This window comes from Thermococcus sp. SY098, from assembly GCF_035621495.1.
In the GTDB taxonomy this organism is placed as follows: Archaea; Methanobacteriota_B; Thermococci; order Thermococcales; family Thermococcaceae; genus Thermococcus_B.
In genome coordinates, this window is record NZ_CP141821.1 from 1398749 (window position 1) to 1510807 (window position 112059).

Below are 112059 nucleotides of genomic sequence, written 5' to 3' on the forward strand. Positions count from 1 at the left end.
AAGGTTTGTGCCCTACTGGCATCTAAGGGAGTTGGCTATGAGGTTTTGGCATTTGAAGATGAAGTCATAATAAAGGTCTCCAGAGGTAGGAGTCAGGGAAAAGGCGGCTGGAGTCAAGACAGATATAGGAGAAGGGTTCATAACCTTATTCAAAATAAAGTCAGAGAAATTGAGGAAACACTGAGGAAGGCAGACATTCCTTTTGATTTGGAAGTTGAGGAGAAGGATTATGGTTTGGCAAGAGGGGAGTTTAAGGTCTATGCTTCAAGAGAGGAATTAGCGGGACTTATAAAGCCAATGCACGGTGGAGATGTTGAGATACGAATAAAGCCCGTGGAAAGAAAGAGCTTGGAGTTTGTGCCCTTGAAGAGCGAAAAAGCTATTCAAGTGAGGAAAAGCGTTATAGTTGGTCTCGATCCGGGAATAACCGTTGGAATAGCAGCTCTTGACTTGGATGGGAATATTGTAGCAGTTTACAGCGAAAGAAATATGGCGGTAAGCGATATTGTGAGGTTTATCTCCGATATTGGCCATCCAATAATTATCGCAACTGATGTTAACCCGGCTCCAGGTTTGGTTGAAAAAATCGCCCGTTCATTTAAAGCTATCCTTTATGTTCCGAGGGAGAGCTTGCGTGTAGAGGAAAAGAATGAGCTTTTGAGAAGCTTAGGCATCAGCGTCGATGATGATCATCAAAGAGACGCTCTGGCAGCTGCTTATAAGGCTTATTTAAGGTTAAAGCCAAAGCTTGAGCATGTTGATGCGAAGCTCAGAGAACTCGGATTAATGAGGAAGAGCAATGAGATTAAGGCCCTGGTTATTCAGGGATACAACCTCGGAGAGGCTATAATGAAAGTTAAGCTGAGAGAGAGACCAAAAGAGGAAATCAAAGTCCTCCCTGAAGAAGAAAGCGTTGATGTAACACCTTACATGGAGAAAATCAAGGAACTTGAGAAGACAATTGAAATGCTTGAGAGGGAAAATCAGGAGCTTAGAGCAATAATTGAAGAGCAGAAGAAAAGGATTGAAAAGCTTGAGGATAAGCTGGCATATTATGATGAAGAAGTTAGGGCTAAAGTAATTAAAAGCAGGGAGATTGAGATCAGGGACAAAAGGATTGCATACCTTGAGAAGGAACTCAGAGAGGCAAAAGCAATAATTGAAAAGCTCAGCAGAGACTTGGTTTTGGCAAAGAGAATGCACCTTCTTGAGCTTAAAGGAACAGCTGTGCCCCTTAAAGTTCTTGAGAGCCTAACATGGAAGGAGATAGAGAGGTTAGAGCGCTTTGCACAAATTAAAAAAGATGATGTAATCTATGTTGTCAATCCTTCAGGGGCTGGGAAGAGCATAGCTGAGCATCTTGTTGAAAAGGGAATCAGAGCTTTGATAAGTGCAAAAACTCTGCCAGGTAATGTTTATGGAGTGCTCAGAGAGAACAAAGTCCCGGTGTTTTATGAGGATGAAATTGAGGTTAAGAGAGTTGACGAGTTTGCAATAGTTGATAGGGAAGAGCTTGAAAGAGCAATAGAGCAGAAGTTAGCTCAGTGGGAAGAGGAGGACAGGGAGAAGGAAATTCAAGAGTTCTTGAAATTGGTTGAAGAATACCGTATTGAGAGAATTAAAGAGCTTAAGAGGAAGGCTGAGGAGGAAGGATGATTTGAAAAGGATTTGGTACTTGATCCTAATAATTGGAATTTTTTGCTTTCTGCTGATCCACATTTATGAGCCCAAAAATTCTGAAAAGCTCGGTTACAACCCTCTTATTCTTCAGGACGCCTTTCTAAAAGGGCAACTTGAAAAAGTACTAACAGTCAATGGAGCCCTTGCAAGATATCATAACAGTTCTTATGTTATCAACTTTACTTCAGGAAGAATTGTTGTTCTTAAGTTCTCGGAAAATGGACTCAGAAAGGCTATAGAATTAAACCCCGTTACCCTTGATGCTCAAGGTTATAAAGACTTGCTGTTCTTAACCAACGGGACTGTTCTCGAGGTGTATAACCTAAGCAAAGGAAGGAGACTTTTAAGGATAGATGCTGATAAAGTAGTGCTGTCAAATGTCGTAGCATACTTAAGAATTAAAGGGAAATCGTACAATTTGGAGTATGACACCTTAAAACTGGAAGCTGTTGAGACCAATGGAATAGTCTTTAGAATTGGTCAGGATACCATAAGTATCATTGGAGAAGTCATTTTCAAAGACGGAAAAGTGGTTTCTCACTACAGAGGTAACTTCACAAAGTTTTTAGTGCTTCCTAATGCATATATGGTGGTTTCTCAGAATGGAAATTATACTGATGTATTCTTGTGGAACACAAAGGCAATGTCTACAATTCATATGGATGGAATCTTTTGGGATGCAAAGATTTACAACAAGACTCTTTTTATAAACACAGTGCATTTTGCTTATAATGGAACCGTTGAGATCGTTGATAAGGTTAATTTAGCCATTGTAGATCTTAAGACAATTCAGGGTAGTGTTATAAGAAGGAAGTGCCTTGGATTTGGAATGTATAAAGGGAGACTCTGTTCTCTCTGCTTTGAGAATGGTATCTTAAGGGCAGAAAGTCTTTCTGGCAGAAAATGTTCTTTCTGGGACTCTCCCAATCTGCCAATTTTAAGCGTTCTTGCAGCTGGAGGAGATGGATTTATCTTTTACGAGCTCAGGTTTGCTTATCCAACAGGTTATGTTGGGGAGTATAGAGGGGTTTATATAATTGGTAGATCACTTAGACTGTACGCTGGAGAGTACTATGCTTCAGAGCCTGGAGAAAATCCAAAACTTCCAAAAATGTTTTACAATGATGTGCCAATTTTAAAGGTTGTCTCATGGGAGAGCTATTTTGCCATAGTTTATAAAGATGGTAGTGTAGAAGTTTGGAAAGTTATATGACTCTAGTGAGGATTGATTTTAAAGCTCTCAAGTATTTCCCCGTTTCTTCAGCTCCTTTCTCTGTTATTTCAACAGCAGTCCTTGGTCTGTCTGCAAAGACTTTTGTCAGCTTTACATAACCTGCTTTCTCCAATGTTTTTAAATGAGAGTCTAAGTTTCCGGGGGTTACACCCAAAACCTTTTGCAGTTCCTTAAACAGAACCTTTCCCCTTGGCAGGAGGTAGAGCATGATACCTAACCTAATGGGGTTTCCAAGCACATGGTTTTTCACCAGCTGTCTAATGGTATCCATCTTACCACCGTTCTATTGCTTTAAACGCTGAATACAGGTACCAGAAAACTGTGATTGAGTAGCCGGCTGTCACCACAAATCCGGCCCAGGTCATGGCACCCTTCTCCATGTTCCACACTATCGGCATGGAGCAGAGAGGTATCAGAAACGCTGGCACCATCTCAAATTCTCTTCCAACAACGAGCCACATTCCGCCGATTGATATGCCTATAAAGCTTAAAAAGCCGACTGCCAGCCTTGCCTCAGCATTGAGGGCTATCTGCGTTGATGGTATCATCATCCATCCAATAATGCTACCAACGATCCAGGGAACTGCTATCATAGCACCCACTATCTTTCTTTTTTTCCTGGTTTGCTGGATTTTCTGAAGCCTTTCTACCCTGCCCCACAATTTAATGGTAAAGGGTATCCCAATCGCTATTGCTGCCATCCAGTACAGGGTTAAGCCAATTCCCTTAAAATTCACGAGTTCCAGAAGAACATAAAATCCTGCCATTATGAAAAGCCAGAATGAAAAATTCATTGCTGCGTACATCTTTGCAGCGGCTATCAGTTTTCCTTCAACTTTTCCCAACATATCTTTGAGCTCCTCAATTTCTTCCATGGGTCCCACCAATATTAAATACAACTTTGGGATATTTAACCCAATAAGACTTTCTGAAATTCAGAAGAAAACGAAAAATCTTATCTAAACCTCTTTCAGAGTTGTAGAATGGTGAAAGTGTGGATGTCGAGCTTTTATTAGCAGTGATCTTAGCTTTTGGCATTGGAACTGGAGTTAGAAAGCTTATTGAGAAGCTTATTGGAAATGCTGAAGGATTTGAAGTTGTGATGTTTAGCGTAGGGGTGAGTCTAACTCTATTTTGGACTGTCTCAAAAATCTTTTTGAAAGAGGAATTTATACCACTTGGGGTAGCTCTCTTTTCATTAGTATTGGGAACTGCTATGCTGATTGACAAACTGTTTTTATCAAAAAACTTAAGCTCTTGAGGGTCTAGATTAAAATGATGAAAATTGAAGAACTTTATCAAAAAGAAGGCAACAAAATTAGATGCCTTGTTTGTGAGAGGCAGTGCATAATTGCTGAAGGAAAGAGTGGGGTGTGCAAAAACTATGCTAACTTGAATGGTAAATTGATCCACATCGGTTACGGAAAATTAAGTGCAGTCGAGAGCAGGCCAATTGAAATAAAGCCTTTCTTCCATTACTATCCGAACAGCACGGCTTTGACTTTTTCTGGTTTTGGCTGTAACTTTTACTGCCCTTGGTGTCAAAACTACCATCTGAGCTTCTCTGAGCCTCCTCGGGAATTAAGGATAATTTCTCCAAAAGAACTTGTGGATTTAGCCTTGAAAGCTGGAGATGAGGGCTTATGTGCAAGCTTTAACGAACCTGCAACGCTTTACACCTACCTTCTGGATGTCTTTGAACTTGGAAAAAAGAGAGGCCTTTATGGTTGCCTTGTCACGAATGGCTATTTCACTATTAAAGCTTTGGAAAGACTAATCGAAAGCGGTGTCTCCGGCTTCAGCATTGACATCAAGGGCTGTCCGGGGATAAAGGTTCTTACAACAGTTGATCACAAGAAAGTGTTCAGAAATGCAAAGAAGGCCTTGGATTTGAATGTCCACGTTGAGATGGTTTACCTTGTTGTTACAAATGCTAACGATTTTAAAGAATGCTACAGTTGGATCTTTAAGATGCACTCCGAAATGCTTGGAGAGAATGTTCCTCTCCACATAAACCGCTATTATCCAATGAACTACTGGAGGGAAAAGTCAACTTCTGTTAGAACGCTTTTAGCCCTCAAAGGAATTGCTCAGAAAGAGTACAACATAAACTACGTTTACCTTGGCAACATTGGTTCGATAGAGCATGAGACAACTTATTGTCCAAAATGCGGTAAAAAGCTCATCGTTCGATTTGGTTATAGAGTTGTTGAATGGAATCTGACAAAAGACAATAGATGTCCAAGATGTGGAGAGAAGATTCCGATTTATGGAAAAGCCAACATAATCTTTTGAATGTTTTGCCTCTCATCACAGCTCAGCTAACAGCTCTCTCCTCATCGGCTTTATTCCACTTTAAATGTTAAGCCAAGCTCTTTAGCCTTCTTCTGCACCTGCAGTTTGAACTGACATGCCTTGCATATCTCTCCAGTCGTCGGCTGTCCGCAAATCTTGCAGCGGTTCAGCTCTCTCTTCGCATAGTGTTTTGCCAAAATTGGAAAGAGTTTATCATAGCTCCTTAAAATTTGATATTTCGTTCCCGGATGTCTCTCCTCCATCTCATTCAGCCAGTCTCTTATTTCGGCTCTGAATGCCTCAACGGCATATGGACATTCGCTGAAATCAACCTCAATGTTATTTAAAACAGCGTAGAGAACAATTTCCTTTTCTGGAACCTCTCTTAGGGGCTTAATTCTCGGGACTAAATCTTCGTGAATAACTTCATAATACGGCCCAGTTCTCCCCAATCTCGCAATGTCTCCGCGCATTATGTTCATCAAGAATACTTGTGCCTCATCATCTAAGTTTAATCCAATAGCTAATTTATCTGCTTGAACATCTTGGGCCGCGTAGTTGAGCAACCATCTCCTCCATACCCCACAATAAGAGCAAGCACCAACCCTCTCTCCCTTCTCAAAGCTCCCCATTATTTGAACTGTTTCATCAAGGGTGAAGCCGATGTATTCCTTGAAGGAATAGACATGGTGTTCTATTCCCAAAAGCTCTGCATTTCTCTTTGCTATCTCAACGCTTGGCGGTCTGTAACCTTCAATTCCCTCGTCTATTGTTATGGCCACAATTTCAAAAGGAAACTTCTTCCTAAGCTTGGCTAAAAGATGCAGGAGAACAACACTATCTTTTCCACCACTCACTCCAACGGCTATCCTCTCGCCGCGCTTAATCATTCTATACTTCCTCACAGTCTGCTTTACTTTTTTCTCAACCATTTCGTTGAAGTGTTTGTGGCAGTAGTATTTGCCTTCGTAACGAGCGTGATAAACAGCTTCTCTCCCACACTTCGAGCACTTCATGACCTCACCTAACTTTCAGAAGAAGCTTCGTTTTAAAAGGATTTAGGTTGGGCAGAGATGGCTTATTGTGAGCATAGAAGCTCATTATCGAAAACTTTTTTATTAATGAAAAACTTTTCTATACACGGGGGATAGGTGTGGAGCTCCTTAAAACGGGAATAGAAAAACTTGATGAGGCAATTGGTGGGGGCCTGCTTGAAGATAGCGTCATGCTGATAATCTATGACACTTATTCTATGGGATGGTCATTGGGCGTCAAGATTTTACAGAATAGGATAGATAGGGGTGACTTTGGCGTAATAATAAACTCCGTTCTTCCATTATCTTCTCTCTCAATGGAGTTTAAGATCGCAAATTTTGACATCTATGAAACTGCACGTACTGGGAATTTGGGTATAATAGATATATTTGCTTCCTTCAATGGAATACAGTATACCGAACCGTTTGTTTATTACACCAATATGGACACTTCTACCTTCCTTCCAAAATTCATAGCTCTCTACCGGAAAATGCTCACCAATGTTATTAAAGACAGGAGACCTATCGGTCTTGCCGTTACAATGGATGGCCTTGCCTTTCTGCTGGGAGAAGAACAGTACATAAGAATACTCCAGAAAAACGCTGCAATAAAAGAAACTGCAAGAATTAAAGAAAGCAGAAAAAGACCCCTAAACGTATTCTTGGTGAACAAAGACAGAGTATCAAGAAGGTTCATTTCTTGGCTTGCACTTTACAGCCAGTACATAATTGAGTTCTACTCTCTGGAAGAGGGAAACGAGGAGAAAATGGTCGTTAGGAAATCCCCTCTCCCAGAATTTGAACCCAAAACGTATAAATTTAGACTGAAGAAGGGTGAAGTGTTAATACTTTAAACTTCAGCTAATCTTTCAGTTTTTTTGAGTTTCAATGCCAATTTTACGGCATCTCTTGGATTGTCTACAAAGTGAACTTTTACAATTCTTTTATGGTCGAAGTAGCCATCTTTGGCTAATAATTCAAGCCTGTCACTTGAGTATCCGGTATCTGTAACGATGATAAGTGGAGTGCCGTAGTCATATGCCATTAATGCTTCTACCATTGTGCCGATACCTCCTCCCAACACCACCAAAACATCTGCAGAGTTTATCATTATGGCACTCCTCTCTGCAAAGTCCATTCCAGTTTTTATCCTTATTGTGTTGAACTCATTGCCTTCTTGCCTCTCTGGAAGTATTCCAACTACAATCCTTCCGGCTTTCCTGAATTCCTCACTGACGATTTTCATAATTCCGCCTCTGCCTCCAGTTAATAAGACTACCTCATCTTTGTACTTCCCAAGCTCTCTTGCAAATTCTCTCGCCTTTCTCTCTGCCTTTTCCAGTGGTTTCTCATCACTTGAGCCCGCTATTGCTATTTGAATCATAGGATCACCCTATTAAGTTCCTTATGGCGGGAATTAGGTTTATTGCGAGCAGCAAAACTCCAATGCCAATGAAAGCAAAGCTTATTGGCTTTGCAATTTTCTCTGGGAGGTACTCTTTTAGTGTTTCATCGAGCATTCTGCCGCCATCAAGAGGTATTAATGGGAAGAGGTTCATCAGACCGATTCCGAGGTTTAGGATGTAAATCCAATACAGAGCAAATGCTAATGGGAGAATGACGTTTTCGTGTCCCAATGTTGACACCACGTACTGAGAGGGATAAACCCCCAGATATCCTTTCTCAGGGTTGTTTGGGTTTTCTCCAAGAGGTACTTTGACAGTAATCTTTTTATTATTTCGTAAGACTTCTATTGCTATAACCTGTCCGGGCTTTGTTGTGTTCATGAAGTTTAAGAAATCTTCAATGGTCTTTATTTGATGTTCGTCTATTCCAATTATTATGTCCCCTTCGTGGAGATAGTTTATGGCTGGGCCTTTCGGATCAAATTTTACTATCTCAACACCTGCAGGCTGAAGAACTGGGGCTAAGGCATAATTAAGGAGCATAAGAGCAAGCAGAGCGGTGACAATGTTGGCCATTGAACCAGCGGCATAAACTCTTAGTCTTTTGACAAGGGGTACCTTTTTTAGTTCCTCCTCATCAGGCTCAACAAAAGCACCGGGGATTACAAAGAACAGGACAAGTCCAACAGATTTTAAGGGCAAATCTTCGGCTCTCGCAACAACCCCATGACTCAGCTCATGGACAACCATTACAACAATTAGACCAATCAAACCATACCACAGTGGTATTGTGACACCGGGAATTACGAGCTGAACTCCAGCGACTTGGGCTTTAGCTTTTATCGCAATAAGGGCGGATTTTATTAACATGTAGAAGACGAACGCCATTCCTCCAAATCCTACGATAATTCCAATTGTTCCATAAGCTTTCCAGAAACGCTTGTATTTCAGAGCAATCTTATCTATAAATCCAAGAAGCTTTTTTGTACGCCACATTATCACAAACATATCAACCGCTAAGCCTTCCTCCTCTTCTTCTTTTCTTCCAAAGAGAACATAGATGGTTCCCCAGAATGCAAGGATGATAATAAGGACTGTCCAAAGATTCATTTTTAACACCTCTCTAACCACACTCCTCTGTTCCCTTTATAAAGTTTAATTTTAATTAAGAATTTTCTAATTTCTGTGTAATTTTCCTCTTTTTGTGCTTTTGATGTTGTTTATTCCCAATATCTCTTTGAAGGTTATGTAGGAAAAATAGGTACAGAGATAATCTATATTACTCGTCCAACACGATAATAAATGAATCCATTTTTTTCGGCTTTTTTTGCATCTAAAATATTCCTCCCATCTATTATTATCTTGTTGTTCATATCCTTTGCTATTTTGTCTAAATCTAAGTTTTTGAATTCTTTATGGTCGGTTACTATGATTATTGCGTCTATGTCTTTGAAGTCTTCTTTCCATTCTGCTCCAAAACGCTTTGCATCTTCTGGAGTGCATAATGGATCGTAAGCGTAAACTTTGGCCCCCCATTCTTTGAGTTCTTTGATTATTGGAATTGCTGGGCTTTTCGTGAATTCTTTAACTCCTCCTCTGAAAGTTAGGCCTAAAACGAGGATATTGCTTCCTTTCAAGGCCTTTCCAACCTCATTTAAGCCTTTAATAGTCAACTCAACCATGTGATGAGGCATTGAATCATTGATCTCTCTGGCAGTCTTAATCAAGCGTGGATTCGTCTTTTTGGCTAAGTTGATGACGAACCATGGGTATATTGGAATGCAATGCCCACCAACCCCAGCGCCGGGAATGTGTAAGTGGCAGTAGGGCTGGGTATTTGCAGCGTTAAAGATTTCCAGAGCGTCTAAGCCATGCTCTTCACACCACAAAGCTAATTCATTAGCCAAGGCAATGTTAACGTCCCTGTAAATGCCTTCAAAGACTTTTACAGCCTCAGCTGCTTTTATAGAACTCATTGGGATGACTCCCTTCTTGTTTATTGTCTCATATATGCCGATAACTGCTTCCAAGGTTTTCTCGTCACTTGCCCCTACTATTTTAGGATACTGGCCGGTAATGTCTCTGATTGCAGTTCCGCTCATTGTTCGCTCGGGAGCGTGAGCAAGGCCAAACTCGCCAAGCTTAAGACCGCTTTCTTCTAAAATTGGGGTTAAGCTTTCTGTAGTTCCGGGAGGCATTGTTGCTTCTGTAATAACAATGTCTCCCTTTTCCAAGCCTTTTGCAATTTTGTGAGCAACATCATAAACAAAATCAAGATTTAGATTGCCTCTTTCGTCTGCAAGGGTGGGGACGATAATAATCATCACATCCGCTTGTTTTGCCGCCCAAACACCGTCAGTTGTAGCTTTTAATCGTTCCTCTTCAACGTTCTTCTTGACTAATTCGGATAACCCTGGTTCTTCCTTAACGTGATTCTCTCCCATATTTACCATTTCAACAACTTTCTCGTTAATATCAACGCCAATCACATTAGCACCATGATCAGCAAAAACAGCCGCTAGGGGAAGACCCATCTTCCCGAGACCATAAACAGCTATTGTAACTTTGCCCTCTTTAAAAACCCGCTTAATATCCTCTCTCTCCAAGCCAAGAAGCTTCATTTCACTCAACCTCCATGACTTTACCAGTCCTAGCGCTTTTCTGAGCTAGAAGTGCAACTTTTAAGGCATGAAGTCCCGCATAGCCATCAATGAGAGGTGTTTTTTTCTCCTCCACACATTCTATGAAATGCTCTAGCTCGTTTCTAAGGGGCTCTCTCTTGTTTATTTTGGCATCTTTAACCCATTCATCATTAAAGAGCTTAAGTCTCTGTTCTATGTAGTCCATGTAAGCTATTCCGCCAGTCCCAACTACAGTTAGGGTTCTTGTTTTGTGAGGGGTAAGCCAGTTAGTCTCCACTATTCCACTACCATCCTCAAAGCCAAGGGTTATCAAAGCGTGATCTTCAACGCCAGCAGGATGAACAACATTTCCAGCTCTCGCATAGACGGTCCTTACAGGCTCTCCAAAGAGGTAGCTTATCACGTCTATGTCATGGACGCCAAGATCAATTATGATTCCAACGTCTCTTATCCTTGCAGCCATAGGCCCAACACGTTTTGCACTTATCGTTACGAGCTTACCAAGCTCGCCTCTCTCTATAAGCTCTTTGAGTTTTAGAACGGCTGGGTTAAACCTTTCAATATGACCGACCATTAGAATTATGTCATTCTCTTCAGCAGCTTGTATTATAGCCTCAGCATTTTCTATGCTATCTGCGATTGGTTTCTCCACTAAAACATTAATACTCCTATTTATAAACTCTAATGCAACTTGTCGATGAAGACTTGTTGGTACAACTATGCTCACAGCATCAAGCCTCTCTTTGGCGAGCTCCTTATAATCTGGATAGGGTGTCGTGTTAAAGCGTCTCGCTATCTCTTTTGCCCGTTCAAAGTTTATGTCAGCAATTCCAACGAGTTCGACTTTTCCTTCTTTTGCTAATTCTGAATAAACTCTTGCGTGATGCTGACCCATCATTCCGACACCTACAACGCCAACGCGAATCATTTTTGCTCACCTTAAAAGTGAAATTAAGAGGAAAGTTCTTTGAGGGTTTGAATTATATAAGCGATATCTTCCCTGCTTACGGCTGGGTGTACTGGCAGACTCAGTACTCTCCTTGATGCCTCAATTGCATTTGGACAGCAGTCCTTTGGGTAGCCGAGCTTTTGATACAAAGGTTGCCAATGAACAGGCATTGGATAGTGAACTCCAGTTCCGATTCCTCTTTCTCTGAGTTTTTGGGCAAATTCGTCCCTATTTAGTGGAAAGTCATCTTCAACTTTGATAACGTACTGGTGGAATACATGCTTAACTCTGAGATCAACGTATGGTGGAGTTAACCCCTTAATCTTGCTTATTCCCTCAGTTAGAAGTTTTGCATTCTCAATTCTTTTAGCATTCCACTCGTCGAGCTTTTTGAGCTGAGCCCTACCAATTGCCGCAGCAATATTGGTCATCCTCAAATTATAGCCGAGTTCTTCATGATAGTACTTCTTTGTTTGCCCATGGTTTATCAAAAGCTTAGCTCTTCTCGCTATTTCGTCATCGTTGGTGACAATCATCCCGCCTTCTCCTGTAGTCATGTTTTTTGTTGGGTAGAAGCTGAAGGCTGCAATGTCACCAAAAGTGCCAACCTTTTGACCTTCGAACTCAGCACCGTGAGCTTGTGCACAATCCTCAATGAGGTAAAGCTTGTAATCCTCGGCAATCTCTTTGAATGCCTTCATGTCAGCCGGCTGCCCATAGAGGTGAACCACGAGAATTGCTCTCGTCTTATTGTTAATTTTCTCCAAAACGTCATTAGGGTCGAGGTTGAATGTTTTTGGATCAATGTCAGCAAAAACGGGCTTTGCTCCCTGGAAGAGTATTGAGTTGGCAGAGGCAATGAAAGTAAAGGGTGTCGTGATAACCTCATCTCCTTCTTTAATTTTTAGGGCTTTCAGTGCCACGTCGAGGGCTGTTGTCCCATTACAGGTTGCCACTCCATATTTTGCACCCAAATATTCGGCGAATTCTTTTTCAAAGGCTTTTACAATATCTCCATAGGCTAACATTCCGCTTTTTAAAACTTCAACAACAGCGTTTATCTCCTCATCTCCGATTAAGGGCTTGGCAATTGGGATTTGTCTCATTTTAACCGCCTCACAAGTCTTTTTCTTTCAAGTATCGTTCATAATCTTCTTTTCTTATTTTGACTTTTTTTCCACAGTGGGAGCATTTGAAGATTATGTGGTGTTCATCCTCGTCAATTTTCTCTTTTAATTTTCTCCCGCAGTAGCAGACGAAACCCTTTAATCTTGCGGGGTTGCCGTAAACTAATCCGAAGGGTGGAACGTCTTTGGTGACAACAGCTCCGGCACCGACCATTGCGTATTCGCCAATTGTTACTCCACAAACTATTGTCGCGTGGGCTCCTATTGAGGCGCCTTTTTTAACTAAAGTTGGTACAAGCTCCCAATCCTCGTTGAAGGCTCTTGGGTAAAGGTCGTTTGTGAAGGTCATGTGTGGGCCGAGGAAGACATCGTCCTCAACTTTCACTCCACGATAAACGCTCACTCCATTCTGGATTTTTACGTTGTTTCCTATTTCAACTCCAACGTCAATATAAACGTCTTTTCCAATGTTGCAGTTCTTTCCAATTTTGGCACCCTTTCTTACATGCGCAAAATGCCAAATCCTCGTCCCTTCACCAATTTCAGCCCCCTCTTCAACCACAGCCGTCGGATGAACGAAATACTTTTGAGACACTTTGAACACCAAATTTATTAAGCAATAATTAGTCATAAAAATGTATCGGGTGAAATAATGGAATTTCCCTTCGTTACTGTTATAATTCCCGCATACAACGAAGAGCGTTATATCAGAAAGTGCCTAGAGGCGTGGGTTAATCAGGATTATCCAAAGGATAAATACGAGATTTTGGTTTACGACGGCATAAGCACTGACAGAACAGCAGAGATTATCAAAGAATTCGAGAAAAAATATCCGGGGCTGGTGTTTTACAAAGTGAATCCAAAGCGAAAGCAGGTGTTTGCTTTTAACATTGGAATACGAGAGGCGAAAGGGGAGTATTTTATAATCTTTGGTGCACATGCCTATCCCGAAAGGGATTTTTTGAAAAAGAGTGTTGAAACGTTTCTGGAGATTAAGAAGAAGGAGCCAAAGCTTGCGGGCGTTGGGGGGAAGATAGTAAAACTTTATGAGAATCGTCTCGCAAAATTGGTGGCATTAATTTACTCTTCACCCTTGAGCGGGGCGAGCACTTTCTGGTATGAAGAAGAGAAACATTTCGCTAAAACTGTTGCCTTTGCCCTGTATGATAAAAAAATTGCCGCTGAAATAGGTGGCTTTGATGAGGACATGTTAACCGGAAATGACTTCGAGTTCAACCTGAGGATAAATAAGCAAGGTTACAAACTATTCTTCAATCCAGAAATTAAAAGCTATTACTTTGCCCGTTCCAGCTGGAGAGGATTTTTAAAACAGAGTTTTAACTACGGTGCCGTCAAGAGCATGGCGATAAGAAAGGGCTATTTCTCCCCCCTGTGGCTTTTCCCCATAGGTTTTTTGGGGTTTGAATTTGCCCTCCCCTTCGTGAAAGCCTTACTCTGGCCATTTGCGGGATATTGGATACTCATGGCCGGAGAGGGCATCAGACTTGCACTAAAAACAAAGAACTCAGATGCGCTCGTGTTACCTCCGATTATGTTCGTGTTCCATAATCTGATAAGCTTCGGTTTTATGGCCGGGCTGTTGTTTGGAAAGAAAGTCTTCAGGTGATGGAATGAGGATAGTAATGGTTGTAACAAATCCCTTCAAGCCAGATCCCAGGGTGTATAAGGAAGCAAAAAGTCTGGCTAAGTACGGACATGATGTTTATGTTATTGCATGGGACAGGGAGGGCAAGTATCCTAAAGAGGAAAAAGTTGAGGGGTTTAAAGTTATCCGGGTTGGTCCCAAAGCCGAATACGGCCCGCTAATGGCTGTAAAGCTCCCCCTCTTTTACCTCAATGCGTTCAAGATTATTTTAAAGTTAAAGCCAGATGCAATCCACACCCATGATTTTGATACTGCTGTGCTGGGCTTTATTTTTAAAAAGCTCAAGAAAACTATGTGGGTTTATGATGTGCATGATCTTTATTTTACCTTCTTCTCCATGGAAGGAAGAAGGAACATTATCGGAGAAATTATTAGAAAGCTTGACCTTCTCATAGCAAAGCATCCTGACGTTCTGATAGTTGCCACTCAATCTATTGGGGGGAAATATAAGGGGGTGCGAGAGTATTATATCAAACACGGAATTTTTCCAGAAAAAACCATAACAATATGGAACGTTCCTGATGCTGATATTTTTTTAAATTACTCAAAGCTGGTGCTAAAAAAATCAAAAAAATTCACAATTGGATTCATTGGAGGTCAAAGAACGATATCAAACTTCATCCCACTATTTGAGGCTGTGAAAGATAAATCCCACATATATAAGATTCTCTTTGTTGGAGAAGGCAAGAATACGGGAGATTTAAAAATGCTTGTACGGGAGAAATACTCGGAGCTAGATATTGAATTTATAGGGAATGTTGATTATAGGTTAATTCCAAATTATTACAAGCTCTGTGATGTTATTTTTGCGTGGTATCCTCCAAGGGAGAACATAGAAAGGGCTATTGCAATAAAAGTTTTTGAAGCTGCCGTGATGGGGATACCAAGTATAGTAAACGCAAATACTCTAATGGAAGATTTTGTGGAAGAATATAGATGTGGGGTCGCCATTAAAAAATTAAAATCCGATTACTTGAAACAGGCTCTAGATTTAATTAGAAGTAGAAAGCTTAAATTCAATCCGGCTAAGATTGCCAAAAAATGGAACTGGAAGAACGAAGAGAGAAAGATGGTGATAATTTATGCGCAATCTCCTGATACTAACTAATTCATACCCAAATAAAGACAACTCCCATTATGGTGGAATATTCGTTAAGGAGCAGGTGGGATACCTGAAGGAGTATTTTAAGGAAGTTTATGTTATCTCGCCCCAGCCTATGGGGGTTAATAGAACGCTGCAGGATTATGAGTTATGATAATGTGAGAGTATTCTTTTCGAGGTTTCCTTCCATTGAGGAAGTACAAAGAAAAGATACTTAAAACCATTCCCGAATTTAATCCAAGGAAGAGCTATACTCATAAGATTTGAAAACACAGAGTAATAAATAAAAAATAGCGAGAATATAAATTGGGGGCGAAAATGTATGGACACTAAAGTATTAATGGTTCTCAATAATCATTATACTCACGATCCCCGCGTGACCGCTGAGGCAGAAAGTTTGGTTAAACATGGATATGAAGTTAAAGTTATAGCTTGGGACAAAAAGAAAAAATATCCCCTCCATGAGATTATTAATGGTGTAGAAGTCATTCGAATAAGAATCCCCAAAATTCTGGACGAGCTAATTCCTTTTGAGATACTAAAAGTTCCTATTTGGCAGGCTTTGGCATATAAAAAAGCAGTTGAACTCTACAGAACTTGGAAATTTCAAATTGTTCACGTTCATGACTGGCCAGATTTGCCTGTTGGGGTTAAACTGAAACAGAAATTTGAGGGGATTTTTTTGATTTATGATTCTCATGAGGTCTGGAATTATATGATCTTCACTAATAAACTCCCAGAATTTTTGTGGGAAGTGATATGGAGAGAAAGGAAGATGTTAAGACATGTTGATGTTCTCATAACTGTCGGTAAAGGGTATAAGCGATATTTTCTTAGATATATGGGGGATGTTAAAATAATACTGAATGCTAAACCTATAGAACAATGGAAGCGTCCTAGAACAAAACCTTTAACTGTTGTATATATAGGTGGGTTTAATAAATTTAGGTGCATAAAAGAATTAGCCATTGTGTTATGTAAAGTTAAATATCCTACAATTGCCATTATTGCAGGGCCGGAGGATCCAAAGTATAAGATGCTCTTTGAAAAAGCAAAAGACTGTGGTTTGAGGTATTTTGGACATATACCTAAATCTCAGGTTATCCCACTAACCAGAGATTCGATTGTTGTATATTATGTGTTTGATTGTAAAAATCCACTGTATAAAATTGGTATGCCAAATAAATTATTTGAAGCTATTGCAACTGGTAGGGCGTCTTTAGCGGGCAAGGGTACGTTAAGTGGAAAATTCGTGGAAGAGTACAAAATAGGCCTCAGTGTTGATTGTGATGTGATAGATATACAAAATGCTCTAATATATCTCTATGAGACTCCCAAGTTTGTTGTCAAGTTTGGTAGGCGGGCTTATTCTATTGGAAAAGTCTATAATTGGAGTTTAGAAGAACAAAAACTCTTGAGAATATATGGCTCACTGACTTCGGATGGATCTGGAGGTGATAAAGAATGACTTTTGGGGGACATGAACTTTTTAAGACGTTAGAGCAAAAGTTTGGGGATGTAGTTGTTCTTGAATATGTTCTCCCGAGTGTTGTATTCTATTCAGCTGTAGCTGATTACATAAACTCTATTTCTAATTATAAAGACACTAAAGTTAAATTGCTGGATGTTGGAAGCTCTTATGGATATGGGGTTTATATTCTATCTGAATTGTGCAAGAATTGCGATATTGTGGGGGTAGATATTAACAGATCCGCACTCTCTGTTGCTGAAAAACGTTTGAAATCAAGTCGGAGGAATATTGATTTTAAAGCCGTTAATATTTTAGATACAAATGAAGTCTCTCAGATCATCAGCGAATATGGAAAATTTGATGTAATAACATGTTTTGAAGTTTTTGAGCACATTCCCAGAGATAAATCTGAGATTCTTCTCAGAAATCTTAATATGCTTCTAAGTAATAACGGATATCTCTTTATTTCAACTCCAAATAAGCTTGTATATGACTCCTTTGCGTTTACTAAAGATCATATTAATGAAGTGACGGTTAATGAATTTGTGTCTGCCCTTGAGAAGTATTTCGAAATAGTCAAGGTTTATGGATCAGGTCTCCATTCTAGATTGATGATTTATTTGTTCTGGAAATTTGGTCTTATTGCCAGAATGGATAGTACAAAGGTATCTCTAACTTGGCACAAAAAAATTCTTAGAAAAATATTACGTGGGATATTTGAACCCAGAGAACTTTATTTGTCAATATTAAAGAAGATGCGACATAAGGAATATTTGCTACGAAAACTCAGTATCTACAGTCTAAACTCGATGCCTGAAAAGTCTGCTTTAGTATTTGTAATTACCAAAAAAAAGATGGTGGACAGTAATCCTGCTACTCCCTGACTCACCACCGTTGCCACTGCAGCACCACTTGCTCCATAATTGAGTATTAGAATATAATTGAGAGCAACGTTAAGAAGTGCAGTGAGTCCTGTTATCTTTGTGAACGCCAACTCTCGCCCCGTAGCGTTTAAAAAGCTCCCAAAAAGCGAATTAAGAAACATAAACGGCAGTGCGAATGCAAGAATCTTAAGAACAGATATGCTGGGAGTGAACTTCTCTCCGAATACTAACAGTATCCCGTACTCTGCTAGCAGATAGTACCCAACGATTCCGACAACCCCTGCAAGGCTCAGCATCTGGAAACTTTTTCTGAAGAGTGTTTTCAAGGTTCTCTTGTCCTCCTTCCACAGCCGCGCCATAGATGGCAATGTGGTGGGTATGACCACGTTTGGAACCAGCATGGCAACTTGAATCCACATGTACGCTGCTCGGTATATTCCAGTCTCGTAGTCTCCCTTCAACAGGCTCAGCATGACCATGTCTGTGCGGTAATAGATCAGCGTAAAAAGACCGATGAGCCAGAACGGATAGGATTTTTTAAGTAGTTCACCCCATGAGGGTGGCTTGAATCTTATCGAGATCCTATCAACGAATTTCAGTCCCCACTTTATTCTCAGCAACTCTCTGATGATGTATCCCCCAAGGAGAGTGATAATGAAAGGAGTCAATGAAGAATATACATAAAGAACAACCCCACCAACAAAAAACGCCCAGAACCTCTCGAAGGTTCTCGCAATTGCTTCATACTTTGTGACTTCGTGTGCATACATAAGTCTAACAAAAATCAGGGAGACCCACGTCAGCATCGCCTCTGCTCCCGCTAGGACTATGAGAATTTTCATCCACCCCGGCTTTGGCAGGAAAAGTGTGAGTCCAATGATTACCAGGAAATTGATAACTGCCAGAAGTATCTTGAAGCCGAGGACATCGGGGAGCAACTCATCGAGTTTTTCCCTGTCCCTCGCGACCTCGCGCATGAAGTAATACCCGACACCCAAATCGGAGAATACCCCCAAGAGACCGACGTAGTAGAATATAAACGAGTACTGCCCCAATCCCTCAGGTCCAAGGGTTCGGCTTATTAAGACCACCACACCATAAGCCAATAACTTGGAGATTATTTCCGCTCCAAAAAGCCATCCTGCATTTTTTATTAACCTTAACTTTAAGCTCTCTGTCATATGCCCCACAATAAAAGCAGGAAAAAAGTATAAAAATTTAACTTTTTAAGAGCTCCTCCATAATCCTTTTGGATTTACAAATATTCGTCTGATTTCTACGAAGCGGTTGAAGCCTTGTTTTCAAAGTAGGGGCATCTCCTGTTAAAGCTAGTCATGCCATTAGTGTGAAGAAGTCTGAATGTTAGGATTTTGGTGCCAATTTTAGCTGTGAATCTGAACAGAGTATACAGCTTCATAAGGGATGGGAACCATAGATGTGAGTAAACCGCTCCCTGACCCTCCCAAATCCCCTTGAAATTGCAACTATGCCCACAGTTAAACCCGAAAAAGGAAGTGCAAACGCAATTATTTTTAACGGTTCTTCAAGCCTCATATCGTGGAATATCTGAGCAACTTCTTTTGCTCCTATGGTCAGAAGAAGCATTAGCACTGCACTATTAAAAACAAGAATAACAACGGCCGTTGAAGTTAAATCCCACAACTGAGATAGTTTTTTCTCTTTATAAATTGCTACTTCTCTTGGAAGAGAGTTCCCAAACCCGAGTGTAGCAATAACTAAAGATATGCTGAAAATTGTCAAAACCAAATTAAAAATACCATACTCCGCTGTGGCAAAATATCTGGCGATGATGGCTTTATTGAAAAATCCGAAGAGTGTTGAAACTATTGTTCCAGCAAAAATTATTCCGGTTCCCCTTGCAATTTTCTGCAGTGCTTGGCTTACTTCATCGCCCACAGTTATCACCGGCTATGTAATTTTTCTGCCATAGGTTTAAGAAGTCTTTGCTTTAACTTAAAGATGTGCAATGATGATTGATGGGCGAACCGACGGATGAGGATGGAAAGGTGATCGCTGAGCATAGGTTTTTATACTTCTCTTTAAATCTCTTTTTGGGATGATGAGTTCAGCCTTGCCTGATGTGTGATGAGGGAGTGACGGACTGACCTTTTTATTTTAGCACCACTTAATTTGATTAGTCTAACAAAATTAGAAAACCTAATAAAGTTAGGCTGCAACCTGTCATTAGCAAGGTTTAAATATTTTGTGCATATGCACAAAATGTGGTGATATCATGGAGGAGGTTTACAAGCCAATCTGGTTCAGCATCATTGGAAATGTACTGTTAGCATTGCTCAAAATTGCTGTAGGCTTTATGTATTCAAGTTTGGCTCTAATTTCCGACGGTGTTCACTCCCTGAGTGATGTCATAACAAGTATAATTGGGCTAATTGGAATAAGGATATCTTCAAAGCCCCCTGATAGGTCTCACCCCTTTGGACACTCAAGATTTGAGCCGCTCTTTGCTTTCTTCATGGGATTGGCTCTTCTTTTAGTTGCATATGAAATCGCAAGGGACTCCATAGGGAGGGTGCTGGAGGGGACATCAATTGAAGTTAATTCAATAATGCTTGCTGTTGCCGTCTTTTCGATTATCTTTAAAGAAGGGATGACGCAATACACCCTCTGGGTTGGAAAAAAACTTGACAATCAGATTCTAATAGCCGATGCCTACCATCATAGAAGCGACGTTTTGAGCACAATAGCTGTTCTTATCGGTCTGCTTGCGGAGAAATTTGGCTTTAGGTATGGAGATTCATTGGCGGGTTTAGTTGTTGCCATATTCATAGCAAAAGTGGCTTTGGAGATAGTTATGAGAAATGTGAACTATTTAACTGGCACTTCCCCTCCTTTTGAGATATGCGAGAGGATAAAGAAAATCGCCTTAAGTGTTGATAACGTTGTGGGTGTTCATGATTTAAGGGCCCATTATGTTGGTCCGAAGCTTCACGTTGAACTACATATTGAGGTTCCACCAAATTTGACGCTTAAAGAAGCCCACGATGTTAGTGAAGAGGTGAAAAGGAGAATAGAGGAACTTGAGGAAGTTGAGATGGCATTTGTGCATGTGGATATAAAAGGAGTAACAAAGTAAACATCACCGAACATATATTCGGTTCCCCAAATGTGGAAGAATATTCTTTAAGGGCACAATCACAATAAGTTTCCATACTTTGATGGTGTCTATGTTTATTGTTATCCATCTACCATTTTGGGTATAGCTTAGATATCTCCTCTCTTCCTCAGGGGATATTGAAAAGACCTCCGTGATTTCATAACTTTCTGGAAGCTTTAGCTTTATTTTTATATTTTTTTCTGGATTTGTCCAGTCATGGATTTTATTGTAATGATAGTTGTAATTTACAAGGTTAAGGATGAGTTCATTGGAGTCCAACTTTTTTATAGGTGTTATCATGATACCCTCTGAGGCATTTGTGTTGAGAAGCTTATCTTTTCCTAAAGCTGAGTTTATCTGATCGGCAATATATCTGAAGAGCTCCATATTGGGTTCCTTCTTACCAAGTGAGTCCCAATATGCTTTTCCAACTTTATTTACAACGATAACATTTTCCCTGCTTAGCAAATCATTGAGCTCCGTTTGTTTGTTGTTCATCTCGTCATATCTGGCGAAATCTGATGTTGTAATAAGCTTTCCTCCATTCTGCAGAAATTCTTCAATCCTGCTAAGATCACGGGATGAAATCCTGCTTAATCCCGGAGCTATCAGAAGCTTGTATTTCCCAAGTCTCTGATAAGAATCTGTTTCTAAGATCCCATCCATTCCAAGGAAGAGTACGTCATATGGAACATGCATCTGCTCTAAGGCACGTGCCCATCCTCTGATTTCATCGTAGTATTCATCACTCTTTCGAATTCCCAGTGCTGGGAAGTACTGCCAGATTGCAGTTGGAAGGGAGACTACAAGTGCAACATTAGAGTACGAAGCTGTATTCTTGAAAAGCCTTTGCATGTTCGATATAAATTGATAGTATCTGGAAACTCCTTCCCTTTCACTTCCATCAACCAGCCTGTGAGGAGGCCATCCCTCATCTGGTGATCCCGTTCCAAATGGAACAAGCATTATACAGCCAGGATTGCTGTATATTTCTGCGATTCTTAGTTTTATCATTGTGGAAACATCTGATGGTGCAGTTTCGGGTTTAAAAGGATTTGCAAACCAGAGAATCCACTCTCCAACCCAAACAAGTTTTGTGAAATTTGACGAGGCTCTGGCAAGCTTGCATACCACTCCATTGGTTTGATAAGGATAAGGTCTGAACTGACTAATCTCAACATAGACAACATCCATATAAGGTGTCAGGGTTATCTGGGGGATCCATGCAAAGTATTCATTTGTTGTTAACAAAATTTTCCTATGGCTTTCCTCTGCATATTCTCTGGTTTCCATTGAAACATTCCTAACGAGAGCTATTGCGGACTGATACCAGTATAACAGTGCCTCCTTTACAACAGGATCTGATAGAACTTCGCTGTTGTTTTCAAATTCCACTAATTCAAATGGCCAAGATGTTAAAAATCTCTCCCTAAATGGGACGGGAACTGAATATGCTCCTTTTATGGGGTATTTATTTTCCAAGTAAGTTTTTAAACAGAAATTATTTATATCTTTAATCCCGAGCTCTAAAAGCTGACTTCTGGTGAATTTTGACTTTAGGTAGTTTATAAATCCACGGCCTTCCCATGTATCCTTACAGCCCCAGCCCCCACCCCAAACGAATGTAAAAATACCATCAGAGCTGTCAAAAAATATTGCATCGGCCCCAGAATCAACGGCTTTTCTTGTCCAATATAGTAGAAAATTCCTCCAGTATGGATTTTGGGGTTGCATTATTCCGTAGAAATCTCTTCTCCTAAGTTCCTCCCCTATAATTCTTATGGTAAGGTGACCTGAAAATGAGCGGGATAGCCCCACGGTATACGGATCTGAAGCTATGGTTCCATTGGGATATCTCCACCTTTTAGAGTAGGGAATTATATGCCTGTAATAATATAAGAAACCAATTTCCGAGTTGTAGGGGTCATAAACAGAATCCCCAACATGCCATCCCATAGTTATTCCAACGGGAATGTCATATGCATGAGAAAGTGAAATGAGTGATTGGATGTGTCTCCACGCCTCAGGATATTTCATCCATGGCCGATAATCTATCCATGCCTGAACTGTGTTATGAAGAAATTTAAGCTTATAATCGTTTTTTATCTCGTTCAGCATATCCCCGTAGAACTCAATCCTGAAGGCATCTGCCACAACGATTGAGTTATCCCATTGGATGGCTGCTGATACATTTGCAATTTCAATTAGTACAAAAATCGTGAGAAATACTACTATTCTCTTGGTGCTTAAATTGACAAACATCACAAGCACCTTTTAATAATGTAGATTCACATGTATAAAATCCTTTTGTTTAGATTTAGTGTGGATATTTGGGTTATATCATATACTTCCCAAAATTTCCTTTAGATCTTTTAAAAACTCTTCTAAGTGTTCTTTTTTGACATGGGGCATCATGACGATCCTGATGTAGCCTCTGTGAGCACTGATTCCCCATCCTCTCCTTTTAAGCTCCTTCTCGACCTTTTCCAGCTCTTTGGTTCCAAAAGATACTATATTGAGCATGGGGTCTCTTATTAAATATGCCCCCTCCAAAGTTCTTATCTGCCCTGCAAACCATCTTGAGAGCTCCATTGCCTCTTTGACAATCCTTTTGTAGCCTTCAAAGCCCAAATGCTTTAGGAGTGCCCACACTGCCAATGCGTTTGCTCCAGGTCTTGTTCCGGTTATTGTAGCTTGAAACACCTTTCCTCCAGCCAAGTATGGGGCGGGAATGCTTATTGCATCAATGAATCTCTTTTTTCTGAATATTATTCCCCCAGCAGGAATCGGTACCATGCCCATTTTGTGGGGGTCAATTGTTACGCTCTGCACTCCTTTGAGCTTGAAGTCAAAATCAGGCAGATCATAACCCAATGCCTTGGCAAAGGGTATCACGAAACCTCCAAAGGCAGCATCGACATGAAGGGGAATCCCGTAATCTTGTGCTAAATCTGAAAGAGCTGGGATGTCGTCCACAACTCCCAGACCTGTTGTCCCTGCTATGCCCACAATTCCTATTGTGTTATCTGTAATTTTACTCTCAATGTCCCTAACATTAACAGAGTAGTCTTTATTCAGCTCAGCCCACACCAACTTGACTTTTAACATTTCACTTGCCTTAAGAAAGGAGAAGTGAGCACTTTCCGGCAGAATCAGCTCTGGATTTTCGATATCAGCTATGTTGCGAAATGCCCTCACCGCTAAGATGTTTGCCTCTGTTCCTCCAGAGACAATGTTTCCATAAGCTTTGTTTAAGTGCAGCAAATTCCCAAGCATCTGCACGGCTTCTTCTTCAATTTTTCTACTCCCAACGTGCAATCCGGGGTCTCCAAGGTTCCTGTCCATGTAAAGAGAAATTATCTTTTGAGCAAGAGGATGGGGGTAAGTGCACATTGAGCCAAGGATTTTACCCGAATCAAAAGTTAAGTCTTCACTTAACCGCTTTTCAAGCTCGTCAAGCACTTTCTCCTCACTCATTCCTTTCCTTGGAAAAGCTGTCATTGCTCTCACCTGCATGGAGTTGTTCATTATGCGTTTAAGCTTTATCCTCCCTAATTTTTCCCAAGTACAGTTTAAAGAACTGCGGCGTAGTGATTGCTGTGAGCATTGAGACAATAACTATGCTTGCAAACAGGCTTTGGTCAATTAATCCTTTTTCCAATCCGAATTTTAGAATTGCAATATCTAAGCTACCCCTTCCACCCATACCAATCCCAACTAAAAATGCCTTTTTCCAGTCAAATCCAAAAATCTTCATACCAAGTGAGCATCCGATGAGCTTTCCGAGGACTGCAGCGACATAAAGAAGTGCAATCATGAACAAGCTTATTTTGCCCATTGTTGGGTTAAACATCAAACCCACATAGATAAAGAAGAGTGGAATGAAAAATTCTGTCAGTACAACTTGTAGGTCTTCAATCAGCTCGTTGAGCTTAATTCTGCTTATGACAAGCGGATCCTTCCTCTCTCTTAGGCGGCTTATCGTTAACCCGGCTAAATATGCCCCAATTATCTGATGAAGACCGACTTCTTCGGCTATGAGTGCAAGGAGGAAAGTTAAAACAAGTGTGAATGTGAAAAAGATGTTTAAATTACGCACTATTCCATAAAACCTCTTGGATCGTTTGAATACGAATTCTGAGATAAGCAAGACGGCAACTATGAAGAGAGCTATTTTGATCGTCAGGACTGCAAGGGGCACAAAGCTGAGCTCGCCTCTTGCAAGTGCGGTAATGATGCCAATTAGATAAACCGCTATTATGTCGTCAGCAAAAGCTGCTCCCATAAGAATCGAAGAAATCTCTCTTTTGACCCTCTCTCTGACAATAACTCCGCTTGTTACTTCGATTGCAGTGTTTCCCAGAGTCACGCCAACGAATATAGCTGCTGCTAACCCCCTTCCAAATGCCATCACGGTCATGAAACCAAGAACAAAGGAGAATGCCACACCTAAAATTGCAACGACTGTGGCTTTTAGTTTGTTTGTGGCTATAGCCGAAAAGTTACTTGTTAAACCCATGTACAGCATCATCATCAACAGTCCAAACTCTGAAAGAACCTTAAGAGGCTCGGAAGGAGAAATCACATTCAGAACAAAGGGACCTAAGATTATTCCAGTTGAAATGTGGGCTATTATCGGGTGGATTTCCCTCTTTTCAAATAGCCACTCCAAGGTTTTTGCAGTTACCAGAAGAATTGAAAGATCGAGGATATATTGCAACTCAGACCCTCCTGTTCAGCAGAACCATGAATATCCAGAGAAGCATCAGGATTATTGCGAGGATCATTGCTAAGGTTGCACCTCTCTGAGTTCCAAAGACTATTGGGATTGGCCCTATCATTATGACCCCTCCACTCTCAACTTCAGCCTCTCCACTTGCTGCTGTCATTAATGTCCCTATGAACACTAAGAGAAACCCTATGAAGATCATTGCTATTCCCGCTATTATTAGAAGCTCCCCTTTCATAGCCATCATGAGATTGTATTTTTGCAAGTTTTTAAAGCTTAACCTAAAGATTATTAAAGCAAAGCCTGAAAGCTCTATTATGCTGGTAATGGTTGATCTTGATGACACCCTCTGCAACACCTGGGAGGCTGGAAAATATACCATAATTAGGCTTTTTCCTCATCTCATAAGGAAAAGAAAATTCAAAGCGCTGTTTTATATTTTGACTGCCCGGTATAGGGAGCTGGAGCAGTCAAGGGAGCTTTTGGTTCTTGATCTGGACAAGCTCCTTCAGAGAATTATGGAGAGGGTGTACAGCAGAGTTAAGAGAGAAGATTTGGAAGAGATGCTTGAACTCGTTGATAGAACGTTCTTTTCAAATCTCAAGCTTTTTCCAGATGCTAAATATTTTCTTGAGAAGCTTAAAAAAATTGATGCAAAGTTGGTTCTTGTGACTGACTCATCAACGTACTGGCAGAGGAAAAAGCTTGAGTATCTCGGCATAAAAGACTACTTTGATGGAATAATAATCAGTGGAGAAACGGGACACAGCAAACTTGATCCCCACAACTTCTTACTTGCGAGGAGGATGTTTCCTAATGAGGATGAAGTTTACATGGTTGGTGATAGAGATGATACAGACATGAAAGGTGGCAAGACAGTTGGAGCGGTTACAATACTCGTGAAAAGAGGGTATTTTAAAGGCAAAAGGTCAAAATATGCAGATTACGTTGTCAAAGATTTGATTGAGGCGCTGGAGGTGATCAAGTGTGAGCATGAAAAGCGAGATAAAGCGTAAATCCCTCCACCTGACGGGTTTAACTGTTCCTGCGGTTTATCTTCTTTTTGGCAAAGAAGCTGCTCTCTTCTTTGTTGGTTTGTCTTTTGTAATGTTTATCGTTCTTGAACCTCTCAGAATTGTGGAGCATTTTAGGGATAAATTAAAGAAAAAGCTGGGTCTTTATGTTGATAGACAGCTGATCGAGATCGTTGAGAGAGAAATAGACATTATAGCGAGAGAGCATGAAAGGAGGAGCATTGGGGCGCATATCTATTTTGCCCTTGCTGCGTTTGTCATAGTTTACTTCTTTCCCAGGGACATTGCCATCGGATCTATAGCTGTTGCGACTTTAGGAGATGCCGTAGCTGCAATAGTTGGAAAGCCTTTTGGAAAACATCGCTTTAAGAACGGTAAGAGTCTGGAAGGCAGCTTGGCGTATTTTGTAACTGCCCTGCTCATTCTATCTTCCCTCATTGACCCCCCACACGCATTGATTGGAGCATTGGCTGGAACTTTGGCTGAATTCTATGAGCTTCCCCCTGATGACAACTTCTCGAATCAGTTGGCAGTTGCTGTTACGCTCTATGCCTTTAGAAAAATGGCATTTTGAAAAAGAGGATAAAATGAAGAAAACAGATCATCCAATTGTGACCTCTGCAAACGTGCTTATTGTGTCTGCATCAGTCCATTCCTGTCCTGGATCGAGGTCGTGAACTGATGGATCGTCTGGCAAGGTCTCCACTGCTGAATCGCCGGCGTTTGCTCCGGTTATCCATGCCACTATGCCGATCTTTGTCGGCTTTCCTCCAAGGGCATCCCACGGAATTGCGACTTCTAATGTCTGCAGACCGTTTGTACTCCCTGTCCATGCTACAAATCCGAGATCTTGAAGGTTATAGTACTGCCATCCAGTGCCGTTCCAGAGCACAAGCTGCATGGTTTCAATTCTGTCAGTTCCTTTCTCTCCAAAGAACTCCCCGAACCACCAGAAGTAAAGTTCTGCATCAACACCTCTTGTGAAGCTTATTTTTCTTCCCCATCCATCGGTATCCCCTGTATAGCCACCATCTTTATAGTCTAAGGCAAATCCATAGGCAATTCTCCATGAAGCTTTGTTTTCAGTTGTTAATGCGATGTAAAGGAAGTTATCATCGTAATCGACATACAGTGCTTTAAGATTTGCCCCCTGCTGTCCAAAGCCTGTTGTATCTTCATAAACCAATGTTTCTGGACTCCAATCATCTAAATTGCCGTCAATCTTCTTTGTAAGCTTATTGGCTAAGAGCTCGCCCTGCACTGCATTGAGGAACTTTTCAACTTCTCTCTGAATTCTTAGGAGCCTTGAATATGCCGCAAATATTTTCAAGCTTCCTCTGAGCTCCATGTTCCTTATTCCTATCATCTCCCTCCCTTCATTGAACATGGAAAGGCTTTCATTAAGCTGCATCTGGAAGTTCGTTATATTCTCTCTGTACTTAATTGGAAGCTTTGCTGCAGTTAAATTTTTGAGGAGTTCTTCGACCAGGGGGTACTTCTTTTCATAAAGCCTTGGCCATACATACTTGCCAAGGTTTATCATGTCGCTCTGGGTCTTTACTGCTTTTCCAATTTCAAGTTCCAATGTGGCAATGTTGTTTTCCTCATTGACCTCTTGAATAACATTTTCAGGGTCAACAACTGCTTTGAAGACGTGAGTTCCCCATGAACCGGGATATTCGTAGGTGTACACCAAGTTAACTGAGCTTTCCGCGGAAACATTTACAATCCACGAACTGAGAAGTTCATCATTGTCATAAAGCTCAACTTTAACGTTCTTGGCATCAACTTTGCCCAGGTTTTGGACTTCAACTGTTAGGTTGGCTGGCTGCCAGGGTTCTATGTCCAGGACATTTGAACTCAATTTTACAGTTAATTCGGGTTTTGGAATTGGGATTTCGATTACTGCAAAGTTCGATAGATAGTCTTGGTCTGTCCAGTCACTCCCATCAACGTCTGGGTCTAATGGAACAGTATCAACGGCTGAATCGCCACCAAAGCTACCTGCAACCCATGCTATTATGGCGAGTTCAGATGTTCTTCCTCCTATAGCACTCCATGGAATTGCCATCTCAAGGATCTGCAATCCATTTCCGCAGGTGGCAGCATATGTAACAACACTTCCAACATCTTGATAGTCCCAGCCGTTCCCATTCCAAGTTATGAAGTTTCCACCACCAATTTTATCATTTCCACTGTCGTACCAGAAGTAAATCTCGTAATCTATCCCTCTTGAGAATCCTATTTTTCTTCCCCAAGCATCGGTATCTCCGGTATATCCCCCATCTTTGACATCAAGCCCAAATCCGTAGACGATTCCCCAGCTTGCAGTATTGTTTGTTGTTAATGCTATGTAGAGGTATTTGTCATCGTATGAAACATACAATTTGTCCAGATCTGCACCATCTGGACCATCTAATGTGCTGACTCCAACAATCTCGTAGTTTTCCCAATCACTTAGGTTGCCGTCGATGGTCTTTGGAGCTACCTGGATTTCTGCGAGATTTGTGAAGTAATCAGTATCTCCCCATTCATCTCCGTTGAACCAGCTGGCATAAGGTTCATCAAGACTTTCCATCGCTGGGTCCCATGGCACAGAGCTGACTGCTGAGGAATCTCCCCCGCCTGCAATCCAAGCTATCAGTGCGAGCTTTTCTGGTTTTCCACCGAGCGCTGTCCAGGGAATCTTAACCTCCAATGTCTGGAGACCGGTTGAGGTGTCTCCGGTGTATGCAAAACCTGCCCCAACGTCTGCCAGCGCTTTATAGTCCCATCCTCCGCCAGTCCATGTAATGAAGTTGTCTGCTGTGATGCCGCTACCACCGCTATACCAGAAGTAGATCTCGTAGTCAATTGCATATCCGTTTCCAAAGCCAATACGTCTTCCCCAAGCATCCATGTCTCCAGTGTATCCATTTCCGGTTCCTGGATCAATGTCAATTCCAATTCCATAAGCCAAGTCCCAGCTTTGAGAATTCCTTGTGGTTATCATAATGTACAGATATTCATCATCCCATGCAACATATAGGTTATTCAGATTTGCACCTGCGAGCCCATTGTCGTTGGCTGTAGCTATATAATCAAGTGTTCCCCAGTCGCTTAAGCTTCCATCAAGAACTTTTGTTCCATAAAGTCCACTCACTGCTGGCACTAAGCCCAGCACAATAAGTACAACAATAACAAAACTCAGACCTTTTTTCATACTGAGTCACCCCGGGTGATAATTGTTCACCCTTGTTGATATATGAGCATGATAATGTTTATATACCTTTTTGAATATCACCGTTAGTGATAATTATGATGGAGGTGTCGCAATGATAAATTTCATCTTTGGCATTCATAATCATCAGCCCCTTGGGAACTTTGGGTGGGTTTTTGAAGATGCTTACAACAAATCATACAGACCATTTATGGAGATCCTTGAAGAGTTTCCCTCAATGAAAGTTGCTGTTCATTTCAGCGGTCCCCTCCTTGAATGGATAAACGAAAACCATCCAGAGTATATTGAGCTTTTGAGAAAGCTTGTAAAAAGGGGTCAGCTCGAAATAGTTGTTGCAGGATTTTATGAGCCGGTGTTAGCAGCAATACCAAAGGAAGACAGGATTGAGCAGATAAAACTCCTTAAGGAGTTTGCTAAGAAGTTGGGTTATGACGCAAAGGGTGTATGGCTTACTGAAAGGGTGTGGCAGCCAGAATTGGTAAAAACTCTCAGGGAGAGTGGAATTGAGTATGTTATAGTAGATGATTACCACTTCATGAGTGCCGGACTTAGCAAGGAAGATCTTTACTGGCCGTACTATACTGAAGATGGGGGAGAAGTTATAGTTGTATTCCCAATTGACGAAAAGCTAAGGTACCTGATTCCTTTCCGTCCCGTAGAAAAGACCATTAGATATTTGGAAAGCTTAGCTGACAGCGATCCTTCAAAGGTCGCTGTTTTCCATGATGACGGTGAAAAATTTGGAGTTTGGCCTGGAACTTATGAATGGGTTTATAAAAAAGGCTGGCTTAGGGAGTTCTTTGATGCCGTCACAAGCAATGAGAGAATAAACCTCATGCTTTACTCTGAGTATCTTTCGAAGTTTACCCCAAGAGGGCTCGTCTATCTGCCGATAGCATCATACTTTGAAATGAGCGAGTGGTCTCTGCCAGCAAAACAGGCAAAGCTTTTTGTTGAGTTTGTTGAAAAATTGAAAAGGAGAGGAGAGTTTGAAAAGTACAGGGTATTCGTTAGGGGCGGCATTTGGAAGAACTTCTTCTATAAGTACCCGGAGAGCAATTTCATGCACAAAAGAATGCTCTATGTTAGCAAACTTGTCAGAAATATTCCTGAAGCGAGGGGGTACATACTTAAAGCCCAGTGCAACGATGCCTACTGGCATGGTGTCTTTGGCGGTGTTTATCTGCCTCACTTGAGGAGAGCAGTTTGGGAGAACATCATAAAGGCACAGAGCTATGTCACCACTGGAAACAGGGTTTTTGACGTGGATTTTGATGGAAGAGATGAAATCATGCTTGAAAATGGAAGGTTTATAGCAACGATCAAGCCTCATTATGGAGGCTCAATCTTTGAGCTTAGCTCAAAGAGAAAAGCTGTTAACTACAACGATGTTTTAGCAAGAAGATGGGAGCACTACCACGAAGTTCCCGAAGCAGCAACTCCAGAGGAAGAAAGCGAAGAGGGCGTTGCAAGCATTCATGAGCTTGGTAAGAAAATCCCTGAGGAAATTAAGCGTGAGCTGGCTTATGACTGGCACCTCAGGGCTATTTTGCAAGATCACTTCATATCAACTACGGAGACTCTTGATACTTACCGCTTAGTTAAATATCATGAGCTTGGAGACTTCGTTAATCAGCCGTATGAATTTGAGCTTAATGGAAATAGTGTAAAGCTTTGGCGCAATGGGGGAGTATATGCCGAGAAAAAAGTTCTGGCAAGAGTTAAGAAAGAAATTGAGCTTACAAATGACGGCTTCTTGGCAAAATACAGCGTTTCACTTGGCGAGCCTTATGAAGTCCTCTTTGGAGTTGAACTTAACTTAGCCGTTCACAGCGTCATGGAGAATCCAGAGGAATTTGAAGCCGATAGAATACTCGTGAACGACACTTACGGTATTGGTAAAGTTGAGATAATCTTAGACAGAAAAGTTAAGGTATGGAAATTCCCAATTAAAACCCTCTCACAGTCGGAGAGTGGCTGGGACTTCATTCAGCAAGGAGTAAGCTATACTCTGTTGTTCCCAATAGAGAAGGAGCTTGAGTTTGAGATTAGGTTTAAGGAGCTCTGATTTTTAAAATTTTAAAAACAAAACGGCCGATTATGGTTATCTTTCGCCCCTGACTTTATGATGCGCTGGATATCTGGGGCTTTATTCTAAAGTCTATTGGCTTTTCAAGACGCCAGACTTTGCAGAAGGAGCACTTCTCACCCAAAGCTGGCATTCCACATACTTTGCACTCCTTGAGTTCTACTTCTTCAATTTCCTGCTCAAAGAGGTGTCTTTTCCTTAGGTAACCTTTCACGAAGTTTATCTTTGTCCCCGGTCTTTTTTCTTCCATATTATTCAGAATCTCTTTATAGCTCAGAGTGGTCGCTCCCCTTGCATGCGGACATTCTTCAACCATGTAGTCTATACCAACCGCTAAGGCATACGCAACAACTTCCCTTTCTGTGACTTCATAAAGGGGCTTGACCTTTTTCACGAATTTGCCTTCTCCGGGCAATAAAGGCCCTTGCTTGGCCAAATACTGGGTATTCCAGTTCATTATATTGCCAAAAATGAACGACGCTTCATCATCTAAGTTGTGTCCCGTAACGATAACATCAAAGCCATTGTCATAGGCGAATTTGTTGAAGATGTACCTCTTAGTTATTCCACAGTAAGAGCATGTGGGGCGGGAAGTTTTAAGCTTACCAATCCCGGCTCCCAAGAGCTCTCTAACTCTAACTATATGAAGCTTAGCATTTATCATCTCACACTGCTTTTTGGCATATTCTTCACTTTTAGCTGAGTACTCTCCAATTCCGAGGTTGATATAAAGGCACTCGATATTGTAGCCGAGTTTTTTGAGCACGTAAGAGACAACGGCTGAGTCTTTACCTCCGCTCACAACCACAAGAATTCTCTCGTCTCTTTTTAGAAGCTTGTATTTCTCAATAGTTCTCTTAACTTTTCTCTCAAAATACTCTATGAAGTGCTCTCTGCAGAGATACATTTTTGGATAGTGGAGCTTGATGAATGCCTTTCTCTCACAGAATTTGCACTTCATGTTCTCACCTAAGGAAAGGAGAAGGGGGAGATTTAAAAAACTTGCCTATCTTAATGATTATCCCTCTAAGCTTTCAATTCTTTTCTTCCAGTTGCCTGGTTTTTTGAAATCTTTTTCTGTGTAATTCCCCTCTTTTTTCAGAATTCCCCTCGCAGCTAAGAGCCCTGTTGCGGCAGCGTTTACTATATCTCTGGAAAGCCCAGCACCATCGCCGGCGGCGAATATGTTTTCTATGCTGGTTTCTAAGTTCTCATTTACTTCAGCTCTCATTGCATAGTATTTAATTTCAGGAGCATAGAGCAGAGTATGATCACTTGCAACTCCGGGGATTACTTTATCTAACTTTTCGAGACCTTCTATTATATTCGTGACAACCCTATGGGGCAGAGCCATGGCTATATCCCCTGGGGTAACGTGTTTTAATGTCGGTTCAACGTTGCTCTTCCTTATCCTTGCCCATGTACTCCTCCTTCCTCTCCTTAAATCACCTAAACGTTGCAGAATTGGTTTTCCTCCACCGATCGTTGTTGCCAGCTGAGCGATGCTCTTTCCATAAGCTGTTGTGTCTTCAACGGGCTCTGTAAGCTCTATTCTGCTCAAAAAGGCGAAATTTGTGTTGTTGCTTTTTCTATCTCTCATTGAATGTCCATTTACACCAACATAACTATCATATCTTTCCTCCACAACAAAACCGTATGGATTTGTGCAGAATGTCCTAACGAAGTCGTCGTATGTGTCTGTGTAGATGTGAAACTTTGGATCATGATTTATGCTTGTTATGGGCTCCATCACTATGGCGGGAACTTCAACCCTAACCCCCACATCTATTGGGCCGTGTCTGGCTTTTAGTCCAATTTTTTGGGCTACCTCGTGGAACCAGTCGGCTCCTCCTCTTCCGGGAGCTACAATTATGTATCTGGCTTTAGCCGTGAAGACAGTACCTCCTCTCCTCGCTACGACTTCACCTTGCCTAAATTCTTCAACTTTTGTCCAGAGAATGAACTTTACTCCCTTGCTTTCAAGATATTCTTTGATTGATTTTATCACTTCCTTTGTATGATCTGAACCAATGTGTCTCTGAATTATTGGGATGAATTTTACCCCTGCCTGAGCAGCCCTCCTCTCCCATTCTCGAATTTGCTCTTCATTCCCTTTGTAAAGCCTTCTTGGTGCTCCATGTCTCAGAAATATTTGATCAACTTCCCACACGAGCTGCCAAGAATAGTTCTCATCGTGTGTAAGTTCAGTTAAATCGCCGCCGATATCTGGTCTTAGATTTATTGTTCCGTCGCTTAAGCCTCCAGCTCCTCCAACGCCGCTCATTATGTGACATGGCTTGCATCCAACACAGTAGCCGACTTCATACATTGGGCAAACTCTCTGGTCAATATCTCCACCTTCATCTATCACAGCTATTTTAAAATCGCTTTTCTCTGCAAGCTCATAAGCGGCAAAAAGACCTGCTGAACCTGCTCCTATAATGACAACGTCAAACTTTTCTTCAAAAGAAACCATATATCCCTTACCAAGGTTTGCAGTGTGCATACTTATAAAATTTGTGATCTTGGCACCCACAGAATGAGAACAGGCTGAAGTACCATAAACTTTATAATAATTTGTATCAAATATGTGTTTTAGGTGAGTATAGAATGACACAGAAAGAGGATGTAAAAAGAGTTCAAGTTACATTTACTAAGAATCAGTGGGAGCTAATTGAGAAGTTTAGAGGAATTTTGGGCCAAACGGATGCTGAGATTGTTAGAAATATTGTTCTTACTTGGTTGTCTGAAAAGTCAATCGTATCAACAACCATTAAGAAGTGGATGGAGGAAGAATAAATGATGAAAACTGTTCATAAAATTGTCTTTGGGGATTCTAGGAGGATGTATGAAGTTGAGGATGAGAGTGTTCATTTGGTAGTGACTTCTCCGCCGTATCCAATGATCGAAATATGGGATGATCTTTTTAGAAGGTTAAACCCGGATATTGATAAAGCCTTTGAAAAATTAAAGGCTACAAGCAATAAACAGAAAAAAGAACGAATTGTTAGGGAAATTTATGAGTTAATGCATGAGACTTTATTGCCAGTCTGGGAAGAGGTTTACCGGGTGCTTGTCCCCGGAGGGATTGCATGTATCAATATTGGAGATGCAACAAGAAAGCTTAATGGTAATTTTAGACTGTTTCCAAATCATGCGAAAATCATCGAGTACTTTGAGAAGATTGGCTTTATCACACTGCCATATATCCTTTGGAAGAAGCCCACAAATAAGCCTAATGCATTCTTAGGTTCTGGGTTTTTACCACCAAATGCTTATGTTACATTAGATGTTGAATACATCTTAATATTCAGGAAGGGAGAACCTAGGAAGTTTAAACCGAAAGATCCATTAAGATATGCAAGTAGATACACTAAGGAGGAGAGGGATAAATGGTTCAGTCAAATTTGGGAAGATGTTAAAGGAGAGCGTCAGACGCATCCAAAGATAGCGAGAAGAACTGCAGCATACCCGGAGGAGATACCAAGAAGATTAATCAGAATGTTTTCAATAATAGGCGACACAGTGTTAGATCCGTTTTTGGGAACTGGAACTACCACAAAAGTCGCAATTGAGTTACAAAGGAATTCAATAGGGTATGAGATTGATGAAAGCCTAAGACCAATAATTGAAGAGAAGATAGGGGTAAAACAAAGAAGATTGGGAGTAAATTTTGAAGTCAAATTTATTTATCGCGAATAAATGATCCGCAACAGCCTAAAGTGCTGTTAATACCGGAGAATAATCAATTACAATCTTGTTTTTCTTTTTCTCGTAAACAATTAGATATCCTTTGAGCTCTTCGGGCAGATGCCTTTCCTGCATAACATAAGTTTTAGGTTTTATTGACACAGGGATTTCCCTGTTTTTGAGGATAATTACTCCATCAATGCCCTTTGATTCTTCTTCTGGAGTGGCAAGGCGATAACCTGCTCCAACTTCTTCTGCTACTTTTTTCAGAATAGCCTCCTGCAGCATAAGGCCTTCATATGTTTTGACGAGAACCAAATCTTCTACCCACTTTCTTACATCCTCTTCATTCAAGTGCTCCAGTGCTTCTTTAAACTTACCAAGCATATCCCATATTTTTCTTGTTGCTTCATCTATCGCCTTGGGATATTTCCGCAAATACCATTTCTTCCAATCCTCAAATGTTTTACCCCCACTTTTCCTGAATTCTTTAATTAACTCGCTCATCTGGCCAACAACTTTTGGACGTGTTCCCTGTGCAAACTGATTTGCAAGATTAATTAGTTGTGAAGAATACTTTGGTAGCTCTGGTTTAGGGGGCAACCTGAGAAGTTCTCTTTCTTCATCAGAAGTAATCTCTACTATGCCCGTAGGTGTCTTCATAAATGTCACCATTTCTCTTTTTGCCTTTTGACTTTATTTTACTTTTCCATAGTATTTCGCATAAATAGAGAAAGATTTAAACACATTTTTGTCCAATATATTATGGTGGCATGGGTGGAACGTGCCGAAAAGTTGAAGAGAAAGAAGATGCATATTGTTGTAGGAAAAAGAAAGCACCTCCAAATGCAGAGAAAGGAGGAGCTGAGCCATAATATTAGGTACATATCCAAGGTTCCTGTTAAACTTGTTATGGATACGGATTTCCTAAAAGTTCATCCAGAGGATCCACTTACAACCCTAATAGAAAACCTCAAAGGAGAGGAAACCTCTGCAGTTGTTGTTGATGAAAAAAACAGGCTTTTAGGATTTATTACGATGAAGGATTTGCTTCATTTCTTCAGTCCACCTCGGAGGTATTCGATTGTCGGTCTTGGACTCTTGAAAAGGTACACGCTAAACAGGGCATCAAGGGTTGAGGACATAATGGTCACGAAGCCGATAACAATTCATATCGACGATAATCTGGGTCATGCAATAAAGTTGATGATTGAAACTGGTAAGCATCATCTTCCCGTTGTTGATGGTGAAAAACATGTTCATGGCATTTTAGAGGTGAAGGACATAATAAGGCTTATCAGGATTGTATCTGTTTAGGGGCGATAAAGTTGGATATATTTCTTGAGCTTGCAACCATACTAATAGCTGCAAAGGGTTTTGGGTATTTAAGCTCACGCTTTGGACTACCGGCTGCATTGGGTCAGATAGTTGGGGGAATTATACTTGGACCTTCTCTTCTGAATCTTGTTACTTACGGGGAAGGTGTCAGACTTTTAGCGGATCTTGGTGTTATTATGCTACTCTTTTTAGCAGGTCTTGAAACTGATATAGAAGAATTTAAAAATGTAGGATTTCCGTCTTTTGTAATAGCTTTGCTTGGTGTTCTTGTGCCATTTTTGTTTGGGTATTTTATAGCAATTGAATGGGGTTATCCGCAGATGCAGGCACTTTTTCTTGGCGGTGTCATGACTGCAACAAGTGTTAGCTTGACAGCCAATGTTCTTATTGAACTTAAAAAATTGCGCACCCGTGTTGGTGCTGCAATTCTGGCTGCAGCAGTGGTTGATGACGTTTTAGGTATAATGATACTGACCATACTTGTTGCTATGAACACGAAGGGAAGTGTTTATGTTGAGGATATTGTGATTCTGGTTGGTGAAATAGTGGTGTTTTTTGCGGTGAGCATGCTCATCGGGAGTAGAGCTATAAAAGAGATTCTGAGAGGTTCACATAAGATAAACCTTCCAGAAACTGTAACAACAATAGCTTTGGCGATAATGTTGATATTTGCTTACTTAGCAGAACATTTTCAGATAGCAGCAATAACTGGGGCATATCTTGCTGGAATACTTGTCGCTGGCAGTGAAGATGCCAAAAAGATTATTGACAAAATCATAACTATTGGGTACTCCTTTTTCATACCCATATTCTTGGTTGGTGTTGGTGCAGAAACTGATGCCCATGTTGTAATTACTGCGGGAGGGTTTGCATTTATTTATTCGTTCCTTGCAATAATTGGGAAGATCATTGGATGTGGTGCTGGAGCGTTAATTTCAAAGTTCAAAGTAAAAGAAGCACTCCAGATAGGTGTGGGAATGATTCCAAGAATGGAAGTTGGCTTGATCATGGCAAATATCGGATTGGCTGAGGGAGTTTTGGATAGAGGAGCATTTTCAATTTCAATAGCTATGGTCATGATTACAACCCTTGTAACTCCTCCTCTTCTAAAGTGGGCATTTGCGAGGGAGTGAGATGGAAACTTTATTGATGATAGCGATGATGCTCGCAACGGCAAAGCTTCTTGGCTGGATATTTGAAAAGTTCGGTCAGCCTGTTGTGCTCGGTCAAATTCTTGGAGGATTAATAATTGGAATCTTCGCTGAAAGCAATGAAATAATCCGTGAATTTGCGAATCTTGGTGTGCTTCTCCTTCTGTTCTTAGCTGGACTTGAGAGTGATCTGGGGGAATTTAAGAGAGTTGGAAAGCCAAGCATGTTTGTTGCAGGGGTGGGGGTTGCTGTTGCATTTGCATTTGGATTTCTTGTTTCCCTGCCTTTTGTTGAGTTTCACGAAGCTCTTTTATACGGTGCAATAATGACCCCAACCAGTGTCAGCATAACGGTTAGGGTACTAATGGAGCTTAGGAGATTAAGGACGAGAGAAGGAACCACAATTTTGGCTGCTGCTGTTGTTGATGACGTTTTGGGCATATTGATTCTAACCATCGTACTATCTCTGTTGAGAGAAGGTAGTGTTCACTATGATGCCATCATTGAGATCCTCATTGAGGTTGCTGGATTTCTTGCGGTTTTCTTATATTTAGGTCCTGTGCTGGCGGAAAAAGCCTTTAGAAAGATTTCCCGCATAGATTTACCAGAGTCCACAACGACTTTTGCAGTAATTTTTCTGATACTCTTTGCTTACTTGGCTGAGCACTTGAACCTGGCATCTATCCTTGGAGCATACATGGTTGGTCTTACAATTGGACAAACAAATTACAGAAAACAAGTGGAAAATCCAGTTAACACCTTGGGATATTCACTGTTCATCCCTCTCTTCTTCGTGGAGGTTGGTATGAGAATTGAACTGACCTATATCCTTCATGCTGGATTATTCGCCGTAGTTTATGCCTCTGCAGCTATCCTCAGTAAGATTCTTGGATGTGGTTTTGGTGCTTATTTAGGGGGCTTTGACCTGAGGGCATCCTTAAGAATCGGAATTGGCATGATTCCACGATTGGGTGTTGAGTTGGCTATGCTGGCAATAGCAATGGCGAGCGGTGTAGTTGGTGCTGATGCATTAACAGTGGCAATCTTCATGGTGTTTGTAACAACCATAATAACTCCTCCGTTGTTGAAGTGGATTTACAGCAGGAAGTGAGGCAAAGTTTGATCAGAAGTGTTTAAGACGATTGATGGACATGGGAAGTTTGTTTATCTTTCTGAGGTTCGCTGATATAATGCGGATTTAAGTAAGTATATTGTTTTTAAAGTGGGTTTCTTGTCTTTTTGCGTCCAAAGGACGCTTTTAGAGTGAAACACTGAAGAACTGCCAATTAATTAGAAATCCACTCTAAGAAACAGCACTTGGAGGAGATAAACGAACTTTGATCAAACTTTGCGAAGGCAAAGTTTGTTATGGTGCGGTGGCCGGGATTTGAACCCGGGTCGCCGGCTTGGGAGGCCGGCGTCCTAGACCAGGCTAGACTACCACCGCTCAACAATAAATAGAGAAAGGAGTATTTAAAAGCTTTACTTCAGTCTCTCCAAAATAATTGCCGGGCACACCTTGGTGACGCCATCTATCTTTCCAATTTTGTTTGAGATTATATCTGCTAAATCTTCTCCATCTTTTGCCCATATTTCTGCCATTATCATGTGATCCCCGCTTGTTAGATAAAGCTCCTTAACAAAGTCAAATTCTTTAAGCTTGTGTGCAACCTCAAATATTTTTTCGGGTTTTGTATCTACACCAGTTATGCTCACAAGGTTATAGCCGAGCTTAGCAGGATTGACTTTGACAGTGTAGCCCTTAATGATTCCGGCTTCCTCTAATGCCCTAACCCTTTTCCTAACAGCAGTCTCACTAATTCCAAGGACTTTGGCTATTTCTGTAAAAGGTGTCCTTGCATCCTTGGTGAGCATGTCTATTATAATCCTGTCCCTTTCATCTATCAATTCTTCTCACCTCACATTAATTTAGCAAATCTAATATATTAACTTTTTGAACTTTTTGGTTTCAATATCAAACATTTAATTTTAACTTTGTTACTACCTCAACGTGTGAGGTGTGGGGGAACATATCAAGTCCAATTATCTCTTCAACTTTGTAGATACTCTTAAGCTCCTCTAAGTTTTTAGCAAGGGTTTTGGGATTGCACGAAACGTAGACGATTGTCTCTGGTGCGTCTTTAAGCATTTTTCGGATAAGCTTCGGATGAAGCCCGGCCCTTGGTGGATCAACCACAACGGTATCATACTTTCCGAGGTTTTCAACATTCCTGTCTTCTCCAACATAAAAAGTTGCATTAGCGCTGTTAATTTCAGCGTTTTTTCTTGCCATCTCAACAGCAAAAGGATTAATTTCAATTCCTTCAACTTCAAAGCCTTTTTTGGCGAGATAAATTCCAAATGTTCCGACCCCAGAATAGAGATCAAGGACTCTTCTTCCCTCTGCAAACTCAGCCACCTTCTTCACAAGGTTGACTGCCTGATAAGAATTTGTCTGGAAAAAGCTGTTTGGATGAATCAAATAGACAACATCATCAAGCCTTTCTTTTATGAACTCTTTGTTCCAGAACTTCCTTGGCTCTCCATAGGAGACATCGCTTTTTGAGCTGTTAACGCTCCAGTATATAGAGTCTGCAAAACTAAAGTATTCTTGAACCTCGTCCGGGAGGCTTCCTTCGTACGTAACTAAATTGATCATGAGTTCTCCGGTGAACTTGCCTTCTCTCATCACAATGTATCTCATGAAACCTTCGCTCTTCCTTAAATCCCATGGTTGTAGTTTGAAATCTTCTATAAATTCCCTGAGCGATTTGAGGGCTCTTCCACTCTTTTCACCAAAAACTATGCACTCTTCTATGTCTACAACATCCCACCAAGTGCCTCTTCTCCTAAACCCTATCCCTTCTGTGGATATTACAACATCAATCCTGTTCCTGTGTCCATAAATTTTTGGAGAGGGGATGACATCAACGGCATATCCGAAGAGATTTTCCAGTTTTTCTGCCTTAAATTTTATCTGCTCATCATAAGGAAGATGCTGGAGCATACACCCTCCACACTTTCCAAAGTACGGGCATTTTGGTTCAGTCCTGATTGGAGAAGGCATTATTATTTCGTATTCATGTGCAACAAGCTTTTTCTTTTCCCTGTGCCATTTTTTAATCTCAACTATATCACCAACAGCTGTAAAAGGAACGTAGATCTTCTTTTTCCCTGCTTTTATGATCCCAAACCCCTCTTCGCTCAGCTTTTTAATTTCTCCTCTCATGAATCTTGGCTCTGCTGTGCACTTATAAATCTTTTTTGAAAGATTGGCAAATTTTGTCCAGCAATGTTTATTAGAATGGAACGCATAGATATTAGTGGTGCCTTTGGTATGCGCAGGAGGGAGTATATATACAAACTTTTGGTTGTAAAGAAAAGGGCTGTAACCTTGCAAAAATTAAGTGAAGAGTTGGAAACTCCCATGCCGAAACTTCTCCAGACCCTCAAAAGTTTAGAATCCGATGGACTTGTTGAGGTTTTCTACGGAAAGGAAAAGGCTGCAATCATGGTTAAGGCTAAAACTTTAGATGACTACATTTAATGCTATCTGGGTGTATTTCTTTTTACTTTTAGTTTCACTATTTTTTGTTTTACTAAATTGTGCTTATTTTTTGAAAATTTCTTATGAATTTCGAACAGCATCTTTATAAAGTTCAATCTCATAGTAACATTCAGAAAGGTAAGTTGTCTGTGGAAGTGGAAAATACATGGCAGTTGTTGTTATCACAGGTAGGGGAGGAGCTGGCAAAACAACGCTTACTTCGAATCTTGGAATATATTTTGCGAAAAACAGGTACAAAACTTTGGTAATTGATGGTGATCTCTACCTTCCAAAGTTGGGTTTTCATTTCAGCATCGATTCCCCAAGATACAGCATCCATAACCTTCTTAGAGACCCAACTCTTAAAACGGAGAATGCTATTTACAGACATAAAAAAACGGGGGTTTACGTCATTCCGGGCAGTGCAAAACTCCGGGATATAATAGATGTACCTGCATTTAGATTAAAGACAATTCTTCATGAAATCATGGATGAGTTCAGTGTTATATTGGTCGATTCCCCAACAGGAATACCTTTTGACACCCTCCATATCTTTGAGCTTGCCGATTATCAGATCATTGTTATTGAGCTTGAACGTTCGCCAATTTATTCAGCGGAGGTTATGATACAGAATGAAGTTGTTAAGCTCAAAAGCTTGGGGGATGCATTTGGATTAAATGTTGCTGTGGTTCTTAATAAGGTTAGGGAGTCCTCAAAAAATATTGAGGCTGTTATAAATTTTCTTGAAGACGAAATAGAGGTCCCGGTAATAGGAGTGATACCCTTCGACCATAGTGTTCCCCATTCGGTGAACATGGGCATTCCCATACTTGAATACAAACCGAGGAGTCATGTCTCACGAAGACTTAAGGAATGTGGGGAAATTTTAGAGGAATGGATGTTTGGAAAGGTAAAAGTGGAGAGAATTATAGATGAGATAATAGCCGAAAAACTATTGAACCCTTAAGTTTCGTATTTTTCTCTGTATTTAAATAGCTCACTGACTCTCACAAGTGGAATCAATGTGTAGTTTTCGTTTTCAATGTTTTCTTTGGCTCCCTCCTCTCTGTCAACAACAACCATGATTCCCACAACTTTTGCTCCTTCTTTTTCAAGAATTTTTGCTGCTCTCAAAACACTTCCGCCCGTTGTTGTTACATCTTCAACTAAAAGCACTTTATCCCCAGCGTTTACATCTCCTTCAATTTGCTTTCCAGTCCCGTGCTCTTTCCTCTTCTTTCTAACGATTAAAAGCGGTTTTTCAGTCTCTAAAGCTAAGGCTGTTGCAATTGGGACAGCTCCAAGCTCAGGACCGGCAACTTTGTCAAATTCAATCCTTCTCTTTTCAGCCTCACTTTTCATGAGTTTTGCAATCAGCTTTAGGGCTTTGGGGTTGGTTATGAGCTTTTTAATGTCGATGTAATAGTTGCTCTCTTTTCCAGAGGTCAAAATAAAATGTCCGAACTTTATGCATTTTTCTCTAAATATCATGCCGATTAGCTCGTCCTTCATTTTTAATCACCAAAATGTTGAATTTGAAAAATTTTTGAAAATAAATAAACAGAAAAGCGTTTAAAAACTTAGCGCTTCCCCGCTTTCATCCTCTCCTGTAACTCATATAGCTGTGCAATCCTTTCTAAGGTGTCAGCATCTTCTGGACTTTTGTCTTCCCTTAATGCCACGTATCTTGGGAATCTTAATGCAAAGCCGCTCTCGTACTTTGGACTTTTCTGGATCTCTTGGTATGTAACCTCAATTACTACTTTTGGCTCTATCTCAACGAATTTTCCTTTCTCTTTCTTTATGAGGGGCTTGAGCATTTTTGTGAACTCAACTAAGTCTTCATCTGTAAATCCACTGCCCACTTTTCCAACTGGGACAAAAGTTCCAGTACCGGGATCGTAAGCACCAAGCAGGAAGGAGCTTAGTACATGTGCCCTCCTTCCTTCTCCCCATTCTGCTCCAATGATCACCAAATCAAGGTTCTCCATTGTTGGCTTGATCTTGAGCCACTTTTTACCTCTGTTACCTGGCTCGTAAACAGCATCTAAGCGCTTGGCCATCAACCCTTCATGCCCCATGTCAAGGGCTTTGTGGTAAAATTCCTCAGCCTCTTCCGGGCTTTTTGTTATCAAGTTCTCTGCGACTTTAATCCACTGATTGGCTTCAACTATGCTCTCCAATTTCTTGCGGCGCTCTATAAAAGGAGCATCAATTAAGTTTTCCCCATCAACATAGAGGACATCAAATAAATTAAGCTCCAAGGGTATCTTCTCAATCATCTCTTGGATGTTATACTTTCTCCTAAATCTTCTCAAAACATATTGAAACGGCCTTGGCCTTCCTCCTTCTCCAACTGCTACAAGCTCTCCTTCAACTATGGCTTTCTCTGGTTTTATACTCTTCCTTATCCTCTCAACAACCTCTGGAATGGATTTTGTAACGTTCTCAAGTCTTCTGGAATAGATTATCACTTTATCCCCGTCTTTGTGAACTTGGACTCTCGCACCATCGTATTTAATTTCGAACTCTGCTTCGCCCCCCATCTCGACTAAAGCTTCCCTGACATTGGCAGCCATTTGGGCAAGCATTGGTTTTATGGGCTTTCCTATTTGAATTGTGACTTTTGACAGTCCATCGTTTCCTTCAAGTTTGGCTATTTTTGTAACGAACCCAAAATCACTTGTTAGCATGTAGGCTCTCTCAACAAGCTCCGGTTTTACTCTGAATGCCTCAGCTATCGCATCCCTCAGAAGTCCCTCAGCAACTCCTGTTCTCATCGTTCCAAGAATTGTTCTTGCCAGATACTTCCCTTCAATTGGTTCGGCATCCATGAAAAGGTTTGCAAGATATTTAAGCTTTCTATCTTGGCTTCCTTCCCCTGTAGTTTCTGCAACCTTCACAAGAGTTTTGTAAACCCTCTTTATTGTCAAAGGCTGCCCAAAAAAGCTTCTTTGTTTCCTTTTTTGAAGGGCTAATGCGACACTCTCTCCCAGATCACCAGTGTCTTTCACCGAGTTCTCTATCCACTCCGCATTAGTGCCTGTTGCCATTGCAACCGCTTTGATAAGCAATTTTTCACCGACTCCTAATTCCCTTTCGTCCCAATCCGGGAAGACCTTTCCCAGAATGAGGTAGGGCACAATTTCCAAAAGCTCCTCATCTTCAACCTTCTTGAGAAAATCAGCGACAAATCTTGTTTTTAATGTCTTGAGGGTTGTTTTTTCCAGTCTCCTATATAACTCGGCTAACTCTTTGTACAGCATAACTCACCACCATAAAGAATAGGACGTTGATGGATAAAAGCTTACCCTATCCATCTGCCGACCTTTGGTCTTTCATTGTAAATTCCGCAGATGTGGTAGCTGTCTATGCCTAAGTCTCTAAGTCTTTCCTGAACTTTGGGCAGTTCTTCTACTTTCAGGAGGGCAAAGAGGCTTTTTCCAAGCATAATCATAGAAGAGGGCAGTTTTATTAGCTTATCAATTTCCTTTGCAATCTCTAACAGCTCTCCATTCAGAAGTCCTGTATTTTCGGCGAAGTCTCTTGCGAGATGCATGAGATTTTCGGGAGTTGGATTTTTGAGGAGCCTTCTTAGGGCTTTCTCTCCTTCCTCCTCTATTGCCCTTATAATGTCACTGTCAAGGACTTCTTTTGTAGATAATCTCCCCAGAGGTATTGCAAGAACTTTGTATTCCTCGGAAAATATATTATCGACAACACCAATTCCTGGAGCTCCGGCTTTTATCCTAATCTCGATTCCTCCATGAATCTGTGCAATCACGTCCCCCAAACCGCCTTTGTTGAGGACTTCGTGCTTGTGAGCTATTTGTGCTGCTTGAAGGAACGTTTTGTTCTTAAAATAGTATCCTAAAGCCAAAGCTGTTCCCAAAGCTCCGCCGGCACTGTTGCCGAAGCCGTATCCATTTGGGAAGTCAAAGTACTGCCAGATTTCTACTTCCCCCTTAAATTCTTGGGGGATTATCTCTTCAGCGACGGAGTGGCTGATAATTGCTTCTCCTCTCTTCACGGACTCTCCATTGAATGCTATGTGGATATGCTTTTCCAATCCGCTTTCAACACTCACAAAAACATTGGTGCCCTTTGTCAGGTTAATTCCAGCCCCAAGAGAGCCAGCCAGAAGAGGATTTTCGTTAAATTTAGGCACAAAGAATGCTGTTATATGTGCTGGGATGAAGGCTCTGATTAGCATTATTTCACCTCACTTTATAGCTGAACACGAGAAATTCTCCATCATTCTGATGAGCTATTGTAAAGATTTCTATTGGCAGTTCGCTTTCTTCTATGATGTTTCTTGCAGTTTTTGATTCGTTGTCGGCTTTGATAATCAAATTCAGTGTTTTTGGAGGTATGTTGTATCTCTCCCAGTGAGGATTACCCTCGTTTTTAGCTTCTGCCATTATTCTCAATCTTGGCTTTATTGAGGCTTTGGGAATGTCTTGGGAAAATGAAATCAAGCTGTGATCCGTTAAATACTGGAACACTTGACTGGCATTTTCTTTGACTTTATCTGGAATGGGATATTCTTTAGCATGTTTATTGAAAATGTTCTGGAACATTGATGAAATTAGATCCTTTTCAGGAATCGTTTCAAAAAATGCACCATCAACAATAGAGACTTTAACTTTGTTTTCATCTTTTTTGTGGGTTCTTATTAGGTAGAAGCATTTTCGTTTGTATGTTTTCCATTCCGGATAACTTGAATTTTTATCAAATATCTCCGCGATTTTTATAACTATCTTGCCTTTTGAGCCGTTTAGTCTCTCTATTTCTTTCAATGTTTTATATTCTGTTGGGATGGTGGAGTTAAAGGAAGCAATACTGCCCCCTTTGCTATCCTTTAGCTCTAATATCTCCCCTCCTACAAGCCTACTATTCTCAAATATGGATTTGAACATAAAGTCGGGAAACGCCTGTGAATCGGTGTAAAGATCTTTAATCTTTAGTTCTTTCTTCAGGTCTTTTTCATGATATGTTTGTTTTAAATCCTGCCAGATATCAAAACCGAGTTTTTTTGCGGTTTTTCTTCCATCAACATAGGCCAAATTTGAAATGGAGGATTCAAGAACAATTTTCTCTAATTCGTCATGTAAGCTGATTCTCTTCGATTCCAGTAGCTCTACCATCTTTAAGAATGTGTTTACTATGTTTGGATAGCTCAACATCAAAGAGTGTCTTTTGTTTGGGTATTTTTAAATGTTTTTCAGGCATTGGCCAGATTCTGTCTAAATTTTCGGTAAATCTGTAATACTCTCTGTATCTACTTACGTCATCTGCTTTTCTAAGCTTTGAGAGTCTCTTCCTAATAACTTCTACATAATGAGGATCGATTTCAATTCCGACGTAGTGTCTTTTAAGCTGCTTTGCAACAACTAAGGTTGTTCCTGTTCCTGCAAATGGATCCAGAACTAAATCTCCAGGCATTGTGGAAGATAAAATGATTCTTAAAAGCAATGCCACTGGGGATTGTTGTAGGTGAATTCTCTTTCCACTTTCATCTCTAAGGGGTTCATCGCCGGCAAAGTATCCAGATGTAAGCTCTCTTATGTCGTCCCAAACATCTGTGAGATATATACCATTTTCTCTTGGATACTTGTGCCATGGGGCAAGAGGATAGTCAACTCTCAGCTTGTTAAACACTCTCGGCTTTTTTCCTTTAGTGGCGAATGCTATTATCTGATATGCCTTATTGAAACGGTACCTTTGCGGTACTGCGGATGCCATCTTTTTCCATATTATCAGATTTTGAAGAGTCCAACCTGTTTCTCTGAGAATTCTTAACACCCATTCTGTGTTTTTCTCTCTCTGCATGAAGTAAATTGCTCCTCCTTTTTCAGTCACTTTGTAAATCTCTCTTACAACTTCCTTCATCCAGCCCCAGTATTCTTCTTCACTTAAATTATCATTGAAGAAACGGTATTCCTTTCCCTGATTAAATGGTGGATCAAGAAAGCTTAAATGAACTCCTTTAAGTTTGGGTATCCATTCCAAGCAATCTCCCAGAATTATTTCATCAATAATCATTTGCTATCACCTGTGTTATCCAGTTCAAAAAACTCTTTGTCGTACTGGGGATTAAATCCGGGGTATGTTTCTTGAACAACTTTGATTGCATATTTTAAGCATTCTTCTTTGTTCTTAAATTTTGGCTTTTTCCCCAAACTGTTAAGCCTGGCATTCCAGTAGATCATTCTCAGCATATTTTGAGCTTCATCCCCTCTTGGTATGTGCTTCAACTCTTCCTTCACTATCCTTCTTATCTCCTTAAGTTTTTGTACTCCGTTCATGGTAGATAGATAGGTAGATAGATATATAAACCTTTTGGGAATAGAGAAAGGTTGTTAGGAGATGTAGTTTCCCAGTAATAAAAAGAGGAAAAAAGTGCAAGTAAGGGAAAAACCCTTTATCACTCCTCAACAACATATATTGGCACTTTTCCGTGGGGAATGCCGTACTTCTTGCCGTACCATTCGCTGAGGAGCCAGTGTGCTGCAACAAGGAGGATAAGTCCTACTGGTAGGAGTACTGCCCATGCCCTTATTCCAATAGCGAAGAGTAGGTAAAGTATAATTCCAACGCTGGCTGCTGTTACTGCATACGGGATTTGGGTTGTTACGTGGTCAATGTGGTCGCTTCCGGAGAACATCGAGCTCATGATTGTCGTATCGCTGATTGGTGAACAGTGGTCACCGAAGATACCTCCAGCGAAGACTGCACCAATTGATGCAAAGAGCACTGGTCCCGCTTGTCCACTTAGATGGTAAGCAAGGGGAATAGCTATTGGCATCATTATCGAGAAGGTTCCCCAAGATGTTCCAGTTGTAAACGAGATGAACATTGCAATGAGGAATATTACCAAAGGCACTATTCCAGGTGAGAGCACTCCCGAGGCGATACTGACTACGTAATCGGCTGTTCCAACGGCATCAGTTGCGCTTTTAATGCTCCAGGCTAAGAGCAATATCGTGTTTGCAATGATCATCTGCTTCATACCCTGAACTATTGCGGTCTCTGCCTCTTCAATTGTCATTATCTTGAAACCGAGCACCAAGAAGAATGCCACAACGACCATTGCAAAGCTTCCCCAGAGAAGGGCTAAAGCGGGATCAGAGTTTGAAAGCACTCCCATTAGACCATCTGAGGCATATGTTTTGCTGCCTCCTCCAGTAACCCACATCCCATAAAGCGTTACAAAGACAAGTGTTAGTATTGGCCATATGAATGTGTGGACATTTCCGCCTTCTTTTGGCATTCCAAGGTCGATCTCAGTTGTCATTAATGGCTTTGCACCATCACGGATAACTTTTCCAGTGGTTCTTGCCCTGTACTCAGCGTGAAGCATAGCCCCATAGTGCCTGTGGGTGTAGGCGACAAGGAACACCAGGATAATTGCGAAGATTGAGTAGAATCTGTATGGAACACTTGAAAGCCATGCAGCGTAAGGTCCTAAGCTTACCCCTAAATCCTTGAATGAGTCTCCAATCAGACCAACCTCATAGCCGATCCATGTTGAAACCAAAGCCAAACCAGCCACTGGGGCAGCAGTTGAATCATCTATATATGCCAGCATTTCCCTTGAGACCCTTGTTCTGTCTGTAATCGGCCTCATTGTGTTACCAACGATAATTGTGTTTGTGTAGTCATCAAAGAACACCAAGACTCCCAAAAGCCATCCCATTAGTGACGCTGCCCTGCTTGTTTTTACCGTTCTTGTCAATGCCCTTGCAATTGCCATCGCACCGCCGGATTTGTATATCAAACCAACCCCAGCACCAATCAGGAAATCGAAGAGAAGAATTTTTGCGTTCCAGTCATCGATGGCATTTCCAACTATCCAGTCTAAAGTCTGGGTGGTTCCTGTTATTGGGTTCCATCCTGAGACCATCACTCCACCAATCCAAACACCTGCAAACAACGCTAATATAACCCTTTTTGTCCATATAGCCAGTATAATAGCTACGAGAGGTGGCAGCAGAGATAAAACCCCGAAGTCTGCCATCAATCAACACCTCCATCTTAAATTTGCAGACATTCGTTATTCGGCATATATATAAAGTTTTCGGAAAAATTTTTGTCATTTTGTTTATTTTCGAAATTTTATCGGGGTCTATTGGAACTTCTCAAATGATCCTTTCTGAACTTTTCTGGACGTTTGTGAATGTCTATGTATTATGATGTAGCATCAGTAGCATTAAGGCGTTCTTTTTATAAAAATTTTTCCCTAAAAGCCTATATGTAATTAGACATATGTCGAAAAAAGTTTGCTCCTTTTGTTTAACAGAAAAAAGTATTCGAAAAAATTTGGCAAAATTAAATCCTTCAAGTATTCGTCAAGACGTTCTTGAGCTTTTTAAAGTCCTTTCTCAGCTCTTCCTTAAGCTGGGGTCTGTACAAAGCTACCGCTGGATGGTACATCGGCATTATAATTACCTTTCCAAAAAGCGTTCTTGCCTCGAATGTTTTTCCGTGTATCCTGCTTATCGGCTCTGCTTCGAACCCGAATTTCCTAAGAATATAACTCATAGAATGTCGCCCTAATGGGACAATTATTTTGGGTCTAATTATGTCAATCTGCCTGTCTAAATATGGAGAGCAGGCTTTGATTTCATCCTCATTTGGATCCCTATTATTAGGGGGGCGGCATTTCACAATATTGGTGATATATACATCTTCCCTTTTCAAACCAATTTCAGATAGGAGTTCATCCAAAACTTTTCCCGCCCTTCCAACAAAAGGCAAACCCTTTTGATCTTCCCAATAGCCAGGGGCTTCGCCAACAAACATCACCTTTGCGTCATAACTCCCGCTGCCAGGAACGGCATTTGTCCTTAACGCACTTAGTGGACACTTTTTGCAGCTCCTTATCCTTTCTTCAAGCTTTTTCATGAGTTCATCTTTTGCCACGCTTAACACCCAAGGTTTTTTGTGAGAGATAAGCAGTCAAAAGCTCGGTCCACGCTGTGTAATAACCTTTTTCATACTCATCTCTGAACTCTTGGTTTAATATCTCTTTAAAATGCGAGAGAAGTTGTTTGGCTTTTTCATGGTCAACTTCTTTCACAAGCTGAACTATCAGTGCATCAGTGTCATTGTCTTTTAGGGCTGATATGAATCCATTTATTGCTTTTGAATACCCCCTTCCCCATTCATCATTACCCACCATCTTTTCAAGTTTCTCAAGATGTGATTTTGCTTTGTTGAAATCCCGCCTCATTAGCGCTCTCAAAAACATCTCCATCCTCATTTCCCTTGCTGGCATTTTGTTCACCAACTTTAACTGTCCCCAGATATATTTAACTCTAACCTTCACCCATACCTATGCAAGTAAATCTTCATATTTACGCAAAAGTTTTTATACCCTATCAGGTAATCAAATACCAGAGGTGATTAAAATGAGTGAAACTGTGGGCGAAATTCCAAGCGGTGAGAAGGAATTTGATGAGCTCACCAAGAAAGTTCGCGATATCATTGAGTATCCTGAGTTGAGTGAGGAGGAATTCCAAGAGTTGCTTAAAAAAGCCAGTAGAGGATACGGCGGTTCTCTGCCACATAAAACGTATTCCCTCTGTCCAGAAACAAGAAAAGTTGTACCAGCTGTTGTATGGGAGAAAAATGGGATTGTTTGGATAACCAAAAAGTGTCCTGAGGGTTTGATAACCGATGCATACTATGAAGATGTTGAAATGTACTACAAATTTAGAGAATGGAAGTTTGACGAGAAAAAGCTGATGAGCTTTAATGTAGAAAACAGCGGTGTTAACTGTCCGTTTGATTGTGGTCTCTGTCCAAGGCACCGTTCACACACTAATCTGCTTAATATAGTCTTGACCAATCGCTGTAATTTAAGTTGCTGGTACTGCTTCTTCTACGCCAAAGAGGGTCAGCCGATATATGAGCCAACCCTTGAGCAAATACGCATGATGCTTCGCAATGCAAAGAAGGAAAATCCAATTGGGGCAACAGCTGTTCAGTTCACTGGTGGAGAACCAACCCTTAGAGAAGATCTAATTGAAATAATCAGGATTGCAAAGGAAGAAGGATACGACCACATTCAGCTCAATACCGATGGGATAAGACTGGCTTTTGAGCCAGAACTGGTTAAGAAAATTAGAGAAGCCGGAGTCAATACCCTTTATCTGAGCTATGATGGCATGACCCCCCAGACAAACTGGAAGAACCACTGGGAAATTCCGCTTATCTTTGAGAATGTCAGAAAAGCAGGCGGACCGGGAATTGTTCTTGTGCCAACAACGATTAGGAATGTAAACGACCACGAGCTTGGGGCTATAATCAACTTTGGCCTTAACCATCTTGACATTGTTAGGGGAGTGAACTTCCAGCCAATTTCCCTTGTTGGTAGGGTTCCAAAGAAGGAGAGACAGAGGTTCAGGATTACAATTCCTGGTGCAATAAAGAAGATCGAGGAGCAGACAAATGGGGCAATAGCAAAGGAAGACTGGTATCCAATTCCAATAGCAGGTCATATAGCAAAGTTCTTTGAATCGTTTGCGGGAAGCAAATACTACATGACCTCCCACTTCGGGTGTGGTGCCGCAACTTATGTTTTCCTTGATGATGACAGGGTAATCCCAATATCAAGATTCCTTGACGTTGAAGGATTTGTAGAATTCCTTGAAGAAAAAGCAGAGGAGCTTTCAAAGTGGAAGAAGCTTGGCAGACTTGAGAAGCTTAAAGTTGGAGCAGAGATATTCCTCAAATTCAAGAGCTTTTATGACGAGAAATACGCTCCAAAGAGCTTTGATGTTCTTGATATCATAAAGAACGCCTTTGCACATGGAACATACGATGCACTGGGACAGTTCCACTATAAGACGTTGTTCCTTGGAATGATGCACTTCATGGATGAATACAACTATGATGTCGAGAGAGTTGAGAGATGTGTTATCCACTATGCAATGCCCGATGGAAGAATAGTGCCATTCTGTACATTCAACGTCATTCCGGAGCTTTACAGAGATAAAGTTCAGGCACAGTTCAGCTATTCTTGGGAGGAATGGAAAGCTATGCATCCGGACTGGGAATACAAAAAGGACAAATATGTAAGAACGAGAGAGTTTGTTGAAAAAATGAAGAAGAGTGAACTTTACAGGAAGACTTACATCGACATCAAACAGTACTTCTGAGGTGATGTCAATGGAGAGAAAGCTCAAGTTTGTTGAATTTAAATTCGGCAGGATAACACCCCAAGAAGCCATGGATTTTCAGTACAAACTCAGCGTTAATCCAGCAACTTACAGGGTTTTTATCAACGGCTATTCAAAAACAGGCATGATAATTTTTGATGAAGAAAAACTCTCAAAAGAGAAGCTCTTGGAAATGCTGAGTGCGTTGAATCCGCAGATCATTGAAGAAAAAGAAATAAGCATTGAAGAGCTTGTAAATTCCAGCATGAGCTGGAGGAATGTCATGGGCGAAGTTCTGTCCGAATAAGGACTTCTCTTGCCTCTTTGTATTCTTTCAGTTCTTCAGCTCTTGGAACACTCCATGCTCCCCTCCTCAGTGTAGAAAGTGCAGCAACAAGGTTTGCAAATCTACCAACCTTCAGCAGCTCCTTCTCACTCAGCTCGAGATGTTCAAGCTTGTCCATATGCCACAGAGCTGATAAAAGTGCTGCCATAAAAGCGTCTCCGGCTCCTGTTGTATCCACAGGCTCAACTCTGTATGAAGGGACCTCAGTTTTGATTTCTCCATGAATGATTTCACTTCCTCTTTCGCCTTTTGTTACTGCCATGAGCTTAAAGTTAAAGCTCTCCAGATCTACTCCATGGTTTTCTAAGAATTCCAGCTCCCCGTCCCCTATCTTAACTATATCTGCAAAACTTAATGCTTTTTCAATATCCCTTATCATATCCTCTTCTCTTCCACGCCACAGATCAAGGCGTATGTTCACATCATAGCTTACTGTGATTTTGCCCTTTGCTCTTTTAATTACTTCAAAAACAGTGCCCCTGCTCGGTTCTCTTGCAAACAGGACACTCCCAAAGTGAAGTAAAGAGGCTTTTTCAAGGAAAGAAAAGTCTATGTCGTCAATTTTCAGGTTGAAATATGCGACTCCATCATAGAGGATGAATTCCGGTTTAGCGCCGATTAGTTGAACAAAAACAACGCCGGTATGCTTCTCCCTGTCAAATCTTATGTAATCTATGTTCACCCCTTCTTTTTCCAGCTGCTCAACTAAAAATTCGCCAAATGGGTCTGCCCCAACTTTGCTTATTAATGCTGCGGGGGTTTTCAGTCTTGCCAGCCCTACGGTCACATTGGCTGGTGCTCCTCCGGCGTGCTTTTCAAAGCTGCTAACTTTTTTTAAGGCTCCTTCTTCCTTTGCTATAAAATCTATGAGGATCTCACCTATTGAAAATATCATTGTATGCCACCTATCTGAGCTCAATTCTAACTTTTCCTTTAAAGTCTTCCTCTTTAAGCCTGAAAGATACTATTCCGCTAAATGACTCCAGTTCAATTATGTTCTTGCCCTTTTTGATATCGAATTTATCAGAATAAGCATCAGCAGGAGGCAGTGTGAGATCATACTCATAGATTGTTAGTTCGTTGTCTCTTGATGCATAGATAATTATGCGGGGATTTTTGTATCCATCAAGAGGAATTCCTCCAAATGTCCCTCCTCCTTTCTGCATTGCCAGTGATGGGTATGCCAAAGGCACAGAAAAGGCAACTGCAGGTGGTCTTTCTTGCAGTATTTTTTCATCAAGGATAACTATGTCCTTGTTGCCTGTGTCGAAGGGTGTCGCATCAAGTGCGCCTGTGTTTGGTGTTGTGTTTGTACCGAGCAACAGCTTTCCTTTGGCTTTTTCCATGCTTGTAATCCTTGCACCAAAACTTCCAACTATCTTGATCATAGGTGGGGATATGTAAATCAGAACGCTTGGTCCAACTATCGTGTTTGTTAACTTTGCAAAGTCCATTTCTTCGGGAGTTCTTGGCTTGTAAATGCCGTCGTGGTGTGCATTGTATGCTACCAGCAGTCCTCCATCTAAGGGAAGTGCGTTGACCCTGAAGGGAGCATAGAATGTGTAGAAGTCAAAGAGCCTGAAAAACTCAAATGGTTCATCGTTAAGTGGGTTCCCCACAAAAAGACCGCCCCTTACAAAGGCAAATGCTCTGTTGTACGCACTGCCCATTGCTCCAATATGAGGGTATAGATAGGGATTCCCATCGACACTTTCCCCAAGTGGAAATCTTTCCCATCTTCCGGTAATCATATCCAAGGCATGAATCTCTTCAAGGCCCTTTGCAAAGTTTTTTCCAACGCCGAAAAACGCTGTATCGTGAACAATCGTCCCTTTTGGACTTGGGGCAGAATTGAGCAGCTTTATCTTGCCCTTTTTCCTGTCCAAAGCGTATATTCCCAAGTTTTGATGTCCATCTTCTCTTGCCAGCAACAGTTCATCAGTGTAGGGATTGTAGATTATATCGCTGACTTCTCCAGCCCAGTCCGTAGGATGGTGGATGGATTCCTTCCAGACCAAGCGTATTGAGTCGTTTTCGGTGTCGTATTCATGCACATGGGAGTACTTGTTGACGAAATTTATCGTTGATCTTCCATTCCCTTTTCCCTCATATACCGCAGGAGCATGAACCCATCCCCCAAAGTAAATGAACTCATCGACAACATCGACGGCATTGTATGTGTCTCCTCCAGATGTCGGTTTTTCGCCAACCAGCTCAAATTCGTAAATTCTGTGTGAATCTTCTTTTACAAAATGGGCTTCCGCTTCAAATGCAACTGTGAAGTAAAGAACTTCGTTGTGATATCTTAGCCCGAAAATCCCACCACTTCCCCATTCAGGGCCATAACGTGGAGGAAATCTGTAGTTCATATGTGGCTACCTCCCTATTTTTCTGAGGAATTCCTTATATAATTTGACTAAATTCTCTTTAGGTTTTTCGTAGTAGTTTTTGGGAACGTTAATGGGAACATATTCAGTTCTTTTAAGGCTTGGTATTTTCTCTTTAAATTCTTTTAGAGCAAGTGCAGTTGGTTTCAGGCTTCCATCACTCCTGAGAATACCAAAAAATCTCTCATGAATTGCCTTATCAAATGGGGGTTTATCCCACAGGCTCTCATGGTAATCTGAGAAGTTCCAGTAGAGGGCGCCGATTGTGCCGAACTCATAAAGCAATTTTAGTGTCTCTTTGAGCCACTCTGCAGCTTCGTTTTCATTAATCAGGTAATGTTCTGTAATATCCTTTCCAGTTGCAGACACTATTTTCTTTGTGGCATCTTGAGTAGTTGGCATTCCAAATTCTTCCATCAGAACATTTTTTCCTCCAAGTGCTTTTGTTAATATGCATGCAAAGGGAACAAAATACGGATCAAGAGGATCTGTAAAGTCTGTATATACAGAATATGCATGCATACAGAGAAAATCATTGTACTGAGCAACATCTGGTACCCTAAAGTTTTTGTTTCTGTCGATATCCTCTTGGTGTATTCCGAATGTCACCGGTCTTGGGTCGTTTGATTTTATAGTCTCATAAACAAATTTCAGCCACCTTTTTGCAACTTCCGGAGTTCTTGGTATTCTCACATTATCTATCTCATTTGATATATCCCATGCATATATGTTGGGAAAATCTCTAAGTTCTGAAGTCACGGTATCTAAAAGTAGCTCTTCGGCTTTTAGTATTTTTTTATCCTCATAGATGTCTCTTGCTCTCTTATCGACGATTTTTCCGTTAGAATACGTCAGGAATCTTTCATGGGGAATGTCCTCTAACAGCCATTCAGGAAGCCAGTTTATACCGCTCATGTGTCCTATAAAGAAGGTTGGGATTACCATTAAATCCAATTCCTTGGCTATATCAAGTACTTTTTCGAGATTTTTCATATTTCTGTTGTCTATTTTATCGATTTCTGGCTGGAAATCTTCCCAAAGTAAAAAAATTCTAACTACATCAAGATTGAGCTCTTTGATAATTGAAAACTCTTCCCACACTTCTTTTTCATCAAATTGTTTCCACCAGAACATGGCCTTCTTTCTGGGCCAATAGTTAACCCCTAAAACAAAGTCCATTTATGCCACCTCCTTCCCAATAAAAAGGAAAAATGAAAAGTTCAGCCCTTTATGCCTCCTGAGACACCTTTCATGTAGTACTTCTGCATTAACACATACACAACTATTGGCACAATTATCGCCAAGACACCAGCAGCTGTTAGTTGGCCCCAATTTGGGTTATAACGGCTTATAAATCTTGTAACTCCAGCAGAGACTGGCCATTTTTCGGGTCTGAGTAGGGTTATTGCAAAGAACAGATCTTGCCACACAAAGATGAACTGGACCACAGCAACACTGATAACTGCAGGCATTGCAATCGGGAGGATTATCTTAAAGTATATCCCAATATCTCCAAGCCCATCTATTCTTGCGGCTTCCTCATAATCCTTTGGGATGGAGATAAAGAAGTTCCTCAAGAAAAATATCGTCCATGGCAGTGCAAATGCAGAATGAACGAGAATTATACCGTAAAACTGATTGTACATGTGCAAGTCTCTGAAAAGTTTTAGCAGAGGCACTATAACTGCCTGCTGGGGAATTACTTGAATGGCAACCAAAGTTAGAAATATCATAGTTTTGATTGGAAAACTGAATGCTGTAAATCCATATGCTGCCATTCCCGCTATCAGTATCGGTAGTATGGTTGCAAAGACCGCAATTAAGAGGGAGTTTAGAATATTTCTCCATAGTCCGGCTGCAAGCACAGTTCTGTAGTTTTCAAGGGTGAAATGGGCATTACTCAAATTCCACCATCCTGCAACTATTTCACTGAATGGCCTTATTGATGCCATTATTAGAGCTATTAGGGGAATTAAGAGAATAATTCCCAGGATCCATGCAACGGCATTTATCGTTATTTTGTACCTCCTTGTAACTTTCATGCTTCAACACCCCTCTCTTCGATCATCCTCTTCAGCATTCCTATTGAAAACAGGAAAACTGCAACGGTAAGTAGAGTAGCTATTGCAGCTGCATAGCCCCACTTGAGCATGTAGAAGATTTCGTAGTATATCATATATGCCAAGACTGAGAGGTACATTGGTATGGACTCTCCTCCAGAAAGGACATATATGAGATCGAATACCTTCAGAATATAAATTGAGCTCATCGTTACAACTACGATTAAAGCCGGTTTCAGAAGTGGTAATATAACATACCTAAAGCGTTGCCAGGGATTTGCACCGTCAATTACAGATGCTTCGAGAACTTCAACATCAAGTCCCTCAAGACCAGCTAAAAACACCGTCGTTGTAAAACCTTGCCACGCCCACAGTGAACCAATTATGATGAAGTATATCGCCGTGGAGGGGTCTTGTATCCACGCTCTTGGTTGTCCCCCAAATATTTCAATGATTTTGTTCACAATGCCTGAATATGGATCAAGGAGGAGCATCCAAACAATACCAACAACGGTTAGCGGCATGACCATACCAAGCATTACAAGTCCTCTCAAAACATTTCTTCCAACCACAGCCTTGTTGTGGAGTAAGAGCGCAAAACCAAGCCCAAGCAAGGTTACCAAAGGTAGGAATATTATGAATATGAAGAAATTGTTTTTTACAGAAGTCCAAAAGAGGGGATCATTCATCATGGTTTTATAATTCTCAAGCCCGACAAATTGGGGATTCGTGAATCCATCCCATTTTGTAAATCCTAAGTAGAACGTGTTTAGGATTGGGTATATGATAAAAATAAAAAGCAAAATAAAGGCGGGCGTCATTAGGATAAAGAAGTCCCTGTTGATCCTTCTGCCCATTTAAAACACCTCACGACTTGTAGTACTGCTGAGCTGCCTGTTCGAGCTCTTGAGCGATTTGCTTATAGTTGTCTGGGTTAGCCCAGAGTTCGAACAGCTTGTTCCAGATTACAGGCTGGAATCCTGAAGGAACGTTATCATCCAAATCCGGCACAACGGTGTACTTTGCCATCATGTCGATGATCTTTGCATCTACTGGATCATAAGCGCTCTTTGGAACCTTGAGATTTGGAGCTAGGTAGCCTTTCTGCTCGACCATAATCTTCTGGTATTCGGGGCCTGCAAACCATTTTGCCAGTTCAAGTGCCGCTTCTTTGTGAGGAGCGTTCTTTGGAATGATTATCCAATCTCCACCTGCCACAATTGCGAAGTCAACATTTGGATTAATCTCTGGGAATGGAATTAAATCGTAATCAACACCTGGTTTGTAACCCTCTTTCTGAAGCATCAGGTTAATCCAGTTACCCATGAAGTACATTGCAACTTCTCCTTTTCCTAATCTTGCAACTTGTGCCTCCCACTTTTCACCAATTGCAACCTTTGGATCACCATAGCAACCCTGTTTGAGAAGGTCGCTGAGTATCTTAAATGCTTCAACTACCTGAGGATCTGTCCACTTCACTTCGTGCTTCATGAGCTTCTGGTGAAGCTCTGGGCCACCAACTCTGATCAGGACAGCCTCAAATATATCACTTAAAGGCCATTTGTCAGCGGCACCGCTTGCCATTGGCTGAATGCCCTTACTCTTTAGCACGTCGCAAACTTGTTTAAGTTCATCCAAGGTCTTTGGTGGTTCGAGGTTGTTGTTCTTGAATACATGTACGTTGTACCATATACCTGGTTTAGCCCATGCCTTTATAGGAACTCCATAGTAGGTGTTTCCAGATTTAACAGGCTCAAGGAGGTTCTCCATTATCTCCCCCTTGTATGCATCAACCACTGAGTTCAGCGGTTCAAGCTGTCCTTTTTCTCCAAGCTCCTTTATCAAAGCAGGCCATGGTAGAATTGCTATATCAAAACCAGGTGATCCAGTTGCGAGCTCAGTAAGAACGGCATCTCTTAATTTTGATTGGATTACGTACTTGATCTTAACATTTGGATGTTCCTTTTCATATTGCTTTAGAGCATTTTGGAAGTTTTGTCCCTCAACTCCTCCCCACTGACCGTATACAATAACCTCAACAGTCTTTTGTTGTGTCTGCGTTGGTGAGGTGGGGGAACTTGTGGGAGAGGGGCTTGTCGGTGTAGTTGCCTCTTTTTGGGAGATACATCCAGCCACTATAGCACTTAACAAAAACAGGCTCAATAGCAGGGCAAATTTCCTAACACCACGCTTCATTAATGGACACCTCTTCGAAATTGTTCATCGATGTATTTACTTTTAGTATATTTATATTTTTCGGAACACAGTGGATGTGTATTATGTGGCATTGGGCATACTTGAGCTTGTTAAATTACAAGAATATCTTGATACATGTCCAGAATTTAAAATGTTATTAGTCCATTCATTTAGGGAGATTTTTGCAAAAAAGTTTTTATACGATTAAGGTATAAAAATCATCTGTCATATTGTATACTAAAAGTAAAAATGGTGGTAATAATGTTTGAAGTTACCAAGCTCAGAAGCAAGAGTATTGACACATATTCAAGTGTAGTTGGTGAGGAAACTATATCCAGAATAAAAGAAAAGGCAGAAGGACTCAAAGGAACGTCACTTGTCAATGTTAATTCCACAGCATATGGTGGAGGAGTCGCCGAGATACTTCACAACTTGATACCTTTGATGAGAAGCCTTGGAATTGATGCAAGATGGTTCGTGATTGAGGGAACTGATGAGTTTTTTAAAGTTACCAAGTCCTTTCACAATGCTCTCCAGGGAAACAAGGAGCTGAAGCTTACAGAGGAAATGAAGCAGCTATATCTTGAAATTAACAAGAGAAACTCTGAAAATTTTGATCCAAGTCTCTATGACTTTGTTGTTATCCATGATCCACAGCCTGCTCCGCTAATAAGCTTTTATGATAAAAGGCAGCCGTGGATATGGAGATGTCATATTGATCTGAGCGATCCAAATCCTGAATTCTGGGGCTTTTTAAGACAGTTTGTTGAAAAATATGACCGTTATATCTTCCATATGCCTGAATATGCACAGAGTGATCTTGATAAAGATAGAGTCATTATAATGCCCCCATCCATTGATCCGCTCAGCGAAAAAAACATTGAACTAAAAGAAAGTGAAATTTTAAAGATCTTGGAGAAGTTTGATGTAGATCCAGACAGACCAAAGATAACTCAAGTTGCAAGATTCGATCCATGGAAGGGAGTTTTCGACGTAATTGAGGTTTATAGGAAAGTCAAAGAAAAGATACCAGATGTTCAGCTTTTGCTTGTCAGTGCAATGGCACATGATGATCCTGAGGGATGGATATACTTTGAAAAAGTGCTTAGGAAAATCGGAGAAGATTATGACGTGAAGATACTGACGAATTTGATCGGTGTCCATGCTAAAGAGGTTAATGCATTTCAGAGAGCAAGTGACGTCGTTCTTCAGATGTCAACAAGGGAAGGATTTGGGTTAACCGTTAGTGAAGCCATGTGGAAGGAAAAACCAATTGTGGGTAGAGCAGTTGGCGGGATTAAGCTCCAAGTAGTTGATGGCAGGACGGGCTTTTTAATTAAGACAGTTAACGAAGCGGCTGAAAAGACTGTTTATTTGCTCAAACATCCAGAAATTGCAAAGGAAATGGGCAAAAATGCCAAGGAAAGAGTTAAGGAGAACTTCCTAATAACAAGACACTTAGAAAGGTATTTAGACCTTTTCAACTCATTTATTCAACAGTGATGAAAATGGAGATAAGCGAAAAGGTCCTTACAATGCTTACCAGGCTTGGCTTTACAAAGTATGAAGTCTTAACTTATTGGGCACTGTTAGTTTATGGTCCAAGCACAGCAAAAGAAATATCTGAGAGGAGTGGTGTGCCATATAACAGGGTATATGACACCATAGCTTCACTAAAAACAAGAGGCTTTGTAAGTGAAATTGAGAGTTCTCCAAGAGTCTATGTTGCGTTCTCTCCTTCAATAGCCTTCCTCAAGTTTAAGAAAGAAGTGGAAGACATAAAGCGGCAACTTGAAGAGGAGCTCAAGAAGATCAAAGTCAAGGAAGAAGAGAGGCCGGGGATATGGAGAACCAAAGACCTGGATGAAGCGGTAGAAATGGTTAAAGAATCACTTGATGCCTCACAATATGAGGTTATCCTCGTGGCACCTGAAAAATTCTTTGAGAAGATTGAGAACAATATAAAACAAGCATTGAGAAGAGGGGTTACAGTGTGTTTATATACTGAAGAAAAAATAGATTTGGTAGATTTTATCGAGATTGGAAATTTGTTTGTTAGAAAATTTCACAAATTGAACCACTTTATTGGAATGTTTGATGGTAGGGAAGTCATTGATATTCAGAACATAGGCTTTAGACCCAGGAATCCTCCAAGCTTTAAGGCAACCTATCCGGAAATTATATTTTCTCAGTACAGCTTTATCAGAGAAGCATTTAAAGAATCAAAGCTGATACTTGAAGATATAAACCGGAAGAACGATCTGAGATTCTTTACCACTTTCCATGCTGTAGATGTTATAAGAAGACACCTGAATGACAGCAACATTTATGCTGAGATAATTGCAAAAAATTTGAGCACGGGTGAGATTGAGCAGCTCAGAGGAAGGGTTGTTGGATACACAGTGGCAATGGAGGAGGGAATTGATAATTTTGACTTGGAGACAGAAAAGGGCATTTTCAAAATTGGTGGAATGTTTGCAGTCTTAGAGGATTATGAAACTACAAAGATTAGGCTTATATTAACCTGAGGTGGTTGGAATGATAGCCATTGCAACTTTTACTGATCCTCGACCAACTGCTCTTTCAGAAGAACGTGAGAGAGCGTTAATGGAGAAGCACAGAGCTTTAATTGAAGCCTTGGAAGAATTTGGGGTTTTAGATGTCAATGAAGAGCTGAAAAAGTATGAAGCGTTTGAAAAAGGGGAGAACTTTGGGATTGATGGCAAAGAAGAAGTTCTTGAGGCAGCAAGGATAATAAACTCAAAAGATGTAAGCGGAATAATCCTCGGCTTATGGCACTGGACCGAAAGTAACCTTGTGACCCTTCTGGCTAAAGAAACAAACAAACCTCTGCTTTTATATGCAGATGACGACCCAGCGTGGGCTGGAACGACATGCATAACCTCCGTTGGATCATCACTTTGGGAAAGTGCCGTGAACTATTATGCACTTCATCACACGAGACTAAAAGGCGATGTTGGAAAAGTCAAAGCGTGGGTTAGGGCAGTTGAGGCAGTATCGAAGCTCTCCAAGAAGTCTCTCCTCATTTGGGGAGCGCCTTATACGTTGGGAATGGAGCATTTAATGGATGATCTGCCAAGACTAAAGCGCTTCATCGGAGATTTCTTAATGCTTGATCAGTACTTGATTGTCAGAAAAGCTGACGAAATGCTGAGTGATGAAAAAATCAGAGTTAAAGTAGAGGAGTTCTATGACTGGCTCACTTCAAAAGCTAAAGTAAAGTTCGACAATGTTATGTTAACCCAAGAAGCTCTGAGAAGGCAGATAGCTATCTATCTGGCGGCAAAGGACATTTGGGAGCAGTATAAAAATGAGGTTGCGGGAGTTTCGATTAAATGCCAGCCAGAGCTGAGTGAAATTTACGGGGTTACTGCATGTTTAATCCCAGCGCTGTTTCCATTCAGCTTAGATGCAAAAGGAGAGAAGCCGATAATTCCAGCCACCTGTGAGGGAGACATTAAAGGAACAATAAGCTCGATTTTACTGTTCTACCTAAGCGGGAAGCCCCCTCTTTTTGGGGACATAAAATATGTTGATGACGAACTCGTCCTGATAGCAAACTGTGGAGCCTCTTCGCTTTACTACGCAAAGCTGAGCGAAAATCCGGAGGAAAATCTGAGTGCAACGACGATACAAGGACAGTGCCAAGGAAAGAGTGGCGGAGCTTTAACATATAGAACTCCAAAGACCACTTTAACAATTGCAAGACTCATCAGGATTGACGGGGAATACTATCTGCTTTACTTCTTGGGCGAAGGTGTCGAGATAACTGAAGAAATCGAGAAAAAGCTTAAATGGGGTAAGCAGTGGCCGCATACAGCTGTGAAAAATCCCCTCGACAAGGAGAAGTTCATTGCAGTTATGGGTGCAAATCACCTTTCCGCTGTTCCCGGAGATTACACCACCGAACTTAGATTCATAGCTAAGCTTTGGGGCATCAAGGCTGTCAACTTGGCAGACAAGGAACAAGTTGAAAGGCTTTTAGAGAAGGTATGATTTTTATATCTTTCCTCTTAATTTATGTCTGATGCACCATGTATAAAGGATTGGCTATAATCTTTGGCTTTCTCTTTCTGGGGGAGATCGTGGTTAGGGGTTTGAATCTTCCGATTCCTGGCAATGTAGTGGGTATGGTCCTTCTCACCTTAGCGCTGATTTTTAATGTCGTTAAAATTGAGGATGTTGAAAAAGAAGCAGAGTTATTTGTGAAAAACATGAGCATAATGTTTATTCCTCCTGGAGTCGGTATAGTCTTATACTGGGGGCTGATCAAAAGTCAAGCGGTGCCAATTTTTGCAGCTTTGATAATAAGTTTCTTTGTAACAATAATTTTAACTGCCAAATTTGTTGAATTTTTGGGGGGGAAGAGAGGATGAACAGCTTTGGAATCTTCTTAACTTTGACTTTATTTTACCTGTTCTCAAAGCTCTACCAGAAGAAAAGGTCTTTTTACTTGAATCCCGTTCTTCTCTCGATACTCGTAATTGCTGTGATTTTGAAGGCCTTTGGCATAAGCTATCAGACCTACATGGAAAGTGCACAGATACTGAGCTTTCTTCTTGGTCCGGCGGTTGTAAGCTTGGCTATCCCTTTATACAAACAGCGAGAAGTTATTAAGACTTATTCAAAGGAAATTGCCTTGGGAATACCATTTGGGGGCCTCATTGCGATATTGAGCGCCTTTTACGTTGCAAAGATTTTGGGGGCAGAGGAAATAGTTCTGCTCAGCATTGCTCCTAAGAGCATAACCACGGCAATAGCTATCGGAGTCAGCGAGAAGATAGGGGGTATACCAGCTTTGACTGCTGTTCTCGTTATTTTGACGGGAATAATGGGGAATGCAGTTGGCGTTGAGGTGTTGAATATCATTAGAGTCAAGGATAGGGTGGCGAGAGGACTTGCCATGGGGGTTTCTTCTCATGGATTGGGGACAGCAAGGATAATACTTGACGATGAGCTTGCTGGAGCGGTCAGCGGGCTGGCAATGGCACTAAACGGAGTTTTCACTTCCCTTGTTCTTCCTTATCTTATCAATGTCCTCAAGTAGGCATTCACTAACTCGAAGTTTGTCTTGGGCATCTAAGAAGAGGGTGAAGTCTCTTTTCGCAATCCTATCTTCTATGGGAGCATGCTCAACAAGAAAAGCTATTATCTCGGCTGTACTGTAGGGAACCTTAATTTTAAGCTCATCAGCCTTTTTAAACAGCTTGGCTGGAATCGTGAATATATCTTCTCCTTTTTTTACTTCAACGCTGATCTTTGAATTTATCTGCTCCCAGATGAGGAGTGTATTTCTCGCTTTCTCGATTTTTTCTAATGCCCTGTGCTCAAGAATGCTTACATTTGCCCTGCTTGTGCCCAAAAGCTCAGCTATTTCGCTCTGCTTAAGTCCTTTAGCTCTCAGCTGAAGTATCCTAATCTGCTGTTCGGTGAGGAAGCTCTTCATTTTTAAACACCTTAATTTAACATCACATTCAAGATTAAAAATTTTTCTTTCACTCGATAATTATTGTGGTGCTACGTCTCTTTTTTAAATATGGGGAATTCCCTGAGGAGAAGTGCCAGCTCCTTTTTGCTTAGTGTCTCTGGCTCAAATTCCACCATAACCATTGTGTTGTGGAGAAGGGCATAGTCCTTTAATGTTGTTAGAAGCCTGAAGACTCTATCAAAGCTGTTTTCAATAATCAGATATTCCAGCCCGTCAATGAATACGAATTTTTCCCCTTTGCCATTCATCAGCTGCACTGTTATGTGAGCCAGGTACTCAAGATTTCTTGGGTTGATAACATTCCTGACATTTTCCACCTTGCTCAGCCATATCACTGGGGCTTCACATCCTAAGGCTCTCCAGTAATCTTCATTCTTTCTGCTGATGATTAGGCTCTGTCTTCCCTTTGAAAATCTGCAGACGAGCTGACCGTTGGTTTCATCTGCTTTCAGTAAAAGCAGTCCGGGGGTTATGCTGGCTTCCACTCTGTTATTGGGCGGGAGTGGCTTAAACTCAATTTCAATCTTTCCGCGCCTTACCTTGAAAAGCACGAGAAGAATTATCAAAGCCCCGATAAATTCTCCAGCAATGCTGAGGAAGTAAAGGGCTGTGGTGGTTATTCCAGCTGAAAGGGACAGCTCGCTGAGAATATCAATGAAAATGGCGAGAAGTGCTATCATAATAAGGTGTCTCTCAGTTTTATGTGTTTCTTTCGTTGAAAGGTAGAACATGTAGAGTGTCACAAAGATGGCAAGCACCAGCAGAAAATGTCCTGCATACCAAAAGCCTTGTGCAATTTCGTGCATGCCCCTACACCCGGACTTTCATTCCTTCCAGGTTCTCATCCACTGATTTAAGAACCATGAACATATGGCTTGTTCCTTCTTTTATTATCCTGATAACTGTTGTTGCAACTTCCTCCAGCAGGGGCATGACTTCAGGATTTATGCGTTCTGCCATATCCGCGTTTACAAAGTAAAATGCTATTCTCTTATCATTTCCGCAAAAAGAGAGGGTTATATTTATCATGGAAAGAAGATCCTGCTTTGAATTGGCCAAGAAGAGAAGCTTTTCAAATCCAACAACGGGGTTGATGACTTTTCCCTTGACCACGGAGCTGAAGATCTTTCCGTACTCCTGTTCATAAACTGAAGGCTCTTCTATTGGAAACCTCTTTACAACACTGCCGATGTTTATCTTTCCTCCCTCTTTGATAACTGTGATGCTATCCAGAATGCTCTCATCATATCCAGCAAGCTTCATATGGATCTTGTAGAGATACAATGTGTCCAGAATATCGTCAACAATAACTCCGTATCCTTTTCTTTTTGCCCATTCTATCAGGTGATACAATCCTTTGACAGGGGATGCAAGTGATGAGTGCTCCACAAGAACGGTCTCTCCAAACTTGATGCTGTCCCATATTCCCTCAAGATCCTTCTTCATAAACTACACCTCAGGTATCATGAAGTGTTTCATCGATATGCTACGATGTCTATGGAAGTATTTATTTTTTACGCTTTGTTACTGAATAGGTTTAATAACCATGTGTTTTTAAAACAAAATGTTATATTAATATTCTTAGCTGGAGAAGGAGAACTGGAATAATACGGCAGAAGTGGTATCCTCAGAACACTTTTCTTTGGAGAAGGGGTGGGTAAAATGTTCATAGAATTTTGGTGGTCCCGCGGCCCGGATTTGAACCGGGGACCTGCGGATCTACAGTCCGCCGCCGCTCCCAGGCTAGGCTACCGCGGGACCCTACAGCCCAGCCCTTCGTTATGTAGTCCATGTGGTTGATTTATAAATTTTTCCCCAAAGAATTTTCAGGAGAGACAGGGATTTATTCTTTTTCAACCTTCACTCTGAGCTCTTCAGCGAACCAGTTGACACGTTGCGGGAACGGAATCTCTATACCCTCTCTTTCAAGGGCTTTCTTGAGTTTTTCAAGAATCGTGCTCCTTACATCAAACCACTTTTCACTGGGAGCCCATGCTTTGACGTAAATGTTTACACCGCTGTCTGCAAGTTCATCAACATATACCGCAGGCTCAGGCTCTGCCAGTACAAGAGGCATTTCTTTAAGGGTTTTCTTTATAACCTCAATGGCCCTGCTTATATCTTCCTTATACGCTATGCTGATAATCACATCAACCCTCCTTGCCGGAAACTTCTGGAGGTTCTTTATTTCGCTGTTGAACACTTTTTCATTTGGGATTCTTACCAGGACACCATCCCATGTTCTTATCCTCGTTGAGAGTATCCTTATATCGTTGACTACTCCAGAATAGCCGGCGACTTCAACGGGGTCACCGATTTTTAACGGCTTGTCAAAATACATGAATATTCCTGAGATGAAGTTCGCTATCACTGTTTGTGCTGAAAAACCTAAAATGATTCCCGTGATTCCGGCTGCTGCAATGATTGTTGTCAGCTTTCCTGTAAAGCCGGCTATGTTCAGTGCTATTAAAAAAGCCACTGTCAACAGGGAGTAGTAGAAGAGCTTAGCTTTGAGCTGAACCTCAGGGAGGTTTCCTCTTTTTGCCCCTCCGATCAGAAGGTAATCTTTGGACTTCTTTGCGATAAGGTATGAGAAGTAGAACACAAGGAATGCGCTTATTAAGTTGCTCAATGTAGTCCCGGCCATGCTGATTGAGAGGACTCCAATCGTATCGAGAGAATAGATGAGTGCAATTATTATGACCAGCCTTCTTATTGCTTCTCCTGTGTCTTCGTTTATTATCCACACATATTTTGTAGTTCTCGAGATCCCTACGATCCATCTTTTGATGAGGTTTGCTATGATTATTCCAGATAGTAGAACTGCTGCAGCCTTTATCAGCATGATTGGAGTTACTTCAGATAGTGGACTTGACGAAAAAAGTTCTGTCATGTTGAACATTTTCACCACCTCATGAGGAAGTTTGGTAGCGACAATGCTTCCTTTGTAGGGGTTAGATTTTCTTCTGGAGGCTTTCCGGTATTGTTAACTTCCGGAGTGTCTGTTTTTAGTGTAACTATCAAAAGAGGATAATATGCTTTTTCAGCATTATAAAACATCACGCTGTCCTTTATTGGGAACACCACTCTGTCAACTATTTTCCATTCTTTTGAAGGGTTGCTTATAATTATCTTTGCAATTCCCACAGATTCAGGCTCCTTTAAGTAGAAAGAGCTCTTGTGGTACCTCGTAATTACTCCGACGTCTACAGTTCCGTAGAGGGCATATTTCTCCTTTCCCAATACGAAATGGTCAATTGTTAGTTTTCCGAGCTTCACATCCACTTCAACAGGTGCTTCAGCATATCCGGAGATCATATCTTTTGGGGGGATTGCTATTGGTTCATCAAACCGAATCATGAGGAGCTTAACCCCATAACCAATGGCGGGAGAAGGCAGAATTTTAAGCTTCCCAGATTTTTTTATTATTCTCTTAACCTCATCTCGCCGATAGACAACAATTTCTTCGGTTTCCTCGGTGAGGTGAATCTTCTTATCGAAAACTCTGATGAATCTTGTCTTCAGTTCGTATTCTCCAAACATGAAAGAAGATATGGAAGAAAAGATTAAAAGTTTTGCTTAAGCTTTTTCAAACCCTAAATCTTCAATTTTTATGTATGTATAGTAGTTCGCCCCCTGATCTACAAACACGCCTTCCGCTTCTATTGGAATCGGGATGTTTGGAGCTAATACTGCCCTTCCCTGTCCCTGAACATCTCCAAACACATAGCTCCACTTAACATCTGAAACTCTGAAGCTTTTGCCGCCCAAAGTAACTTTGCCATCGGGATTGATCTCATAGTTGTACTGCCAGCCCAAGTATCCCCATGTCCCGCTGGATTTCTCATACAGATTTTCCTCGGTAAGGGCTCCCCAGAAACCGAAGCTTGCCATGGTAAAGAATCCCATGTACATGTTCTGGATATCTGGCATATCCCCATACCAGTTGAGCTCTCCCTCAACGTATGGGGTGTACTCCATTTTTCCCACGGCAAGGGGGTTGTATGCCTCATAACTTTTGTCCCCATAGGTCATCTTTATCCCAACTATCTCCGGTCCTCCAGCCTCCAACCCCATTACAACTGGATAGGCGAAAAACTGAGAGTTAATGTTGTTTTCACTTGGGCTCCACGATACAATCTCTAAGGGCTTGTCCATTTCCTTACCATTAACTGGAGTCACTTTTCCGTAGTATTCATAAACCTCGAATTCCCCCAGATCAACCTTCTTTTTCTCTCCCGTTTGAAAATCAATCTGCATTCCATAAACGTGTATCTTTGTTTTTCCCCTTCTCTTCTCGACGATGTATTCGTATATTTTTCCCCCTTCTTCACTTCTCACTTTGAACCTGTATTTTATGTAAGTTATGTAGTAGGATTTGCCGTCTATCTCCACGGGCATTGTGAGATCCCATGGATTCGCCCAATTGGCGTAGCCAGTTTCTGTGGTTGTTTCTGTAGTTTCCTCGGTTTCAGTGGGGGTTTCCTCTGTGTATGTCTGGGTAAGGCTTTGGGAGTAGCTCTCTATCATGCTCTCCGCCTTTTCCTTAGCTTCTTCCACCGCTTTCTCTTTAACTCCTCCAATGCATCCACTTATAAGAACCAGTCCAGCTACAAACAGCACCAATAGTGAAGATTTTTTCATATTTTTCCCTCCAAACCCGCAAAAAACAAAAGCGGGCGTATATGATTATATTACTTTTGCACCTCATTATATTAATAATTTTCCACAGCTTCAAGCTGAATGGAAATGATTTAAAAAGGTTTAAATGAAAAAGTCCGGAACAAAATGGTAGGTGAGTTAGAATGTACGATAAAATTAAGCTCTTGAGTGAGATAAAAGATCTCATGGAGGATGACAAGCTGTTTGAAATGTTCAAAAAAACATTTGAAGATTATGAATATTATTTCAATACAACAAACTACATTGTTCTCAACGTTTACCAGTTTAATGACCATGGGAGCATCCACGTCCTTTTAACAGCAAGGAGGGCATTGGAGATTTTAAAGATTATCAAAAAATTTGGAATTCAAACAACAGCAGAAAAGCTCGGCAAGCCTTTCAAATGGAGCAAGTTTATAGTCGCATTTGGGGCTTTATTCCATGATATTGGAAACATGATCCACCGTGAGAATCACTACCTTTTCAGCACGATTTTGGCAGAACCGATCATAGAAAAGCTCGCCAAAGAGTTTGAGGAGGATGATTGGTTGCTTTTGAAAGCACTGACTCTTAACGCAATTTACACCCATGACGAAGCAACCCAGTGCACAACGATTGAGGGCAGCTGCGTTACAGTTGCTGATGGCTGTGATATGGAGCAAGGTCGCTCAAGACTTGTCCATAAGAAGGATAAAGTCGATATCCACTCTGTTTCGGCACTTGCGATTGAGAGAGTTGAAATACAAGAGGGAGACAGCAAGACACCCGTGGTCATAGATGTCAAAATGAGACATCTATCCGGAATTTTCCAGGTTGATGAAATTCTAACCAAGAAGATCAGAAACTCCCTGCTGAGTGGAAAGGTCAAAATCCGGATTCATGCAGAAAACCAAGTGCTGGAGAAGGTGGTTTAATGCCTTCTCCTATCCTTGATGCATATTTGGATTTGAAGTATTTGCTGAACAGGGGTTATAGAAAAAGCACTGCACTTAATTTTGTTGCAAACCATTACAAGCTAAAAAAGATGGAGAGGTATTTTCTGGCGAGATGCATTTTCAGCGATAAGGAAGTGGATAGCAGACAAAGAAAGAAAATGCCGATTGAGTTTATAAGGAATAAAATCTTGGCAGTTGATGGGTTCAATGTTCTTATAACCTTGGAATCCGTTCTCGAAGGGAAGGCAGTCCTTTGTGAAGATGGCTTTGTTAGGGATTTGAAGTATCAGAGAGGATACAAACTTAGCGACAAAACTGAGAAAATGCTGTTTGTTCTTTTGGAATTTTTGTCTCAGTTCAGTCCAGAGAAGGTTGTATTCTTATATGACAAACCCGTTAGCAAAAGCGGTGAGATTGCAGAGCTTACGGGTAGAATTATGAAGAAGGTTGGTCTTTCTGGATCAGCTAAAGTTGTACCATCCCCTGATTTTGAGCTTAAGAAGTTTGAAACAGTGGCAACCTCAGATTTTGCTGTTATTGACAGCGTGGAACATGCTGTTGACATTCCGCAGGAATACGCCTCGAGGAGAAGAATTAAAATAAAGACATTTGGGGAAATATTAAAGGAATTTGAACTTCCCTAATTGTCTCTTCTGTATTCGTAAACAACACCGTTGTCAACAATTGCATACACATCACTGTTTCCCTCTTGATAATGCATTATGGGTTTGTCTATTAGTTCAAATGTTCTCTTCAAGTCCTCTTCTGTTGCAAGTGTTATTTTTTTGTCCACTTTGTTTGGTATTCCTTCGATCATGTATCTTCTCAGATCCTTAAGTTCATCTCTTGGAGTCTTTGTCTTTTCTGTGTACACCATTCCAAATATTGGAAGGGCGCTTAACAGTGCAAGTATTGGGAACAGTTTCCTTGCTTTAGCAACGGTGATTGGCTTTCCAAGAAAGCTCACGTAGTTAACTTGAACATTTTTGTCAATGATGTTCTTCTTCGCCTCAACTTCATCATTTGTGAAGTATATGAGCCCATTGCCAGAATCTATTACCATGTTTATGGTTTGATCGAACTCTTCTTTGACGTACTTTCCATTGACTTTTCCTTTAGCAAGAACCTGAACCACGATCTTAGTTTCTCTGGAGATCCTCCTGACCCCCAATCCTTCCTTCACGGCTTCCATTCTCCTGTTCATGTCTTTCATGTTGAAGGTTATAGCCTCACCCATCATGCCGTTTTCCAGCTCTCCTTCTCTTTCCACAAGCTTATCTTCCCACAGCACTATTTTTTCCTTTCCTTTTGAAATGTAGTATGTGGTAACAATTGTCAGCTTGTACTTGCCAGTTATATCATCTCCGGGTGTGAAAGTGTAAACATAAACCCCAGATATTGATTCGGTAATATCCTTTGGGTAGTACTTCATACTTTTCACATCTCCATAAAGGGATGTGTTTGAGAAAAAGGCTTTATGCTGAAACACTCCTCTTTGTATGTATCTCCCTACCTTCTGAGAAGTGATTGTTTCTGGATCTTTCTGCAGTGCAACTGCACTGTAGGCAGAGAATAACAGGAAAACCGCGATTGCTATCACAAAGCCTACCTTTTTCTTGTTGATCCTTTTAATATTTTTAAAATCAATTCTTTTCACTTTTGAAACCTCCATATTTCCAAGCAATAGCTAAAACAAAAAAATAAAAAGGCACTAACCATCACATCCTTCACCATGGTGGCAGCAGTCTTCTTCTTTAACTGCCTCGACAGTAATGGGGTCTGTCTTTATTCCGTATCCAACAATCTCTGCTCCTTCATTTAAGGTATATGTGCCGGGGCTTGTGAATTCTTGTTTCCCTGCTGGATTGAGTCTGGTGTACACTGTTATGTCAATGTATTCACTCTCTCCTTTTCTAACGGTAACCCTCCACTCCATATGTGTGGAGCCCATATTGCCAATACCCTGTTTTGTAAAGGTATATGTGCCGTTTGTGGCCGATGTTCTGTTGAGATCAACTTCAAGCTCTGCTGGAATAACATCTTTGATTACAAGCTCCTTTTCTGATCCATAGTTTGTCACTTCTATTCTCATGGTCCAGCTTTGGTTTGTTTTTATGTGTACTGTCGTGTTTCCATCTATGAGGGTTTTTGTCAACTCTACTTGAGGTGCTATCACATTAATCTTCAACGGGCAAGTACTTATCTCAGCGTCGCCATTGTCCCAGCTTGCATAGAGGGTAATTGGAACGATATATGTCCCAATTGGAGCATTACTTGCAGCACTCACGTTTCCTTCAAAGGAATATTCTTCTTGGTCAAAGAGCGTTACCCATCCATTCTCAAGCTCGACATCTATGCTGGGAAGCAAAGATGAGTAATCTCCTTCAATCCTTGCTTCCAAGGTTTCTCCCAGCTGATTTCGTATGGTTAGTGCATTAAAACTTGCAAAGCTGCCCTGCTCTACAGTTACAGTGGTGGAATATCCATCATCAGTACAGAAGTATGCTATATAAGACTCGTTTCCTTGGGAAATCTGCACCCATATCCCTCTCTGACTTTCGTATTCTCTGAAGTTGCCGCTGGATCCAATGAGTATCATTGAACTCGCCAGCAATACTAACAACACCGCAGTCCATTTCATAATCCAACACTCTCCTTAAGTTTATCAAAAATTCTTGAGCGGTGAACTCTATATCTGATTACGTCCTCACTACCCGCCCCTATGGCAAAATAAAGCAATGTCATGAAAATACTCGCCTCTGCAATGTATGCGATAAACGGGAAATATGGGCTTTTGCTGTAAAGCTCTGCAATCACTTTTTCGGGTAGAATTGGCAGGTAGGAATATATTTCAATCTTCTCCCCATATACCCTTGTTTCTTCTGGAACATTGACTTTAACAGTTATTGCCTTCTCGCTTCGTCCGGGGATTCTAAATGAGTTTTCGCTTGTTATCTCTATTCTATTCCCCTTGGCTTCAACAAAATATAAGAAAGGATAAATTGCTTTGTTTTTTATTGTCAAGTTCTCCTCGAATGTAGAACCGGGTAAATACCATCCTTCTCGTTGTCCTCCAGCCAGAGTTGAAGAGTAGCTGAATGTTAACGTTCCCCAAGAGAGCATCATTGAGATAAGTAATGTCACAAGGATTAGAGATGAAGTTACTGCATAAACCGTCTTGAATTTGACCTTTATGTATCTCCGCCTCTTTTTTCTTCTCTTTTTTTCTCCTCCAGTTGTCATCAGTATTGCCCCAACAACGAGCAATGCAACTGCAATGTATAGGTTTGAACCTTTCTTTGAAAGATCCTGAATATAATTGCCAGCACCAGGTATCTTTATTGGTGTTTTTCCAAGTGTCACCACCGTACCTATGACGCTCTCCTTCGATATTTTCGGATTTTTTCCCTCCTGTTGATCCGTTGCAACATTGTTGTCTCCCTTCGTTATGTATCCCTCTTCATCCCTGGCATACACCCTGTGTACGGTCCACCCATTGTTCATTCTGAAAACAATGATATCCCCAACATCCCCTTTTGAAAATGGGTTTATGAAGAATAAATCCCCCTTTTCTATGGTTGGACTCATGCTATCAGAATAAGCGTAAGATATGAGGACAGGCCTATCAAGGATAATCCCAATCACCGATGAGATCAAAATAACACCAACCACAAAGGTAAAAAGAAGTTCAAGAAGCTTCATTCGCACGCACCTTCAAACGCCTGTATTTTAAAGCTCCCAGAAACCTCTCCAAGAGCATAGCCTGTTGTGTTGACAAAAATGCCTACATTTGCTGACTCGTATTCACCCAATGTAATGCTGATGCTCTCTGCCGGCGTTGTGTTTGAGTAGTAAAACTTCAAACCATTCATCTCTGATGTGATTATCACACAAATAACTGAAGCTCCCGTTTGTGTAACATTGTTCTCTACTCTCAGGACATCATCAAACTGATAGATTGCATCCCTTGATAATCCATCTCCATACCCTGGGTAAAATGGGCTGTTCTCACTGATATCAATTGTCAGGTTCCCCCCATGGTAGAGAAAAGCATAGGGGGGAAGCGGGGTTTCAATAGTGAATGAACTGTTGCCATTTTCAAGAGCGTAAGAAACAGGTATGGGCTTGCTGATGCTAACTGCCGCAATAAATATAAGAACCGCTGCCAATGGCAAAGCAATTTTTGTACTTATCATTCTTTTTCACTCCACAAATACTAAAAACAAAGATACATCGGGGGCATGATTCCCCCAAATTCATAATTGAGTTAATAACTCATGTTTCACATTCGCCTGCTTCTGCAGTTATGTCCATCTGAACAGTGTCTGCCCCAAGTGGTGCACCTGTGTTGTCGAAGACCATGCCGATCTTAACTGGCTGTCCGTGATACACCGTAAACTGGAGCTGTGTTGCTGAGGTTCCGTTGTAATCACCAGTGAAGAGTGTAACGTCGCTGTTGAGCGGAACTGAAATGCTGACACATATTGGGTATGCATCTGTAAGTGTAGTATTTTCATCTACTTCAACATAGTTCTCCCAGAGGTCGTTGCTTACTTCAAACATCTCTTCAAACACATATGTGGTGTTTGGACTCATTCCTGCACCATGTCCAGGATAATCCGGATGGTTGTCGCTGATCTCAACAGTCAGCTTTCCGTTGTTCAGATAAACATATGGCTGAAGTGGAGTCAGGTCAATAAACTCATTGTCGTCTGCGACAATTGCAACTGTCAAATCTCTTTCTGCTTCATAGTACCTGAAGTTGGCTCCTGCGCCAACCGCCAGCATCATGCCTACTAAGAGCAATACCAAACCAATAACCTTATTCATTTTCATCACTCCTCCCCGCATCCTTGTAATTCTGCTGGCTCCGTGCCGAGTCTGTAAGCTTTAATTGTCATGGTCTCATTCCAGACATCTCCAGGGCTGTCGCCGTTTGCGCTCAGATCAATGCCTATCTTCTTTCTTTCTCCCGGACCAAGTGCAAAACACACATCCTCATCTGCACTGTCTGATGCCGTTGCTTCATAGCCAGTGTCAACTGCATAAACACCGCCTTCATGACTATAGAACTCAACATGGGTGTCGCTTGATGTTATCCTGACAATTATGGTCATGTTCTCCCAGAGGTCGTTGCTTACTTCAAAAACCTCATCGAAGTTGTATTCGCTTGCCGGACTTATGCCCATTCCATAGCCCTCTCCGGGCCACATTGGATTGTCTGCTGAGAAGTCAACCACCAAAACTCCACCGTTATTTATGTATGCGTATGGCTGGAGCGGAGTTAAGTCAATAAGCTCAGTGTCGTCTGTAACAATTGCCCAGTGGACACTTCTGCTTGCATTGTAGTCGCTAAAATTGGCCCCTGCTCCGAGCACGAGACCAAAGGCCACTAAAAGGCCAAAAATTCCAAGTGCTAACTTTTTCACTTTTTTCATCTCCATCTTTTTCGAGCCCCATATACGGGACTTCAACAGAAATCTTTGCGGTTGTGGTATATAGGTAATTGGAATATTCGGAGAAGTAACCGGTAATTACCCTGTTCTTTTTATGATCCTTTTCTCCTTGAGCCTTTGAATGACCGACATGGACAGGAATACAGCCGAAATTACAAATCCCTCCCAGCTTTGGACATAATAACTCATGGCAGCTGAGCCAAGTGCAAGCATGCTGTAGACGGTTGCCCATCTCACATCATTCTTGTTCACAATTTCCATGTACACATCGACATTTTCTGGAATCTGAATCAGTTTTATGGTTCCATGCTTGAATTCTATTATTCCTTCCCTCTCCATCTTTGGGATGTGAGTTTGCACCAAGCTTACATAAACACTTTTCCTGTGCTTTCTGTCGGTGTTTCCTTCCTTCTTTGCAATGTATTCGACGAGGTCTCTTAAATCGGCTTTTCCATCACATTTTTGGAGATATTCTATAACAAACATTCTCCTGTCGTTTCCCAATATCATCGCTGAGGTTGTCATCGGCATCACCTTAATCGGTAGTGCCGACGATGGTTGGCATTGATGTAGTACACCTCTATCACATTATCCCTGATGAGATTCCTCAATACTCTCTCAACCTTTTGGCGCGTACAGTCAATACCCCTCTCGTTTAACTGTCTTGTAAGAATGGCAACTGTTGAATGGCCATCTCTCCGCAGAATGCTGATAATTTCCTCTCTGATGTTATGCTTCATATTACTCACCTTACACTATTATTGTCCGCTTATACTATAAATACTTTCCCGAAAAGTTCGATTTTCGGAAATTTGAAAATATTATTCAATAAAATCGTTAAAAAAGACCTGTGGTCGTTTTTATAACTTAGTAATATGCCGTTTCTGGAATGAAGTGTTGTGAAGAGTTTTCAATTTTTTGGAAATTTTCCATAATATGCTCTAAGTCTTACTGTGAATGAAGGGAAGGTGAATTTTCTGTGTAATTTATTTGAAGCTGACTTCATTTAACAACTTACACCATACCATGGTAGAATGACACTCAGAAAAACTCCTATGGTTCGAATGCCCACAGTTGGGCGTAATAAGAAAAAGAGTAAGCTGCAATATATCACCGGTCTGGAGCCCGTTTGTGTGGTAGCCCCGCGGGGATTCGAACCCCGGTCGCGGGATCCAGAGTCCCGCATGCTTGGCCGCTACACCACGGGGCTGTGCCCATGAACATTCACACGGTGAAGGTTTTTAAATGTTACTCCCCGCTATATATTTATGGTGATTTTAATGGACTTCTCTCTATTCATGGAGAAATACGGATACAAGATCTTGTTGCTGATTATTGGATCTGCAATACTTGCAGTTATCCTCACTCCTTTTGTGATGATGTTCTGGGCATTCAGCAGCGGTGGAATTGTAACCGCAATTATCGCGGTAATAATATTTGCCATAGGCATTTCATTGATGGCAGTTCCCAAAATACGAAATTTTGCAGATAAACTGAGACAGACCCACATCATTGAAGACTGGAACAAGAAAGAGTGAGACCCTCCAAGAGATTAAAAAGCAGGTTCATGTCGGTAAACAACATGAAGACTGCATGTCTCTCAAGCCAGCAAGTTGGGGAATGATTCAACTTAATTTAGATACTACTTCTGCTTCTTTTAGCACCTAAAGACATTATATTCGCAGTCACACTCTGTGAATTGTTACGATGGCGGGCCGGGCGGGATTCGAACCCGCGACCACCGGGTTAAAAGCCCGGTGCTCTAACCAGGCTGAGCTACCGGCCCTCGCTTAGCAATAACCAAATGTCATTTTATAAGCTTTACTATTTATCCGCCCCAGCAAATTTGGTCAAGAACAGTGAGTTAGCATTCTGATTTTACCTCTCTTCAAAGCGTTAATGCAGAAGAGTTTGTTTGGCGCCCGGGTCGGGATTTGAACCCGAGTCGCGGGAGTGACAGTCCCGCATGATGGGCCGGGCTACACCACCCGGGCGCTTTGAGTGGCCGGCGGCGTCCCCGGCTTCCCGCCCCCTCTCGGAGGGCAGTACAACCGGGATCGCTGGCGGGCTTAACTTCCGGGATCGAAACGAGACCGGGTGTAGCCCCGCCGCTATGACCGCCGTACCGATACATACTCACCGCTGGTTGATTTATAAAGTTTGCGGTGTTGAAAAAGATTAATAACGCTGAACTCCCAAAAATTCAAAGGTGGTGGTAATGGGATTAATCGAAGACAAGGCACTTGTTGAGGCGGCTCTCTTTGTTGCGGGAAGACCTTTAAGCATAAAAGAACTCTCGAAAGCCCTTGGAATAAAATCTCTTGATTACCTTGAAAAGCTGATTGAGCTGATTGCTGCTGAGTATGCGGAAAGAAAAAGTGCAATAGAGGTCGTGAGGGTTCTTGGGGACAAGTATGTCATGCAGGTGAAGCAGGAATATTCTCAAAGGGTAATCCACCTTATGCCAAAGCCCGATTTAAGAACAGGTGAGCTCAAAACCCTCGCCCTCATAGCGTATCTTCAGCCAATAGAGCAGAGCAAAATAATAAAACTCAGGGGAAGTCAAGCATATGAGCACATCAAGCATCTCCTTCAAATGGGCCTGATTTATGCTGAACCTTATGAGAGGACCAAACTTTTGGGAACAACTCAAAAATTCGCTGAGCTTTACGGATTTCCCGAGAACGACCCTCTGCTGATTAAAGAGGCATTTAAGAAAGTTGTCCATGCAGAATATGCTGATTTAATTGAAAAACTTGAGAAAACTGAAAAAGATAAAAATCGGACTGAGTAATTTCTTGAAGTCTTAGTTTTCTTATTTCTGAATAAAAAAGAAAATTTATGGTCATTTTGCAAAATCTGGAGCTTCAAAAAGTTTAAATACTCAAATTTAGAATTACTATTTAGGTGAGTGTATATGACCGTGTTGACAAAAGAGCAGATTATTGAGCTTATCCGAAGACAGAAAAAGCTCAGCTTAAATGAAATTGAAGAACAAATAAGAGAGATTGCTCAAAGGGATAAAATATCGGAACATGCTGCTGCTTTACTCTTAGCGGAGCAGCTGGGTGTTAACCTGGAAGAAACGGCACCACTGATGTATATTGCTGATCTTGTGCCAGGGATGAGGGATGTGAACATAGTTGGAAGGGTACTGCGGAAGTATGGAATTAGGGAGTACACAAAGCGAGATGGGACAAAAGGACAGGTGGCGAGCATCTTGATTTATGACAGCACTGGAAAAGCAAGGGTTGTTCTGTGGGATGGAAAGGTTGGTGAGTACTACAACAAGCTTCAGGTAGGTGATGTAATCAAGGTCATTGATGCAAATGTTAGAGAGAGCTTAGCTGGAATTCCAGAGCTTCACGTAAACTTCAGAAGCAGAATAATTGTTAATCCAGAAGATCCAAGAGTTGAGGAAATTCCCCCGCTTGAAGAAGTTAGAACGTACTCCTATTCAAGAAGGAAAATTGCTGAGCTGATGGGTGGAGAAAAATTCGTTGAGCTTAGAGGGACAATCGCAAAGCTGTACAGGGTTATAGTTTATGACGCATGTCCGGAGTGCAGGAGAAAAGTTGACTATGATCCAGGCATGGAAGTTTGGATTTGTCCCGAACATGGAGAGGTAACACCGCTAAAAATGACAGTAATTGACTTTGGAATTGATGATTCAACGGGCTACATACGGGCCACGTTGTTTGGAGAAGACGCTGCCGAGCTCTTGGGAGCTGATCCAGAGGAGATAAGCGAAAAGTTGAAGGAGCTAACGGAGATGGGAATGACAATCAAGGAAGCCGGGAGAAAATTAGCAGAGGAGGAGTTCTATCCACTGCTTGGGCGGGAGATAGTTATCAGGGGAAATGTTGTAGAGGACAGATTCCTTGGCATGCTCCTCAAGGCATCTTCTTGGGAGGATGTTGATTACAGGGGAGAGATTGAAAGGATTAAGAGAGAGCTTAAAGGCACATTGGGGGAGGTGTTCTGATGGAAGAGCTCCAACCACAGATCAGGCGTAGAAAGCCGGGTGTGGAAAGGAAAATTGGCGAGATAAGTGAAGATGACACAAGGGTTGCACTAATTGGAAAAGTTGTCAAAGTGGACAAGCTTGACTATTTATTCTGGCTCGATGATGGCACTGGCGTTGCTGTAATTGAGACAGAGGAGAACGTTCTTCCAAAAGTTGGACAGATTGTCAGGGTGATAGGCAGAATAATCAGAAATGAGGAAATGCACATCTATGCAGAGGTTGTTCAGGACTTCAGCGATGCTGATTTGGAAAGCTTGGAGGAAATTCAAGAACTTGAGAAAAAAGTTTTACCAAAAATTGAAAATTCATTGGCGTGGTGGTCAGAATGAAGAAGCGCTTGCCCGCTACAAGGGTTTATATTAAGGACATCCTTGAGGGGTTTTTTGTTAAAAGTGAAGGTGACTTTGAGCCAAATTATCTGATCACAAAAGATGCGAGAAAAGTTTATAGGGCTAAAATAGTTGCAACGGTTGTAAGAGATCCTGTAATAGCGGAAGATGAAACGTACGGAAAGTTCCAGGTTGATGACGGTACTGGTGTAATATGGGTTCTGGGATTCAGAGACGATACAAAGTTTGCCAAGCTTGTTAAGAAAGGCGACTTAGTGCAGATTATTGGGAAGATTGCAGAGTGGAGGGGAGATAAACAGATTTTGGTTGAGGGGGTTTCAAAGGTTCACCCGAATATGTGGATACTCCACCGGTATGAGACGCTGAAAGATAAGGTGGAGCATATAAAGAAGGCTAAAATTGCATTTGAGATTTACAACACCTATGGTATAACAGCTAAGGCAAAGGTAATCGCAAAGAACAAGGGGATAAGCGAAGATCTGCTTGAGACCATTGATGAACTCTATGCAATAATGATTGAGCAAAGGGCAGAGGAAGCCTTAGAGGAGGAAATATTTGAGGAAGAAGAGAAAAAAGTTGACGAAACACTTGAAGAAGCTAAAAAAGCTATACTCGAAATACTCAGATCAAAGGGTGACAGACCCGTCTCGAGGAAGTACATAGAAAGAAAACTGCAGGAGAAATTTGAACCAAGCGTCATTGACGATGCCCTTAGAGAGCTTCTTGCAGAAGGAGAGATCTATGAACCTGAAATTGGCTACTACAAGATTTTGGCATGATGCTTTTTTTATTTATCCTTTCTCAATGTGAAAAAGTGAAAAATTAAAAAGGCTTAGTACTGCTCTCTCATGGTTCTTATGACAGGGTCATAGATTAGTGTTGATGTGATACTGTCAACCATTCTGAAGAATTCTTCCTTTCCTGCTTCGATTCCTGCATTGTCTACTTTGATAACCCTGCACTTATCCCCGAGGATCCATTTTCCAAGGATTATCTTCTCCTTTCCGTTGTGTGTTGCATCAATCCTTATGAGCCCATATGGGACATCTGCAGTCCACCAGTTAGCTTTGAATTTTATCTTCCATCCAAGCTTTTCAAGCTCCTTTACCATGAGATCCATTGTTTCTCCCGGACCATAAGGAGTTTTGAAAGTAATTATGAGCCACAGCTCATTTCTCTCAAGATTCTCCTTAAAGATATTTTCAAAAATCACAATCTCACCCCCGTTGTGATTGAACCTAACAAAAAGCTAAACACAGCAAGGTAAATTGCGGCTTTTAATTTTTTCTGAGCTTTTCCAGCCACTTCAGGTGTTGGATTCTTCAAGAGCTCAAAGACCGCAGCTAAAATCAGACCATCGACAACTACCATTGGCAGATACCCCACCCCAATTCCCACTTTTAGAGGTAGAAGCGATGCCACTACAGTTGCGATTCCAAATAGTGAGGCTAAATATGCCGACTTTTTTATCCCCCACACAATTGGCAAAGTTTTTGCTCCCTTTGCCTTGTCTCCTTCGATATCCTCAATATCCTTCATAATCTCCCTTGCCAGGTTCACCAGAAATGCACACAATGCTAAATATCCTGCAAGCCCAATTTTGCCTACTGCAATCGCACCGTACAGAGGTGTTGCCCCGGTTAGGCTTGCGACCATTATATTCCCAATGATTGGCAATGGCTTAAGTTTCCATGCGTAGATAAACAGAACAGAGTATGCTGCTACTGCCAGAAGAAATGCATATATGTTGAGCCGATAAGCCAGAATAAGCCCAACAACAAATAAGAGCATAGCATACCAAAATGCGATCTTTCTCGACATCGCCCCCCTTGGCAGGGGCCTTGTAGGACGGTTGATTTTATCGATTTCATAGTCGAAGTAATCGTTTATTGTATTCCCGGCACTGCATCCTAAAAAAACAACTGCAAAGATTAACGCTGCTGTTTTTATTTCGGGAAAATGTCCTAATGCCACAATGGAGCCTAATATTCCAACTAATCCTGCTACAAAACAGTTGTGAGGTCGTAATATCTCGATAAAGGCTTTGGGGTCCACTATGGGCACCTAATATAAAGAAAATTGTGGGGTATTAAAACCTTTTCCTAAAGGGCATTTCTGTCCAATAATCCCAGTTCCTCACCATCCTCCCTGACCCTAATCCTTCCAAATCTTATCTCCCTAATTTTTTTAATTGTTTCTTCGTCTAAAGGTGTTAAGATTTCAGCTTTCATATCCCTGAAGTTTATGAACTTCAGAATACCCAATCCAACACAGAAGCCATCTTTGTCAATCATTCCAAGAAGTAAATTGCTTAATTTCTCAAAATCAATGTACTGCAGAACGTTCTTATCAACCTGTCTTGGGATATTAGCGACATCTGCCTTTACAATAAGGTATCTCCCACCAATCTTTCTTCCATGAATGATTAACCATTTAAACAACGCCTCCAAAAGGGACTTTTCGTTCTCATTGATCTCTTCACCTTGGAAAAGCTGAGTCCCGCTTATAATAAAGTGATTTAGATTCACCGTGTATGAGTTTGAGCCTCTGAAGTACTCCTTCCACTTTTCCTTTCGTATCTCCCTTCTCTCCTCTCTGCTGAATTTTCGAACTTTGCTACTAACTTCAAGGCGGAAAATTTGAACTTTCTCTTCGAATGGTCTTAATATTGGCTCTAATTCATTTTCTTTCTGTAATGCAACTATTACATCAGGCTTAACAGTTTCAATTTTCATTCTCTTGAGCTCAACACCTGCACCGCTGATCATGCCTGTGGTATCTATAATAGTTATATCTGCTTTCTTCTCTGCTTCATCCGTGAGCAACTTAACCCCTGCAATCATCTCTCCAAAAAACTGATTTGGAGTAATGCTCCCTACGAAGTAGTGCTTGTATGCTCTTATATCTCCAAAGGATTCAAACAGTCCCTCTGGAAAACCAAGACTTATTGTGGCTGGTGGAAGAATGCCCTTTTGTCCGATATCACTGTCTATTATTGCGATCCTGAACCCTGATGATAGGAGCTCATTTGCTAAAAATGTTGCCAATGTCGTTTTTCCGGTATCAACCCCGCCCAAAATCATCATCTTAACTGGTTTTTTGTGTTCATTTAGAACATTCAACAGTTCCTTCCTGTCCTCTGGAACCTCTCGGGTATACCTTGCCTTATTCATGCTTATAACTTCTTCAACTTCAATAAAAAGTTAACTTCAGAAAAGATTTATATTTACAGTTCAGTAAACAGATGAATACAAGAATTTCATTTTACAAAAACCAAAAACTTTATTAAACTCTGAAAGTCTAACTTTATGATTGACAAGAAAAAATTAGGGAGGTTAAAATGATGGAGGAAAAAGTTTCACTTACCACTCGACAAATCGAGCTTTTAAGGAAGCTTTACAAAGAGGGCAAGACAATCGAGGTTCATACAGTTGAAAAAACTCAGGACGAGCTTGCAGAGGAGCTTGGAATTACAAGACAAGCGCTGAGTAACCACCTTAAGGTTTTGAAGGAACTTGGCTATATAAGAACTGGAAGGGGCTTTATAGATCTTACAGGAAAGGCTTTAGAATTGCTTGGTGAAAGAAAGGGAGATGTTTTTGTCTTTGTTAAGATAGAACCGACAAAGAGAAAGCATGTCTATGATGCAATAAGAAAGCTTAAAGTCAGGCGTATTTACAGGGTTACAGGTGATATTGACCTGATTGTTGAGGCAGATAAGACAAAACTTGACGAAATCCTTGAGGAAATTGCCTCCTTGGACGGGGTAAAAGAGACAATTACTCACGTCGTTCTTGAAACTCTCTGATTTTTTTATCTATAACTTTTCTAAGTTCTTCTATGTTTGTCCCAAATTTGGCAGATACTGGGACAAAAAGTTCTTTATAGTCTTCCCAAGTACCGCTTAGTCCAAATTTCTCTATCAGTTTATTGATTGTCAGGCTTACATTTCTTATCTTATCAAGCTTGTTGACGGCAACTACTGTTGGAATATTGAGCTCTTGTAAGAACTGAAAGAATTCCACATCTATTGGAATTTCTCCCCTCCTCTCCCATCTTTCAATGATTTCTAAGGCACTTTTACCATCAATGACCAACACTGCCACTTCAATTTCATCTGCGTGCTCCTCAATAAACCGCACAATATCTGTTTTTATTCGCTCTTGAACATGTCTTGGAATCCCGCTCATGAAACCAAAGCCTGGCATGTCGATTACTCTTTTATTTCTCCAAATAATTTCAATGGGCTTCCTTGTAACGCCGGGTTTCTTGCCCCTCTTCACCTTTTTTCCTGTGAGTCTATAAATCAGCGTGCTTTTACCAACATTTGAACGTCCCACAAAGATTATCATTTTATCCCACCATATGGACTCAAATTTTCCTTTTTAAAGCTTGAGAACCAAAAATACTTAAGTATAAAACACCTCAAAAATATTTGGGTGGTTGTTATGGCTGAGCAACAGGGTCAGGCAAATCAGCTTGTTAATAAGTTTGTGGTCTCTCTTGTTGATGGAACGATACTTGGATACGTTACGGACATCAACGTTGAAGTTGAAGGGGATCAGTTTTACTTCATACTTCGAATGAAAGTCCTGGAAAACCTTGGTAAGACCGGAGAGTTTCACTCGGGGATGTTTTCTACAGAAAAGAAAATCAGAATTAGACCAAGTGACATAGTTAATGTTGGTGGGGATGTTATAATCCTTGGGGATGGTAAGGTTCCGCCTCTCAGGGAAATTGAGCGTCTCCACCAGATAGCAACAGAATACAATACCCTTGTGAGAGAGCTTGAGCAAAAAGACATGATGATAAAAGAGCTTAAAGAAGAAAATAAACAGCTAAACAAGCAAATTGACGAGCTTATGAAAGAACTTAGAAGGCTCCAAGTGATAAAAGAGGATTTTGAGCATTTGAAAGAGCAACTGATAAAGCAGGAGGGGCAATTGGAGATGGCAAAAGAGTACATTCGGCTTCTTGAGGGACTTAGGCACGACATCGATCAAATAAAAGCAGATGTTGAAAGATTGGTCAAAGGCTATCTTGAAGATGCCGTGAGAAGGATAATCAATGAGGAGCTAAATGCAAGGGGTCTAAAGAAAACCCTGCTTTAGCCGAGGAGCTGAGTTCCAAACACGTGTAAAAGTATCTCAATCGCTATGAATATCAGCACAAGGGCAATTGCTCCTCTTGGGCTTATCTTTATTGCCTTTGTATCTTCATCAAAGAATCTCATTAAACCTGCACCGGTTGGCGGAAGGGTTGTCTTCTCTTTTGCCATATTCTCACCTCTTGTGTGTTGCTACTTGTGTGGATATATAAAAAAGTTTTGCTTAGAAACCTTTTTAAATGCACCAAATCAATGGCATTCGGATAAGGGGCAACCCAATGAATCCCGCTAATGAAGATTTGAGAGGTGGGAGGAAATGGTTACGTTTAAGCTTGTTATCTCCGATCCAAAGAGTGGGATTGCAAAGCAGGTTGAGATTAGTGGTGCAGAAGCAGAAAAGCTGATCGGTAAAAGAATAGGTGACGAGATTTCAGCGAAAGAACTTAAGCTTGACTTAAGTGCAATCTTTGGAAAAGAAATTCCAGCAGATGCAAAGCTCCTCATCAGAGGAGGAACTGATAAGGATGGTTTCCCCATGAGGCCAGATGTTCATGGGCCAAGAAGAGTTAAGATTTTGCTTTCAAAGGGTCCGGGCTTTAGACCCAAGGAAAAAGGCGAGAGAAGGAAGAAGACAGTCAGGGGCAATACTATTAGTCCCGAGATTGCTCAAATTAATGTTAAGTTAATCTACTGATTTTCTTTGCTTTTGCCTTTAATTTCCTTTGGCACTTTTTGTGGTAAGGTTAATAAAGGATTCTCCCATTTTATTTTTGGAGGCGAGAGCCATGGCAAAGAAGAAGTTTAAACAATCTGAGGTTAATATAGGGATGGTTGGTCACGTTGATCACGGTAAAACGACACTAACTAAGGCTTTAACCGGAATTTGGACAGATACTCACAGTGAAGAGCTGAGAAGAGGCATCACAATTAAAATAGGCTTTGCTGATGCTGAAATTAGAAGATGTCCAAGCTGTGGGAGATATTCAACTTCTCCAATCTGCCCATACTGTGGAGCTGAAACAGAATTTGAGAGGAGAGTTTCGTTCATTGACTCCCCGGGTCACGAGGCTTTGATGACCACGATGCTTGCTGGGGCTTCTCTAATGGATGGTGCAATTCTCGTAATTGCTGCAAACGAACCCTGTCCAAGGCCGCAGACAAGAGAGCACTTGATGGCACTTCAAATTATTGGAAACAAGAACATAATAATCGCCCAGAACAAGATTGAGCTTGTTGATAAAGAGAAAGCCTTAGAGAACTACAGGCAGATTAAAGAGTTTATCAAAGGGACAGTTGCCGAAAACGCCCCGATTATTCCCATTTCAGCTCTGCATGGGGCGAACGTTGATGTTCTCATAAAGGCAATTGAAGACTTCATACCAACCCCAAAGAGAGATCCCAATAAGCCTCCAAAGATGCTTGTTTTAAGGAGCTTTGACGTCAACAAGCCAGGAACTCCTCCAGAAAAGCTTATCGGTGGCGTTATTGGAGGATCGATAGTCCAAGGAAAGCTCAAAGTTGGGGACGAAATTGAAATAAGACCGGGTGTGCCTTATGAAGAACATGGAAGGATAAAATATGAACCAATAACAACTGAGATTGTTTCTCTCCAGGCGGGAGGAAGATTTGTTGAGGAAGCTTATCCTGGTGGATTGGTAGGAGTAGGGACAAAACTTGACCCGTTCTTGACTAAAGGTGACTTAATGGCAGGAAATGTTGTTGGAAAGCCTGGAAAATTGCCCCCAGTATGGGAGGAACTCCGCTTGGAAGTTCACCTTCTTGAGAGAGTCGTTGGGACGGAGCAAGAGCTTAAGGTTGAGCCGATAAAGAAGAGGGAGGTTCTCCTCTTAAACGTTGGAACAGCGAGAACTATGGGTCTCGTCACTGGACTTGGAAAAGACGAGATTGAACTTAAACTCCAGATTCCAGTGTGTGCAGAAGTCGGAGAAAGAGTTGCAATAAGCAGACAAGTTGGTTCAAGATGGCGTTTAATTGGTTATGGATTCATCAAAGGCTGATTTTTTCTTAATTTTACTTTGCGGTGAGCTTAATGAGAAAGGCCTGGCTTGTTGTTCCCGACACAAACTTTCTTTTAGTTCCCGGTCAGTTTGGCGTTGATATAATCAGTGAGCTTAATCGAATTCTTGATATTAAGTTTGAGATTGTTGTTCCGAACATAGTTTTGGATGAACTTAACGTTATAGAGCGCAAAGCTAAAGGAAAAGACCTTATGGCTGTTAGAATGGCTAAAAAGCTCGCTGAGAGGTTTAGGGTTGTTGAAATTGGAAAATTTGGGGAGAAGTCGACTGATGAGCAGATTTATGAGTTCGCTGTAAAAAATCCTAATGTTATCATTTGCACGAACGATAAGCTCCTTAAAAAGAAGCTCAGGGAAAGAGGAATCCCCGTTGTTTATCTCAGACAAAAGAAGATTCTTGAGCTTGAGGGTATGTTGGAATGAATCTTTACATCACTTTGTGTGCGTATTTATGTACTCTTTTGTTCTCTTCAATTTTTGGTTACTTTTTTCAATAGTGTATAAAATCCGTAGAGAAAAAGTTATAAAGGAGAACACAATTTTCTTTGTTATAACTATAATAAGAGGTGATATGATGAGGAGGACATTGAGTATCATATTAATAACTTTGATATTAGGCTTGAGCTTCAGTGCTGCAGTAAATCAAAGCTTTGTGCTGGCAAGCACTCAGGATGATAAAGCTTACGAAGACTTCTGGAATATTCTGAACAAGGAAGCTGAGTTAATTGTTGAGCTTAACTCAAGCACTGATGCTAATGAGATTCAAAGTTTGGCATTACAATTGATCCAAAATTCCCAGAATGGTTCCTCTAACGCAGCTCAAATTTCTGCATTAATCTGGCAGAGTTTGGAGGAATTGAAGAATTCTGGAGTTAAGACTTATTATACAGCAGAGGAATTAAGACAAATGGCTCAGAATATTTCTCAAAACGGCTTGCCACAGGAAACAGTGCAAGTGTTAAAGGAGCAAGGCTGGAGTGATAATGAGATACAAGCATTGCAAGAGTACATTGCTCGAAATGCTGATAGTATTAATGAAGACTTCAATCTAACAAAATTCCTCAAGGACTTTAGCCAAGCATTCATACAGGTAGCATTCAAATACAATCACTATGAAGCATGGGCAATAGAAAAATGGAAGTGGAAGAATCCAGAGGATGGGATTGCTTCTCAAGGAGAGGCCATGATAAATCCACTCTTAGCAGATGAGTGGATAGACTTCTACAAAGCGTACTACAACGGAACCTTGGAAGAACAACTAACTTCACTGAACAAGCTCCAAAGTAAAGTGTACTCACTAATAACGGGCTCTTTGGCTGATAAAGAGGAGAGTTTGATTCTTTCTCCAAAGCCTATACATCAGCCTGTAGAAGAAAGTACCACATCAATTCTTCTCCCCATTAAAACATCCCAAGTCAAGAACATTAAATACTTAACTGACGATGCATTAGAGTTTGAGACTTGGGAGTTTATCGGGCAAAAAAGTGAAAATAAGGAAGGATGCACGTATCTTTACAACAAGTACAATGTTACCCATTACTACTGGGAGTCCCCTCTTAAGGCTTATAAACTTGTTAGAGAGATTCACTCTCTGCTTTTAGCAAAACAGTTTGGAAACAAGGACATCGAATTGGAATGGCAGTTAAATGAAAAAATAAGCAAGTTGAAAGATGCTCTAATTGTTATACATGAAGAAAATACAATAACACTCGTGCCAGTGTCCAAAAGCTGTACCTACCCAATAGTTAAGTTGCCCAAGCTGCCAGCATCACCAGTATTAACCTCCACATCAACACCAGTAACATCAATCGAAGACATGACTCAAGAACAGACGGTACAGCTGGATGAGTTAGCATTAAGGGCTTTGAGCATTGGTGATGAAACTGAACTTCAAGTTGCTGGGGAGATTATTGTAGAATCAGTTACACCTTCAGAGGTTGAGTACAAAGTAAAGGTCACTGTAAAGGCTGAAAATGCTCAGGCAACAAACATCAACATTTATATCGATGGGAACAAGGAATACGGACCGTTTGACTTAGGAGCTGGGGAAAGCAGAGCAATAACTTTACCTGTAGGGAGTTACTTTACTGAGGACATTCCAAGCAATGCTCAGGAGATAACGCTCAGCAAAACCATAAAAGTCACCTACACAAAATGGTGCAACAATATAAACAGTGTCCCCGGTGGAGAGGAAGTTTTAAGCGCTCCAGCAGGCTGCGGTGAGGAGGCAATGGTTATAAAAACGGTCTCAAAAACAATTCAGCTGTTCGATGCTCAAGTTTCCGTTTCAAAGGCTATTGTGAAAGTTAATGAACCAGTAGAGTTCACCTTCACGATAACCAATTACATGACGAGTAGTAAAACGTTCAATCTGCTGGTTACTGCTGGCGGGAAATCTAAAGAGGATACACTCACAGTTCCAGCTGGCGAAACTAAAACCAAGACTTTGCAGTTAACTTTCAATACACCAGGCGAAAGAACATACTACGCAAAGGTTGATGGGACAACATATGCAGTGGGGACGATAAAGGTGGAAGATGATGACAGCAGCACAGACTCCGGCAACTTAACAATCGAAAGCGTTGAACTTTATCCAAATCCACCGAGAGTTGGTGACACTGCAGAATTTAGGGTCAAAGTTAAGAACACTTACAGCTCATCTAAGAGTTTCACGCTAAAGTTAAAAGTTAATGGTTCTGAAGTTTATAGTGAGTCTGTTTCATTGAATGGTGGAAAGAGTGCAACGTTTAAGCTTTACTGGACTCCGGAAAAAGTGGGGAGATATGTGTGGGGAATTATGATTTCGGTGTCTTGGGGGACTGCGTCTTACAGGGAGGGCACTGTAAATGTGGTTTCAGCAAATGCTCAGTTTGGTGTTAGTTTGGAGGCAATGCCAGTAGAGCTTGTGGGTGGTGGAACAGTGTACTTTACAGTTAAAGTTCTTAATTACGTGAATAGTGCGTATTCAATTAGGGGTTATGTTGTGGGTAAGGATGGGAATAAAGTCTATCCTGAAGATGGAGAATACTTTGAGGCAAGATTACCGGCTGGTGGTAATTATACAGCATACTTTGATTTACCAGTATCAGGCATTGGAAATCACACTTACATGCTTTATGTGGACAATTACGGTGGTGAAAGCCATACCGACAGTGTAAAAATAGAAGTAAAACAAGGAAACGGAGAACTACAACAAGTGTACTTTGTATGCAATGACCTAGAGTTCAACTGGAATGGCCTAGAATACAAAGCCAAATTGACTTGTAAAGCAGGATTATACAATCCTACTGACCAGTCTATAGAGATAAACGTAATTAGCATTAAAAATTGGGATGTGGACAATTATGCTCTTAGGGAGTCAATAGACAACCCATGGATTGTAAGTTACTCAAATATAATCAATCCTCATGCTGCATATGAAGTTATCTTCAAGAATACTGCCAGAACAACCTTTACAACACTAGAAAGGGATTTATTGGGAACGTATTCACTAATCTCTATGAATTATATTATCTCTCCAAAAGAGGGTAGTGATATCGAATTTACAGGAAGTGATATAATAAACATACAACAAGATACAAAGGACGTTATTGCTGATGCTAGCACAAACACAATTTTGACTTATATTGGAATTAAAGAACTTGTAGTTACCATTAGATCTGGAAATGCTTTAAGAAATCTTTGGCCTCTTGCAGTTCAACTATTCAGGAAAGCTTGGGGGTGGTTAAATGATTAATTACCCCTTCTTGCTCCTAATTTTTCTTTTTATATCTATTCTTTATGGGCTAATATTCCACTATGGTTTTTGGAAAGGTGTCTACTTTGCATTAACACTCCAAATGATCTTGTTCATTGTAGTTAATATACTAAGCAGATCCACCTCTAGAAGTCCGGGGATAACAGCTTCAATTTTAATAATAATTTTTTCAGGATTACTTGCAGGGATATGGATGAATATATCAAATACACAATCAAGTACACAACAGCAAAATTATAATCTAACTACCAGAAAAAACATCTCATTTATTGGTACAGTAGCTCTATTGGGTTTTTTGTCAGCATATATAATATTTATTGAGACAAATAACGTCTTTCTCTCAGTCACAATATTCCTAAGCTTGATACAGGTAGTGGCTAGAATTATCATTAAACTCAATACAGCAGTTATGGCATTGGCATCAATATTTCTTCTGCTGGGCTTTCTAACCACATTGCAACCAACAAGTACATTGGAAGAACTTAGCCTTATAGTTTTCGTAATATTTTATTTAACTGCCTTAATCCTAACATATCTGTCAAAATGAATGTAAGTCTTCAGATGAAGGTTATAGGCATCACTTTTGGAGCTTGAGAGGGAATTGTGGGGTGTAAGTGCGATGGTTTCAATAGAGTATAGTGTAAAGTGGAGCTTTCAAGGATACTCCAGCAAATATTCAGACTTTAGCGGAGCAGATATCATTCAGATAAAACAAGACAACAGTAATGTTATAAAAGATGTAGGGAGTAGTGCAGCTATTGTAGTAGCATTACCTATCTTGGCTGAGGGAGCGAGGGTTGGAGAACTAGTAAAAGCCTTGGTCAGGGGATATATTTTGGAATACCCTAGCTAAGCCTTGGATTCTAGAACATACATAAGGGGGATTGGAGATGGTGGGAAGGAATGCTCTCAGCTTCATGTGTATTTTTTTGGTTCTTTCTTCTTTGTTTTATCAAGCTTGGTATTTTGGAGTCTGGAGTGCCATTAAAACCATAATTGGTTCTTTAGTGGCATTCCTGTTTGTAGTTGGAATCTGCCTAATTGGAAAGAGCTTGAACTCTCGTAATTGTAAGCATTGGCTAGTATCGCATTTACTGGGATATCCATACGTCTCTGGAGCAAAGGGCAGGATCAGACAGGCATTCCCCCTTTTTGTACTGTACTTTTCCATTAGTGGTTTACTCAACCTACCCTTAGTTGATGAACCCTCTAAATTTCTCCTGACGCTATTTCTACTGACCATCGGTTTGACAGGGATTACATGCCAGTGGATGGTAAGAAATTGTCAAGAAACGTTCTAATATTGTGATTAAAAACGAACAGTGGGGAGAAAAGCACTGGAAGGAAGTGAAAGGGGAAGTGAAGCCAATGAATGAGACAGAACTACAACAAATAGCATTCGAATGCGACGACCTGTATATCTCTACAGGTATAGACAGAGAGCATCACCTTCTATACAAAGGCACCCTCACCTGTAGGGCAGTTTTATACAATCCATCAAATATGGAAATTGAAGGTGACGTGGAAGTTATATCTCCTGTAAAAGTTACTCCTGTTGCACTAAGCAACAATCTAGTTGGAGAGTGGAGTTACACATCTTACATTTCAGTTTCTCCGCAAGGGTATAGCACTGTGGAGTTCTGGAGGAACACTGGGGAAATCAATGTATATGATCTGGAAACTGAGCTTTATGGAGCAATCTTCACAGTTGAACTGCATTACAGGATAAATGGGAAAGAGTTTATAGGAATCGGAAGTGGTACAATAACTCAAAATTCAGTGCAGGCAGCAATAAGTTCAACAGTGTTCATAGGAGGATGTGTAGCAGCCACAGTAGGTCTCGTTGTTTCTTCTCCAGTATTACAAACAATAGGAGTTATATCTTTTGTAGTGGGCCTTTACCAGAGAGTGGGGTGATGTAGAATGATATCAGAAGTCTGTGGGTGGCAAGTGCTTCTTCTTATGGTTTTTACATTTTTTATATCCTTCATTTGGAATAAAGGCTGGAGAAATGTCGTAAGGAGTTACATTATTATCTCTATTCCAATTCTACAGTTACTGGCATTTTTAGCAAATCCACCAGAGGTTTCGGGAATTCCTGTGCTCTTCATTGCTTGGCTTATTTTCGTGGTTTTTCTCACATCAAGAGACTTTTGGGCGTATATAAACTGGCAAAGAATAACGTGGTATGATGAAATAAAAAGCCACAAAGGAAGCTTCTGGTATAAGGAGATTCCATTGCCTATATTAATTGGTATGATGATAATAGCTGCCTACATCGGCTTCATAATCTTTGAGAGCAGGTATGCCCTTGTTTTCTTATGGTTATGGGATACTATTCATTTTGCAGCAGTCCTCAACAGGAGATTGAAACCTTTGGCAGTACTCACAATTAATTGGCTCCCCTTGGTTTCGACCATTGTTTACATGTACCAGTGTGGTAGCTATTTTTCAGTCATCTATGGTGCCAGTGTAATGGTATCATGGCTTTCAATTGTAAAATTCCAACGATAACAAAGCGAAGGGAAACACGCATGAGGGGGATGAAAGAAATGTATGTACTCCGTCTCTTACACATATCTCCACAAGGTTCATAACAAAGCTCCAATGCCCATACAACAGAGCTTGGGGGTAATGGTTCAAGAGTGTTTTCACTCCAATGGGTGGTTCCAAAGGACATTCTTCCGGGGGTTATGATTACTTGATAAAGGTTATTCATAATGGGCAGACAGTAGATGAAACAGCGGGAACAATAAAAATCACAACAAACAAGACACAAGGAGTTGAGATAGTGAGCTTCACATGTACACCGAAAGAAGTTGGTTTGTATGAATGGAAGCTTGATAGGGATAGAGTTACATGTAATTTAGTTATCCACAATTATGGCGATTCAAAAATTAAAGTTGCTCCAAAAGTGCTAATTGACAATATAGAAACATTTTGGGTAGACTTTAGGGAAATCTTAGCAGATTCAAACAGTTCGATAGAGTTTGAAGTGAAGTTTGATGATGAATTGGCAAAAATGGTTTATGGTCCATCTGCAACAGCCCTAAACTTTGTCCAAGAAGTTCAGGAATATGAGGGCGTTAAATGTGAGAGAAACGTGTGTTATAATATAACAAAAATTTATTATCTTCCAAAGGAGCATACAATTGGAATTGCAGTATACAAAGCAGAAAACGGAGTGCCAACAAACCAAGTACTAGCGAGGATAACAGGAGAAACAATAACAGTGAAAGATGATAATTATTTCGTAAAGAAGGGATTATTATTGTACAAGGAGATAGGAAAACAAATAGTACCATTTATTTTGGGATATGTTGGAATTTTAAGAGTCTCAGAAAACGAGGAAAACAAGGAGGTATTAAAATACATTGGAGAAAAGTTGAAAGACATACTACTTGAATGGATAGGGTGGTGATAATAATGAGAATAAAGCACTGGATACTTGTTTTTGTCCTTTATATCTTTTTATGCATTCCCTTATCCGAAAACGAAAAAATTGGATTATTTGAGATTATTGGTTTTATAATACTTTTAACAGCATTCTACATTGATCAAAAAATACAACGAAAACATCGGGAACCCTATATTATTGGTGATTCTAATAAAATTGAGCATTTAACAGCTAGAGAGTTTGAAGAGCGGCTTAAGAAGAAGCATTAATGGAACTGGATAAGTTTGCTGATGTCCTTCCCTCCAATATTTTTGTTATTAATCAACTGAGGGCAGTACTTTGAAGATTGCTGGGTTTTATTATAGTCCGGAGGGTTCTGTTGAAGGTGATAGCGTGTCGTTTACTGTCAGGGTGTATAATTCAATTGGCAGTGGAATTACTGCAATGTTAAAGCTGGTGGTTAGGGATAAGAATTCTGGGGAGGTGGTGTATTCTGAGGAGATGGCAATAAATCCGGACTACTTGGATGATTCAGAATACACCTTCACTTGGAGCAATGTCAAGGCCGGAGATTATACAGCAGAAGCAAAAGTAATATACAACGGAGAAGTAAAAGATACTGCAAGCATTAGTAGCATAAACATTCTAGCTAGGGCTTCTTCAGTAGTTGGTGGATTTGATATTTTACCTACTGAAGTCTATCCAGGAGACGCTGTAACGTTTCACTATATTATCCGTCCAATAGAGGGTACAGAGCTAGAAAATCCAACAGTGTCTCTGAAAATTGAAGATGGGGATAGTTTCTTCAGCAAAACTTATTATGGAGCAACTGTAACTTGGGATAGTTATATAGAGGACTATGAGGAGCACGAATTTAATGAGGCTGGGAATTATACAGTACTGCTCTTAGTGGATGGTGCAGTAGTATACTCGAGAACTATTGAAGTAAAACCACTCCAAGGAATGGTGGTGAAGTTGGATTGCCCAGAAGAACCAGTGTTACTTGGAGAAACTGCAATTTGCAAAATTGTTGTTGAAAATAATCCGGTTAATCAAGATTTGCATTATTCGATAAGCTCAAAAGAGCTAGATTATAACTCGAATGCTGATAATGTGATAAGTATTTCAAAGCTGAAAGACAGGATTCCTGCTAGATATACAGGTCAAATTGCTCAAGTTAATGTTCCTTTGGATGAAAGATTGGCAAGTGCCTTAGGATTAGATGACGTCAGAGACTTGACACCTTATACAACTCATTGGGTCTGTCCTGACGGAAGTTGCTACTACAGCAGAGACAGAGCAGACACACCACATTACCTAAGCATAACTTTGTGGATAGAAAATATTGGGGATAACCTCCTAGATAACGTGATAATAGCAAGATACGAAGGAAGTAAGTACTGGAGAGAAGATGCCGAAGGAGGTATTAAAAAAGGTGGATTAATGATAGTTGCACCTCTTGGATTAGCATATGCTCCAGTAGAATACATTGGAACTATGATAGTCGAGATGACTCCAATACCAGAACCAGTAAAAACAGCTATCCAAGTATTTCTGTTTGTTAGAAATATTGGTCAAGGTATTTGGAAAGATATGGTTGGAAAGTGATAATTTTGGAGGGGGTGCATATGAAGTTTGATACTATCTCAATAGGGCTTTCAGTGTTATCACTACTGGCATATGCTTTTAGTAGACAGGAGACTCATTTTTTGTCCTTTATTTTATTTGCATTCCTCTCAGCTTTTTATCCGGTTAAAAATGAAATTCAAAATCTTAAAAAGGAGCTTAATCTCGGAAATATTGACCAAGATCCCGGAGAATTAGTAGTTAGGTATATTCTGTTAGGAATTATTGCAATATCTTTTGCTATGAGCGGAAGCCTAAGAGACTTTGTTGCCCTCGTATTGTTATATTCTTTAATTGAGAGATGGCAAACCAGACAAGAACTTATCCACATCAGAAATAGTTTAAGGTATCTAACCCAACAACAGTAAAGAGAGAAATATAAATCTGCCACAGAAGCTCCTAAAAATGCTATCTGGATTGCAATTGAGAAGCTTAGTTAGAATTGGAAAAGAGGTGTGGTGATTTTGGAAATATCCAAGAGACTTTGTAGAAACTAATAAAAACAACATTATAGGGAAGTAAAGAGTAGTGTATGGGAGTTTCTGGATTGCCCAGAAGAGCCAGTACTGCTTGGAACTGTAGCTTCGTGTGATGTGGTCTTGGAGAATAATCCTCTTGAGTTTCAGGCAAGTTTAAAGGTGAGTGGATTGTGGTTTGATGAAAGTGCAACCGCTGGCGCCGTGATTGGTGTAAACAGTCCAAGTGGTAGGACATTTGCTCCACACGAAACTGGAGTGATAACGACGCTTTCACTGGATTTGGATAAAATTGCACATGCATTAGGCTTGGATGACCCAAGAGACTTGAACCCTTATACTGAACGGTGGGACTGTCATGATGGTTCATGTGTTTATCTTAGAGAAAGATTCGATAGGCAACATTATATCACAGTAGAAGTTCAGGCAGTAAACGATGCCAAGGATTATTTAAAAACAATACAAATCACAAGAACAATAACAACAAGATACTCAGGAAGCAAATACTGGAAAACAGATGCTGGAGTTGGAATAGCTACAGGTGTAGGAGCATTAGCAGCGACGGTGGCTCTACCCACATATTTGGGTGTTAAAAGTACAGCAAGTACAACTCCTTGGATTATAGTGCAAATTGAAGAAAAAGCTAGAACACTCTCTACAATGAGTTTAGCTGAACCTGCTAAAGATGTACTGAGGGAAATACTAAACATTCTATGGGGGGGACATGATGAATAATGTATCTTCGTGGGTATTGGGTTTTGTTTTTTTGATTTTTTCTTCTCTTTTAATATTGGCTATAGGGGCTGGATATCCTGCAGTAGCAGTTATCATTGTTTATTTAATTTTGTGGGATGAAGTTAGGAGAATAAGAGGACAAATGAGGGATGAACTTCAAAAAATTGAAGAAGAGTTGGAATACCTACGAAGTGAAGTAGCTAAGCTTAATCAAGAGTTATCTGACCTCAAAAGAGGTAGGAGGTAATAAGTAGAAATGTTAGTTGGTAGATTGATTCTCATTCTTTTTTCAATTTTTTATTTGCTTTTGGACATGTTTAATCTCTTAACTCCAACCACCATAGCATTTTAGAAATTAATAAAGAACACGAGAAGCAAAGATATGAAAATGAATTTAAACATATCCGTGATGAATGAGCTTGCTAGAATTAATCGGGAACTTTCTGAGCTTCGAGAGAAAATCAAGAGAGAGCAATAACGGTAAAGATAATGAAGCATTGGAGAGAAAGCAAAAACAGTATAGTTAGTGGTGATGTCTCAGTGGGTGTTAAGGCGAGGTTCGCTCTTACTGTCAGGAATAATGAAAACGCCCCAAGGTACTCTATTCCAGTTAGGGTGTATTATGTTTACACTTCGCCGGATGGAGTGTGGCATAGTGTTATTAAGGTCAAGGAGGCTGAGGTTGACTTTGATCCTTTCGGTGAGTATCAGGGCTGGTTTGACTTCACCTTTGCAAATCCGGGCACTTACAAATTCTACCTCGTAGTTAACGGTCAGGAGGAAGATGAAAAGGTGATAAGGGTGAATTCGCAGGAAGAGATAGAAGCTTGGATAAGTTGTGAAGACTCGGCAGAGTTATATAAATCCTTTAACTGTCACGTACGTGTAGCAAATCTTGGGGATGCAAGTGTTCATGCTCGGCTTGTGGAAATTAAGTTCAGTAGGGACGTAGTTTGGGAGGGAGAAAACTGGGATTCAGTTAAGGTTTCATCCCTCACTGGTTCAGAAACAACAGTAAATCCAGGTGAGACTGGCACAATAGAATTTACAATCTGGGTTGACGGAGAACTAGCAAAAAGGATATTTGGGGATGGATATTATACGTACCTCTTCACTCCTGGAGGTGAACCCACGGCACAATGGGAAGCACAAAGTTGCAAATCAATGAAAACCTAAAAGAACTGGGCGCATCAGTACTAATATACCCCGGAGATGATGAAGGACACACAACACTTGATACATTGAAAACTATTGGTAGCGTAGGTGGAGGTATCATAACAGTACTTGGAGTTATTGTAGAAATCAACTGGATATCAGGCCTTGGTGCAATATTCTTGGGCATATCATTAGGACCCGATATTTGGAGAGGTGCTAATGCTCCAGCTCCAGTTTGTTCAACTGAGAACGATGGAAACTTAATCTGTGGGGATGGTGGTTGAAATGGTATGCGGATTATATTCTTTATATTATTTCTTTTGCTTTCTTCCTTTTAGATTTGATGTTAATTATTAAGTATGAAGGACTGCGTCCTATGGTTCATGAAGTTCAGAAGAAAATGGTAGAATTTGGCGTTGATATCATTGTCTTTCCGTATCTTGTGCTGTTAGTAACTGTTGGAAGAATACTTTCTGAATACCTTGATAGTGTTATACCCTTTGCATTAATCATGTTGATAGCGACGTTCTTGGCAGCACTTCTTTCGATTAGAGCGAAGAATCAGGCAGAAAAATTCATAAAGTTTACAAAAAGCATTACAAGAAATGTGATAATTGCAAACACACTCGTTATTGCACTCATCGGAATTCTTCAAATAAAACTGCTCTGTAAAAGCATTGGAATAAAAGAGTTACTAGGCATAATACTTCCTCTGGCAATTTATGCTTTACTGTCAACTAGGTATTTACACATTATAGAACAAGGAATATCCAAGAGGTGATAACTTGGTAATTCCGAGCCCGGGCAGTTTGACTTTAAACCCATATTCTGCGGGAGCGTTTACTTTCGTGATTCCGATTACTGATGAATTACAGGAGAGGGTTCCAGTGGAGTTAAGTGACATAAATTCGGGAACACCAATAGCAATCAAAGCTTATTTAAATCAACTAGAAAATCCAACAATGTTCGTAATTGAGATGAGTCCTCAGTCTGTTACCGCAGGGGACATAGCGAGAGCTGTGTATTCTAAGAGTTAAAAAAGTAAAAGATGAAATCATAGGGACGTTTACGGACGTAAAAAGCTTAGTGAGTGGTGGATTAAGCTACATAGGTCTCACAGAGATTGTGGGAGTTTCCGCAAGCACTGCAGGGGCAATATCGGGGGGAGTTGTCTTGTATCTTAGACTATGGAGGTATGTTGCAAATACTCCTGTATCTGAGGACACTGGAGACAATAACTTAATAATTGGGGATTAAGGGGTGGTATTGATGGGTCTAGCGGACATATTTCTAGTTTACTTTGTCCTTAACTTTATTTTCATTGTTTCAGTAAGTTACATGATTGTAGCAGGGGAAGTCTCGAAGAATTGGAAAAATGAAACTATACCTGTACTCTCTAGCAACGGTTATGACCATCCTGTTGGTCTTTGGTCTAGTTTATGAACCAGCTGGATATATTGGGGCGTTTGCATCCATGCTGTTAATAGCGAAGAGCAAAATAAATGGGACAGTGCTTGGAAAAATTTCAGAGAGTCCAGCACTATGTGTGATATATTTAGTCGGCTTGTGTGCACTGTCATTTCTCATAACTTACTGGAAGCTTGGTTCAGTGAAAGCGGGCATCGCGTTGGGTGTGGTGTACTTTGCCTACTTAGTTTTAGCACTTTATTCTCACAGAATACGGGAAGAGGTGTGATAAGAGCTGTTACAAATGTGAATAACAACTCCAATAGTATGAGCGAGTAATGATAAGGATTATTACAAGAAAAGATCTCCAATCCTATCTTTTTGCTATCTTTGTTTATTTTATCAAATTCATTTGGCAACTATTGGCTCCGATAGGTGATATCAAGAGGAAGAGGAGAGAATAAGATGATGTGGGGGTTACGGTTTCGGTGTCTTGGGGAACTGCGTCTTACAGGGAGGGCACTGTAAATGTGGTTTCAGCAAATGCTCAGTTTGGTGTTAGTTTGGAGGCAATGCCAGTAGAGCTTGTGGGTGGTGGAACAGTGTACTTTACAGTTAAAGCTTCGAATTATTTGGGCAATGCTTATTCAGTGTTTGGTTATGTTGTGGATGAGGATGGTGCAGTGATCAAGAGGGTTAGTGCAACATTACCAGCGAGTGTTCAGGATTACACTTTAACTTCATTCAGCCTGCAAGTTTCCGACGTTGGAAATCACACTTACAAACTCTTCCTCGACAACGCTGATGGCAAGCCTAACGGAGTAAGCGAAGAACACTGGAACGAAGTGAGGGCAATAGTGAAGCCAGTGGGGAACGTTATTGCAACCATGGATTGTAACCCGTCAATAGTTCCGCTAGATGATTCAACTACTTGTACTGTCCACATTGAGTTAAAGAGTGCCGATACGGTCATGTTGAACTTAAAGGAGGTTGACTTCGGAGGTAAGAAAATATGGCCCAACGGGCCAAGCAGCGTTACAGTTAACAAGCAAACAGTAACCCTAACCCCAACAAACATGCAGGAGGGCCTAACGATAACAATCACAATAAACGACGAGCTAGCGAACTACTACTTTAAGAAGGAACCACTTGGATGGGGATCATATAGTGACAGACTTGTAGGGTACTCCTACCTTGTCAGAGCTGTCTTTAGTGATGGCATTGTGACCAGTGATATAAATTGGAATAACCGATAAATCTTCCTCGCTTGGTGAGAAAGTTGAGACAGCAGTAGAAGTAGCAGGTATTGCTCAATCTGTGCTCGAGAAAGCAGCTGAACATATGGGACAACTGGAGACCGTGGCCAGTGGATCTTTAGGAAAAGCGGCAGTAGTGGGATCAAAAGTAGTTGGGATTGTTGGTTGGCTTTTGACTGCTAGAGATGTTTACAATTGGATAACGGCACCAACACCCTCCGATGAAGATAACAACAATGTGATTGGAGGATGATATAATGGAATTAAAAACAAAGATTTTCCTTTTTTCGATTTTTATTAATGTTGTAATCCTAGTGTACTCCGCCTATTGTGGTAGAGTGTTTGGACATGAGGGGTGTGGATATACTTTTGTCGGTGTCTCTATATGGACTATCGGAATTATTCTCGCTATCCCTAATAAAAGAACCCCCGCATGGTATGGGCTGAATAAATTCCTAAGTTATCCACTGGATACACTGGTAGCTTTTACGATGTTTCTCCACTCATCAGGTTTCTTAGACTTCATAACAAAAACAGTAGCGCTACTAATACTCATCGAGCTTGCAGTATATCATTTCCAGAAAAGGCTCAACAAAACTGCTACACTTGCATATTATTCGGGATTATTGGTACTCGCAGGGATATTGTTCCGAGGATATCCCCTTATTCAACTAACTTATATTCCCTTCGTGGTTTACTGTGCTATGAATCTCCTTCAATTGATCAAATGAAGAAACGACAACAATGCTGTAGTGGAGGGATGAAGTTATGGGTGTTGATTTTCCTTTTTTCTATTTACATCAACAATGTTGGGGTTTTAGGGGACCTTTTATGAACAACACTAAACACCCTTACAGTATGGACAATATTAAAAGCCGACAACTTTAAAAGCTAATTCTTAAAGCTAAATGCAGAAAAACTTTTAGGTTAGTTGATAAAAGGTTTGAGAGGTGGTAAAGATGAATCCGTTCCATGATTTAGAGCCAGGACCAGAGGTTCCAGAAGTTGTTTACGCATTGATTGAGATCCCAAAGGGGAGCAGAAACAAGTACGAGCTTGATAAAAAAACAGGTTTAATAAAGCTTGATAGAGTCCTTTACAGCCCATTTTACTACCCAGTTGACTATGGAATCATTCCACAGACATGGTATGATGACGATGACCCATTTGATATCATGGTTATCATGAGAGAGCCCACTTATCCTGGAGTTCTTATAGAGGCAAGACCAATCGGTCTGTTTAAGATGATTGACAGCGGAGACAAGGATTACAAAGTCTTGGCAGTTCCCGTAGAAGACCCATACTTCAACGACTGGAAAGATATAAGCGATGTTCCAAAAGCATTCCTTGATGAGATTGCTCATTTCTTCAGAAGATACAAGGAGCTACAAGGAAAGGAGATTATCGTTGAGGGGTGGGAAAACGCAGAAAAAGCAAAACAGGAAATCTTAAGAGCTATTGAGCTTTACAAAGAGAAATTTGGAAAGAAGGAGTGATCTCTTTCTTTTTATTTTCAAATACATTAAAAAGTGGGAGGTAGCGGGATGTACAAGCTTTTGACGGTTAAAGATGTTGTGAGAATTCCTCCAAGGATGTTTACAATGGATCCAAAAGAAGCTGCGAAAATAGTCCTGAGAGAGACCTATGAGGGGATTTATGATAAGGATGAGGGAGTTATTTTGGCAGTTCTTGATGTTCACGAGGTTAGTGAAGGAGTTATCGTCCCTGGGGACGGTGCAACTTATCATGAGGTAGTTTTTGATGTTCTCGTGTGGAAGCCTGAGATGCATGAGGTTGTTGAGGGAGAAGTTGTTGATGTTGCCCCTTACGGTGCTTTCATAAGAATTGGGCCAATGGACGGTCTCGTTCACATTTCACAGCTTATGGACGATTATGTGGTCTTTGATGAAAAGAACAAGCAGTTCCTTGGAAAGGAGAAGAAATATCTCCTTAAGCTTGGCGATGAAGTCAGGGCAAGGATAATCGCCATCAGCGTTAAGAGCAGGATAATCAGAGAGAACAAGATTGGTCTAACAATGAGGCAACCCGGTCTTGGAAAATTTGAGTGGATTGCAAAAGAAAAGCGTAAAGGTGAGGCTGGATGAAGGAAAGAGCCTGCAGGCACTGCCACTACATCACAACCGAGGACAGATGTCCAGTTTGTGGGAGCAGGGATTTAAGCGATGAGTGGTTTGATTTAGTTATAATCATGGACGTTGAGAATTCAAAGATAGCTCAAAAATTGGGCGTAAAAGTCCCTGGGAAGTATGCTATACGGGTCAGATAAAGATGTGCAGAGAATTTTACTTTAAACTTCCTTTTTCTCTTAGAAGTGAACTTAAAAAGCCGTTGGGTGAGTTAGTTAGGGGTGAACTTCCCCGTCCTTATATTTTAGTAAAAGAAAAGCTTGAAAAAGCTCCTTATCTCATTACCGTTGGAGATGTTGTCACGGAAAATGTTTTAAAGCTCGGCATAAAGCCCAGTGTGGCAATATACGACCATAAAACTGAGCGGAATGAATATGATCCAGAGATCGAGTTCGGTGCTGTAATCCTGACAGCCAATAATCCACCGGCAACCATAACGAAAGCTTTATTAAATGCTATCCGAAAATCCATCGAGCTTGCCAAGAGAGGTTTAAATGTTTACATTAAAGTTCATGGTGAGGAAGATTTAGCCGCGATTCCCGCGGTGCTTTATGCTCCTCTCAATGCGTTGGTTGTTTATGGTCAGCCCAAAGAGGGCATAGTGCTTATAAAGGTAACACCGGAATGTAAGCGTAGATGTGCTGAGATATTGCGTAAGATGGAGGTGGTTTACGATGGAGATTAGAGTTACTGAAATTAAGGAGAACAAGCTCCTCGGGAGAAAGGAGATTTACTTCGAGATTATCCATGAAGGAGAACCAACACCTTCAAGGAAAGATGTAAAGGGGAAACTCGTTGCAATGCTTGATTTAAACCCAGAGACAACGGTTATCCAGTATATTAGGTCTTACTTTGGTAGCAGGGTTTCAAAGGGCTATGCAAAGGCTTATGAGAGCAAGGAGAGAATGTTCTACATTGAGCCTGAGTATATTCTAATTAGAGACGGTTTAATTGAGAAGAAGGAGGGAGAATGATGGGGCAGAAATGGAAGCTCTATGAGGTTAAGGATGGCAAAGTTGTAAGAAAAAACAAGTACTGCCCAAGATGTGGTCCTGGAGTTTTCATGGCAAACCACAAGGATAGATGGGCATGTGGAAGATGTGGCTATACTGAGTGGAAGAAGTGATTTCTTTTCTCTAAATTTCTATTGTGATTAGAATGGCATTTTTTTACTATAAAGGTATTAAACTAAAGCTTCATTCCCAGGTTTATGAGCCTGCTGAAGATACTTTTCTGTTAGCTGAGAATTTGAAGATTAGAGAAGGCGACATCGCTTTGGACATGGGTACTGGGACCGGAATAATAGCCTTGCTAATGGCAAAAAAAGCAAAGTTTGTTCTTGGCGTCGACATTAACCCAATAGCCGTTGAACTGGCAAAAGAGAACGCAAAAATTAATGAAATAAAAAATGTGGAGTTCCGTGTAAGCGATTTGTTTGAAAATGTTGAAGGAAAATTTGACATAATAACTTTTAATTCTCCCTATCTGCCAGGAGAAGCCGAGGAGTTAAAAGAACCAATTGATTTAGCCTTAATCGGTGGGATGCGGGGGAAGGAAGTACTTGATAGGTTCATCAGCCAAGTTAAAGATTACTTAAAGCCAAATGGGATAGTTCAAATAGTTCAATCATCAATAACGGGTGTTGAGGATACCATAGAAAAGCTCACAAAATTGGGGTTTAAAGTAGAGATTACCGCAAAAGAGAGGTACTTCTTTGAAGAAATCCTTGTTATTACAGCTAAGCTAAATGAATCCTCTTAACTTCTTGGATGAATTTTACCTTTGGCTTGCTTTCGTATTCATAGTCATCTTCAAAGAGCTCAACTTCAAATTCTTTTTCACGTGTTTTGATGATTAAAGTCGGTTTCATATGACTCAACATGGATACAACTAATCCTCATTGTTTTTAAGCTTTTTTGTTAATCGCCGAATTATTTTTCGACGATAAAATACTTGGAGCTTATGAGGTTAAATGACCAAAGTTGTGTTGCAAAAATTTTTAAACGCATCTTTTTACTCCCTCTTGGGTGAGCCTAAGGTGGAAAATGTGAAACCTAACATGCCTGAAGAGATCGCGAGATTATTCAAGAAGCAGCATTACGCTCTTGTTGGCAGACACAGCGGGGTCAAACTGTGTCATTGGCTAAAGGAGAGTATAAAGCACAATAGAGTTTGTTACAAGCAGAAGTTTTATGGTATTCACTCTCACCGCTGCCTGCAGATGACGCCGGTTTTGGCATGGTGCACTCACAATTGTGTATTCTGTTGGCGTCCAATGGAAGGCTTTTTAGGAACAGAACTGCCCCAGCCCTGGGATGACCCAGCGTTCATTGTTGAGGAAAGCATAAAAGCGCAAAGAAAGCTGTTAAGTGGATTCGGTGGGATAAAGGACAGGATAAACGTTAAGAAATATGAAGAGGCTCAAGAGCCTAAACATGCTGCCATTAGCTTATCTGGAGAGCCAACACTGTATCCAAATATTGGGGATCTGGTTGAAGAATTTCATAAGAGGGGATTTACAACGTTCATTGTGACAAATGGAACCGTCCCTGAAGCAATAGAGCAGATGAAAAAGGAAGGAAAACTGCCAACACAGCTCTATGTTTCCTTAACAGCCCCAGATATTGAGACATACAACAGAGTAAATATCCCAATGATTCCAGATGGATGGGAGAGAATAGTCAAAACCCTTGAATTAATGCGAGATCTGCCTACAAGAACCGTAATAAGGCTGACCCTTGTCAAAGGTGAAAACATGCACAACCCAAAGGGTTATGCAGAGCTAATCATGAAAGCCAAACCAATGTTCGTTGAAGCTAAGGCTTATATGTTCGTGGGCTTCTCAAGAAACCGCTTAACGATAAACAACATGCCTAAGCACGAAGAAATAAAAGCCTTTGCTGAAGAGCTTGTAAAGTACCTGCCGGGCTATCACATCGAGGATGAATACCAGCCAAGCAGGGTAGTGCTAATAATGAGGGACGACATAAGCAAAGAAGAGCGCTTCATAAAACATTAGCCTTGCTGAGTAAACTTTATTTGTTCTTAACCTTATTTTTGGAAAAAGCTTATTTATTTTAGAGAGACATTACTATGTTAGGGGTGCTGGACGATGGAGAAACGTGCATTATCACTTATGTTGGTCATTTTCATTATAACTTCCTACGGGCTTGTGGGAGCAAAGCCAATCTTAGACGGTTCTGTTGAGTTTTTAACAAAAACAAAGAATCTGGCTAATACAACCCAAGAGATAGGCTTGGTGTTACTCGCACTAACATCTGCACAGGGGAAAGTGGATTATGATCTCATTGAAAACATAACGTACATTGCCAATCTACTGGTCTCATGGCAGAATCCCGATGGTGGGTGGGGGTATTTCAAAGGTAGTGTGAGTAATGTTGTTGATACCTCCTATGCGGTTATCGCACTGAGTAAGGTGCTCCATCTTTATGAGAAAGGTACTCCCGAATATTCAAAAATCTTCCACGCACTTGATGATGGCATTTCATTTCTGCTGAGTTCTTATTCAGGCAGCGGTTGGGGGTATGTTCCTAAGACAGAACCAGAGTTTTATCCGACAGTCATGGCAATTTGGGCTTTGGGGGAGAATGGCTTTGGGGTGGATCATCCCTACATCAAAAGATCTCTCAGCTACATAGCTAATGTGAAGGAATATGGTATTGATAGGTATAAAGCGTTGGCTTTGGAGTTGTTAGCTTTTAAGAGCGTGGGAAAAGACGTTGATACAAACCTGGTAGGGGAGATAAAGAAGGCACTTGAATCAGGGAACCTAAGTGTAAGTGACAGGGCTCTGCTTACCTATGCTCTTGTGGATTATGAAGATGTTAACTTTGATGTCGCTAAAGCGCTCTTAATTTTGGAATCTCTAAAGAAAGGACAGTCCACATTCTACTGGAGTGATGAACCAAAACTGTTTTCTCAGGCACATCTGTTTGAAGCTTCCTCCTATGCAGTGCTGAGTTTTGCATTAATAAGTGACAAGCTGAGCCAGGGGTTGGAAAATCCCTTTAAAACTTCCTGTGAGGCTTTGAAAAATGCTCAAAATCCTGATGGTGGCTGGAGCTATTATTATGGTTTTCCATCTAATGAGAAGGCAACATACTATACACTAAAAGCTCTTAAATTATGCTATTTTAGAGATCCAAGCATTGAAAAAGGATTGAAGTGGGTAAGGGTAAAATACGAAGAAGACAAGTTAATTGCCAAGAAGAACAATGAAATATATTCGCCCTATGTTTATGCCCTTTTGACGCTCCTTGAATTTAACATGCTGAATGAAACAGAAAAAGAGGAAAACATTAAACTTATAGAAAGTATTCAGCTTGATACAGGAAAGTGGGGGAACTTTTTGGGTCCTCAGCCTTATGATACTGCCTTGGCAATTAAAGCGCTCCTTGCCCTTGGGGTTCCATCGAATAGTACCGAAATTCAAAGAGCAAAGAACTGGCTGCTTTCTATCTCAAAGACAGGATGGGGAACTTACGTAGATACTGGATTTTACTCCTACATGCTCCCACCTGAGGTTTCTGTTACACTTGAAGTCCTTGAAGCTTTGGCACCAATTTCAACAAAAGACGAGCTGGAGCCTCATCTCAAATGGCTCCTTGAGCAGAGAACAGAAGATGGGGGATGGGCAAATATAAAGGAACACTACTTGATTGGAGTATTCCAGTATAAAGAAAAGCCAACAATTGAGCTCACAATAAGAGCTGCAGAACTATTAGCAGAATTTGGGTATGATTACCGAGAGGATGTTCTGAATTGGCTTATGGATAAAAAGCACGGCGGTCTATGGGGAGATACAATTGTTGATTCTGCATTAGCCACACAATTCCTCTCCCAGTTTAAGTTTATACCCAAGATTAACCTCTATGATGTGATAAGACTAATCCCAGAGCAGAAGTTTTATGTGGTTTACACCGATGATAGGAACTTAACGGCACAACAAATAAAAGCGTCTATCGACAAACTTTTCGAAACCAACACGACTGTTGAAAAGTTCCAAGGATTTGGAGATGCAAACTACATAGTGCTATCGGACTTCGGGGAGTTTAACATCAAGGATTATAACCCCTATGTGAAGCTTGAAGTGGACAATGAAACAATTCACATCAATGGAGAAGAATACAGCATTAAGAATACAGTTGTATTGATTCCAGGAAAGACCGAAACGGGCTACATACTCTTTGTTTTCTATGAAAAAGGTCTTGATGATGTTGTAGCCAAGATATTTGATTCCGGTTTGGTGAAGTACCTCAAAGGCGATGCATTGGTTGTGACATATAAGGACAAGAACCATGATGGTGTTGTTGATTTAGATGAGCTGACTGTGAAGTTCTTGAGGTGATTAAATCGTGAGGGCTTTAATAATAGGGATTGGGCAGTGTGGGACTAAGATAGCGGACTTGTTTGCATTAGTTGACTTTGAGGCTATAGCGATAAACACATCGAAAAGTGATCTGGAATACCTGAAACATATTCCCCAAGAGCGCAGGATACTCATTGGGGAAAGCCTAACTGGGGGGAAAGGTGTAAATGCGAATCCAGTATTGGGCAGGGAAGCCATGAAGCGGGACTTATCTTTGGTCATGAGAAAGATGAATTCAGTAATCGGATATGAGGATGTTGACATATTCTTCTTAACATTTGGCTTTGGAGGAGGCACTGGAGCAGGAGGGACCCCAGTTTTAGCTGAAGCTCTCAAGGAGGAATACCCGGACTCCCTTGTTGTGGCTATAGGTGCATTGCCTCTGAAAGAAGAGGGGATAAGACCAACTATAAATGCAGCAATAACAATTGACAAGCTCTCAAAGTTTGCCGATTCAATAATTGCAATAGATAACAACAAGCTAAAAGAGACGGGGATGGGCATAAGTAGGGCATATGAAAAGATAAACTATACAATAGTCGAGCGCATCGCCTCACTTTTGGCTTTAATTGATGTTCCTGGTGAGCAGACACTGGATGCAAGTGATTTGAAATTTGTACTTAAAGCCTTTGGTAGCTTTGCTACAGTTGGCTATGCAAAAGCAGAAGCGAATAAAGTCAAAAATCTCTCCCGTTTAATCCTCAAATCTTTTGAGAATGAGGGCCTTTACCTTGATGCAAACATAGAGTCTGCTCTATATGGATTGGTAGCAATTCATGGACCACCAGAACTTTTGAAAGCAAATGAGATATTCGAGGCATTGGATTATCTCGCTCAGAAAATTAAAGGAAAGCAGATATTCAGAGGATTTTATCCTGATCCGAGAGAAAGGGAGGTCGAGGTAGTAACCCTTCTTAGCGGGATATATGAAAGTAGGAGCATAGAGAATATTATTTTGACAGCTAAGCGTTATGCTCAGTCTTTTATTAAGGCAAAAGAAGAAGCAGAAGTGAGGAAAAGAGAGCTTTTATCTGGTTTACCAGATTTTGATGACCTTTATCCTGGTGAGATAAATGAGTGATGTAGTAAAAGATTCAGTTGAGGTCGCACTTGAACTTAATGAAAGGGAAGTTTACTCCCACATAGCCCACGAAAGTGCCGAGGATATCATCAGGATAATATCATCTCTTGATGCAGAGAGAGCTAAAAACAGGGGTGAGGTCATCTATTATCAAGATGATTGGGACGACTTAATTAGGCAGAGAATACAAAAAGGAAAGCGCCACACAGCTTTTGATTTCTACAATCCAGCTTTGTTAAATATTTGGGAAGCTAAGGTAAAATATCTGAAAAAAGTCAAAAACTATGTAAAATTAGCAATGTTGGGCATATTGGTGTTTCTGGTAGCAACAATAATTTTATCTTTCTTTTTTGACACCCCATGGTTTTTAGTTGGAGTTAGTGCTCTTCCGCTGGTAATATTCTTCCATTCATATAGGAAAGAAAAACTTGACTTTACATATTATCAACTTACGCAGTTCTTCATAGATGAGCTTAGGGAGCTTGTTCTTAAACATCAGTTAGATAGCACAAGGTACAAGTTTAAAATATTCAGCTATGATTATTTTGGAATTCTGACAAGGAAAATAGGTTCAAGTATCTTTGCAATAGTCAAAACTGGGGAGAATATGACCAATACTGAATGAAAATTGTTAAATACTGCTTTAGAACCTAAAATAATAGTGGGAGTGGAAAATATGAAGAAGGCGCAGATTTCATTGGAGTTCATGTTGATATTTGGTATACTGCTTATCCTGCTGGCGTATTCCATTAATAATATAACTTTCAGTCAGAAGTCACAGTCAAATGAATTACTTCGTGTTCAGGTTAGCTTGGAAGCCAAAAGCCTCGCAAATTCAATTTCAAACACAATTTCTCAAGTTTATGCTCAGGGGCCAGGTTCCAAGGCAACCTCTTACATCACTCTGAGATACCTCAGGGATGAAAATTACCTGAAAAAATCATTTAATCTAAGTGGAAATCCGGAGATATTTATAACGTATCTCAACGGAACCTATGTTGGGATAATTGATACTGCTAATAATAGCCTTGTAACGAGTGGGGCTGGAAAAAACACTTTCTGGAGCCAGTCATTATATAAGACTGATCTTATGGGGGGTACGGGCTTTACTCCGAGTGGAACTGCTATCTATAATGGAAACACAGTTAATGGCATTTTAATTGCAAATCCAGCTCAGCTTCCAACGACTCTTGTAATTATTGTTGAGTGGATTCCAAGAAATGGAAACACTTGGGTGCTTGATATAACAGCCGGTGAGCTTAGAATAAACATAGATCCTGGTGGGTGAAAATGAAAAAAGGCCAGCTGAGTCTTGATCTCCTCTTTGCGGTCTTGCTGATAATAGTAACTTTGACAAACCTTACATATATGGCTACCAGTGAAATCAGTCATGCTGAAAGCTTTGATACCTTCACAAAGGTTAGGCTATTCTCCTCTACGTTGGTAGATCATAGTGCAAAGGTTTATGCGATCGGAGAGGGTTATAAGGTGAGGGAAGTTGCTCCAGACTTAAATGGTGGGACAATTAGGGTTGTTTTTGATGGTGCAACAAAATAAAATAATAGTAAACGCAACTGTTAATGGAAGGAGTTTCTGGATTGTTAAAAATTCTACAGTGCCGTTGTCCACATCCAGTGTGAACTTAACCAGCAGTGAAGAATTCTGGATTACTGCTTATTACAACACAACTGAAGGGATGCTCTATGTTAAGGTCGAAAAATAAAGCCCAAACTGCCCTTGAGATGATGTTTATTGCGAGTATAATACTGATTGGAATTGCATTAGTTGTTCCATCTTATTTTGAGGAGAATAGGGATATGACAATTGTCTCTTACGTTAGAGCTTCAGCTTCTCGTGCATGTGATTATTTAAATATGGGCGTGTTAACAGATGATCCGAGATACTCACCTTTGAATTCTGCTCTTGAAACATTGAATGGGCTTAATCCAAATTTAAGAGTTCTTAGAATTG

General features: G+C 40.8%; 128 protein-coding genes, 5 tRNA genes and 1 rRNA gene (2 of these 134 only partly in view). 72 read left to right on the forward strand and 62 right to left on the reverse strand.

Annotated elements, in window-relative coordinates; all coding sequences use genetic code 11:
- Together VFC49_RS07770 and VFC49_RS07775 are read left to right on the forward strand one after the other, a co-directional pair.
- Positions 1-1656 carry the 3' portion of a DUF460 domain-containing protein gene (locus VFC49_RS07770; protein ID WP_324735064.1) on the forward strand. Its footprint begins 330 nt before the window's first position, so the window shows 1656 of its 1986 coding nt (coding positions 331-1986); its start codon lies beyond the left edge, outside the window; the stop codon is at positions 1654-1656.
- A 1-nt stretch (position 1657) separates the two neighbouring features.
- A complete protein-coding gene (locus tag VFC49_RS07775) occupies positions 1658-2893 on the forward strand; it encodes a hypothetical protein (protein ID WP_324735065.1) in 1236 nt (411 codons plus the stop codon).
- Here VFC49_RS07775 and VFC49_RS07780 read toward each other — a convergent pair.
- Positions 2886-3185, reverse strand: a complete 300-nt coding sequence (locus tag VFC49_RS07780; RefSeq protein WP_324735066.1) for a transcriptional regulator — start codon at positions 3183-3185, stop codon at positions 2886-2888. The genes VFC49_RS07775 and VFC49_RS07780 overlap by 8 nt on opposite strands.
- 1 nt (position 3186) lies before the next feature.
- Entirely contained in the window at positions 3187-3789 is a 603-nt protein-coding gene (locus tag VFC49_RS07785; RefSeq protein WP_324735067.1) for a hypothetical protein, read from the reverse strand.
- 119 nt (positions 3790-3908) lie between these two features.
- Here VFC49_RS07785 and VFC49_RS07790 point away from each other — a divergent pair, with 119 nt between their 5' ends.
- Together VFC49_RS07790 and VFC49_RS07795 are read left to right on the forward strand one after the other, a co-directional pair.
- Positions 3909-4175: a hypothetical protein gene (locus VFC49_RS07790; protein ID WP_324735068.1), complete on the forward strand. Its 267-nt coding sequence runs from the start codon at positions 3909-3911 to the stop codon at positions 4173-4175.
- A gap of 14 nt (positions 4176-4189) precedes the next feature.
- Positions 4190-5209, forward strand: coding sequence for a radical SAM protein (locus tag VFC49_RS07795; protein WP_324735069.1), 1020 nt, complete (start codon positions 4190-4192; stop codon positions 5207-5209).
- Positions 5210-5259: 50 nt separating this feature from the next.
- Here the strand turns inward: VFC49_RS07795 and VFC49_RS07800 are convergent, their stop codons facing one another.
- Positions 5260-6225: a TIGR00269 family protein gene (locus tag VFC49_RS07800; RefSeq protein ID WP_324735070.1), complete on the reverse strand. Its 966-nt coding sequence runs from the start codon at positions 6223-6225 to the stop codon at positions 5260-5262.
- Between the two features lie 137 nt (positions 6226-6362).
- Between VFC49_RS07800 and VFC49_RS07805 the strand changes: the two genes are divergently transcribed.
- Complete coding sequence (locus VFC49_RS07805; RefSeq protein ID WP_324735071.1) at positions 6363-7097, forward strand: hypothetical protein; 735 nt, start codon at positions 6363-6365, stop codon at positions 7095-7097.
- On the opposite strand, the gene VFC49_RS07810 is transcribed toward VFC49_RS07805, so the two are convergent.
- From VFC49_RS07810 to VFC49_RS07835, 6 genes are all read right to left on the reverse strand, one after another.
- Complete coding sequence (locus VFC49_RS07810) at positions 7094-7627, reverse strand: TIGR00725 family protein (protein WP_324735072.1); 534 nt, start codon at positions 7625-7627, stop codon at positions 7094-7096. The genes VFC49_RS07805 and VFC49_RS07810 overlap by 4 nt on opposite strands.
- 4 nt (positions 7628-7631) lie before the next feature.
- Positions 7632-8759, reverse strand: coding sequence for a site-2 protease family protein (locus VFC49_RS07815; RefSeq protein ID WP_324735073.1), 1128 nt, complete (start codon positions 8757-8759; stop codon positions 7632-7634).
- A 164-nt stretch (positions 8760-8923) separates the two neighbouring features.
- Entirely contained in the window at positions 8924-10270 is a 1347-nt protein-coding gene (locus VFC49_RS07820) for a nucleotide sugar dehydrogenase (RefSeq protein WP_324735074.1), read from the reverse strand.
- Position 10271: 1 nt separating this feature from the next.
- Positions 10272-11219, reverse strand: a complete 948-nt coding sequence (locus tag VFC49_RS07825; protein WP_324735075.1) for a UDP-N-acetylglucosamine 3-dehydrogenase — start codon at positions 11217-11219, stop codon at positions 10272-10274.
- A gap of 23 nt (positions 11220-11242) precedes the next feature.
- A complete protein-coding gene (locus tag VFC49_RS07830) occupies positions 11243-12346 on the reverse strand; it encodes a DegT/DnrJ/EryC1/StrS family aminotransferase (protein ID WP_324735076.1) in 1104 nt (367 codons plus the stop codon).
- Between the two features lie 10 nt (positions 12347-12356).
- Entirely contained in the window at positions 12357-12962 is a 606-nt protein-coding gene (locus VFC49_RS07835) for an acyltransferase (protein WP_420719628.1), read from the reverse strand.
- 57 nt (positions 12963-13019) lie between these two features.
- Here VFC49_RS07835 and VFC49_RS07840 point away from each other — a divergent pair, with 57 nt between their 5' ends.
- The 4 genes from VFC49_RS07840 (at position 13020) to VFC49_RS07855 (ending at position 17490) form a co-directional block, all read left to right on the forward strand.
- Positions 13020-13994: a glycosyltransferase family 2 protein gene (locus VFC49_RS07840; RefSeq protein WP_324735078.1), complete on the forward strand. Its 975-nt coding sequence runs from the start codon at positions 13020-13022 to the stop codon at positions 13992-13994.
- Positions 13972-15141: a glycosyltransferase gene (locus VFC49_RS07845; RefSeq protein ID WP_324735079.1), complete on the forward strand. Its 1170-nt coding sequence runs from the start codon at positions 13972-13974 to the stop codon at positions 15139-15141. The genes VFC49_RS07840 and VFC49_RS07845 overlap by 23 nt, the downstream gene beginning before the upstream one ends.
- Positions 15142-15457: 316 nt before the next feature.
- Complete coding sequence (locus VFC49_RS07850) at positions 15458-16603, forward strand: glycosyltransferase (protein ID WP_324735080.1); 1146 nt, start codon at positions 15458-15460, stop codon at positions 16601-16603.
- Positions 16600-17490, forward strand: a complete 891-nt coding sequence (locus tag VFC49_RS07855) for a class I SAM-dependent methyltransferase (RefSeq protein WP_324735081.1) — start codon at positions 16600-16602, stop codon at positions 17488-17490. The genes VFC49_RS07850 and VFC49_RS07855 overlap by 4 nt, the downstream gene beginning before the upstream one ends.
- Here VFC49_RS07855 and VFC49_RS07860 read toward each other — a convergent pair.
- Positions 17400-18671, reverse strand: coding sequence for a flippase (locus VFC49_RS07860; protein ID WP_324735082.1), 1272 nt, complete (start codon positions 18669-18671; stop codon positions 17400-17402). The genes VFC49_RS07855 and VFC49_RS07860 overlap by 91 nt on opposite strands.
- A 232-nt stretch (positions 18672-18903) precedes the next feature.
- Entirely contained in the window at positions 18904-19407 is a 504-nt protein-coding gene (locus tag VFC49_RS07865; protein WP_324735083.1) for an oligosaccharide flippase family protein, read from the reverse strand.
- Positions 19408-19744: 337 nt separating this feature from the next.
- Here VFC49_RS07865 and VFC49_RS07870 point away from each other — a divergent pair, with 337 nt between their 5' ends.
- Positions 19745-20605: a cation diffusion facilitator family transporter gene (locus tag VFC49_RS07870; RefSeq protein WP_324735084.1), complete on the forward strand. Its 861-nt coding sequence runs from the start codon at positions 19745-19747 to the stop codon at positions 20603-20605.
- Positions 20606-20608: 3 nt separating this feature from the next.
- Here VFC49_RS07870 and VFC49_RS07875 read toward each other — a convergent pair whose 3' ends face one another.
- From VFC49_RS07875 to VFC49_RS07890, 4 genes are all read right to left on the reverse strand, one after another.
- A complete protein-coding gene (locus tag VFC49_RS07875; protein ID WP_324735085.1) occupies positions 20609-22888 on the reverse strand; it encodes a beta-galactosidase trimerization domain-containing protein in 2280 nt (759 codons plus the stop codon).
- A 78-nt stretch (positions 22889-22966) separates the two neighbouring features.
- A complete protein-coding gene (gene mfnA, locus VFC49_RS07880; protein ID WP_324736695.1) occupies positions 22967-24127 on the reverse strand; it encodes a tyrosine decarboxylase MfnA in 1161 nt (386 codons plus the stop codon).
- Between the two features lie 34 nt (positions 24128-24161).
- A complete protein-coding gene (locus tag VFC49_RS07885; RefSeq protein ID WP_324735086.1) occupies positions 24162-25346 on the reverse strand; it encodes a cation:proton antiporter in 1185 nt (394 codons plus the stop codon).
- Between the two features lies 1 nt (position 25347).
- Positions 25348-25593, reverse strand: coding sequence for a TIGR00304 family membrane protein (locus VFC49_RS07890; RefSeq protein ID WP_324736696.1), 246 nt, complete (start codon positions 25591-25593; stop codon positions 25348-25350).
- Positions 25594-25672: 79 nt separating this feature from the next.
- On the opposite strand from VFC49_RS07890, the gene VFC49_RS07895 reads away from it, so the two are divergent.
- The gene (locus VFC49_RS07895) at positions 25673-26371 is read left to right on the forward strand and encodes an HAD family hydrolase (RefSeq protein ID WP_324735087.1); all 699 of its coding nucleotides are present in this window, start codon (positions 25673-25675) and stop codon (positions 26369-26371) included.
- On the forward strand, positions 26343-26963 hold the full coding sequence (locus VFC49_RS07900; protein ID WP_324735088.1) for an SEC59/DGK1/VTE5 family protein: 621 nt from the start codon (positions 26343-26345) through the stop codon (positions 26961-26963). Before VFC49_RS07895 ends, VFC49_RS07900 begins: the two co-directional genes overlap by 29 nt.
- Positions 26964-26990: 27 nt before the next feature.
- On the opposite strand, the gene VFC49_RS07905 is transcribed toward VFC49_RS07900, so the two are convergent.
- Positions 26991-29591, reverse strand: coding sequence for a CARDB domain-containing protein (locus tag VFC49_RS07905; RefSeq protein ID WP_324735089.1), 2601 nt, complete (start codon positions 29589-29591; stop codon positions 26991-26993).
- 112 nt (positions 29592-29703) lie between these two features.
- On the opposite strand from VFC49_RS07905, the gene jtg reads away from it, so the two are divergent.
- Positions 29704-31677, forward strand: coding sequence for a 4-alpha-glucanotransferase (gene jtg, locus VFC49_RS07910; protein WP_324735090.1), 1974 nt, complete (start codon positions 29704-29706; stop codon positions 31675-31677).
- Between the two features lie 55 nt (positions 31678-31732).
- On the opposite strand, the gene VFC49_RS07915 is transcribed toward jtg, so the two are convergent.
- Together VFC49_RS07915 and VFC49_RS07920 are read right to left on the reverse strand one after the other, a co-directional pair.
- Positions 31733-32659: a TIGR00269 family protein gene (locus tag VFC49_RS07915; RefSeq protein ID WP_324735091.1), complete on the reverse strand. Its 927-nt coding sequence runs from the start codon at positions 32657-32659 to the stop codon at positions 31733-31735.
- A 57-nt stretch (positions 32660-32716) separates the two neighbouring features.
- Positions 32717-34204 carry an NAD(P)/FAD-dependent oxidoreductase gene (locus VFC49_RS07920; protein WP_324735092.1) on the reverse strand — a complete coding sequence of 496 codons (1488 nt, stop codon included), beginning with the start codon at positions 34202-34204 and terminating at the stop codon, positions 32717-32719.
- A gap of 104 nt (positions 34205-34308) precedes the next feature.
- On the opposite strand from VFC49_RS07920, the gene VFC49_RS07925 reads away from it, so the two are divergent.
- Together VFC49_RS07925 and VFC49_RS07930 are read left to right on the forward strand one after the other, a co-directional pair.
- Positions 34309-34497, forward strand: coding sequence for a hypothetical protein (locus VFC49_RS07925; protein ID WP_324735093.1), 189 nt, complete (start codon positions 34309-34311; stop codon positions 34495-34497).
- A complete protein-coding gene (locus VFC49_RS07930) occupies positions 34498-35400 on the forward strand; it encodes a site-specific DNA-methyltransferase (protein WP_324735094.1) in 903 nt (300 codons plus the stop codon).
- A gap of 15 nt (positions 35401-35415) precedes the next feature.
- Here VFC49_RS07930 and VFC49_RS07935 read toward each other — a convergent pair whose 3' ends face one another.
- Positions 35416-36051, reverse strand: a complete 636-nt coding sequence (locus VFC49_RS07935; protein WP_324735095.1) for an MjaI family restriction endonuclease — start codon at positions 36049-36051, stop codon at positions 35416-35418.
- Between the two features lie 102 nt (positions 36052-36153).
- Here VFC49_RS07935 and VFC49_RS07940 point away from each other — a divergent pair, with 102 nt between their 5' ends.
- The 3 genes from VFC49_RS07940 to VFC49_RS07950 are packed head-to-tail and all read left to right on the forward strand — an operon-like array spanning position 36154 to position 38988.
- Positions 36154-36705 (forward strand): HPP family protein, encoded by a 552-nt coding sequence (locus VFC49_RS07940; protein WP_193385900.1) that lies wholly within the window; start codon positions 36154-36156, stop codon positions 36703-36705.
- A gap of 11 nt (positions 36706-36716) precedes the next feature.
- Positions 36717-37859 (forward strand): cation:proton antiporter, encoded by a 1143-nt coding sequence (locus VFC49_RS07945; RefSeq protein ID WP_324735096.1) that lies wholly within the window; start codon positions 36717-36719, stop codon positions 37857-37859.
- A gap of 1 nt (position 37860) precedes the next feature.
- Positions 37861-38988 (forward strand): cation:proton antiporter, encoded by a 1128-nt coding sequence (locus VFC49_RS07950; protein ID WP_324735097.1) that lies wholly within the window; start codon positions 37861-37863, stop codon positions 38986-38988.
- A gap of 258 nt (positions 38989-39246) precedes the next feature.
- On the opposite strand, the gene VFC49_RS07955 is transcribed toward VFC49_RS07950, so the two are convergent.
- The 3 genes from VFC49_RS07955 to rlmD all read right to left on the reverse strand — a co-directional run bounded on the left by VFC49_RS07955 (position 39247) and on the right by rlmD (position 41106).
- Positions 39247-39324 (reverse strand) — tRNA-Gly (locus VFC49_RS07955).
- Between the two features lie 35 nt (positions 39325-39359).
- The gene (gene lrpA, locus VFC49_RS07960) at positions 39360-39785 is read right to left on the reverse strand and encodes an HTH-type transcriptional regulator LrpA (protein ID WP_324735098.1); all 426 of its coding nucleotides are present in this window, start codon (positions 39783-39785) and stop codon (positions 39360-39362) included.
- Positions 39786-39852: 67 nt separating this feature from the next.
- Entirely contained in the window at positions 39853-41106 is a 1254-nt protein-coding gene (gene rlmD / locus VFC49_RS07965) for a 23S rRNA (uracil(1939)-C(5))-methyltransferase RlmD (protein WP_324735099.1), read from the reverse strand.
- A 108-nt stretch (positions 41107-41214) separates the two neighbouring features.
- On the opposite strand from rlmD, the gene VFC49_RS07970 reads away from it, so the two are divergent.
- Both VFC49_RS07970 and VFC49_RS07975 read left to right on the forward strand, forming a co-directional pair.
- Positions 41215-41424, forward strand: coding sequence for a helix-turn-helix domain-containing protein (locus VFC49_RS07970; protein ID WP_013468223.1), 210 nt, complete (start codon positions 41215-41217; stop codon positions 41422-41424).
- A gap of 166 nt (positions 41425-41590) precedes the next feature.
- A complete protein-coding gene (locus VFC49_RS07975; RefSeq protein ID WP_324735101.1) occupies positions 41591-42391 on the forward strand; it encodes a MinD/ParA family protein in 801 nt (266 codons plus the stop codon).
- Here VFC49_RS07975 and pyrE read toward each other — a convergent pair.
- The 9 genes from pyrE to VFC49_RS08020 form a co-directional block, all read right to left on the reverse strand.
- Positions 42388-42936, reverse strand: coding sequence for an orotate phosphoribosyltransferase (gene pyrE, locus VFC49_RS07980; RefSeq protein WP_324735102.1), 549 nt, complete (start codon positions 42934-42936; stop codon positions 42388-42390). The two genes, VFC49_RS07975 and pyrE, sit on opposite strands and share 4 nt — an antisense overlap.
- Before the next feature lie 68 nt (positions 42937-43004).
- Positions 43005-44690 carry an ATP-dependent DNA ligase gene (locus VFC49_RS07985; RefSeq protein WP_324735103.1) on the reverse strand — a complete coding sequence of 562 codons (1686 nt, stop codon included), beginning with the start codon at positions 44688-44690 and terminating at the stop codon, positions 43005-43007.
- Positions 44691-44731: 41 nt separating this feature from the next.
- Positions 44732-45637 carry a pantoate kinase gene (locus tag VFC49_RS07990; protein ID WP_324735104.1) on the reverse strand — a complete coding sequence of 302 codons (906 nt, stop codon included), beginning with the start codon at positions 45635-45637 and terminating at the stop codon, positions 44732-44734.
- Between the two features lie 4 nt (positions 45638-45641).
- Positions 45642-46610 carry a hypothetical protein gene (locus tag VFC49_RS07995; RefSeq protein WP_324735105.1) on the reverse strand — a complete coding sequence of 323 codons (969 nt, stop codon included), beginning with the start codon at positions 46608-46610 and terminating at the stop codon, positions 45642-45644.
- A complete protein-coding gene (locus VFC49_RS08000) occupies positions 46531-47469 on the reverse strand; it encodes a site-specific DNA-methyltransferase (RefSeq protein WP_324735106.1) in 939 nt (312 codons plus the stop codon). Before VFC49_RS08000 ends, VFC49_RS07995 begins: the two co-directional genes overlap by 80 nt.
- Positions 47466-47732, reverse strand: coding sequence for a hypothetical protein (locus VFC49_RS08005; RefSeq protein WP_324735107.1), 267 nt, complete (start codon positions 47730-47732; stop codon positions 47466-47468). Before VFC49_RS08005 ends, VFC49_RS08000 begins: the two co-directional genes overlap by 4 nt.
- A gap of 119 nt (positions 47733-47851) precedes the next feature.
- Positions 47852-49444 (reverse strand): Na+/H+ antiporter NhaC family protein, encoded by a 1593-nt coding sequence (locus VFC49_RS08010; RefSeq protein ID WP_324735108.1) that lies wholly within the window; start codon positions 49442-49444, stop codon positions 47852-47854.
- A gap of 320 nt (positions 49445-49764) precedes the next feature.
- Positions 49765-50349 (reverse strand): type-4 uracil-DNA glycosylase, encoded by a 585-nt coding sequence (udg, locus tag VFC49_RS08015; RefSeq protein WP_324735109.1) that lies wholly within the window; start codon positions 50347-50349, stop codon positions 49765-49767.
- Positions 50336-50704: a hypothetical protein gene (locus VFC49_RS08020; protein ID WP_013468233.1), complete on the reverse strand. Its 369-nt coding sequence runs from the start codon at positions 50702-50704 to the stop codon at positions 50336-50338. The genes udg and VFC49_RS08020 overlap by 14 nt, the downstream gene beginning before the upstream one ends.
- Before the next feature lie 133 nt (positions 50705-50837).
- Here VFC49_RS08020 and tes point away from each other — a divergent pair, with 133 nt between their 5' ends.
- The gene (tes, locus tag VFC49_RS08025; protein WP_324735110.1) at positions 50838-52589 is read left to right on the forward strand and encodes a tetraether lipid synthase Tes; all 1752 of its coding nucleotides are present in this window, start codon (positions 50838-50840) and stop codon (positions 52587-52589) included.
- Between the two features lie 4 nt (positions 52590-52593).
- Positions 52594-52896, forward strand: coding sequence for a DUF3213 domain-containing protein (locus VFC49_RS08030; RefSeq protein ID WP_324735111.1), 303 nt, complete (start codon positions 52594-52596; stop codon positions 52894-52896).
- Here VFC49_RS08030 and VFC49_RS08035 read toward each other — a convergent pair.
- Genes VFC49_RS08035 through VFC49_RS08060 form a run of 6 tightly spaced genes read right to left on the reverse strand, consistent with a single transcriptional unit; the run spans position 52871 to position 59578 of the window.
- Positions 52871-53830: a carbohydrate kinase gene (locus VFC49_RS08035; RefSeq protein ID WP_324735112.1), complete on the reverse strand. Its 960-nt coding sequence runs from the start codon at positions 53828-53830 to the stop codon at positions 52871-52873. The genes VFC49_RS08030 and VFC49_RS08035 overlap by 26 nt on opposite strands.
- A 10-nt stretch (positions 53831-53840) precedes the next feature.
- On the reverse strand, positions 53841-55304 hold the full coding sequence (locus VFC49_RS08040; RefSeq protein WP_324735113.1) for a DUF2139 domain-containing protein: 1464 nt from the start codon (positions 55302-55304) through the stop codon (positions 53841-53843).
- A gap of 6 nt (positions 55305-55310) precedes the next feature.
- The gene (locus VFC49_RS08045; protein ID WP_324735114.1) at positions 55311-56501 is read right to left on the reverse strand and encodes a glycoside hydrolase 5 family protein; all 1191 of its coding nucleotides are present in this window, start codon (positions 56499-56501) and stop codon (positions 55311-55313) included.
- 41 nt (positions 56502-56542) lie between these two features.
- A complete protein-coding gene (locus tag VFC49_RS08050; protein WP_324735115.1) occupies positions 56543-57364 on the reverse strand; it encodes a carbohydrate ABC transporter permease in 822 nt (273 codons plus the stop codon).
- Positions 57361-58239 carry a sugar ABC transporter permease gene (locus tag VFC49_RS08055; protein WP_324735116.1) on the reverse strand — a complete coding sequence of 293 codons (879 nt, stop codon included), beginning with the start codon at positions 58237-58239 and terminating at the stop codon, positions 57361-57363. Before VFC49_RS08055 ends, VFC49_RS08050 begins: the two co-directional genes overlap by 4 nt.
- A 10-nt stretch (positions 58240-58249) precedes the next feature.
- Positions 58250-59578 carry an ABC transporter substrate-binding protein gene (locus tag VFC49_RS08060; protein ID WP_324735117.1) on the reverse strand — a complete coding sequence of 443 codons (1329 nt, stop codon included), beginning with the start codon at positions 59576-59578 and terminating at the stop codon, positions 58250-58252.
- A 261-nt stretch (positions 59579-59839) separates the two neighbouring features.
- On the opposite strand from VFC49_RS08060, the gene treT reads away from it, so the two are divergent.
- Genes treT through VFC49_RS08085 form a run of 5 tightly spaced genes read left to right on the forward strand, consistent with a single transcriptional unit; the run spans position 59840 to position 64646 of the window.
- On the forward strand, positions 59840-61081 hold the full coding sequence (gene treT / locus VFC49_RS08065; RefSeq protein ID WP_324735118.1) for a trehalose synthase: 1242 nt from the start codon (positions 59840-59842) through the stop codon (positions 61079-61081).
- Positions 61081-62106: a TrmB family transcriptional regulator gene (locus VFC49_RS08070; RefSeq protein ID WP_324736697.1), complete on the forward strand. Its 1026-nt coding sequence runs from the start codon at positions 61081-61083 to the stop codon at positions 62104-62106. Before treT ends, VFC49_RS08070 begins: the two co-directional genes overlap by 1 nt.
- A 10-nt stretch (positions 62107-62116) precedes the next feature.
- Entirely contained in the window at positions 62117-63595 is a 1479-nt protein-coding gene (locus VFC49_RS08075; protein WP_324735119.1) for an L-fucose/L-arabinose isomerase family protein, read from the forward strand.
- Between the two features lie 38 nt (positions 63596-63633).
- Positions 63634-63975 carry a CidA/LrgA family protein gene (locus tag VFC49_RS08080; protein WP_324735120.1) on the forward strand — a complete coding sequence of 114 codons (342 nt, stop codon included), beginning with the start codon at positions 63634-63636 and terminating at the stop codon, positions 63973-63975.
- Positions 63972-64646: a CidB/LrgB family autolysis modulator gene (locus tag VFC49_RS08085; RefSeq protein ID WP_324735121.1), complete on the forward strand. Its 675-nt coding sequence runs from the start codon at positions 63972-63974 to the stop codon at positions 64644-64646. Before VFC49_RS08080 ends, VFC49_RS08085 begins: the two co-directional genes overlap by 4 nt.
- Here the strand turns inward: VFC49_RS08085 and VFC49_RS08090 are convergent.
- The 7 genes from VFC49_RS08090 to VFC49_RS08120 all read right to left on the reverse strand — a co-directional run bounded on the left by VFC49_RS08090 (position 64590) and on the right by VFC49_RS08120 (position 69731).
- Positions 64590-65045, reverse strand: a complete 456-nt coding sequence (locus tag VFC49_RS08090) for a Tfx family DNA-binding protein (RefSeq protein ID WP_324735122.1) — start codon at positions 65043-65045, stop codon at positions 64590-64592. The genes VFC49_RS08085 and VFC49_RS08090 overlap by 57 nt on opposite strands.
- Before the next feature lie 71 nt (positions 65046-65116).
- On the reverse strand, positions 65117-65893 hold the full coding sequence (locus tag VFC49_RS08095; RefSeq protein ID WP_324735123.1) for a DUF835 domain-containing protein: 777 nt from the start codon (positions 65891-65893) through the stop codon (positions 65117-65119).
- A gap of 4 nt (positions 65894-65897) precedes the next feature.
- On the reverse strand, positions 65898-66533 hold the full coding sequence (locus tag VFC49_RS08100; protein WP_324735124.1) for a DUF257 family protein: 636 nt from the start codon (positions 66531-66533) through the stop codon (positions 65898-65900).
- Between the two features lie 234 nt (positions 66534-66767).
- Positions 66768-66845, reverse strand: a tRNA-Tyr gene (locus tag VFC49_RS08105).
- 85 nt (positions 66846-66930) lie between these two features.
- Positions 66931-67989: a mechanosensitive ion channel family protein gene (locus VFC49_RS08110; protein WP_324735125.1), complete on the reverse strand. Its 1059-nt coding sequence runs from the start codon at positions 67987-67989 to the stop codon at positions 66931-66933.
- A gap of 2 nt (positions 67990-67991) precedes the next feature.
- Positions 67992-68630 carry a DUF432 domain-containing protein gene (locus VFC49_RS08115; RefSeq protein ID WP_324735126.1) on the reverse strand — a complete coding sequence of 213 codons (639 nt, stop codon included), beginning with the start codon at positions 68628-68630 and terminating at the stop codon, positions 67992-67994.
- 36 nt (positions 68631-68666) lie between these two features.
- Positions 68667-69731 carry a hypothetical protein gene (locus VFC49_RS08120; RefSeq protein WP_324735127.1) on the reverse strand — a complete coding sequence of 355 codons (1065 nt, stop codon included), beginning with the start codon at positions 69729-69731 and terminating at the stop codon, positions 68667-68669.
- Positions 69732-69892: 161 nt separating this feature from the next.
- On the opposite strand from VFC49_RS08120, the gene VFC49_RS08125 reads away from it, so the two are divergent.
- The gene (locus tag VFC49_RS08125; protein ID WP_324735128.1) at positions 69893-70663 is read left to right on the forward strand and encodes an HD domain-containing protein; all 771 of its coding nucleotides are present in this window, start codon (positions 69893-69895) and stop codon (positions 70661-70663) included.
- Positions 70663-71328, forward strand: coding sequence for a DUF434 domain-containing protein (locus VFC49_RS08130; RefSeq protein ID WP_324735129.1), 666 nt, complete (start codon positions 70663-70665; stop codon positions 71326-71328). The genes VFC49_RS08125 and VFC49_RS08130 overlap by 1 nt, the downstream gene beginning before the upstream one ends.
- Here VFC49_RS08130 and VFC49_RS08135 read toward each other — a convergent pair.
- From VFC49_RS08135 to VFC49_RS08175, 9 genes are all read right to left on the reverse strand, one after another.
- Positions 71325-72341: a DUF5305 family protein gene (locus tag VFC49_RS08135; RefSeq protein ID WP_324735130.1), complete on the reverse strand. Its 1017-nt coding sequence runs from the start codon at positions 72339-72341 to the stop codon at positions 71325-71327. The two genes, VFC49_RS08130 and VFC49_RS08135, sit on opposite strands and share 4 nt — an antisense overlap.
- Before the next feature lie 54 nt (positions 72342-72395).
- On the reverse strand, positions 72396-73325 hold the full coding sequence (locus tag VFC49_RS08140; RefSeq protein ID WP_324735131.1) for a hypothetical protein: 930 nt from the start codon (positions 73323-73325) through the stop codon (positions 72396-72398).
- Positions 73322-74386, reverse strand: a complete 1065-nt coding sequence (locus VFC49_RS08145) for a signal peptidase I (RefSeq protein WP_324735132.1) — start codon at positions 74384-74386, stop codon at positions 73322-73324. Before VFC49_RS08145 ends, VFC49_RS08140 begins: the two co-directional genes overlap by 4 nt.
- Complete coding sequence (locus VFC49_RS08150; RefSeq protein ID WP_324735133.1) at positions 74383-74880, reverse strand: DUF1102 domain-containing protein; 498 nt, start codon at positions 74878-74880, stop codon at positions 74383-74385. The genes VFC49_RS08145 and VFC49_RS08150 overlap by 4 nt, the downstream gene beginning before the upstream one ends.
- A 79-nt stretch (positions 74881-74959) precedes the next feature.
- Positions 74960-75514 carry a DUF1102 domain-containing protein gene (locus VFC49_RS08155; protein WP_324736698.1) on the reverse strand — a complete coding sequence of 185 codons (555 nt, stop codon included), beginning with the start codon at positions 75512-75514 and terminating at the stop codon, positions 74960-74962.
- A gap of 5 nt (positions 75515-75519) precedes the next feature.
- On the reverse strand, positions 75520-76122 hold the full coding sequence (locus tag VFC49_RS08160; RefSeq protein ID WP_324736699.1) for a DUF1102 domain-containing protein: 603 nt from the start codon (positions 76120-76122) through the stop codon (positions 75520-75522).
- A 96-nt stretch (positions 76123-76218) separates the two neighbouring features.
- Positions 76219-76671 carry a DUF7344 domain-containing protein gene (locus VFC49_RS08165; RefSeq protein WP_324735134.1) on the reverse strand — a complete coding sequence of 151 codons (453 nt, stop codon included), beginning with the start codon at positions 76669-76671 and terminating at the stop codon, positions 76219-76221.
- A complete protein-coding gene (locus VFC49_RS08170; protein ID WP_324735135.1) occupies positions 76671-76880 on the reverse strand; it encodes a hypothetical protein in 210 nt (69 codons plus the stop codon). The genes VFC49_RS08165 and VFC49_RS08170 overlap by 1 nt, the downstream gene beginning before the upstream one ends.
- 394 nt (positions 76881-77274) lie before the next feature.
- Positions 77275-77350, reverse strand: a tRNA-Gln gene (locus tag VFC49_RS08175).
- Positions 77351-77408: 58 nt separating this feature from the next.
- On the opposite strand from VFC49_RS08175, the gene VFC49_RS08180 reads away from it, so the two are divergent.
- Entirely contained in the window at positions 77409-77678 is a 270-nt protein-coding gene (locus VFC49_RS08180) for a hypothetical protein (protein ID WP_324735136.1), read from the forward strand.
- Positions 77679-77848: 170 nt separating this feature from the next.
- On the opposite strand, the gene VFC49_RS08185 is transcribed toward VFC49_RS08180, so the two are convergent.
- The 3 genes from VFC49_RS08185 to rrf all read right to left on the reverse strand — a co-directional run bounded on the left by VFC49_RS08185 (position 77849) and on the right by rrf (position 78265).
- A tRNA-Lys gene (locus tag VFC49_RS08185) sits at positions 77849-77926 on the reverse strand.
- A 130-nt stretch (positions 77927-78056) separates the two neighbouring features.
- Positions 78057-78134, reverse strand: a tRNA-Asp gene (locus tag VFC49_RS08190).
- A gap of 9 nt (positions 78135-78143) precedes the next feature.
- A 5S ribosomal RNA gene (gene rrf / locus VFC49_RS08195) occupies positions 78144-78265 on the reverse strand.
- Positions 78266-78358: 93 nt separating this feature from the next.
- Here rrf and scpB point away from each other — a divergent pair.
- The 4 genes from scpB to VFC49_RS08215 all read left to right on the forward strand — a co-directional run bounded on the left by scpB (position 78359) and on the right by VFC49_RS08215 (position 81296).
- A complete protein-coding gene (scpB, locus tag VFC49_RS08200; RefSeq protein WP_324736700.1) occupies positions 78359-78934 on the forward strand; it encodes an SMC-Scp complex subunit ScpB in 576 nt (191 codons plus the stop codon).
- Between the two features lie 123 nt (positions 78935-79057).
- Positions 79058-80125 (forward strand): OB-fold nucleic acid binding domain-containing protein, encoded by a 1068-nt coding sequence (locus tag VFC49_RS08205; protein ID WP_324735137.1) that lies wholly within the window; start codon positions 79058-79060, stop codon positions 80123-80125.
- Positions 80125-80496: a replication protein RepA gene (locus VFC49_RS08210; RefSeq protein WP_324735138.1), complete on the forward strand. Its 372-nt coding sequence runs from the start codon at positions 80125-80127 to the stop codon at positions 80494-80496. Before VFC49_RS08205 ends, VFC49_RS08210 begins: the two co-directional genes overlap by 1 nt.
- Positions 80493-81296 carry an OB-fold nucleic acid binding domain-containing protein gene (locus VFC49_RS08215; RefSeq protein ID WP_324735139.1) on the forward strand — a complete coding sequence of 268 codons (804 nt, stop codon included), beginning with the start codon at positions 80493-80495 and terminating at the stop codon, positions 81294-81296. The genes VFC49_RS08210 and VFC49_RS08215 overlap by 4 nt, the downstream gene beginning before the upstream one ends.
- Before the next feature lie 53 nt (positions 81297-81349).
- Here VFC49_RS08215 and VFC49_RS08220 read toward each other — a convergent pair whose 3' ends face one another.
- Genes VFC49_RS08220 through VFC49_RS08230 form a run of 3 tightly spaced genes read right to left on the reverse strand, consistent with a single transcriptional unit; the run spans position 81350 to position 83696 of the window.
- The gene (locus tag VFC49_RS08220; protein WP_324735141.1) at positions 81350-81730 is read right to left on the reverse strand and encodes a ribonucleoside-triphosphate reductase; all 381 of its coding nucleotides are present in this window, start codon (positions 81728-81730) and stop codon (positions 81350-81352) included.
- Positions 81727-82572 carry a geranylgeranylglycerol-phosphate geranylgeranyltransferase gene (locus VFC49_RS08225; RefSeq protein ID WP_324736701.1) on the reverse strand — a complete coding sequence of 282 codons (846 nt, stop codon included), beginning with the start codon at positions 82570-82572 and terminating at the stop codon, positions 81727-81729. Before VFC49_RS08225 ends, VFC49_RS08220 begins: the two co-directional genes overlap by 4 nt.
- 47 nt (positions 82573-82619) lie before the next feature.
- Complete coding sequence (locus tag VFC49_RS08230; protein ID WP_324736702.1) at positions 82620-83696, reverse strand: Clp1/GlmU family protein; 1077 nt, start codon at positions 83694-83696, stop codon at positions 82620-82622.
- A 161-nt stretch (positions 83697-83857) separates the two neighbouring features.
- Here VFC49_RS08230 and VFC49_RS08235 point away from each other — a divergent pair, with 161 nt between their 5' ends.
- Positions 83858-84325 carry an Lrp/AsnC family transcriptional regulator gene (locus VFC49_RS08235; protein ID WP_048159846.1) on the forward strand — a complete coding sequence of 156 codons (468 nt, stop codon included), beginning with the start codon at positions 83858-83860 and terminating at the stop codon, positions 84323-84325.
- Here VFC49_RS08235 and engB read toward each other — a convergent pair.
- On the reverse strand, positions 84297-84869 hold the full coding sequence (gene engB / locus VFC49_RS08240) for a GTP-binding protein EngB (protein ID WP_324735143.1): 573 nt from the start codon (positions 84867-84869) through the stop codon (positions 84297-84299). The genes VFC49_RS08235 and engB overlap by 29 nt on opposite strands.
- Positions 84870-84965: 96 nt before the next feature.
- On the opposite strand from engB, the gene VFC49_RS08245 reads away from it, so the two are divergent.
- Positions 84966-85628, forward strand: a complete 663-nt coding sequence (locus VFC49_RS08245) for a hypothetical protein (protein WP_013468276.1) — start codon at positions 84966-84968, stop codon at positions 85626-85628.
- Here VFC49_RS08245 and VFC49_RS08250 read toward each other — a convergent pair.
- Positions 85625-85795: a preprotein translocase subunit Sec61beta gene (locus VFC49_RS08250; RefSeq protein ID WP_013468277.1), complete on the reverse strand. Its 171-nt coding sequence runs from the start codon at positions 85793-85795 to the stop codon at positions 85625-85627. The genes VFC49_RS08245 and VFC49_RS08250 overlap by 4 nt on opposite strands.
- A 145-nt stretch (positions 85796-85940) precedes the next feature.
- Here VFC49_RS08250 and VFC49_RS08255 point away from each other — a divergent pair, with 145 nt between their 5' ends.
- From VFC49_RS08255 to VFC49_RS08395, 29 genes are all read left to right on the forward strand, one after another.
- On the forward strand, positions 85941-86318 hold the full coding sequence (locus VFC49_RS08255; protein WP_324735144.1) for a 30S ribosomal protein S6e: 378 nt from the start codon (positions 85941-85943) through the stop codon (positions 86316-86318).
- A gap of 91 nt (positions 86319-86409) precedes the next feature.
- On the forward strand, positions 86410-87642 hold the full coding sequence (gene eif2g, locus VFC49_RS08260; RefSeq protein ID WP_013468279.1) for a translation initiation factor IF-2 subunit gamma: 1233 nt from the start codon (positions 86410-86412) through the stop codon (positions 87640-87642).
- Positions 87643-87674: 32 nt separating this feature from the next.
- Complete coding sequence (locus VFC49_RS08265) at positions 87675-88085, forward strand: nucleotide-binding protein (RefSeq protein ID WP_324735145.1); 411 nt, start codon at positions 87675-87677, stop codon at positions 88083-88085.
- 151 nt (positions 88086-88236) lie between these two features.
- Entirely contained in the window at positions 88237-91398 is a 3162-nt protein-coding gene (locus tag VFC49_RS08270) for a CARDB domain-containing protein (protein ID WP_324735146.1), read from the forward strand.
- Complete coding sequence (locus tag VFC49_RS08275; protein ID WP_324735147.1) at positions 91391-91966, forward strand: hypothetical protein; 576 nt, start codon at positions 91391-91393, stop codon at positions 91964-91966. Before VFC49_RS08270 ends, VFC49_RS08275 begins: the two co-directional genes overlap by 8 nt.
- A 72-nt stretch (positions 91967-92038) precedes the next feature.
- Positions 92039-92272 carry a hypothetical protein gene (locus VFC49_RS08280; RefSeq protein WP_324735148.1) on the forward strand — a complete coding sequence of 78 codons (234 nt, stop codon included), beginning with the start codon at positions 92039-92041 and terminating at the stop codon, positions 92270-92272.
- Positions 92273-92787: 515 nt separating this feature from the next.
- A complete protein-coding gene (locus VFC49_RS08285; RefSeq protein ID WP_324735149.1) occupies positions 92788-93336 on the forward strand; it encodes a hypothetical protein in 549 nt (182 codons plus the stop codon).
- 6 nt (positions 93337-93342) lie between these two features.
- On the forward strand, positions 93343-93933 hold the full coding sequence (locus VFC49_RS08290; protein WP_324735150.1) for a hypothetical protein: 591 nt from the start codon (positions 93343-93345) through the stop codon (positions 93931-93933).
- Between the two features lie 187 nt (positions 93934-94120).
- On the forward strand, positions 94121-94840 hold the full coding sequence (locus tag VFC49_RS08295; RefSeq protein WP_324735151.1) for a hypothetical protein: 720 nt from the start codon (positions 94121-94123) through the stop codon (positions 94838-94840).
- Positions 94841-94845: 5 nt separating this feature from the next.
- The gene (locus VFC49_RS08300; RefSeq protein WP_324735152.1) at positions 94846-95085 is read left to right on the forward strand and encodes a hypothetical protein; all 240 of its coding nucleotides are present in this window, start codon (positions 94846-94848) and stop codon (positions 95083-95085) included.
- A 124-nt stretch (positions 95086-95209) separates the two neighbouring features.
- The gene (locus VFC49_RS08305; RefSeq protein ID WP_324735153.1) at positions 95210-96424 is read left to right on the forward strand and encodes a hypothetical protein; all 1215 of its coding nucleotides are present in this window, start codon (positions 95210-95212) and stop codon (positions 96422-96424) included.
- Positions 96425-96444: 20 nt separating this feature from the next.
- Positions 96445-96810 carry a hypothetical protein gene (locus tag VFC49_RS08310; RefSeq protein WP_324735154.1) on the forward strand — a complete coding sequence of 122 codons (366 nt, stop codon included), beginning with the start codon at positions 96445-96447 and terminating at the stop codon, positions 96808-96810.
- 279 nt (positions 96811-97089) lie between these two features.
- Positions 97090-97653: a hypothetical protein gene (locus tag VFC49_RS08315; protein WP_324735155.1), complete on the forward strand. Its 564-nt coding sequence runs from the start codon at positions 97090-97092 to the stop codon at positions 97651-97653.
- Positions 97643-97900, forward strand: a complete 258-nt coding sequence (locus VFC49_RS08320; RefSeq protein ID WP_324735156.1) for a hypothetical protein — start codon at positions 97643-97645, stop codon at positions 97898-97900. The genes VFC49_RS08315 and VFC49_RS08320 overlap by 11 nt, the downstream gene beginning before the upstream one ends.
- Before the next feature lie 242 nt (positions 97901-98142).
- The gene (locus VFC49_RS08325) at positions 98143-98829 is read left to right on the forward strand and encodes a hypothetical protein (RefSeq protein ID WP_324735157.1); all 687 of its coding nucleotides are present in this window, start codon (positions 98143-98145) and stop codon (positions 98827-98829) included.
- Positions 98793-99092 (forward strand): hypothetical protein, encoded by a 300-nt coding sequence (locus VFC49_RS08330; RefSeq protein WP_324735158.1) that lies wholly within the window; start codon positions 98793-98795, stop codon positions 99090-99092. Before VFC49_RS08325 ends, VFC49_RS08330 begins: the two co-directional genes overlap by 37 nt.
- Positions 99089-99589, forward strand: a complete 501-nt coding sequence (locus tag VFC49_RS08335; protein ID WP_324735159.1) for a hypothetical protein — start codon at positions 99089-99091, stop codon at positions 99587-99589. The genes VFC49_RS08330 and VFC49_RS08335 overlap by 4 nt, the downstream gene beginning before the upstream one ends.
- A 4-nt stretch (positions 99590-99593) precedes the next feature.
- Complete coding sequence (locus VFC49_RS08340) at positions 99594-99845, forward strand: hypothetical protein (RefSeq protein ID WP_324735160.1); 252 nt, start codon at positions 99594-99596, stop codon at positions 99843-99845.
- Between the two features lie 371 nt (positions 99846-100216).
- Positions 100217-100504 (forward strand): hypothetical protein, encoded by a 288-nt coding sequence (locus VFC49_RS08345; protein ID WP_324735161.1) that lies wholly within the window; start codon positions 100217-100219, stop codon positions 100502-100504.
- 199 nt (positions 100505-100703) lie between these two features.
- The gene (locus tag VFC49_RS08350; RefSeq protein ID WP_324735162.1) at positions 100704-101471 is read left to right on the forward strand and encodes a hypothetical protein; all 768 of its coding nucleotides are present in this window, start codon (positions 100704-100706) and stop codon (positions 101469-101471) included.
- 61 nt (positions 101472-101532) lie between these two features.
- On the forward strand, positions 101533-101724 hold the full coding sequence (locus tag VFC49_RS08355) for a hypothetical protein (RefSeq protein ID WP_324735163.1): 192 nt from the start codon (positions 101533-101535) through the stop codon (positions 101722-101724).
- 4 nt (positions 101725-101728) lie between these two features.
- Complete coding sequence (locus VFC49_RS08360; RefSeq protein WP_324735164.1) at positions 101729-102202, forward strand: hypothetical protein; 474 nt, start codon at positions 101729-101731, stop codon at positions 102200-102202.
- A gap of 228 nt (positions 102203-102430) precedes the next feature.
- Positions 102431-102967, forward strand: a complete 537-nt coding sequence (locus tag VFC49_RS08365; RefSeq protein WP_324735165.1) for an inorganic diphosphatase — start codon at positions 102431-102433, stop codon at positions 102965-102967.
- Between the two features lie 48 nt (positions 102968-103015).
- Positions 103016-103576: a DNA-directed RNA polymerase gene (locus VFC49_RS08370; protein ID WP_013468282.1), complete on the forward strand. Its 561-nt coding sequence runs from the start codon at positions 103016-103018 to the stop codon at positions 103574-103576.
- Complete coding sequence (gene spt4 / locus VFC49_RS08375) at positions 103573-103758, forward strand: transcription elongation factor subunit Spt4 (protein ID WP_013468283.1); 186 nt, start codon at positions 103573-103575, stop codon at positions 103756-103758. Before VFC49_RS08370 ends, spt4 begins: the two co-directional genes overlap by 4 nt.
- A gap of 2 nt (positions 103759-103760) precedes the next feature.
- Positions 103761-104303 (forward strand): GTP-dependent dephospho-CoA kinase, encoded by a 543-nt coding sequence (locus VFC49_RS08380; RefSeq protein WP_324735166.1) that lies wholly within the window; start codon positions 103761-103763, stop codon positions 104301-104303.
- Complete coding sequence (locus VFC49_RS08385) at positions 104293-104592, forward strand: 30S ribosomal protein S24e (RefSeq protein ID WP_013468285.1); 300 nt, start codon at positions 104293-104295, stop codon at positions 104590-104592. The genes VFC49_RS08380 and VFC49_RS08385 overlap by 11 nt, the downstream gene beginning before the upstream one ends.
- Complete coding sequence (locus tag VFC49_RS08390; RefSeq protein ID WP_042682877.1) at positions 104592-104744, forward strand: 30S ribosomal protein S27ae; 153 nt, start codon at positions 104592-104594, stop codon at positions 104742-104744. The genes VFC49_RS08385 and VFC49_RS08390 overlap by 1 nt, the downstream gene beginning before the upstream one ends.
- Positions 104745-104776: 32 nt before the next feature.
- Complete coding sequence (locus VFC49_RS08395) at positions 104777-105379, forward strand: HemK2/MTQ2 family protein methyltransferase (RefSeq protein WP_324735167.1); 603 nt, start codon at positions 104777-104779, stop codon at positions 105377-105379.
- Here the strand turns inward: VFC49_RS08395 and VFC49_RS08400 are convergent.
- Positions 105357-105500, reverse strand: coding sequence for a hypothetical protein (locus VFC49_RS08400; protein WP_324735168.1), 144 nt, complete (start codon positions 105498-105500; stop codon positions 105357-105359). The genes VFC49_RS08395 and VFC49_RS08400 overlap by 23 nt on opposite strands.
- 177 nt (positions 105501-105677) lie before the next feature.
- Here VFC49_RS08400 and twy1 point away from each other — a divergent pair, with 177 nt between their 5' ends.
- The 7 genes from twy1 to VFC49_RS08435 all read left to right on the forward strand — a co-directional run.
- Positions 105678-106637, forward strand: a complete 960-nt coding sequence (gene twy1, locus VFC49_RS08405; protein WP_324736703.1) for a 4-demethylwyosine synthase TYW1 — start codon at positions 105678-105680, stop codon at positions 106635-106637.
- A 93-nt stretch (positions 106638-106730) separates the two neighbouring features.
- A complete protein-coding gene (locus tag VFC49_RS08410) occupies positions 106731-108986 on the forward strand; it encodes a prenyltransferase/squalene oxidase repeat-containing protein (protein WP_324735169.1) in 2256 nt (751 codons plus the stop codon).
- Between the two features lie 7 nt (positions 108987-108993).
- On the forward strand, positions 108994-110088 hold the full coding sequence (locus tag VFC49_RS08415) for a cell division protein FtsZ (protein ID WP_324735170.1): 1095 nt from the start codon (positions 108994-108996) through the stop codon (positions 110086-110088).
- A complete protein-coding gene (locus VFC49_RS08420; RefSeq protein ID WP_324735171.1) occupies positions 110081-110713 on the forward strand; it encodes a hypothetical protein in 633 nt (210 codons plus the stop codon). The genes VFC49_RS08415 and VFC49_RS08420 overlap by 8 nt, the downstream gene beginning before the upstream one ends.
- Before the next feature lie 51 nt (positions 110714-110764).
- Entirely contained in the window at positions 110765-111376 is a 612-nt protein-coding gene (locus VFC49_RS08425; protein ID WP_324735172.1) for a class III signal peptide-containing protein, read from the forward strand.
- Positions 111377-111378: 2 nt separating this feature from the next.
- Positions 111379-111645 carry a hypothetical protein gene (locus tag VFC49_RS08430; RefSeq protein WP_324735173.1) on the forward strand — a complete coding sequence of 89 codons (267 nt, stop codon included), beginning with the start codon at positions 111379-111381 and terminating at the stop codon, positions 111643-111645.
- Positions 111646-111791: 146 nt separating this feature from the next.
- On the forward strand, positions 111792-112059 hold the 5' portion of the coding sequence (locus VFC49_RS08435) for a hypothetical protein (protein ID WP_324735174.1). Its footprint extends 203 nt past the window's final position; 268 of the gene's 471 nt are visible here — the first part of the coding sequence; its start codon is at positions 111792-111794; the stop codon falls past the right edge of the window.

Excerpts from the sequence above, each read along its gene's own strand:
- VFC49_RS07995 (WP_324735105.1), bottom strand. The coding sequence starts at position 46,610 with ATGTTGAGCTATCCAAACATAGTAAACACATTCTTAAAGATGGTAGAG.
- VFC49_RS07830 (WP_324735076.1), bottom strand. The coding sequence starts at position 12,346 with ATGAGACAAATCCCAATTGCCAAGCCCTTAATCGGAGATGAGGAGATA.
- VFC49_RS08030 (WP_324735111.1), top strand. The coding sequence starts at position 52,594 with ATGTCAATGGAGAGAAAGCTCAAGTTTGTTGAATTTAAATTCGGCAGG.
- VFC49_RS08215 (WP_324735139.1), top strand. The coding sequence starts at position 80,493 with ATGAAGAAGCGCTTGCCCGCTACAAGGGTTTATATTAAGGACATCCTT.
- VFC49_RS08380 (WP_324735166.1), top strand. The coding sequence starts at position 103,761 with ATGTGCAGAGAATTTTACTTTAAACTTCCTTTTTCTCTTAGAAGTGAA.
- VFC49_RS07870 (WP_324735084.1), top strand. The coding sequence starts at position 19,745 with ATGGAGGAGGTTTACAAGCCAATCTGGTTCAGCATCATTGGAAATGTA.
- VFC49_RS08075 (WP_324735119.1), top strand. The coding sequence starts at position 62,117 with ATGATAGCCATTGCAACTTTTACTGATCCTCGACCAACTGCTCTTTCA.
- VFC49_RS07935 (WP_324735095.1), bottom strand. The coding sequence starts at position 36,051 with ATGAAGACACCTACGGGCATAGTAGAGATTACTTCTGATGAAGAAAGA.
- VFC49_RS07825 (WP_324735075.1), bottom strand. The coding sequence starts at position 11,219 with ATGATTCGCGTTGGCGTTGTAGGTGTCGGAATGATGGGTCAGCATCAC.
- VFC49_RS08150 (WP_324735133.1), bottom strand. The coding sequence starts at position 74,880 with ATGATAAGTACAAAAATTGCTTTGCCATTGGCAGCGGTTCTTATATTT.
- jtg (WP_324735090.1), top strand. The coding sequence starts at position 29,704 with ATGATAAATTTCATCTTTGGCATTCATAATCATCAGCCCCTTGGGAAC.
- spt4 (WP_013468283.1), top strand. The coding sequence starts at position 103,573 with ATGAAGGAAAGAGCCTGCAGGCACTGCCACTACATCACAACCGAGGAC.
- rlmD (WP_324735099.1), bottom strand. The coding sequence starts at position 41,106 with ATGAGAGGAGAAATTAAAAAGCTGAGCGAAGAGGGGTTTGGGATCATA.
- VFC49_RS07920 (WP_324735092.1), bottom strand. The coding sequence starts at position 34,204 with ATGCACACTGCAAACCTTGGTAAGGGATATATGGTTTCTTTTGAAGAA.
- VFC49_RS08060 (WP_324735117.1), bottom strand. The coding sequence starts at position 59,578 with ATGAAGCGTGGTGTTAGGAAATTTGCCCTGCTATTGAGCCTGTTTTTG.
- VFC49_RS07850 (WP_324735080.1), top strand. The coding sequence starts at position 15,458 with ATGGACACTAAAGTATTAATGGTTCTCAATAATCATTATACTCACGAT.
- VFC49_RS07785 (WP_324735067.1), bottom strand. The coding sequence starts at position 3,789 with ATGGAAGAAATTGAGGAGCTCAAAGATATGTTGGGAAAAGTTGAAGGA.
- VFC49_RS08360 (WP_324735164.1), top strand. The coding sequence starts at position 101,729 with ATGGAATTAAAAACAAAGATTTTCCTTTTTTCGATTTTTATTAATGTT.
- VFC49_RS08245 (WP_013468276.1), top strand. The coding sequence starts at position 84,966 with ATGGCTGAGCAACAGGGTCAGGCAAATCAGCTTGTTAATAAGTTTGTG.
- VFC49_RS07855 (WP_324735081.1), top strand. The coding sequence starts at position 16,600 with ATGACTTTTGGGGGACATGAACTTTTTAAGACGTTAGAGCAAAAGTTT.
- VFC49_RS08275 (WP_324735147.1), top strand. The coding sequence starts at position 91,391 with ATGATTAATTACCCCTTCTTGCTCCTAATTTTTCTTTTTATATCTATT.
- VFC49_RS08235 (WP_048159846.1), top strand. The coding sequence starts at position 83,858 with ATGATGGAGGAAAAAGTTTCACTTACCACTCGACAAATCGAGCTTTTA.
- VFC49_RS08070 (WP_324736697.1), top strand. The coding sequence starts at position 61,081 with ATGAAAATGGAGATAAGCGAAAAGGTCCTTACAATGCTTACCAGGCTT.
- VFC49_RS08130 (WP_324735129.1), top strand. The coding sequence starts at position 70,663 with ATGCCTTCTCCTATCCTTGATGCATATTTGGATTTGAAGTATTTGCTG.
- VFC49_RS08035 (WP_324735112.1), bottom strand. The coding sequence starts at position 53,830 with ATGATATTTTCAATAGGTGAGATCCTCATAGATTTTATAGCAAAGGAA.
- mfnA (WP_324736695.1), bottom strand. The coding sequence starts at position 24,127 with ATGACAGCTTTTCCAAGGAAAGGAATGAGTGAGGAGAAAGTGCTTGAC.
- VFC49_RS08170 (WP_324735135.1), bottom strand. The coding sequence starts at position 76,880 with ATGAAGCATAACATCAGAGAGGAAATTATCAGCATTCTGCGGAGAGAT.
- VFC49_RS08090 (WP_324735122.1), bottom strand. The coding sequence starts at position 65,045 with ATGAAGAGCTTCCTCACCGAACAGCAGATTAGGATACTTCAGCTGAGA.
- VFC49_RS08300 (WP_324735152.1), top strand. The coding sequence starts at position 94,846 with ATGAGAATAAAGCACTGGATACTTGTTTTTGTCCTTTATATCTTTTTA.
- eif2g (WP_013468279.1), top strand. The coding sequence starts at position 86,410 with ATGGCAAAGAAGAAGTTTAAACAATCTGAGGTTAATATAGGGATGGTT.
- VFC49_RS08250 (WP_013468277.1), bottom strand. The coding sequence starts at position 85,795 with ATGGCAAAAGAGAAGACAACCCTTCCGCCAACCGGTGCAGGTTTAATG.
- VFC49_RS07810 (WP_324735072.1), bottom strand. The coding sequence starts at position 7,627 with ATGATTCAAATAGCAATAGCGGGCTCAAGTGATGAGAAACCACTGGAA.
- VFC49_RS08365 (WP_324735165.1), top strand. The coding sequence starts at position 102,431 with ATGAATCCGTTCCATGATTTAGAGCCAGGACCAGAGGTTCCAGAAGTT.
- VFC49_RS08385 (WP_013468285.1), top strand. The coding sequence starts at position 104,293 with ATGGAGATTAGAGTTACTGAAATTAAGGAGAACAAGCTCCTCGGGAGA.
- VFC49_RS07860 (WP_324735082.1), bottom strand. The coding sequence starts at position 18,671 with ATGACAGAGAGCTTAAAGTTAAGGTTAATAAAAAATGCAGGATGGCTT.
- VFC49_RS07940 (WP_193385900.1), top strand. The coding sequence starts at position 36,154 with ATGGTGGCATGGGTGGAACGTGCCGAAAAGTTGAAGAGAAAGAAGATG.
- VFC49_RS08140 (WP_324735131.1), bottom strand. The coding sequence starts at position 73,325 with ATGAAATGGACTGCGGTGTTGTTAGTATTGCTGGCGAGTTCAATGATA.
- VFC49_RS07875 (WP_324735085.1), bottom strand. The coding sequence starts at position 22,888 with ATGTTTGTCAATTTAAGCACCAAGAGAATAGTAGTATTTCTCACGATT.
- VFC49_RS07895 (WP_324735087.1), top strand. The coding sequence starts at position 25,673 with ATGCTGGTAATGGTTGATCTTGATGACACCCTCTGCAACACCTGGGAG.
- VFC49_RS08280 (WP_324735148.1), top strand. The coding sequence starts at position 92,039 with ATGGTTTCAATAGAGTATAGTGTAAAGTGGAGCTTTCAAGGATACTCC.
- VFC49_RS08420 (WP_324735171.1), top strand. The coding sequence starts at position 110,081 with ATGAGTGATGTAGTAAAAGATTCAGTTGAGGTCGCACTTGAACTTAAT.
- VFC49_RS08425 (WP_324735172.1), top strand. The coding sequence starts at position 110,765 with ATGAAGAAGGCGCAGATTTCATTGGAGTTCATGTTGATATTTGGTATA.
- VFC49_RS08255 (WP_324735144.1), top strand. The coding sequence starts at position 85,941 with ATGGTTACGTTTAAGCTTGTTATCTCCGATCCAAAGAGTGGGATTGCA.
- VFC49_RS08310 (WP_324735154.1), top strand. The coding sequence starts at position 96,445 with ATGAAGTTTGATACTATCTCAATAGGGCTTTCAGTGTTATCACTACTG.
- VFC49_RS08005 (WP_324735107.1), bottom strand. The coding sequence starts at position 47,732 with ATGAACGGAGTACAAAAACTTAAGGAGATAAGAAGGATAGTGAAGGAA.
- VFC49_RS07990 (WP_324735104.1), bottom strand. The coding sequence starts at position 45,637 with ATGCTAATCAGAGCCTTCATCCCAGCACATATAACAGCATTCTTTGTG.
- VFC49_RS08050 (WP_324735115.1), bottom strand. The coding sequence starts at position 57,364 with ATGAAAGTTACAAGGAGGTACAAAATAACGATAAATGCCGTTGCATGG.
- VFC49_RS08180 (WP_324735136.1), top strand. The coding sequence starts at position 77,409 with ATGGTGATTTTAATGGACTTCTCTCTATTCATGGAGAAATACGGATAC.
- VFC49_RS08120 (WP_324735127.1), bottom strand. The coding sequence starts at position 69,731 with ATGAAAAAATCTTCACTATTGGTGCTGTTTGTAGCTGGACTGGTTCTT.
- VFC49_RS08390 (WP_042682877.1), top strand. The coding sequence starts at position 104,592 with ATGGGGCAGAAATGGAAGCTCTATGAGGTTAAGGATGGCAAAGTTGTA.
- VFC49_RS07950 (WP_324735097.1), top strand. The coding sequence starts at position 37,861 with ATGGAAACTTTATTGATGATAGCGATGATGCTCGCAACGGCAAAGCTT.
- VFC49_RS07840 (WP_324735078.1), top strand. The coding sequence starts at position 13,020 with ATGGAATTTCCCTTCGTTACTGTTATAATTCCCGCATACAACGAAGAG.
- VFC49_RS08270 (WP_324735146.1), top strand. The coding sequence starts at position 88,237 with ATGAGGAGGACATTGAGTATCATATTAATAACTTTGATATTAGGCTTG.
- VFC49_RS08320 (WP_324735156.1), top strand. The coding sequence starts at position 97,643 with ATGATGAATAATGTATCTTCGTGGGTATTGGGTTTTGTTTTTTTGATT.
- treT (WP_324735118.1), top strand. The coding sequence starts at position 59,840 with ATGTTTGAAGTTACCAAGCTCAGAAGCAAGAGTATTGACACATATTCA.
- tes (WP_324735110.1), top strand. The coding sequence starts at position 50,838 with ATGAGTGAAACTGTGGGCGAAATTCCAAGCGGTGAGAAGGAATTTGAT.
- VFC49_RS07890 (WP_324736696.1), bottom strand. The coding sequence starts at position 25,593 with ATGAAAGGGGAGCTTCTAATAATAGCGGGAATAGCAATGATCTTCATA.
- VFC49_RS08395 (WP_324735167.1), top strand. The coding sequence starts at position 104,777 with ATGGCATTTTTTTACTATAAAGGTATTAAACTAAAGCTTCATTCCCAG.
- VFC49_RS08145 (WP_324735132.1), bottom strand. The coding sequence starts at position 74,386 with ATGAAGCTTCTTGAACTTCTTTTTACCTTTGTGGTTGGTGTTATTTTG.
- VFC49_RS08115 (WP_324735126.1), bottom strand. The coding sequence starts at position 68,630 with ATGTTTGGAGAATACGAACTGAAGACAAGATTCATCAGAGTTTTCGAT.
- VFC49_RS08290 (WP_324735150.1), top strand. The coding sequence starts at position 93,343 with ATGATATCAGAAGTCTGTGGGTGGCAAGTGCTTCTTCTTATGGTTTTT.
- pyrE (WP_324735102.1), bottom strand. The coding sequence starts at position 42,936 with ATGAAGGACGAGCTAATCGGCATGATATTTAGAGAAAAATGCATAAAG.
- scpB (WP_324736700.1), top strand. The coding sequence starts at position 78,359 with ATGGGATTAATCGAAGACAAGGCACTTGTTGAGGCGGCTCTCTTTGTT.
- VFC49_RS08010 (WP_324735108.1), bottom strand. The coding sequence starts at position 49,444 with ATGGCAGACTTCGGGGTTTTATCTCTGCTGCCACCTCTCGTAGCTATT.
- VFC49_RS08055 (WP_324735116.1), bottom strand. The coding sequence starts at position 58,239 with ATGGGCAGAAGGATCAACAGGGACTTCTTTATCCTAATGACGCCCGCC.
- VFC49_RS08325 (WP_324735157.1), top strand. The coding sequence starts at position 98,143 with ATGAAGCATTGGAGAGAAAGCAAAAACAGTATAGTTAGTGGTGATGTC.
- VFC49_RS07795 (WP_324735069.1), top strand. The coding sequence starts at position 4,190 with ATGATGAAAATTGAAGAACTTTATCAAAAAGAAGGCAACAAAATTAGA.
- VFC49_RS08410 (WP_324735169.1), top strand. The coding sequence starts at position 106,731 with ATGGAGAAACGTGCATTATCACTTATGTTGGTCATTTTCATTATAACT.
- VFC49_RS08210 (WP_324735138.1), top strand. The coding sequence starts at position 80,125 with ATGGAAGAGCTCCAACCACAGATCAGGCGTAGAAAGCCGGGTGTGGAA.
- VFC49_RS08345 (WP_324735161.1), top strand. The coding sequence starts at position 100,217 with ATGACCATCCTGTTGGTCTTTGGTCTAGTTTATGAACCAGCTGGATAT.
- VFC49_RS07820 (WP_324735074.1), bottom strand. The coding sequence starts at position 10,270 with ATGAAGCTTCTTGGCTTGGAGAGAGAGGATATTAAGCGGGTTTTTAAA.
- VFC49_RS07800 (WP_324735070.1), bottom strand. The coding sequence starts at position 6,225 with ATGAAGTGCTCGAAGTGTGGGAGAGAAGCTGTTTATCACGCTCGTTAC.
- VFC49_RS07905 (WP_324735089.1), bottom strand. The coding sequence starts at position 29,591 with ATGAAAAAAGGTCTGAGTTTTGTTATTGTTGTACTTATTGTGCTGGGC.
- twy1 (WP_324736703.1), top strand. The coding sequence starts at position 105,678 with ATGCCTGAAGAGATCGCGAGATTATTCAAGAAGCAGCATTACGCTCTT.
- VFC49_RS08100 (WP_324735124.1), bottom strand. The coding sequence starts at position 66,533 with ATGAAGAAGGATCTTGAGGGAATATGGGACAGCATCAAGTTTGGAGAG.
- VFC49_RS08370 (WP_013468282.1), top strand. The coding sequence starts at position 103,016 with ATGTACAAGCTTTTGACGGTTAAAGATGTTGTGAGAATTCCTCCAAGG.
- VFC49_RS08020 (WP_013468233.1), bottom strand. The coding sequence starts at position 50,704 with ATGCCAGCAAGGGAAATGAGGATGGAGATGTTTTTGAGAGCGCTAATG.
- VFC49_RS07985 (WP_324735103.1), bottom strand. The coding sequence starts at position 44,690 with ATGCTGTACAAAGAGTTAGCCGAGTTATATAGGAGACTGGAAAAAACA.
- VFC49_RS08110 (WP_324735125.1), bottom strand. The coding sequence starts at position 67,989 with ATGTTCAACATGACAGAACTTTTTTCGTCAAGTCCACTATCTGAAGTA.
- VFC49_RS07930 (WP_324735094.1), top strand. The coding sequence starts at position 34,498 with ATGATGAAAACTGTTCATAAAATTGTCTTTGGGGATTCTAGGAGGATG.
- VFC49_RS08265 (WP_324735145.1), top strand. The coding sequence starts at position 87,675 with ATGAGAAAGGCCTGGCTTGTTGTTCCCGACACAAACTTTCTTTTAGTT.
- VFC49_RS08000 (WP_324735106.1), bottom strand. The coding sequence starts at position 47,469 with ATGATTATTGATGAAATAATTCTGGGAGATTGCTTGGAATGGATACCC.
- VFC49_RS07915 (WP_324735091.1), bottom strand. The coding sequence starts at position 32,659 with ATGAAGTGCAAATTCTGTGAGAGAAAGGCATTCATCAAGCTCCACTAT.
- VFC49_RS07975 (WP_324735101.1), top strand. The coding sequence starts at position 41,591 with ATGGCAGTTGTTGTTATCACAGGTAGGGGAGGAGCTGGCAAAACAACG.
- VFC49_RS08285 (WP_324735149.1), top strand. The coding sequence starts at position 92,788 with ATGAATGAGACAGAACTACAACAAATAGCATTCGAATGCGACGACCTG.
- VFC49_RS08160 (WP_324736699.1), bottom strand. The coding sequence starts at position 76,122 with ATGAAAAAAGTGAAAAAGTTAGCACTTGGAATTTTTGGCCTTTTAGTG.
- VFC49_RS08400 (WP_324735168.1), bottom strand. The coding sequence starts at position 105,500 with ATGTTGAGTCATATGAAACCGACTTTAATCATCAAAACACGTGAAAAA.
- VFC49_RS08085 (WP_324735121.1), top strand. The coding sequence starts at position 63,972 with ATGAACAGCTTTGGAATCTTCTTAACTTTGACTTTATTTTACCTGTTC.
- VFC49_RS08155 (WP_324736698.1), bottom strand. The coding sequence starts at position 75,514 with ATGAATAAGGTTATTGGTTTGGTATTGCTCTTAGTAGGCATGATGCTG.
- VFC49_RS08125 (WP_324735128.1), top strand. The coding sequence starts at position 69,893 with ATGTACGATAAAATTAAGCTCTTGAGTGAGATAAAAGATCTCATGGAG.
- VFC49_RS08045 (WP_324735114.1), bottom strand. The coding sequence starts at position 56,501 with ATGGACTTTGTTTTAGGGGTTAACTATTGGCCCAGAAAGAAGGCCATG.
- engB (WP_324735143.1), bottom strand. The coding sequence starts at position 84,869 with ATGATAATCTTTGTGGGACGTTCAAATGTTGGTAAAAGCACGCTGATT.
- VFC49_RS07970 (WP_013468223.1), top strand. The coding sequence starts at position 41,215 with ATGCGCAGGAGGGAGTATATATACAAACTTTTGGTTGTAAAGAAAAGG.
- VFC49_RS08430 (WP_324735173.1), top strand. The coding sequence starts at position 111,379 with ATGAAAAAAGGCCAGCTGAGTCTTGATCTCCTCTTTGCGGTCTTGCTG.
- VFC49_RS08095 (WP_324735123.1), bottom strand. The coding sequence starts at position 65,893 with ATGCACGAAATTGCACAAGGCTTTTGGTATGCAGGACATTTTCTGCTG.
- VFC49_RS08330 (WP_324735158.1), top strand. The coding sequence starts at position 98,793 with ATGGGAAGCACAAAGTTGCAAATCAATGAAAACCTAAAAGAACTGGGC.
- VFC49_RS08040 (WP_324735113.1), bottom strand. The coding sequence starts at position 55,304 with ATGAACTACAGATTTCCTCCACGTTATGGCCCTGAATGGGGAAGTGGT.
- VFC49_RS07815 (WP_324735073.1), bottom strand. The coding sequence starts at position 8,759 with ATGAATCTTTGGACAGTCCTTATTATCATCCTTGCATTCTGGGGAACC.
- VFC49_RS07925 (WP_324735093.1), top strand. The coding sequence starts at position 34,309 with ATGACACAGAAAGAGGATGTAAAAAGAGTTCAAGTTACATTTACTAAG.
- VFC49_RS08080 (WP_324735120.1), top strand. The coding sequence starts at position 63,634 with ATGTATAAAGGATTGGCTATAATCTTTGGCTTTCTCTTTCTGGGGGAG.
- VFC49_RS07780 (WP_324735066.1), bottom strand. The coding sequence starts at position 3,185 with ATGGATACCATTAGACAGCTGGTGAAAAACCATGTGCTTGGAAACCCC.
- VFC49_RS08205 (WP_324735137.1), top strand. The coding sequence starts at position 79,058 with ATGACCGTGTTGACAAAAGAGCAGATTATTGAGCTTATCCGAAGACAG.
- VFC49_RS08165 (WP_324735134.1), bottom strand. The coding sequence starts at position 76,671 with ATGCCGATGACAACCTCAGCGATGATATTGGGAAACGACAGGAGAATG.